The organism is Algicola sagamiensis DSM 14643 (assembly GCF_000374485.1).
GTDB classification, from domain to species: domain Bacteria; phylum Pseudomonadota; class Gammaproteobacteria; order Enterobacterales; family Alteromonadaceae; genus Algicola; species Algicola sagamiensis.
Genome location: NZ_KB894491.1, coordinates 532,575 through 647,917, shown reverse-complemented (window position 1 = coordinate 647,917; position 115,343 = coordinate 532,575). Strand labels below are relative to the sequence as shown.

General features: G+C 42.8%; 108 protein-coding genes and 9 tRNA genes (1 of these 117 only partly in view). 87 read left to right on the top strand and 30 right to left on the bottom strand.

Translation table 11 applies throughout. The annotated features are described in order from the left end of the window. The 7 genes from C505_RS0102945 to C505_RS0102915 all read left to right on the top strand — a co-directional run. Positions 1 to 78 (top strand) — tRNA-Ser (locus C505_RS0102945) (it extends 13 nt beyond the left edge of the window). 271 nt (positions 79 to 349) lie between these two features. Beyond that, positions 350 to 625: a BufA1 family periplasmic bufferin-type metallophore gene (locus C505_RS0102940; RefSeq protein ID WP_018691102.1), complete on the top strand. Its 276-nt coding sequence runs from the start codon at positions 350 to 352 to the stop codon at positions 623 to 625. After that, the gene (gene bufB / locus C505_RS21240) at positions 625 to 1,488 is read left to right on the top strand and encodes an MNIO family bufferin maturase (RefSeq protein ID WP_018691101.1); all 864 of its coding nucleotides are present in this window, start codon (positions 625 to 627) and stop codon (positions 1,486 to 1,488) included. Before C505_RS0102940 ends, bufB begins: the two co-directional genes overlap by 1 nt. Continuing rightward, on the top strand, positions 1,467 to 2,021 hold the full coding sequence (locus C505_RS0102930; protein ID WP_018691100.1) for an HvfC/BufC N-terminal domain-containing protein: 555 nt from the start codon (positions 1,467 to 1,469) through the stop codon (positions 2,019 to 2,021). The genes bufB and C505_RS0102930 overlap by 22 nt, the downstream gene beginning before the upstream one ends. A 7-nt stretch (positions 2,022 to 2,028) precedes the next feature. Next, the gene (locus C505_RS0102925) at positions 2,029 to 2,547 is read left to right on the top strand and encodes an RNA polymerase sigma factor (RefSeq protein ID WP_018691099.1); all 519 of its coding nucleotides are present in this window, start codon (positions 2,029 to 2,031) and stop codon (positions 2,545 to 2,547) included. Continuing rightward, a complete protein-coding gene (locus C505_RS23405) occupies positions 2,544 to 3,197 on the top strand; it encodes a hypothetical protein (protein ID WP_018691098.1) in 654 nt (217 codons plus the stop codon). The genes C505_RS0102925 and C505_RS23405 overlap by 4 nt, the downstream gene beginning before the upstream one ends. A 117-nt stretch (positions 3,198 to 3,314) precedes the next feature. Continuing rightward, positions 3,315 to 4,070 carry a hypothetical protein gene (locus C505_RS0102915; RefSeq protein ID WP_018691097.1) on the top strand — a complete coding sequence of 252 codons (756 nt, stop codon included), beginning with the start codon at positions 3,315 to 3,317 and terminating at the stop codon, positions 4,068 to 4,070. Positions 4,071 to 4,135: 65 nt separating this feature from the next. Here C505_RS0102915 and C505_RS0102910 read toward each other — a convergent pair whose 3' ends face one another. The 3 genes from C505_RS0102910 to C505_RS0102900 all read right to left on the bottom strand — a co-directional run bounded on the left by C505_RS0102910 (position 4,136) and on the right by C505_RS0102900 (position 8,025). After that, positions 4,136 to 5,392 carry an MFS transporter gene (locus C505_RS0102910; RefSeq protein ID WP_157368753.1) on the bottom strand — a complete coding sequence of 419 codons (1,257 nt, stop codon included), beginning with the start codon at positions 5,390 to 5,392 and terminating at the stop codon, positions 4,136 to 4,138. 74 nt (positions 5,393 to 5,466) lie between these two features. Further along, a complete protein-coding gene (locus C505_RS0102905) occupies positions 5,467 to 7,218 on the bottom strand; it encodes a GNAT family N-acyltransferase (protein WP_018691095.1) in 1,752 nt (583 codons plus the stop codon). 15 nt (positions 7,219 to 7,233) lie between these two features. Continuing rightward, complete coding sequence (locus tag C505_RS0102900) at positions 7,234 to 8,025, bottom strand: UDP-2,3-diacylglucosamine diphosphatase (protein ID WP_018691094.1); 792 nt, start codon at positions 8,023 to 8,025, stop codon at positions 7,234 to 7,236. A 613-nt stretch (positions 8,026 to 8,638) separates the two neighbouring features. Here C505_RS0102900 and C505_RS0102895 point away from each other — a divergent pair. The 9 genes from C505_RS0102895 (at position 8,639) to C505_RS0102855 (ending at position 17,898) form a co-directional block, all read left to right on the top strand. Then, positions 8,639 to 9,523, top strand: a complete 885-nt coding sequence (locus C505_RS0102895; RefSeq protein ID WP_018691093.1) for a hypothetical protein — start codon at positions 8,639 to 8,641, stop codon at positions 9,521 to 9,523. Between the two features lie 39 nt (positions 9,524 to 9,562). Further along, entirely contained in the window at positions 9,563 to 10,279 is a 717-nt protein-coding gene (locus C505_RS0102890; protein ID WP_018691092.1) for an adenylate kinase family protein, read from the top strand. Further along, positions 10,269 to 10,808, top strand: coding sequence for a non-canonical purine NTP pyrophosphatase (locus C505_RS0102885; protein WP_018691091.1), 540 nt, complete (start codon positions 10,269 to 10,271; stop codon positions 10,806 to 10,808). Before C505_RS0102890 ends, C505_RS0102885 begins: the two co-directional genes overlap by 11 nt. Next, a complete protein-coding gene (locus C505_RS0102880) occupies positions 10,805 to 11,728 on the top strand; it encodes a hypothetical protein (protein ID WP_018691090.1) in 924 nt (307 codons plus the stop codon). Before C505_RS0102885 ends, C505_RS0102880 begins: the two co-directional genes overlap by 4 nt. Beyond that, the gene (locus C505_RS0102875) at positions 11,716 to 12,564 is read left to right on the top strand and encodes a hypothetical protein (RefSeq protein ID WP_157368749.1); all 849 of its coding nucleotides are present in this window, start codon (positions 11,716 to 11,718) and stop codon (positions 12,562 to 12,564) included. Before C505_RS0102880 ends, C505_RS0102875 begins: the two co-directional genes overlap by 13 nt. Before the next feature lie 193 nt (positions 12,565 to 12,757). Continuing rightward, positions 12,758 to 14,176 carry an Npt1/Npt2 family nucleotide transporter gene (locus tag C505_RS0102870; protein ID WP_018691088.1) on the top strand — a complete coding sequence of 473 codons (1,419 nt, stop codon included), beginning with the start codon at positions 12,758 to 12,760 and terminating at the stop codon, positions 14,174 to 14,176. Positions 14,177 to 14,233: 57 nt separating this feature from the next. Then, the gene (locus C505_RS21230) at positions 14,234 to 15,442 is read left to right on the top strand and encodes an MFS transporter (protein WP_018691087.1); all 1,209 of its coding nucleotides are present in this window, start codon (positions 14,234 to 14,236) and stop codon (positions 15,440 to 15,442) included. 84 nt (positions 15,443 to 15,526) lie between these two features. Continuing rightward, positions 15,527 to 16,636, top strand: a complete 1,110-nt coding sequence (gene proB / locus C505_RS0102860) for a glutamate 5-kinase (protein WP_018691086.1) — start codon at positions 15,527 to 15,529, stop codon at positions 16,634 to 16,636. A 5-nt stretch (positions 16,637 to 16,641) separates the two neighbouring features. Beyond that, positions 16,642 to 17,898, top strand: a complete 1,257-nt coding sequence (locus tag C505_RS0102855; protein WP_018691085.1) for a glutamate-5-semialdehyde dehydrogenase — start codon at positions 16,642 to 16,644, stop codon at positions 17,896 to 17,898. Between the two features lie 190 nt (positions 17,899 to 18,088). Here the strand turns inward: C505_RS0102855 and C505_RS21225 are convergent, their stop codons facing one another. From C505_RS21225 to map, 5 genes are all read right to left on the bottom strand, one after another. Then, positions 18,089 to 18,400 carry a P-loop NTPase family protein gene (locus tag C505_RS21225; protein WP_018691084.1) on the bottom strand — a complete coding sequence of 104 codons (312 nt, stop codon included), beginning with the start codon at positions 18,398 to 18,400 and terminating at the stop codon, positions 18,089 to 18,091. Positions 18,401 to 18,514: 114 nt separating this feature from the next. Continuing rightward, positions 18,515 to 21,079, bottom strand: a complete 2,565-nt coding sequence (locus C505_RS0102845) for a reprolysin-like metallopeptidase (protein WP_018691083.1) — start codon at positions 21,077 to 21,079, stop codon at positions 18,515 to 18,517. Positions 21,080 to 21,315: 236 nt separating this feature from the next. Continuing rightward, a complete protein-coding gene (gene dapD / locus C505_RS0102840; protein WP_018691082.1) occupies positions 21,316 to 22,140 on the bottom strand; it encodes a 2,3,4,5-tetrahydropyridine-2,6-dicarboxylate N-succinyltransferase in 825 nt (274 codons plus the stop codon). 10 nt (positions 22,141 to 22,150) lie between these two features. Then, positions 22,151 to 24,811: a [protein-PII] uridylyltransferase gene (glnD, locus tag C505_RS0102835; RefSeq protein WP_018691081.1), complete on the bottom strand. Its 2,661-nt coding sequence runs from the start codon at positions 24,809 to 24,811 to the stop codon at positions 22,151 to 22,153. 12 nt (positions 24,812 to 24,823) lie between these two features. Continuing rightward, positions 24,824 to 25,612, bottom strand: coding sequence for a type I methionyl aminopeptidase (gene map / locus C505_RS0102830; protein ID WP_018691080.1), 789 nt, complete (start codon positions 25,610 to 25,612; stop codon positions 24,824 to 24,826). A 301-nt stretch (positions 25,613 to 25,913) separates the two neighbouring features. Between map and rpsB the strand changes: the two genes are divergently transcribed. The 19 genes from rpsB to C505_RS0102735 all read left to right on the top strand — a co-directional run bounded on the left by rpsB (position 25,914) and on the right by C505_RS0102735 (position 47,011). Further along, a complete protein-coding gene (gene rpsB, locus C505_RS0102825) occupies positions 25,914 to 26,642 on the top strand; it encodes a 30S ribosomal protein S2 (protein ID WP_018691079.1) in 729 nt (242 codons plus the stop codon). A gap of 150 nt (positions 26,643 to 26,792) precedes the next feature. Further along, positions 26,793 to 27,665: a translation elongation factor Ts gene (gene tsf, locus C505_RS0102820; RefSeq protein ID WP_018691078.1), complete on the top strand. Its 873-nt coding sequence runs from the start codon at positions 26,793 to 26,795 to the stop codon at positions 27,663 to 27,665. Between the two features lie 152 nt (positions 27,666 to 27,817). Then, positions 27,818 to 28,561, top strand: coding sequence for a UMP kinase (gene pyrH / locus C505_RS0102815; protein WP_018691077.1), 744 nt, complete (start codon positions 27,818 to 27,820; stop codon positions 28,559 to 28,561). A 69-nt stretch (positions 28,562 to 28,630) separates the two neighbouring features. Further along, positions 28,631 to 29,188, top strand: a complete 558-nt coding sequence (frr, locus tag C505_RS0102810; protein ID WP_018691076.1) for a ribosome recycling factor — start codon at positions 28,631 to 28,633, stop codon at positions 29,186 to 29,188. 102 nt (positions 29,189 to 29,290) lie between these two features. Further along, positions 29,291 to 30,031 (top strand): polyprenyl diphosphate synthase, encoded by a 741-nt coding sequence (gene uppS, locus C505_RS0102805; protein WP_245556322.1) that lies wholly within the window; start codon positions 29,291 to 29,293, stop codon positions 30,029 to 30,031. Positions 30,032 to 30,049: 18 nt separating this feature from the next. Then, complete coding sequence (locus tag C505_RS0102800; protein WP_018691074.1) at positions 30,050 to 30,913, top strand: phosphatidate cytidylyltransferase; 864 nt, start codon at positions 30,050 to 30,052, stop codon at positions 30,911 to 30,913. Between the two features lie 8 nt (positions 30,914 to 30,921). After that, positions 30,922 to 32,112 (top strand): 1-deoxy-D-xylulose-5-phosphate reductoisomerase, encoded by a 1,191-nt coding sequence (gene ispC / locus C505_RS0102795; RefSeq protein ID WP_018691073.1) that lies wholly within the window; start codon positions 30,922 to 30,924, stop codon positions 32,110 to 32,112. Then, a complete protein-coding gene (gene rseP, locus C505_RS0102790; RefSeq protein WP_018691072.1) occupies positions 32,109 to 33,458 on the top strand; it encodes an RIP metalloprotease RseP in 1,350 nt (449 codons plus the stop codon). Before ispC ends, rseP begins: the two co-directional genes overlap by 4 nt. 32 nt (positions 33,459 to 33,490) lie before the next feature. Beyond that, positions 33,491 to 35,947: an outer membrane protein assembly factor BamA gene (gene bamA / locus C505_RS0102785; protein ID WP_018691071.1), complete on the top strand. Its 2,457-nt coding sequence runs from the start codon at positions 33,491 to 33,493 to the stop codon at positions 35,945 to 35,947. Positions 35,948 to 35,968: 21 nt separating this feature from the next. Next, positions 35,969 to 36,484, top strand: coding sequence for an OmpH family outer membrane protein (locus C505_RS0102780; protein ID WP_157368747.1), 516 nt, complete (start codon positions 35,969 to 35,971; stop codon positions 36,482 to 36,484). 4 nt (positions 36,485 to 36,488) lie between these two features. Next, positions 36,489 to 37,493, top strand: coding sequence for a UDP-3-O-(3-hydroxymyristoyl)glucosamine N-acyltransferase (gene lpxD / locus C505_RS0102775; protein ID WP_018691069.1), 1,005 nt, complete (start codon positions 36,489 to 36,491; stop codon positions 37,491 to 37,493). 63 nt (positions 37,494 to 37,556) lie between these two features. After that, positions 37,557 to 38,009 (top strand): 3-hydroxyacyl-ACP dehydratase FabZ, encoded by a 453-nt coding sequence (gene fabZ / locus C505_RS0102770; protein ID WP_018691068.1) that lies wholly within the window; start codon positions 37,557 to 37,559, stop codon positions 38,007 to 38,009. Between the two features lies 1 nt (position 38,010). Then, positions 38,011 to 38,781, top strand: coding sequence for an acyl-ACP--UDP-N-acetylglucosamine O-acyltransferase (gene lpxA / locus C505_RS0102765; protein WP_018691067.1), 771 nt, complete (start codon positions 38,011 to 38,013; stop codon positions 38,779 to 38,781). Positions 38,782 to 38,814: 33 nt separating this feature from the next. Then, positions 38,815 to 39,957: a lipid-A-disaccharide synthase gene (gene lpxB, locus C505_RS0102760; RefSeq protein WP_018691066.1), complete on the top strand. Its 1,143-nt coding sequence runs from the start codon at positions 38,815 to 38,817 to the stop codon at positions 39,955 to 39,957. 9 nt (positions 39,958 to 39,966) lie between these two features. Continuing rightward, the gene (rnhB, locus tag C505_RS0102755) at positions 39,967 to 40,557 is read left to right on the top strand and encodes a ribonuclease HII (protein ID WP_018691065.1); all 591 of its coding nucleotides are present in this window, start codon (positions 39,967 to 39,969) and stop codon (positions 40,555 to 40,557) included. Positions 40,558 to 40,600: 43 nt separating this feature from the next. Beyond that, positions 40,601 to 44,074 carry a DNA polymerase III subunit alpha gene (gene dnaE, locus C505_RS0102750; RefSeq protein WP_018691064.1) on the top strand — a complete coding sequence of 1,158 codons (3,474 nt, stop codon included), beginning with the start codon at positions 40,601 to 40,603 and terminating at the stop codon, positions 44,072 to 44,074. Positions 44,075 to 44,100: 26 nt separating this feature from the next. Continuing rightward, positions 44,101 to 45,057: an acetyl-CoA carboxylase carboxyltransferase subunit alpha gene (locus tag C505_RS0102745; RefSeq protein ID WP_018691063.1), complete on the top strand. Its 957-nt coding sequence runs from the start codon at positions 44,101 to 44,103 to the stop codon at positions 45,055 to 45,057. Between the two features lie 38 nt (positions 45,058 to 45,095). After that, complete coding sequence (gene tilS / locus C505_RS21220; protein ID WP_157368745.1) at positions 45,096 to 46,475, top strand: tRNA lysidine(34) synthetase TilS; 1,380 nt, start codon at positions 45,096 to 45,098, stop codon at positions 46,473 to 46,475. Then, on the top strand, positions 46,472 to 47,011 hold the full coding sequence (locus C505_RS0102735) for a DUF924 family protein (RefSeq protein WP_018691061.1): 540 nt from the start codon (positions 46,472 to 46,474) through the stop codon (positions 47,009 to 47,011). Before tilS ends, C505_RS0102735 begins: the two co-directional genes overlap by 4 nt. 25 nt (positions 47,012 to 47,036) lie before the next feature. On the opposite strand, the gene C505_RS21215 is transcribed toward C505_RS0102735, so the two are convergent. Beyond that, positions 47,037 to 47,951 carry a GGDEF domain-containing protein gene (locus C505_RS21215; RefSeq protein ID WP_018691060.1) on the bottom strand — a complete coding sequence of 305 codons (915 nt, stop codon included), beginning with the start codon at positions 47,949 to 47,951 and terminating at the stop codon, positions 47,037 to 47,039. 152 nt (positions 47,952 to 48,103) lie between these two features. On the opposite strand from C505_RS21215, the gene C505_RS0102725 reads away from it, so the two are divergent. The 4 genes from C505_RS0102725 to bfr all read left to right on the top strand — a co-directional run bounded on the left by C505_RS0102725 (position 48,104) and on the right by bfr (position 51,774). After that, positions 48,104 to 50,077 (top strand): monovalent cation:proton antiporter family protein, encoded by a 1,974-nt coding sequence (locus C505_RS0102725; RefSeq protein WP_018691059.1) that lies wholly within the window; start codon positions 48,104 to 48,106, stop codon positions 50,075 to 50,077. Positions 50,078 to 50,142: 65 nt separating this feature from the next. Then, positions 50,143 to 50,652, top strand: coding sequence for a fused DSP-PTPase phosphatase/NAD kinase-like protein (locus C505_RS0102720; RefSeq protein WP_018691058.1), 510 nt, complete (start codon positions 50,143 to 50,145; stop codon positions 50,650 to 50,652). A gap of 182 nt (positions 50,653 to 50,834) precedes the next feature. Then, complete coding sequence (locus C505_RS0102715) at positions 50,835 to 51,053, top strand: (2Fe-2S)-binding protein (protein WP_026317690.1); 219 nt, start codon at positions 50,835 to 50,837, stop codon at positions 51,051 to 51,053. A 247-nt stretch (positions 51,054 to 51,300) separates the two neighbouring features. Continuing rightward, positions 51,301 to 51,774, top strand: a complete 474-nt coding sequence (gene bfr, locus C505_RS0102710; RefSeq protein ID WP_026317689.1) for a bacterioferritin — start codon at positions 51,301 to 51,303, stop codon at positions 51,772 to 51,774. 9 nt (positions 51,775 to 51,783) lie between these two features. Here the strand turns inward: bfr and C505_RS23400 are convergent, their stop codons facing one another. Both C505_RS23400 and C505_RS0102700 read right to left on the bottom strand, forming a co-directional pair. Continuing rightward, positions 51,784 to 53,319, bottom strand: coding sequence for a DUF3413 domain-containing protein (locus C505_RS23400; RefSeq protein ID WP_169336991.1), 1,536 nt, complete (start codon positions 53,317 to 53,319; stop codon positions 51,784 to 51,786). Between the two features lie 83 nt (positions 53,320 to 53,402). Then, complete coding sequence (locus C505_RS0102700; RefSeq protein WP_018691054.1) at positions 53,403 to 53,615, bottom strand: YejL family protein; 213 nt, start codon at positions 53,613 to 53,615, stop codon at positions 53,403 to 53,405. Between the two features lie 67 nt (positions 53,616 to 53,682). On the opposite strand from C505_RS0102700, the gene yejK reads away from it, so the two are divergent. Beyond that, complete coding sequence (gene yejK / locus C505_RS0102695; RefSeq protein ID WP_018691053.1) at positions 53,683 to 54,693, top strand: nucleoid-associated protein YejK; 1,011 nt, start codon at positions 53,683 to 53,685, stop codon at positions 54,691 to 54,693. A 130-nt stretch (positions 54,694 to 54,823) separates the two neighbouring features. Here yejK and C505_RS0102690 read toward each other — a convergent pair whose 3' ends face one another. From C505_RS0102690 to pomA, 3 genes are all read right to left on the bottom strand, one after another. Continuing rightward, a complete protein-coding gene (locus tag C505_RS0102690) occupies positions 54,824 to 55,192 on the bottom strand; it encodes a group I truncated hemoglobin (RefSeq protein WP_018691052.1) in 369 nt (122 codons plus the stop codon). Between the two features lie 78 nt (positions 55,193 to 55,270). After that, positions 55,271 to 56,194 (bottom strand): flagellar motor protein MotB, encoded by a 924-nt coding sequence (locus tag C505_RS0102685; protein WP_026317688.1) that lies wholly within the window; start codon positions 56,192 to 56,194, stop codon positions 55,271 to 55,273. Between the two features lie 5 nt (positions 56,195 to 56,199). Continuing rightward, positions 56,200 to 56,964 carry a flagellar motor protein PomA gene (gene pomA, locus C505_RS0102680; protein WP_018691050.1) on the bottom strand — a complete coding sequence of 255 codons (765 nt, stop codon included), beginning with the start codon at positions 56,962 to 56,964 and terminating at the stop codon, positions 56,200 to 56,202. A gap of 248 nt (positions 56,965 to 57,212) precedes the next feature. Here pomA and C505_RS0102675 point away from each other — a divergent pair, with 248 nt between their 5' ends. From C505_RS0102675 to C505_RS0102600, 16 genes are all read left to right on the top strand, one after another. After that, positions 57,213 to 57,455 carry an exodeoxyribonuclease VII small subunit gene (locus C505_RS0102675; RefSeq protein WP_018691049.1) on the top strand — a complete coding sequence of 81 codons (243 nt, stop codon included), beginning with the start codon at positions 57,213 to 57,215 and terminating at the stop codon, positions 57,453 to 57,455. A gap of 64 nt (positions 57,456 to 57,519) precedes the next feature. Further along, complete coding sequence (gene ispA, locus C505_RS0102670; RefSeq protein ID WP_018691048.1) at positions 57,520 to 58,416, top strand: (2E,6E)-farnesyl diphosphate synthase; 897 nt, start codon at positions 57,520 to 57,522, stop codon at positions 58,414 to 58,416. 15 nt (positions 58,417 to 58,431) lie between these two features. After that, positions 58,432 to 60,297, top strand: a complete 1,866-nt coding sequence (gene dxs / locus C505_RS0102665) for a 1-deoxy-D-xylulose-5-phosphate synthase (RefSeq protein WP_018691047.1) — start codon at positions 58,432 to 58,434, stop codon at positions 60,295 to 60,297. Positions 60,298 to 60,427: 130 nt separating this feature from the next. Next, positions 60,428 to 61,495: a glycosyltransferase family 9 protein gene (locus tag C505_RS0102660; RefSeq protein ID WP_018691046.1), complete on the top strand. Its 1,068-nt coding sequence runs from the start codon at positions 60,428 to 60,430 to the stop codon at positions 61,493 to 61,495. 116 nt (positions 61,496 to 61,611) lie between these two features. Beyond that, the gene (locus C505_RS0102655) at positions 61,612 to 62,232 is read left to right on the top strand and encodes a 50S ribosomal protein L25/general stress protein Ctc (protein ID WP_018691045.1); all 621 of its coding nucleotides are present in this window, start codon (positions 61,612 to 61,614) and stop codon (positions 62,230 to 62,232) included. A gap of 22 nt (positions 62,233 to 62,254) precedes the next feature. Further along, a complete protein-coding gene (pth, locus tag C505_RS0102650) occupies positions 62,255 to 62,842 on the top strand; it encodes an aminoacyl-tRNA hydrolase (protein ID WP_018691044.1) in 588 nt (195 codons plus the stop codon). 11 nt (positions 62,843 to 62,853) lie between these two features. Further along, positions 62,854 to 63,945: a redox-regulated ATPase YchF gene (ychF, locus tag C505_RS0102645; protein ID WP_018691043.1), complete on the top strand. Its 1,092-nt coding sequence runs from the start codon at positions 62,854 to 62,856 to the stop codon at positions 63,943 to 63,945. A gap of 165 nt (positions 63,946 to 64,110) precedes the next feature. Further along, a complete protein-coding gene (locus C505_RS0102640; protein ID WP_018691042.1) occupies positions 64,111 to 64,926 on the top strand; it encodes a substrate-binding periplasmic protein in 816 nt (271 codons plus the stop codon). Positions 64,927 to 65,126: 200 nt separating this feature from the next. Then, positions 65,127 to 65,203: transfer RNA gene (locus C505_RS0102635), tRNA-Met, on the top strand. Positions 65,204 to 65,230: 27 nt separating this feature from the next. Continuing rightward, a tRNA-Leu gene (locus tag C505_RS0102630) sits at positions 65,231 to 65,315 on the top strand. Between the two features lie 11 nt (positions 65,316 to 65,326). Further along, positions 65,327 to 65,401 (top strand) — tRNA-Gln (locus tag C505_RS0102625). Positions 65,402 to 65,406: 5 nt separating this feature from the next. After that, positions 65,407 to 65,491 (top strand) — tRNA-Leu (locus C505_RS0102620). Positions 65,492 to 65,503: 12 nt separating this feature from the next. Next, positions 65,504 to 65,578: transfer RNA gene (locus C505_RS0102615), tRNA-Gln, on the top strand. An 8-nt stretch (positions 65,579 to 65,586) separates the two neighbouring features. Continuing rightward, positions 65,587 to 65,663, top strand: a tRNA-Met gene (locus tag C505_RS0102610). A 30-nt stretch (positions 65,664 to 65,693) separates the two neighbouring features. Continuing rightward, a tRNA-Leu gene (locus C505_RS0102605) sits at positions 65,694 to 65,778 on the top strand. Between the two features lie 8 nt (positions 65,779 to 65,786). Next, a tRNA-Gln gene (locus tag C505_RS0102600) sits at positions 65,787 to 65,861 on the top strand. 179 nt (positions 65,862 to 66,040) lie between these two features. Here the strand turns inward: C505_RS0102600 and C505_RS0102595 are convergent. Further along, positions 66,041 to 67,192 (bottom strand): FAD-dependent monooxygenase, encoded by a 1,152-nt coding sequence (locus tag C505_RS0102595; protein WP_018691041.1) that lies wholly within the window; start codon positions 67,190 to 67,192, stop codon positions 66,041 to 66,043. 160 nt (positions 67,193 to 67,352) lie between these two features. On the opposite strand from C505_RS0102595, the gene C505_RS0102590 reads away from it, so the two are divergent. Continuing rightward, on the top strand, positions 67,353 to 70,169 hold the full coding sequence (locus tag C505_RS0102590; protein ID WP_018691040.1) for a sensor histidine kinase: 2,817 nt from the start codon (positions 67,353 to 67,355) through the stop codon (positions 70,167 to 70,169). Further along, positions 70,166 to 70,600, top strand: coding sequence for a hypothetical protein (locus C505_RS0102585; RefSeq protein ID WP_018691039.1), 435 nt, complete (start codon positions 70,166 to 70,168; stop codon positions 70,598 to 70,600). The genes C505_RS0102590 and C505_RS0102585 overlap by 4 nt, the downstream gene beginning before the upstream one ends. 65 nt (positions 70,601 to 70,665) lie before the next feature. Here C505_RS0102585 and C505_RS0102580 read toward each other — a convergent pair whose 3' ends face one another. Then, entirely contained in the window at positions 70,666 to 71,571 is a 906-nt protein-coding gene (locus tag C505_RS0102580) for a hypothetical protein (RefSeq protein WP_157368743.1), read from the bottom strand. 596 nt (positions 71,572 to 72,167) lie between these two features. Between C505_RS0102580 and miaB the strand changes: the two genes are divergently transcribed. The 5 genes from miaB to lnt all read left to right on the top strand — a co-directional run bounded on the left by miaB (position 72,168) and on the right by lnt (position 77,790). Next, complete coding sequence (gene miaB, locus C505_RS0102575; protein WP_018691037.1) at positions 72,168 to 73,601, top strand: tRNA (N6-isopentenyl adenosine(37)-C2)-methylthiotransferase MiaB; 1,434 nt, start codon at positions 72,168 to 72,170, stop codon at positions 73,599 to 73,601. Positions 73,602 to 73,653: 52 nt separating this feature from the next. Next, the gene (locus tag C505_RS0102570) at positions 73,654 to 74,730 is read left to right on the top strand and encodes a PhoH family protein (RefSeq protein WP_040439261.1); all 1,077 of its coding nucleotides are present in this window, start codon (positions 73,654 to 73,656) and stop codon (positions 74,728 to 74,730) included. Then, entirely contained in the window at positions 74,731 to 75,192 is a 462-nt protein-coding gene (gene ybeY, locus C505_RS0102565) for an rRNA maturation RNase YbeY (protein WP_018691035.1), read from the top strand. 13 nt (positions 75,193 to 75,205) lie between these two features. Next, positions 75,206 to 76,075 carry a CNNM family magnesium/cobalt transport protein CorC gene (corC, locus tag C505_RS0102560; RefSeq protein WP_018691034.1) on the top strand — a complete coding sequence of 290 codons (870 nt, stop codon included), beginning with the start codon at positions 75,206 to 75,208 and terminating at the stop codon, positions 76,073 to 76,075. Between the two features lie 146 nt (positions 76,076 to 76,221). Then, positions 76,222 to 77,790, top strand: coding sequence for an apolipoprotein N-acyltransferase (gene lnt / locus C505_RS0102555; RefSeq protein ID WP_018691033.1), 1,569 nt, complete (start codon positions 76,222 to 76,224; stop codon positions 77,788 to 77,790). Positions 77,791 to 77,797: 7 nt separating this feature from the next. On the opposite strand, the gene C505_RS23395 is transcribed toward lnt, so the two are convergent. Beyond that, positions 77,798 to 78,616, bottom strand: a complete 819-nt coding sequence (locus C505_RS23395; protein WP_018691032.1) for a hypothetical protein — start codon at positions 78,614 to 78,616, stop codon at positions 77,798 to 77,800. A 96-nt stretch (positions 78,617 to 78,712) separates the two neighbouring features. Here C505_RS23395 and C505_RS0102545 point away from each other — a divergent pair, with 96 nt between their 5' ends. The 11 genes from C505_RS0102545 (at position 78,713) to C505_RS0102495 (ending at position 92,099) form a co-directional block, all read left to right on the top strand. Continuing rightward, entirely contained in the window at positions 78,713 to 79,024 is a 312-nt protein-coding gene (locus C505_RS0102545) for a hypothetical protein (RefSeq protein ID WP_018691031.1), read from the top strand. A 237-nt stretch (positions 79,025 to 79,261) separates the two neighbouring features. After that, positions 79,262 to 80,365 (top strand): efflux RND transporter periplasmic adaptor subunit, encoded by a 1,104-nt coding sequence (locus C505_RS0102540; RefSeq protein WP_018691030.1) that lies wholly within the window; start codon positions 79,262 to 79,264, stop codon positions 80,363 to 80,365. A 1-nt stretch (position 80,366) separates the two neighbouring features. Beyond that, positions 80,367 to 83,504 (top strand): efflux RND transporter permease subunit, encoded by a 3,138-nt coding sequence (locus C505_RS0102535; protein WP_018691029.1) that lies wholly within the window; start codon positions 80,367 to 80,369, stop codon positions 83,502 to 83,504. 63 nt (positions 83,505 to 83,567) lie between these two features. Continuing rightward, complete coding sequence (gene lhgO, locus C505_RS0102530) at positions 83,568 to 84,773, top strand: L-2-hydroxyglutarate oxidase (RefSeq protein WP_018691028.1); 1,206 nt, start codon at positions 83,568 to 83,570, stop codon at positions 84,771 to 84,773. Positions 84,774 to 84,960: 187 nt separating this feature from the next. Continuing rightward, positions 84,961 to 85,962 (top strand): BMP family lipoprotein, encoded by a 1,002-nt coding sequence (locus tag C505_RS0102525; RefSeq protein ID WP_018691027.1) that lies wholly within the window; start codon positions 84,961 to 84,963, stop codon positions 85,960 to 85,962. Positions 85,963 to 86,152: 190 nt separating this feature from the next. Then, positions 86,153 to 87,691, top strand: coding sequence for an ABC transporter ATP-binding protein (locus C505_RS0102520; RefSeq protein ID WP_018691026.1), 1,539 nt, complete (start codon positions 86,153 to 86,155; stop codon positions 87,689 to 87,691). Positions 87,692 to 87,696: 5 nt separating this feature from the next. Further along, a complete protein-coding gene (locus tag C505_RS0102515; protein WP_018691025.1) occupies positions 87,697 to 88,824 on the top strand; it encodes an ABC transporter permease in 1,128 nt (375 codons plus the stop codon). A 2-nt stretch (positions 88,825 to 88,826) separates the two neighbouring features. After that, entirely contained in the window at positions 88,827 to 89,798 is a 972-nt protein-coding gene (locus tag C505_RS0102510; protein WP_018691024.1) for an ABC transporter permease, read from the top strand. 17 nt (positions 89,799 to 89,815) lie between these two features. Then, entirely contained in the window at positions 89,816 to 90,751 is a 936-nt protein-coding gene (locus C505_RS0102505; RefSeq protein ID WP_018691023.1) for an isopenicillin N synthase family dioxygenase, read from the top strand. A gap of 103 nt (positions 90,752 to 90,854) precedes the next feature. Beyond that, positions 90,855 to 91,208 (top strand): DUF5329 family protein, encoded by a 354-nt coding sequence (locus C505_RS0102500; protein ID WP_026317686.1) that lies wholly within the window; start codon positions 90,855 to 90,857, stop codon positions 91,206 to 91,208. An 81-nt stretch (positions 91,209 to 91,289) separates the two neighbouring features. Then, positions 91,290 to 92,099: a hypothetical protein gene (locus C505_RS0102495; protein ID WP_018691021.1), complete on the top strand. Its 810-nt coding sequence runs from the start codon at positions 91,290 to 91,292 to the stop codon at positions 92,097 to 92,099. 57 nt (positions 92,100 to 92,156) lie between these two features. Here the strand turns inward: C505_RS0102495 and C505_RS0102490 are convergent, their stop codons facing one another. The 3 genes from C505_RS0102490 to C505_RS0102480 form a co-directional block, all read right to left on the bottom strand. Next, positions 92,157 to 92,942: a substrate-binding domain-containing protein gene (locus C505_RS0102490; RefSeq protein WP_018691020.1), complete on the bottom strand. Its 786-nt coding sequence runs from the start codon at positions 92,940 to 92,942 to the stop codon at positions 92,157 to 92,159. Positions 92,943 to 93,072: 130 nt separating this feature from the next. Then, positions 93,073 to 95,001, bottom strand: coding sequence for an L-tyrosine/L-tryptophan isonitrile synthase family protein (locus C505_RS21200; protein WP_018691019.1), 1,929 nt, complete (start codon positions 94,999 to 95,001; stop codon positions 93,073 to 93,075). Positions 95,002 to 95,124: 123 nt separating this feature from the next. Then, a complete protein-coding gene (locus tag C505_RS0102480; protein WP_018691018.1) occupies positions 95,125 to 95,538 on the bottom strand; it encodes a hypothetical protein in 414 nt (137 codons plus the stop codon). Between the two features lie 546 nt (positions 95,539 to 96,084). Between C505_RS0102480 and tyrR the strand changes: the two genes are divergently transcribed. From tyrR to C505_RS0102430, 10 genes are all read left to right on the top strand, one after another. Continuing rightward, positions 96,085 to 97,650 carry a transcriptional regulator TyrR gene (tyrR, locus tag C505_RS0102475; RefSeq protein WP_018691017.1) on the top strand — a complete coding sequence of 522 codons (1,566 nt, stop codon included), beginning with the start codon at positions 96,085 to 96,087 and terminating at the stop codon, positions 97,648 to 97,650. A gap of 318 nt (positions 97,651 to 97,968) precedes the next feature. Next, a complete protein-coding gene (gene hppD / locus C505_RS0102470) occupies positions 97,969 to 99,042 on the top strand; it encodes a 4-hydroxyphenylpyruvate dioxygenase (RefSeq protein WP_018691016.1) in 1,074 nt (357 codons plus the stop codon). Continuing rightward, complete coding sequence (locus C505_RS0102465) at positions 99,035 to 100,168, top strand: homogentisate 1,2-dioxygenase (protein WP_018691015.1); 1,134 nt, start codon at positions 99,035 to 99,037, stop codon at positions 100,166 to 100,168. Before hppD ends, C505_RS0102465 begins: the two co-directional genes overlap by 8 nt. Positions 100,169 to 100,263: 95 nt before the next feature. Continuing rightward, positions 100,264 to 101,280 carry a fumarylacetoacetate hydrolase family protein gene (locus tag C505_RS0102460; protein WP_018691014.1) on the top strand — a complete coding sequence of 339 codons (1,017 nt, stop codon included), beginning with the start codon at positions 100,264 to 100,266 and terminating at the stop codon, positions 101,278 to 101,280. A gap of 58 nt (positions 101,281 to 101,338) precedes the next feature. Next, a complete protein-coding gene (gene maiA, locus C505_RS0102455) occupies positions 101,339 to 101,977 on the top strand; it encodes a maleylacetoacetate isomerase (RefSeq protein WP_018691013.1) in 639 nt (212 codons plus the stop codon). A 223-nt stretch (positions 101,978 to 102,200) separates the two neighbouring features. Further along, complete coding sequence (locus C505_RS23390; RefSeq protein WP_157368741.1) at positions 102,201 to 102,719, top strand: DUF6795 domain-containing protein; 519 nt, start codon at positions 102,201 to 102,203, stop codon at positions 102,717 to 102,719. A 43-nt stretch (positions 102,720 to 102,762) separates the two neighbouring features. Then, positions 102,763 to 103,269: a DUF6795 domain-containing protein gene (locus C505_RS0102445; protein ID WP_018691011.1), complete on the top strand. Its 507-nt coding sequence runs from the start codon at positions 102,763 to 102,765 to the stop codon at positions 103,267 to 103,269. Between the two features lie 83 nt (positions 103,270 to 103,352). After that, entirely contained in the window at positions 103,353 to 103,733 is a 381-nt protein-coding gene (locus C505_RS23385; protein ID WP_018691010.1) for a DUF6795 domain-containing protein, read from the top strand. Positions 103,734 to 103,957: 224 nt separating this feature from the next. After that, complete coding sequence (locus C505_RS0102435; RefSeq protein ID WP_018691009.1) at positions 103,958 to 104,389, top strand: DUF6795 domain-containing protein; 432 nt, start codon at positions 103,958 to 103,960, stop codon at positions 104,387 to 104,389. A 26-nt stretch (positions 104,390 to 104,415) separates the two neighbouring features. Beyond that, positions 104,416 to 105,570, top strand: a complete 1,155-nt coding sequence (locus C505_RS0102430; RefSeq protein WP_018691008.1) for a lipase family protein — start codon at positions 104,416 to 104,418, stop codon at positions 105,568 to 105,570. Between the two features lie 66 nt (positions 105,571 to 105,636). Here C505_RS0102430 and C505_RS0102425 read toward each other — a convergent pair whose 3' ends face one another. Next, complete coding sequence (locus tag C505_RS0102425) at positions 105,637 to 106,044, bottom strand: hypothetical protein (RefSeq protein WP_018691007.1); 408 nt, start codon at positions 106,042 to 106,044, stop codon at positions 105,637 to 105,639. Positions 106,045 to 106,265: 221 nt separating this feature from the next. Here C505_RS0102425 and C505_RS0102420 point away from each other — a divergent pair, with 221 nt between their 5' ends. After that, positions 106,266 to 106,970: an aspartate/glutamate racemase family protein gene (locus C505_RS0102420; RefSeq protein ID WP_018691006.1), complete on the top strand. Its 705-nt coding sequence runs from the start codon at positions 106,266 to 106,268 to the stop codon at positions 106,968 to 106,970. A 163-nt stretch (positions 106,971 to 107,133) separates the two neighbouring features. Then, positions 107,134 to 108,042: a hypothetical protein gene (locus C505_RS0102415; protein WP_018691005.1), complete on the top strand. Its 909-nt coding sequence runs from the start codon at positions 107,134 to 107,136 to the stop codon at positions 108,040 to 108,042. Positions 108,043 to 108,114: 72 nt separating this feature from the next. Here the strand turns inward: C505_RS0102415 and C505_RS0102410 are convergent, their stop codons facing one another. Together C505_RS0102410 and C505_RS0102405 are read right to left on the bottom strand one after the other, a co-directional pair. Continuing rightward, the gene (locus tag C505_RS0102410; RefSeq protein ID WP_018691004.1) at positions 108,115 to 108,540 is read right to left on the bottom strand and encodes an Rrf2 family transcriptional regulator; all 426 of its coding nucleotides are present in this window, start codon (positions 108,538 to 108,540) and stop codon (positions 108,115 to 108,117) included. 138 nt (positions 108,541 to 108,678) lie between these two features. Continuing rightward, positions 108,679 to 109,437 (bottom strand): nuclear transport factor 2 family protein, encoded by a 759-nt coding sequence (locus C505_RS0102405; protein WP_018691003.1) that lies wholly within the window; start codon positions 109,435 to 109,437, stop codon positions 108,679 to 108,681. 186 nt (positions 109,438 to 109,623) lie between these two features. On the opposite strand from C505_RS0102405, the gene hmpA reads away from it, so the two are divergent. Further along, positions 109,624 to 110,832, top strand: a complete 1,209-nt coding sequence (gene hmpA, locus C505_RS0102400) for an NO-inducible flavohemoprotein (RefSeq protein ID WP_018691002.1) — start codon at positions 109,624 to 109,626, stop codon at positions 110,830 to 110,832. Positions 110,833 to 110,854: 22 nt separating this feature from the next. On the opposite strand, the gene C505_RS23990 is transcribed toward hmpA, so the two are convergent. Genes C505_RS23990 through C505_RS0102365 form a run of 7 tightly spaced genes read right to left on the bottom strand, consistent with a single transcriptional unit; the run spans position 110,855 to position 114,893 of the window. Beyond that, entirely contained in the window at positions 110,855 to 110,989 is a 135-nt protein-coding gene (locus C505_RS23990) for a DUF2897 family protein (protein ID WP_018691001.1), read from the bottom strand. Then, positions 110,982 to 111,656 carry a M15 family metallopeptidase gene (locus tag C505_RS0102390; RefSeq protein ID WP_018691000.1) on the bottom strand — a complete coding sequence of 225 codons (675 nt, stop codon included), beginning with the start codon at positions 111,654 to 111,656 and terminating at the stop codon, positions 110,982 to 110,984. Before C505_RS0102390 ends, C505_RS23990 begins: the two co-directional genes overlap by 8 nt. Beyond that, positions 111,653 to 112,786, bottom strand: a complete 1,134-nt coding sequence (gene dapE, locus C505_RS0102385; protein WP_018690999.1) for a succinyl-diaminopimelate desuccinylase — start codon at positions 112,784 to 112,786, stop codon at positions 111,653 to 111,655. Before dapE ends, C505_RS0102390 begins: the two co-directional genes overlap by 4 nt. 22 nt (positions 112,787 to 112,808) lie before the next feature. Continuing rightward, on the bottom strand, positions 112,809 to 113,168 hold the full coding sequence (locus tag C505_RS0102380; RefSeq protein ID WP_018690998.1) for an ArsC family reductase: 360 nt from the start codon (positions 113,166 to 113,168) through the stop codon (positions 112,809 to 112,811). Between the two features lie 35 nt (positions 113,169 to 113,203). Continuing rightward, a complete protein-coding gene (locus C505_RS0102375; RefSeq protein WP_040439030.1) occupies positions 113,204 to 113,929 on the bottom strand; it encodes a lysophospholipid acyltransferase family protein in 726 nt (241 codons plus the stop codon). 56 nt (positions 113,930 to 113,985) lie between these two features. Then, positions 113,986 to 114,489: a PTS sugar transporter subunit IIA gene (locus tag C505_RS0102370; protein WP_018690996.1), complete on the bottom strand. Its 504-nt coding sequence runs from the start codon at positions 114,487 to 114,489 to the stop codon at positions 113,986 to 113,988. Positions 114,490 to 114,497: 8 nt separating this feature from the next. Next, entirely contained in the window at positions 114,498 to 114,893 is a 396-nt protein-coding gene (locus C505_RS0102365; protein ID WP_018690995.1) for an ACT domain-containing protein, read from the bottom strand. Positions 114,894 to 115,343 lie beyond the last annotated feature (450 nt).

Below are 115,343 nucleotides of genomic sequence, written 5' to 3'. Positions count from 1 at the left end.
AGTGGTCGAAAGCGCACGACTGGAACTCGTGTATACGTTCATAGCGTATCGAGGGTTCGAATCCCTCCTTCTCCGCCATCTTCCTCCAGGGTAAACCTGCCAGAATCCAGCCACTATATTTACTCAATATATAGATGGATTGCTTCTTTATTGTTTCTTCATCAAAAAATAACAACTTTGCACATCGACTCCCTAAATCATTATGGAACAACACGTCCACTCACTCACTCTTGTAAAACCATCTAAATTTTGACCAATACAATATCTTCTCTGATCATCTTGCAATCATTTGACTGACTCAAACGTTTATAGGGAGAACCATCTCTATTTATGATTATGAGGAATGACAATGAACAAAAAACATTTACTCACAGCGGCATTGATCGGTGCTGGTGCAGTGTCTTTATCCGCACAAGCTGTCCCTGATCAACCAAAAGAATGGGAAAAATGTGCTGGGGTAGCGAAGAAAGGAAAAAATGACTGCGGCGCATTAGATGGCTCTCATAAATGTGCGGGCCAAGCAAAAGACCACAATATGGACACTGAGTGGGTCTATGTACCAAAAGGAACTTGTGACAAGCTGACCGGTGGTATGGTCAAAAAAGTGAAGCCAGCGAAGAAATAATGGCTGCCAGAAATATAAAGGGCGCAGGTCTTGGTCTGCGTCCGCTTCATCTACACGAAGTGCTCCAAGAACAACCGGATGTCCCTTGGTTTGAAGTGCATATATGTAACTATCTTGGCGGTGGATTAAATCCGTTTCTGCTTTCTCAAATCAATGAAATATATCCATTCAGTTTTCATGGTGTCAGCCTGAATTTAGGCGGTGTGGATGTACTGGATTTCGATTACTTGAGTGACCTCAAACAAGCAATCAACACTTATCAACCCGTTCTTGTTTCCGAGCATGCATGTTTTACGGCACATGACGGGCACTTTTTTCATGATTTGCTTCCTGTACCATTCACAGATGAAGCTGTCCAGCATATGGCGAACAGAATCAAAGTCGTTCAGGATTTTCTCGGCCGACAAATACTGATTGAAAATGTCTCCCGATATGCGACCTATGCTGAGAGTCAACTGTCTGAAGGGGAGTTTTTAGCGGCAGTCAGTCGGGAAGCAGACTGTGGATTGCTTCTTGATTTGAATAATGCATACGTGAATCAACATAACCTTGGTGAATCAGTAGATACTTTTTTGTTGGAAATTCCGGTTGAACGAGTTGCTGAAATCCATCTAGCGGGTTATTCCGTGAAAGAGGACCGATTATTGGATACGCACAGTGCTGAAGTGACACACGAAGTTTGGGAAGTCTTTGAGAAGTATTGCGAGCAATGTCCAATGGTACCATGTCTCATTGAATGGGACAGCAAATTGCCATCGTTTGATGTATTGATGAGTCAAATGAGAAAGGCACAAGCGTATATGGATTTTCGAGCATATCAACCCACTGCCGAGGGACAGTCATGTCTTGTTATGCCCGTTTAATTGAACAGTTTGCTGAAGGCGTACTGTCGGAGGAAATAGCAGCATATACGGACAACTATATAGGCGCACACTTGAGCGCGATTGAAACGACTTATCCTGCCCTCTATGAGCAGTTAGGAGCAGATACTTTTGGCGCGATTGCACAGATGTATATTCGACATCATGTCCCCCAGAGCTGGGATATCAATTTATATGGAGAAGCTTTCTATCACTGGATCCGTGGGCAAACTGAAGGGGGAAAAGCGGACTCTTTTTCATGGGGAACACTAGCACGTATAGCCCAAATAGAATATGCCATTTCAATTGCATACTATGCAAAAGAGTCGCAGGAGTTACCGGATGGGCTAAGCTTGATTGAGCAATCTGAACAGGATCAGATTTCGCCCGATCTTTTGTGTGCGCTGACAAAACAACATCCATACACGGACTTTCAAGCATATTATGACCCGAAGCTGCCAATCATTGTTTGGCGGGAAGGAATTCGTGTTCAAGTCAGGTCAGTGGCGCATGAGCTATTTCAAGCGCTTGAATAGGTGACCTATGCCACGACTCAAAAAACATCATTACTTATTGCAGGACGTCCAACTTCAAAAACTCTACCAATATGCAATGATGCTTTGTCAGCAGTCAGATGATGCATATGACCTCGTGCAATCTTCATTGGAGAAGTATATTCAGCAAGTGAATCATGCACCTGAAGAGATCACAGAACCGCTTGCTTACGTTCGACGTTTAATCCGTAATCGATTTATTGATCTTTACCGCTACCAGCAACGATGGGGAAATGAGTCATTTGAAGAAAGCGGTACCTATGATATTTCACCCGTTATTTTGGAAGAGTGGCTGGTTGATTTGGACCAATTAGAAAAGATCTGGATTGAGCTATCTCCGCAAGACAGGGATGTGCTCTATCATTGGGCTGTTTTAGGGTATAGCACGGATGAAGCTTGTGAACGATTGGAAATGCCAAGAGGTACTTTTTTATCACGCTTGCATCGGCTCAGGAAAAAGTTGCAAGGCGATCTCCCAGATAAAATACCGAAGGAGCAGTCGCAATGAGCCAACAAACGCGTAAACGGGTTCCGATGAAAACAGCGATACAAAAACAGACAGAAAAAGCATTACTCGATCAAACCCAAGTGAAGCTGTTGATCAAACAACAGTCCGAAGGACTTGGTGTCATGTCTCCAGCAAAGAGAAGGCGGTTGTGGTCGCTAGTGAGTGTCGCTTGTGTTGCTTGTTGTGTGATTGCGCTCAGCACTTATCAGCTTTTACCAACCTATCATTCTGAGCCGATGATCGCGCAATCTGTTCAAGACATTGCGGATGAGGTGATCTTGAATCACTTAAAGCGTAAGCCTCTGGAAGTTCACTCAAACCAGATGAACCAAGCGCAGAAATTTTTTACATTATTAGACTTTCTTCCGATTCAATCTGAAGTACTGACTCAGCAATTCTTACTTTCAGAGAGACAGATGCTCGGTGGCCGTTATTGCTCAATCAAAGGGGTTTCCGCGGTACAACTTCGATATCAAACGAATGGGGATCAGGTGAGTACTTTCTATGAAGTCGATTATGATCCCAGTATCTTTGGTCCAATACCAAATATTGACCAAGGGGAAGTACCACAAGAAATCTATCGTCGTGGGCTTCGGGTATCATTGTGGGTTGAGAAAGGGTTGTTCATGGTTCTTGTTTCTTCGAAGTAAATCCACCAACCATTGTTCAAGATCCGCTACGCATAAAATTCATGCTATTCGGTGATTTTGTCATTTTTCTATTTATTTATACTGAAATAGAACCAATAATAAAAAGAGAGTATTAGTATGAAAAACAATAAAAAAATACTATTTTCATTGATTGCGCTCATCTCAGCTCAAGTCTGGGCGAACTGTCCGATACCACACCAACAGCCAGAACTCCGTATGGAACAAAATGACATTCAACAATATCTTTGGGAGTTTGAAAATGCAGGGCTTTGGCTTGAAGAAGCACAAGAGCCGATTGATGCAACCATCAAAGGTTATCATGGGTTTATTGCCAGGCGGGCGACGTTAGACCAAATTGCATTGCTCAAACGTCAGCAGGCGATTTATCGCAATGCTGGAATGCCGAAAGAGGTCAAACGTTTCCAAGCGATTATTGATGGGCATGCTGGTAATATTCATCGTGCGAGCTGCTTAGATCAGTTATTGATCTCTGAACAATTTCAACGCGTGTCCTATGTTGATTCGCCGACAGAGTTTCAGGGATATATCTTTGAAAAAAATGATCGATTGAAAGTTTATGTCGCTTGGCGGACAGCAGCGAGTTACATGGGGCCAAATGTTGGATTGGGTCACGCTGCAATTCGTAGACTAACGCAGCAGGGGTGGCAGTTTGAATACGGGATCCATAATCATCCGTTTTCCTTTGATAATCGAAGCGGCGATATCGCGGGGACCGTGATCCCGAGTAATCCAGACATCAATAGCTATCTAAAAATGTTCGATCAAGTAGACCTCCAGCATGCACGGATCACAAATGGTATTCATTCAGCCAGTTACCAACAAGGGGATCTTCAGTATCTATCCGATCTCTAACAGGGCTGGTTAAGCAATTCGAAATCATGGCTCCCGAGAGCGGGGGATTTCTCGGGAGCCAGCGGTTAATTACTGAATCTGACTTCTTGGGATAGCTTTCTCGCCAAGGTAGAAACAACAGGGATGAAGAAGAACAGTGTGGAGATAAAATAGATCAAGCACGAAACACCAAAAGCGACTTTGATCGAAAATACATCTGCAATCGTGGATGCCATTAATGTTCCCCCGAGCGCACCCAATTGTAGAAAAAATGAGCGTATCGATAGCAGTGTGGCACGCTCATGATCATCAACACTGTGATGAAATAGGGTCATGACAGCGGAAGTGCTCAGCGCATTTAAGAAAAATATCAGCATAAAGCAAAGCGCAAAAGGAATAATACTATCGCTTAAGAAAAGAGCGAAAAAGGACGCGCCACTTGCCAAGCGGATCGTGATGAGAACATGGGCATAATTGTGCTGAAATAATTGGCAATAAGCAGGAGACAGTGTTTGCCCAATCATACTAAATAACAAAGAGAGCGCCACCAAAACCCCAAAAAGCCAATTTTTACTTTCTGAGCCTAGTAAATACTGTAACTCAAGCTGCCAAAACTTTTCAAAACTCATGTAAGCGATGACCGCCGTCGTGGTCGAAAATAACAAATATTGCAATGTCTTTCTTCCTTTAAGTTGTGATGTTGTGTTGGACAGAAGAGAGAAAAAACCAACTTTATTCCCGATTTTTTGGGGAGACACTTCTTGGATGAAGAAGGAGACAAAAAGCATCTGAATAGGAATAAGGCAAAATGCAATTTGATAAAAAAACTCAGCATTTTCTGTTAGGAAATGCAGTTGTGGTAAAAGCGATAATAATGCAGACATCACAGCACCGATAAAGATCCCAAAATGATGAAAATAGCCAGCCTGTGCCAGATTCTTTTGTAGAAAGCCGGGGTTGTCACTCAATTGTTTTTGTTTATCTACAAAGATTGCATCAAGCGTTCCTGACACGAGCGAAAGACTGAGACCTTGTAGCAGCATTGCGAGAGTCAAAATGATGAAATCAGAATAAAGGAAGATGAGAAGAAAAGCGCATGCCATGAACAACTGTCCGAGAAGGTACGATGCTTTTCGCCCATATTTATCTGCAATGACACCACAAGGGACTTCCAGCAACATTGTCGTGATGGCAGAGATGATGATTAAACTGCCGATATGTAAAGTACTCAATCCTTTGCCTTGGAATACGACATACATGATTGGGGTGATCAAGCCTAAAATGAGCCCAGCAAAGAGCTGAACAACAGCATACTTTTGATTGAATGGGTGGGAAAACTTCATCAGAAATAACAAGCTACAACTAAAAATACCAGCTGAACATGTAATCATAAAAACATATGATTGCAAAGTGTATTTTATCTCAGTCGTTCGGCTGACAGTGGAAGCAGTTGGTTTTCTCGATTTGCAATATACCGCTGGTATTTTTTCGCTTTGATTTTTTGAACATCGACCAGTGCCAAGCCGTCAATACTGTTGTTAAAGTCTTCGTCTACACCAAAGGCAAGAAAGCGAACACCGCCAGGCTCGCAAAGCTCTGTATATTGCTTATAAAGGGTTGGGATACTGACATTCATGTTTGAAAGCAGGTGCTTGAGTTGCTGAAAGTCTTGGCGATAATCTTGGCCGGAAAATGAAGATCGGAGTAGTTCTTGAATGTCTTGATCCAACACATATGGGGATTTTGATGCTGCCAAGTCATTCAAAGAACCAAAGTATAACTGATAGAAATATACCAACAGGTCTTTCGCTTGTTTCGGCATACTGTTTGAAATGGTGACGGGACCAAACAAATAGCGTATTTCTGGGTGCTGTCGTAAATAAGCACCAATGCCATACCATAAATAACCTAGGCTTCGTTGTCCCCAATACTGAGGTTGAACAAAGCTCCGTCCGAGTTCCAATCCGTCCTTCAGGTAGGTCGCCATATTCTGGGTAAAATGAAACAGTGAATCTGTATACAAGCCCGTTTGACCGTATCGCTTGAGGATAGATTGGCAGCGACCTAGTCGGTATGCGCCAGCGATTTCGAGTTGTTCTTTATCCCAAAGGATCAAATGTTCATAGTAAGCATCGAAGGCATCAATATCTCGGTGTTGTCCGGTTCCTTCACCAACAGCACGAAAAGCAATTTCTCTTAAGCGTCCTAGCTCACGTAAGATTGGGGAGCTTGTGTGATATCGATAGAGATAGATTTCTTTACCATCCCCAGTATGGCCGATATGTTCACATCGCTGAATTGCTTCTTTGAGTACAATTCGGTTTTCTGGATGAGCAATGGGTTGCAACGTCTCAAACAAGCCTTTGCGATCTTTGCCAACCCGATACAGGTGCCGCTTAAATCGAAGAATCAGCTCACTTGGACCTAGTTTATTTTTTCCGTAACCCTCATAGGGAATGAGTTCGCCGATCCGAATTGTAATATTTGCATTTGCATGGCGGAACATTTCTTTGACAAGCAGAAGTGTTGAAATGGGCTTACAAAGAATACTCATACCATAAAAGAGAGGGGAGTTTTTTCCTTGAATACAAATCGGCACAATAGGGGCTTTGGCCTGCTGCGCAATTCTCAAAAAACCTCCGCGCCACTTGGGATCTTTCACCCCAGTTGGCCTTAAACGGGAGACCTCTCCGGCAGGAAAGATGATGAGTGCACCTTCCTGTTTCAAATGATACTGGATGTTTTCCAGATTCTCCTTTGGTGTATTTCCCGTCATATTATGTACAGGAAGAACCATTGATTTGAGTGGGCTGACTGTCATGAGCAACTCATTTGCCACGACTTTCACATCGGGTCGGATCTGATGGACCATCTTCAACAGTGCTAAACCGTCCAGTGATCCGATCGGGTGGTTTGCGATGAGGACAACACGACCATGGCTTGGAATATGTTCTTTCTCGCTTTCTCTGACGGTATAGCTGAAATTAAAATAACGCAGGGCATGTTCGACAAAATCAGGGCCATCGAGATAAGGGTATTGTTTCTCAAAGTCTTGGAATTCTTTTTCATGCAAGAGGAATTTCAGTGCAGCGCTCGTGACTTTAAAGAGCCAGGGTTTGGCATAAATTTGTGGTAAACGATGCTCTATCACTTGTTCTACGCGAAACATATGCTCCTCCTCACGCTAGGCAACGTGTGATTTTGATGTGTGTGGGAGTGAGATGACTGTGGCTTGTTCCTCAGTCCAGTGGAGTAAAGATAATTGCCCGTCAAAATCCTCAACTAAAGCTGTACAGTTTTCGACCCAGTCGCCATCATTGCAGTATATGAGATCATCAATTTGATCAATTTCAGGGTGATGAATATGACCACAAATGACACCATCCAGATTTCTTTTTTTGGCTTCATGCACAGCTGCAACTTTATACCGATGCATGGCTTCGCCAGCTTTTGCGACTTTTGATTTGATGTAGCCCGAAAGTGACCAATATCGATATCCAAACAATCGACGGGAGTGATTGCACCAACGATTGAGAAATTGGATCAAGTCATAGAGTTTGTCACCAAGAACGGCATACCAGCGGCTCATACAGACTTGTGGATCGAGAATATCACCGTGAAATACGAAGAAACGCCGTCCATCCGCGGTTTCATGAATATGGTCAAGCAGTAAAGTTACTTGCGCAAATTCATGTGTTGTGTAGTCACGTAGAGACGCGTCATGGTTGCCTGGAATATAGAAAACCTGCGTTTGCGAATTGGCAATCTTGAATAATTTATCAAGGACTTTTCCGTGAGACTCAGGCCAGTGACTTTTCCGCTTAAGCGCATACAGGTCGATAATATCGCCGACGAGATAAACTTGGTCGGCTTGGCAGTGATCGAGCAGGTCTAACAGATACTCAGCTTTACAATCCTTGTAACCCAAATGAATATCCGATAAGAACAGCGTTCGAAAATGATGCGATGTTTTCATAAGAATAAGCACAATAAATCATGAACACTGAGGTTTAATTTAGTGTGCTCATATGACAGGTGGGTGAAGGTTCTTTAATGATTTGATGACTGAATATAGAAGTATTGAGCGGTCAATGATTCATCGAAGAGCGGTTCATTTTACCGAGTTGAAGGTTGAATCATGTGTCAATTGGATATCGGAAAAAGGAATTCAGCGTAAAAAGCGAGGTCTTTCAATGTGTCATAATAGAAACAAACTGTTTGCAAAATATGCTAAAAAGTATGGTTTTTATTGTTTTTATAGTGAATAGGTTGCAATTGTCTTTTTCTTCTGTACTATCCCCCGAAGTTTTTCTAAGAGGTACAACCTGTGTTGTAGTTTTTGTTTTATGGGAAGATTTATCTAGGGAAAGAAAATCCTATTGCGCTACATTTGTAATATAAAAATTTATTTGTTGGAAATTTAATCTTTTTGTCAAGATCTTTCGCCAACTTTAAAAACACAACTGAAAAGCGTATTTAAGCCCTCTCCCTAATTAAAAATTGATTTCGATTTTACTTCAAAAGTAATCAGCAGAGCTGCATCCAGGCATGGAAAATATTAAAAATTACAGAAAATAAGGAAAATTATTATGTCTGAAGGTAGCTTAGCACTGAAACAAGAACAAAATAATAAGCATGGATTTAATTACTCAGAACTGCAATCTTATTACCCACTCCCGCCAAAAGACGACTCAAATTTTAAATCAACCAGAGTCCACTTCCATTTAGATGCCGAGTCCCATGAAGAAATTACGGACATTGTTGCGACACTTTTTGAGCATTCCCAAAATATTCAGGACAACTTAAAAATCTACCCGATTAATTTTCTAAAACTTGGACCACAAGTTGCTGAAAAGCCGATTTATCAACAAATGATGAACTTTCATGAAATTACCAATGCCAGCGATGAAGCATTTGTGACAGGTCGATTTGGTGATGAATTGGATGTTGAAACCATGAAAGCCGTGCTGTCTGCAACAGAGCAAACATGCAAATCTTCCAGAAAAATGGTTGAGATTGAAGAGTATCTCGGGTTATGGCGCTTTGATAGTACAGGTGAAGTGATCACTGAGCATGAGTTTGAACCACTGAATTTGGATATGCGTTTATTGTCAGAATATGACCATTATCTTTGTGATCCAATTCCAACTTATGAACTTCACTTTGGCTTCAATATTCCGAAAACGTCATACCCTGACATGCCGATTCAATTAGACGCATTGATGGAGGCTTGTTCAACAGCAGGCTTAAACCTTGGCGGATGGTTCATCTTTAGTCATACAGAACGTTGGAGCTATCGTTCGAATGAGTTTACTTACACGGATGTCGATAACTCGATGAAGCAGTTGTTTGAAAAAGCAAGCGCACTGAGAAGCTTGCTCCATGAACTTGGATTTACAGAAATTGAGCCTGACTTCTCTATCGAAATTGTGCATGGCATATGGCGATTTGAGCCAGCTGAAAATCAAGACTAATCAGTCATCGTTGACAAAGGAGATACGCGATTGGACAACATGGCTGAAATACAAGAAAAGCTCAAAAACAAAGTGATCCTGTTGATGGGCTTTCCAGGATCTGGAAAAGGGACCCAAGGGAAGATTCTCGAATCTGAAAATATGCTCAATATTCCGCATCTTTCGACAGGAGAACTGTATCGAAGTGAGGCAGAAAAGCAGAACGAACTTGGGAAACAAATGCTCCACTTTATGAACCAGGGCGTCCCGATCCCCAATGAGCTTACGTTCGACTATTTAAAAAATGAGCTGAACTCAAAGCAGTACGACTGTGGTTTGATGATGGATGGTTATCCGAAGCAAATCGATCATCTTGAGTTTTTAGAAAGTACACTGAAGGCTCAGGGAAAAGAAATCGCACTTGTTTTTTATTTTTCGATACCAAGAAATGAGGTTGTCAAAAGACTGCAAGGACGTTTGTATTGTGCCCATTGTGAAAGTAACTATCACGCAGTTTTTCATCAACCGCAACAACCGGACCAATGTGATCAGTGTCGTTCACCTTTACTCAAAAGGGATGATGATACTGCTGCTGCGATCCATCAAAGGTTAGATGTTTTCGAGACAAAAACAGCACCTCTTCAACATATTTTTGAGCAGCGTGGCGTACTTATTCAAATTGATGCCAAAAAAAGTGTGGCTGAGATCACAAACGATATGATTGCTCACATTTCGAAGGTATTGGTTGAGAAAAAGGAGTTGGATCATGCTGATTAAAATCAATTCCGGCAACAAAAATAAACTGGCGGAATACCGAGCGTATCTGGAAGATTACGATTGCCAGGTAGAAGCAACACAGGAAGCCCTTGAAGAACCCGTGAGCGATCATGAGACGGTGATTTGTTATAAAGCTTCTCAATTTTCTGATGGTACTTTAGTTGATGATGTCTCGCTTGAGATTGAAGGGTTTGATGTCGGCGTTCATGTACGCTGGTTTCTTGAGAATGATGCGTTTCGTCAAGAAAAATATTGGGGTCGTCCAAGTGTATTCACGTGTTATATCGGTGTCCATAAAGACGGTTACGTGTATTTGTATGAAGGGAGTGTCGAAGGAACAATTGTCTCTCCGCGAGGAAATTGTTTTGGCATAGCGCCTTTCTTTCTACCGAAGGGCAAATCAAAGACGCTGGGTGAAGATATGCCTGCGGAACTCAACCCTAGATACCTCGCACTTCAGAAGTTTTTAAATGAAGATTGGAGCTTAAAACGGAAATTAATCAAACAATGGGATGGTGAGTTTCAATGAAAAGGCGTGTTGTTTTATATACTGACAAAGCAAAAAAATTACCTGAATTTGAGAAGTGTTTTTCGCTTTACGACATCAATGTGGTTCAAGGCGCTTCAACCATTCCTGAGTATCAAACGATCAAGGCGTTGTTGCAAGAAGATCCCAAGCTCATAGCTTTGATGAAAGAGTCGACATTTCTTAATAAAGCGGATACGAAAACACCCTGCGATTTTATTGATCTAGAAATGGTGGATCATCACTCCATTCTAGAGGTTTATACCCTCAACGACAGAGAAATTGAGAAGAAAACGTATCAACATACCACAAGAGGCTATCTGGATTTTTCTTTGAAGAAGCAGAATCGCTGCGATGTGTTTGGTTGGGATGATATCTTTGTCGTGAAAGGCACGCACGTGAGCTACCACGATTTAAAAGAGAAAGGTCTCAAAGTCTCATCAAGAGATATGACCATTTCTCAATTCATTGAAGCGCAAATTCATTACAAAAAGCCGTTGAATATGAGCCACTATCCGCAGCAAAGAAAGGAAGTCATTGATTTCGATCTTTCTGTGGAGGAATTTATTGCGACGAACCATTATATTCAAAGCCCTGTTGTAGATCGTGTAGGACTAAATCATCTTTTTCAGAAGGTCGTAGATACGGGGGTGTTTTTTCGCTCCGCTGAGAATCGTCGACAAAAGAATTATTGGCTGCCTGGTCTCAACGCGGGTATTCCGCTGACACCAAAAAGGGATCCGATCCATGAGACGACATTTATTGTTCATGATTTTTGTCACTTTTTGATCCCCGATCTCATTTTTACAGGCTGTAACTCAAAAAGTCACGAAACCGCATATACCCTCTATCGAATGATGAGTGAAGCATCCACTTTGGTTCTAGCTGATATGCTGTTTGTGGACTGTTTGTGGACTGTTTGAACAAAAACGGTATTGAATACAATTATGCAAGACGTTGTATTTATCCGCTTTTCTCCGATCTTGGTATTGATTTTAGTGACAAGAAAAACTTCAAACGCAACTTAAAAATGGTGATCCAGGCCAATGCTGCCTATTGCTTGAAAGGAGACGACAGTCTTTATCGTGAGATACTGGATAATCAAGGGAAGAACTACGACAGCCTCGAACTATTTAAAGGGAAATATCACGCTTACTTTTGTGAAGATTATAGTTGGACAAACCGTAATTGGATTTATATGTCCGCGAATAAGGAAAAGTTCGAGCGCTGGTGGGATTTTGTGTCACCATTGGTGAAGCATTATGCGTTAGATATACGAACAATTAATGAATTTTTATCAGAGCACACATTCGACTTTTCGGATCATGATGCTGTGATAGATACGGTCGTAAATTCTGTGATTGATAATCAAATCATGACTTTCTTTGAGCCATCCCAACCGTCTTTACCAAAAACAAATAAGACAAAAGCATTTATTCGCTACATGATCGGGCAATTCTTGATTTTTGAACACTTTCACTTTGTTGAAAGTGCGAGTATGTATAAACAGAAAATCATGGAAGCCTTAATCAGCCCACGATTTGATGGCAGTCCGATGGCAATCAATACGATAAGAAGGTTTTATCGTGAGTTTCTCAATGAGTTGCTTGTCAATAATATCATTTCGAAGGATGACTTTAATACGTACACCGACGTGTATCCTTTGTTCGATCCTTATTTTGTGTTTTATGATGAGGAAAAAGGATACTACCCAGAGCTGACATCGCTTTATAAGGAAATCTTGTTCTCTGCCGCGTAGCATTGCAGAGGAAACGTTGATTGTCAGTTCGCTATTCCAAAACAGATACACGGATGAGTGGTTTTGGAATGGCATTCACGATGAAAAATAAGTGCGTTGTGCTCAACTCCCTTTCATTGCCTAATATCACTATCTTCCGGACGATAGCACCAAATGGACAAAGGGTTTAAAACTATAGGTAATCAAGTCGTTCATGAAACTCTCAGCCCCAAAAGCAAATTTCATATTGATGATGACGTTATTGTCATGCTTCACCTTTAATACAAAAATACTAAAAATTCTGAAAGATACGCTTGTTGTATCGAACCCCAACTTGGGTGCCCAACTGATCCCATTTTTAAAAACATGGGCCTTGATCCCGTTTACGATTTTGGCGATTTATCTCTTCAACTGGTTGTCTGTGCGTTATTCACCACTGCGTGTTTTTCAGGTAATCACAGGCGTCTTTACGACTTTCTTCGCGGCTTTTTACCTTTTTTTGTGGCCGTATCACCCTGGCGTGATCCCGCAAGACGTTTTGAAATATATCTATCAAGTCTTGCCCAGTGGGTTACAAAGTTTAGGGTTAATGATTGAGTACTGGCCGATTTCCTTGTTTTATGTGATGGCTGATACCTGGTCAATTTTGTTTATCTCATTGATATTTTGGAATATCATTTCTCAAATTGTCTCGTCGGAGAGTGCAAAAGACATCTACCCCTGGTTCTCTTTGGATATCAGTGCAATGATCATTGGGCTCATTTCAGGGTTATTTATTCTGGCAGAAAATACGGTCATCCCTGAAACTGGCTCAGCTTGGTCGTTTAAATTTTCTAGCTATATGCTTCTGCTCATTCTGGTTTGTTTCCTTCAGCTTTATGTTTTTTGGAAGCTTGTGCGAAAGGTTCGTCTTCCTCATCTGCCACGCAAAGGGAAAGATGATTTTCAGCTTTCAGAAAAACTTCAGTTGATCCGCTCCCCATTTTTTATTGGGATTGCAGTCACCGTATTTTTGATGGAATTTACAGATGCGCTCTTTGATACGATTTGGAAAGATGTTTTAGGGAAGGCGTATCCCGATCCAGGTGATTTCAGCGATTATCTTTCCTGGGTTACCGCAATTAATGGTGTGCTTGTGACATTCACGGTCTTTTTTATCTCAAGGAGGCTTCTTAAGAAATACAGTTGGACACGTGTCGCAATCTTAACACCCATTTGCCTGACATTGACCAGCTCTTTGTTCTTTACATGTTTGTTCTATAGGAACTTTTCGGCTACTATAGGGCACTTTTTTTCCGTCAGGCCAGAGGCAGTGGTTGCTTTTGCTGGTGCGATCCAAGCTTGTATTATGCAGTTAGCGAAAACAACGTTCTTTGATAATACACGTGAGCTTGCTTTTCTGTCGTGCTCATTACAGGAGCGTCGACTTGGTAAATCATTTGCTGACGCATTTGCAACACGAATGGGTAAGTCCACGGCCTCAATTACCCAGCAATCATTGCTATTCATGTTCATCATGTTATCTGCGACATATTCCTATCTCGCCATGCTGATTCTTCTCTCCATTCCACTTTGGATCTACTCAACATGCGTGATTGGCAGTCAATTGAAAAACAAAACGCAATCGGCATGAAGAAAATCGATATGAAGAAAGTAGCGATGTTCATTTTTTTAATCAGTCAGGTGTAGTATGCAAACAAAACAAACCGCAACAACAACCTATTTTGAAAAACAGGAAACGACAAACTGGTTTCTTGTCATCTTACTATGGCTCTGCGGTGTTTTTTCCGCGATCCAATTTGCGAAATTTTCAATTACTTATGAACACTTATTGGCACATTATGCTTCAGGTCCTGGTGCAATAGGAATTGCGCTATCCATTGTTGGTTTTGTGGGTTTGCTCTTTGGGGCAACAGCAGGAGTTGTTGCGAATCGCGTTGGATTCAAGAAAGTACTGATTTACTCGTTATTCCTAGGGGTTATCCTCTCCATCGTGCAAGCGCAAACACCACCACTGTCGATTCTTGTTTTGAGTCGTATTTTAGAAGGTGCTTCACATTTAGGGATTGTGGTTGCAGCGCCAACATTGATCGTGATGAACTCCGCCAAATCACATCAAGCCATCACGATGGGGCTTTGGGGAACCTTCTTTGGCGTTGGTTATGCAGTTGCAGGATGGGTTGGTGTTGACCTGATTGAACAGTTTGGGTTTCAGAGTTTGTATACAGCACATGCTTTGTCTTTGTTTGTTTGTATTGCACTCGTTAGCCTTGCTGTAAGCGGAACTTCTACTGATTCGAAAGGCTTTTCTCTCATAAAGTTTTTGGCGCAACTACCCAAAGATTTAAAAGAAATCTATTCAAATCCGAAGACCTGCTTCCCCGCGATTATTTTCTTGTTTCATGCGCTGATGTTTGTCGCTTTACTCACTTTTTTACCCCGAGTTTCAGATGAGAAAAAAGTGACGGATTTTTTGATGATTGTACTACCGCTCACGAGCATGATAGGTACCTTACTAGCCGGGTTTATTGCACAGTACTTCATTTCCCCCAAAACCCTTGCAAAGCTATCTTTTCTTGGAATAGCGCTTTTTATTTCTGCGACACATTGGTTTTCAGAGACCAGCTATATCCTGCAACTTCTATGTATGTGCACCTTATTTTGCTCTGGTCTTCTCCAAGGTGCATCTTTTGCATTGATCCCTTACATGACAAATGATGAATCTGAGCAATCAAATAGTATTGGTGCAGTTGCTCAACTTGGAAATTTAGGGTCCACAGTCGGCGCACCACTTATCGCTATCTTATTTGAGAAATATACGACGATGGGGCTAGCGGCATCGGTGGTCATGCTTTGTATTGTTGGTACATGGTGTGCGTACCTTTCCAGAAAGTACTAGAGAAAATATGAGCGGATAACACGCTGACTATTGAATCAGAGATCGGATTTCCGTTATAAAGGAAGATTGTTGAGGGGACTTGTTATGCAGAAGAAAACGATCGTCGTCAAGCTCGGTACGAGTGTGTTGACTGGCGGCACACTCAATTTGGATCGTGCACATATGGTTGAATTGGTCCGCCAGTGCGCGCGTCTTCATGAAAAGGGCCACGATATCATATTAGTAACTTCCGGTGCGGTTGCTGCTGGGAGAGAGCACCTTTCTATTCCTGATTTGCCGGATACTTTATCTCATAAGCAGATGCTTGCATCGGTTGGTCAAAGTCAATTGATCCTTGCCTGGGAGCATTTATTCAATATATATGGGCGTCACGTTGGACAAATGTTGTTGACTCGCGCAGATCTGGAAGATCGCGAACGATATCTGAATGCACGAGATACACTGAGAACACTACTGAATTACCGTATCATTCCAATTTTTAATGAAAACGATGCTGTTGCTACAGCAGAAATCAAAGTGGGTGATAATGATAACCTGTCAGCGATGGTTGCTACCCTTGCCCAGGCTGACCAACTTTATTTACTGACGGATCAGACGGGACTTTTTACGGACGATCCGAGGAAAAACCCAGACGCAGAGCTGATCCCGGAAGTCAAAACGATTGATGAGACGCTGAGAAAACTGGCTGGTGGCACGGATAATGGCCTTGGCACAGGCGGTATGGCAACCAAACTACAGGCTGCGGATGTTGCCAGACATTCAGGGATAGATGTGGTGATTGCGGCAGGTCATACGCCGGATGTCATCACGAGACTTGCAGAAGGTGAGACGATTGGGACTCGATTTCCTGCGCTTCAGACACGCTTGGAGAGTAGAAAACAATGGATCCTTGCTGGTCCTCCGCCTGCGGGAGAAATTACAATTGATGCAGGTGCTTGTCTTGCGGTCCAAAAGAAAGGAAGTAGTTTGCTACCGAAGGGGATCACCCGAGTTCAAGGTCACTTTAAACGGGGTGAAGTGGTCCGAATCGTCAATATGGAAAAAACAGAACTGGCCCGTGGGATTGCACGATATGATAGCCAAGAGATGCAAAAAATCGCAGGACATCACTCAGAAAAAATTGAATCCATTCTCGGTTATGTCTACGGTTCGGTTGCAGTCCATCGTGACGATTTAGTTTTATTAGAAGGGTAAGCTTGATGTTAGAACAACAAGGGAGAGCGGCAAAAGAAGCCAGTTATGCATTGGCAACAATGTCGTCAGCCCAAAAAAATGCAGCATTAGAAGAGATTGCTCAGGTATTAACGAAGTATGAGTCGGAGATACTGACAGAGAATGCGAAAGATATTGAGGCTGCACGTGCAAAAGGACTAACAGAAGCACTGCTCGATAGACTTTTGCTCACTTCCGAGCGCCTTCGCGGGATCATCAATGATATCCGCCAAGTCGTTTTACTCCCAGATCCGGTTGGCAAAGAATCGGATGGTCAAGTTTTGGAAAATGGTCTGCGCTTATCGAAAAGAAGGGTACCAATCGGCGTGATTGGGGTGATTTATGAGGCGCGTCCCAATGTGACAGTCGATATTACTTCACTCTGTTTAAAAACAGGAAATGCCGCGATTTTACGTGGTGGATCAGAGACGATTCATAGCAACCGAATTCTTGTTCGATTGATCCAGCAGGCCTTGGGGCAATCAGGGCTTCCATCGGATGCTATCCAGTTTATTGATAGTCCAGACAGAAAACTGGTTAGTGAGCTTCTGAGGATGGACCAATATGTGGATATGCTGATCCCAAGAGGAGGCAGTGGTTTACATCAACTGTGCAAGGAACAAAGTACGATCCCAGTGATCACGGGTGGTATGGGGATTTGTCATTTATTTGTGGAACAAAGTGCAGATATCGACAAAGCGATTCCAGTCCTGATCAATGCAAAGGTTCATCGTCCATCAGCGTGTAATGCATTGGATACGATCTTGGTCCATCGCCCTATAGCAAAGGCTTTATTTGCAAAGCTTGCAGATGAAATCAATACCCATGCCATTCAAGTTCAGGCCACAGAGGATACACAACCTTTACTTGAAGAAGCGGGCGTTCAGCGACTTGCGCTTGCAGGTAAAGATGATTTCTCGACCGAGTGGCTCTCTTTGACCCTTGGGATAAAGCTTGTACATGATATCGATGAAGCCATCGATCATATCCGGCATCACTCTTTTGGCCACTCTGATGGTATTCTGACAGAAAACTGGACGCAAGCATTGCGGTTTATGAATTCTGTGGACTCTGCTGCTGTTTATGTCAATTCGAGCACGCGATTTACGGATGGTGGACAATTTGGCCTGGGTGCAGAAGTCGCGGTTTCTACTCAAAAACTTCATGCGCGTGGCCCAATGGGTCTTGAAGAGCTCACAACATACAAATGGATTGGTATTGGGGATGGTCTGATCCGTTCATGAGATAGGTCATGATTGGATCCAAGGCTCGTCAAACCGGGAGATCCCGGAATGACGAGTCCATTTTTTTACACCCGTTTTTTTCTATCCATACAGATCGTTGTCCCTTCTTGATTCATTTGAGTGAGCATGTCCATGATGATGTTACCATGTTTAGAGTCAAGGTTGCCTGTTGGCTCATCGACAAGAAGAATCACTGGATTGGCAATCTGCCCACGTGCAATGGCAATGCAATATTGTCAAAAACAGAGAACTCGTCAATCAGATTGAGCTGTTGGAAAATAAAGCCAATCTTATCTGCTCGTATTTCAGCGCATCGATCAACTGAAAGCTGACTCACGTTTATGCCTTCAATGAAGTAGTCCCCTTCGTTAATTTTCTGGTTGATATCTTGCAGGGCGTAAGAGTCCATTTCATCGGTTGAGAAAACTTTACTGACATGACGTGTTTCTATTTTTATTCCGTAAGTCAGGTGAGGCTCCAATACAAATAAAAGTATGATCAATACTTTGAAAACAATGATATATGGATATTAAAATAGGTGTGGCTGTTGAGAAGAGACAACTGCGCAGGGTGATCTACGCAGTTTATTCAGTTTTTTCCTGAGGTTGATTGACCTTTATTTCCTTCTAAAAAGAAGCGGAATGGTGAATAAGAACAAGAATGAAGCGCCACCACTGTCTCCACCCCCACTATTCTGAGATGTTGGTACAGTGCCTGTGTCACGTGGTGTTGTCCCTGTTGTTGGCAAATCAGTTGTCCGCAGCTTTTTATTTGGACTTACTTTGATTTTGAGCATGTAAGTATCAATTGTCCTACGAGCAACCACACCACTTCCATCATCTGTGATCATGTCGACAACAACAGGGATTGATAAATCACCATAATAGTTGTTTTGTAGCTGGATAATGGTTTTTTCTTCGTCTACATCAGGTTGTACTTCCTGCTTCACGGAATATTTGAATGAAAAGTCAGGTACATTAATAACCCATGATTGATTTTCATTGAGGGTCAAATTATCGATATTGAGTTGAGATGGTGTCAGCTCTATTCTTTGCCCTTGTTTCACAGTTTTTGCAGTCTCAATGGATGAGACACTTGGTTTATCCAGTCGCTTGGAAACCGCAAAATCTTTGTTTGAAATATTAAAGAATATATTATCAGCACAACTGACTTTGATACGTGCTTTAGGGATATTCTGGTTTGGTAAGCTGACAAAAGCATCACCATTGTTGTCTACTGGTTTTGTCGTTAATGGATACTCTGTAAGGACTTGGTAGCGTGTCTCTGTATGCGTATTCTTGAGAGGCTCTTCGGTGACTTCCAATAGGCTGATATTCACTTCTTGACATGAATAATCTGGGGCATCTGTGCCAGCAACGTCCCAGCTAACACTCTCTATCTCATCAAAGCTCGCATGTTGTTCAAAGTCATGGACAGTAAGAGGGCCAACTGTATCTGTCACCAAGAAAGAAATCTGTTTTGTTGACACACCCCCATCGCCATCACGAGCAGTCAAATTGAAATGAACCTCTCGTTGTGTTGTTGGTAGAGTTTCACCATTGACACCCGAGAAAGTCACATCGCCAGTTTTGACCTTTGCTTTGTGCGTTTCTTTCCAATCATTTGGGTTGAGGAGATGCTGCATCAGAGGAAACGTTCGGCTGTTTTCACTTGTTGGTGAATACGTACGGAATAATGGACCTTCACCGGTATCTGTATTAATTTTTCCTGCTGTTCTAGGTTGTGAGCTATCCGCCTGCTCCCAGATATAAGTCAATGGATCGTTATCTAAATCTTCAGCGATCCCACTGAGCATAAAGGGTGTATTTGCAGGGATAATTTTTAGATCACCCACAATACTGGAGTCTTGGATCACAGGTTCGTGGTTTGAAGTGATCTCCCTTGAACCACAACTTTTGATAGTATCAGATGCTAGAAATTGATTCATTTCTTCAATGGAATATGAGTGAAAATGGTGACTTGGGCTGTCAATTTCTAACTTATCTTTATCCTTGAGATTATGTGCACCACATACGCCAGGGTAGGCCATAATCGTAGAGCCACTGCCTGGCTCTACGTAAGAATCGGTTTGTTTCCTAAACATATTATTCAAAGGTCTGCCTTCTGCATCAAGACAGCTGTTATAGGTGTGGTTTGCGCCAAGCTGGTGACCGAGTTCATGGGCAATTATTAGGTAAAATGTACCTCTGTACGGATCGCTTGTTTCTGAGACAGCGGATGATTTGCTTCTATTGTTGTGATCCGGGTCGCTACACAGTGTTTTAAAATAAGCAAGGCCACCACCAGTGTACATCGAGCGACCAAGTTGCCCCAATTTTGTAAGGACCATTCCGATATCAAGTTGATCATGGAAAGGAGATTGCACTCGTGTATTCTCAGTTGTAAATTGGTCCTTGGTTAAGTTTGCAGGGAAAGGATCTCGGCTCGGATGATCAAAGATAAGTTGATCTTGTGCTGGAGATAACGTAAAACGGATATTCAGATCTGTGATATAGATCGCATTTATATTACTAACAAGTTGCGTGATCCTCGCCATTGTTTTTTCTTTTCCACCCAAGGCTTGTGTAAAACTGGATGTCGCTGAAAATGCAATTCTAAATGTTTGTCTTTCGTTTGATGAGCGACTAGCGACCGGACCACCAAATCTGAGTTGCAGAGCATTCTCTGTAAATGGGAGTTGTTTGGGCTCACTCATCTTTAATTCATGGTCTTTTTGTGTCTGAGGGTAGCTGACACGATAAATGTTCGACTCAGCGTTGACACGCTCAAGCTGAATAAATCTGCCTTCGTATTGAAATAAACCTTGGAACTCATCACCAGTCATACTGAATTGTCCCATCGGAAGCCCATCTACACTTATCGCTTGATAGTTCTTCAGGTGTGGGTACTTTTCCGCAAGGTTTGCCGGAAGTATCTGATCTTCAATAAGCTGAATTGAAATGAAATCACCCTGCGGGAGTGGAATACGAATACCACCCTGTTCTTGTATCTGCTGTCTTAGCTCATCAATGCTGGATAACTGAAATTGGGCACTTAACGTATCTTGCGCGCTTCTGGATGCAACAACATTATCCTTTGTTTGAAGGTGAGGGGTCCATAATTGTTCAGCCTGGATAAAAAATGTTGGTAATAGAAGAAGGCTAGCAAACTTCAGTTTCATAGATACTCCGTATAAGACAGCAACTGGATTCGGTCATAAAGCGCACTATGATATATGAAATTAATATTTTAACAAGATGTAAATTTAATTATTTTGTGGGATTTTCTTTAGAAAATTCATTAGTTTTGGTGGTGTTGGAATCGGGAATGCTAGAAAAAAGAATGAGTTAATTGGTCAATTTTTGAGCGATTAGGGTTCTTTGAGACGTCAAAGAACCTTAAAAAAAATTTGATTAATTAATCAATACTTCGCAAAAGCGCATTAATACCGACTTTTTCACGGGTTTGAGCATCGACTTTTTTCACGATTATCGCAGCATAAAGACTATGGCTGCCGTCCTTCGATGGAATTGAACCAGGGACAACAACAGAGCCTGCTGGCACTCGGCCATAGTGAACTTGGCCAGTCTCACGATCATAAATTCGTGTACTTTGACCAATGTAAACACCCATAGAGATGACTGCACCTTCTTCAACAATGACACCTTCAACGATCTCAGAGCGAGCACCGATAAAACAGTTGTCTTCGATAATGGTTGGATTGGCTTGAAGTGGCTCAAGTACGCCACCAATACCAACACCGCCAGAAAGGTGAACGTTTTTCCCAATCTGTGCACATGAACCAACAGTTGCCCATGTATCGACCATTGTATTTTCACCGACGTGAGCGCCAATATTGACGTAGGAAGGCATCAGGACAACACCAGGTGCTAAATAGGTGCCTTTTCGTGCTACAGCTGGTGGTACGACACGGACTTTGTCTTCTTCGAACTGTTTCAGTGTATATTCAGCATGCTTCAGTGGGACTTTATCAAAATATTGGGTTTCTGCACCGTCTATTTGTTGATTATCGAAGATACGAAATGACAGCAAGACAGCTTTTTTCAGCCATTGATGGACGACCCATTCCCCAGCAACTTTCTCTGCTACCCGCGCCTGACCTGAGTCAAGTAATTCTATGGCCTTAAGTACTGCTTCTTTCACCTCAGGCGTCACACTACTGGGTGTGATATTCATGCGGTTTTCGAATGCTGTTTCGATGGTATTTTTCAGCTGCTCCATTGTTGATCCTCTAGGAAAGCACAGATTGTGCATGACTCAACTGTTCGGTCATGCGTTCTTGTAAATAATACTGTTGTTTTGTATCCAACGGTGTATTGTCTTCATTTGACACTAAAAAGTAGTCCTCAGCCCGCTCACCGACAGTGGTGATTTTTGCGGAATGCACAACAAGACGACACTGATGGAAAACTTGGATAATTTGGGCGAGAAGGCCCGGCATGTCAAGGGCTGTGATCTCAACCATTGTGTGATTTTTTTGTGTCGTCGGTAAAAAGTCGACTTGTGGTCGAACATTGGTAAAGGATTTGATACGTCGAGAAAGGCGTTTTTTACGGTTTTCAGGCTTATCTTGCTGAAGCATTTTTTGAATTGAATTTGCCAGTCTTTGAGCTTTTGACTGACCATCAATTGCTTTTCCATGTTTATCCAACACGATAAATGTATCCAATGCAAAGCCATCTTTACTATTCATGATGGTTGCATCGAGTTTATTCAGTTGTTTCTGGTCCAAAATAGAAACGATTTTGCTGAGCAGGAAAGGTTGATCTTCGACATAAATAAATATTTGGGTGCCTCCACGAATGGGTGACTCGCTGACGAGGACAAAAGGGGACTCCAGTGGTGTTTTTAACATCGCACTGCAATGCCACACAATTTCTTTGACACGATACCTTAAGAAATAATCTGCTGAAAACCGTTCCCAAAGTGCAGAAATAGCCGATTGTTCATATCCAAGTTCCAATAATTGTTGTAAAGCTTCTTTTTGGTTTTCTCGTATAAAGTCCCGTTGATCCATGGGGTTTTCCAGTCCACGCTTTAACGCTTTTTGTGTGAGCAGGAACAGGTCACGAAGTAAAACATTCTTCCATGAATTCCATAGGTTATCATTTGTTGCGCGAATATCAGCGACCGTGAGGCAGTAGAGATAATTGAGATAAGTTTGGTTTTTTACTCTTCTGGCAAACTCAGTCACGACATCGGGATCATGAATATCTTTTCGCTGGGCAGTGGCTGACATTAACAGATGGTTTTCTACCAGCCAAGTGATGAGTTTGGTGTCGATATCACTCAGCTCATGGAGACGCGCAAAGTTTTGCACATCAATGGCGCCAAGCTCTGAATGGTCTCCGCCACGACCTTTTGCAATATCATGAAAAATACCAGCAAGGTAGAGTAGTTCTGGCTTATCCATAGAACTGACAATTTGTGAGCAGAGCGGAAACTCTTCTTTATAGTTGTCGAGTTGATAGCGATAGAGGTTCTTGAGCACCCGGTGCGTGTGTTCATCTACGGTAAACGCGTGAAATAGGTCGAACTGCATTTGTCCGACGATGGTACTCCATTCCGGAAGGTAATTCGCAATGATCGCATGCTTGTGCATTAACGTAAACGCAAGCCCCATACCTCTTGGATGGCGTAATATCTTTAGGAATAAACGACGACAGGTTTCGAAGTCTTGCAGTTCACCCATCAAGCGCATGCGGACAAGACGGATCAGCCGGATGGTGCTGGCATGGATCCCTTTAATGTCTGGATACTCCGCAATCAGCCAAAACAGCTTAAGTAAATTCTCACGATGAGAAAATACGGATTCGCGCCGAGCTTTGATCATTTGGTCAACGACAACAAAGTCATCATCAAGCACGGTTTCTTTATATTTTTTGTGAGCGTTGGATTGTAAGATATTTAAATCGAAGTGCTGCAGCAGCATCGCGTTGAGTTCATTGACGCGTTGAACGACGCGATAAAATCGTTTCATCATTCGTTCAACAGAGCGTTTACCTTCTTTGCCGAACCCCATAAAGGTTGCGACTTCCGGTTGGTGGTCAAACAGGAGTCGATTTTCTGCACGACCAGTCACAGCGTGCAGTGCAAATCGCATCTGCCAGAGATATTCCTGACATTCGCTGAGTTCTTGATATTCCTCAAAAGTCAGATAGCCTTTTTCCATGAGCTGCGCCATTGTTCTCGCGTTGTAATGCCTTTTTGCAACCCATGTGATAGTCTGAATATCTCGCAATGCGCCAGGGTTTTCTTTGAGGTTTGGCTCCAGATTATATGCGCTTTCATCTAAGCGGGCATGGCGGATTTCTTGTTCAGTTCGTTTCGCAAGATAGTATTCTTTACTGCTGTAAAACTCGGTACTCCTCACTTGGGCTCGAAGCTGTTTATATATCGTTTCATCACCGAATAGCAGTCGGGTTTCCATGAGCGTGGTAGCAACAGTCACATCTTTCTTTCCTAATGAAACGCATTCATCCAGAGTACGAGTCGCTTGCCCAACGTCGTATTTGAGATCCCAGAGCGCGGTCACAAACTGGCTGACTTGATGTTGCGAGGATTCATCCAGATCTTGTTCTAAAAGGAGTAGCAGATCGATATCCGATTTTGGGTGTAATTCTGCCCGACCATAACCACCAACGGCGATAAGAGTAATGGCGCGTTCATGTAATTCATATTTCTGCCAAAGGGTCTTGATGACATGATCGGTGTGTTCCGAACGGGCTTGTATGAGTTGATGGGTGGGAATATCTCGATAGGATTGAATCAGCCAAGACTCAAAGTGAGTCATTTCTGATTTGATATCCGCTAGTTCGCTCGAAGGTGCAATAGCAGAGGTGTATTGTTCTGGGACAGTCACGTCATTAGCCTGCAAATAAAAAGGCGACATATGTCGCCTATTTTAATCTGCGGTGATCACTCGTGGCAAGTCTTCATCACTCCGTAAGGTGAGGATTTCACAGCCAGTGTCTGTAACCAGAATTGTATGCTCCCATTGCGCAGAGAGACTGCGATCTTTGGTCACTGCTGTCCAGTTGTCTTTCAAAACTTTACAGTGGCGTTTTCCCGCATTGACCATCGGTTCAATGGTGAAACACATACCTGCTTGAAGTTCCATCCCAGTATTTGGTTCTCCATAATGCAAAATCTGTGGTTCTTCGTGAAATCCTTCACCAATGCCATGACCACAAAACTCTTGTACGATGGAGTAATTATGTTTTTCTGCATGTTGTTGGATCACGTGTCCAATGTCGCCAAGTGTTGTGCCTGGTTTGACGATTCTGAGCGCTTTATAAAGACACTCTTGGGTAATTTTGGATAAGCGTTCACCCATGATGCTTGGTTTTCCAACCATGAACATTTTGCTGGTATCACCATGATAACCATCTTTGATCACCGTAATATCGATATTGATAATATCGCCATCTTTGAGCTTTTTCTCATTTGGTATCCCATGACAGATCACTTGATTGACCGATGTACAGATAGATTTAGGAAAACCGTGATAGTTGAGTGGTGCAGGGATTGCGCCTTGCTTGTTGACGATATAATCGTGACAGATCTGATTGAGTTCTTCAGTTGTAACGCCAGGTTTGACGTGCGGGCCAATCATCTCTAAGACCTCGGCAGCCAGCTTACCAGCAACGCGCATTTTTTCGATTTGTTCCGGGGTTTTTATGACAACGCTCATGTAATCCTCATTTATGCAGTGTCACTGACCACATGCCAGTACACTTGAACTGCCAATTATACCTTTTACCCGCAGCTTCTACACTGTTTAGGGTAGTCATGTTTTTGACGGGCAAAGTGAACATAAATTGGCTTTTTACTTCTGAATATGGTATAAAGCTGCGCGGTTTTTCGCAATCAGAAAAATCGTACACATTAATTTTGTAAAAACACACATACATCGACACGTTTCCCGGGGTGCCACTTGATGGTCGGGTAAATGGGATGTATGGAGGCCTAACCCCAATATTGAGGAAAGAATTATGGCAAATGTATCAATGCGCGATATGCTTCAGGCTGGCGTACACTTCGGTCACCAAACTCGTTACTGGAACCCAAAGATGAAGCCATTCATCTTCGGTGCGCGTAACAAGGTTCATATCATCAACCTTGAGCACACTGTTCCAATGTTCAACGAGTCTTTGAGCTTCCTACAAAGTGTTGCTGCTAAGAAAGGCAAAATCTTGTTCGTTGGTACGAAGCGCAGCGCAAGTGAAGCGATCAAAGAATCAGCACTTCGTTGTGACCAGTTCTACGTAAACCACCGTTGGTTAGGTGGTATGTTGACTAACTGGAAAACAGTTCGTCAATCAATCAATCGTCTAAAAGATCTTGAAGCGCAAAGCCAAGACGGTACTTTCGACAAACTAACGAAGAAAGAAGCGTTAATGCGCACGCGTGAGATGGAAAAGCTTGAAAAGAGCCTTGGCGGTATCAAAGAAATGGCTGGACTTCCTGATGCACTATTCGTGATCGACGCAGACCACGAGCACATTGCAATCAAAGAAGCGAAAAACCTAGGTATTCCAGTTGTTGCTGTTGTTGATACTAACTCGAACCCAGATGGCGTTGACTACGTTATCCCTGGTAACGACGATGCGATCCGTGCAATTCAACTTTACACAGGTGCAGTTGCAGACGCTTCAATCGAAGGTCGTGAGAGCAACATCGAAGCTCAGGCTGAAAAAGACGGTTACGTTGCAGAAGAATAATCGTTTGATACGCCATCTGACCCCAGGTGGCGTATATACGAAATTGTTCTGATGTAATCTTTACATCCGTCCATTTTCAATCTAACTATTTTCTTACGCTTGGTAGAGGCTTCTCTGCCACACCCAAAAAATTCATTGAGGAAATTCATAATGGCTGTTACTGCTGCCCTAGTAAAAGAGCTACGTGAGCGCACTGGCGCTGGTATGATGGATTGTAAGAAAGCCCTTCAAGAAACGAACGGCGATATCGAGCAAGCAATCGAAAACATGCGTAAAAGCGGTCAAGCAAAAGCTGCAAAGAAAGCTGGCCGTGTTGCTGCTGAAGGTGCAATCCTAATCAAGCAAGCTGAAGGCGTTGCTGCAGTTGTTGAACTCAACTGTGAAACTGACTTCGTTGCGCGTGACGAAAGCTTCCTTGCATTCGGTAACAAAGTTGTAGACTTGGCACTTGCAAATCAGATCGACGATATTGAAGCACTAAAAGCAGCTGACCTTGACGGTATCTCTGTTGAAGAAACGCGTGCAAACCTCGTTGCAAAAATCGGTGAGAACATCAATGTTCGCCGTGTTGCTATTGTCAAAGGTGAGCGTCTAGGTGCATACGTCCACGGTGGCCGCATCGGTGTTGTGACTGTATTAAAAGGCGGTGATGAAGAGCTTGCAAAAGATCTTGCAATGCACGTTGCTGCAAACAACCCTCAGTTTGTGACGCCAGAACAGGTTCCTGCTGAAGTTGTTGAGAAAGAAAAAGCGATCCAGGTTGATATTGCAATGCAATCTGGCAAGCCAGCTGAAATCGCAGAGAAGATGGTTGTGGGCCGTATGAAGAAATTCACCCACGAAATCAGCTTAACTGGTCAGCCTTTCGTAAAAGATCCTTCTGTTGCTGTTTCTGATCTTGTGAAGCAGAAAGATGCTGAAGTGATTGACTTCGTTCGTTTCGAAGTTGGTGAAGGTATCGAGAAGAAAGAAGAAGACTTCGCTGCTGAAGTTCAAAAGCAAATCGAAGCTGCAAAACAGTAAGATCTGCGGTATCCAGCTCAAGCTGAAAAACGCTGTTGAGTCAGGATTAAGGCTTTCGATAAGCCCAAAAAACGTATAGAATAACCGCGGTCAACTCTTGGCCGCGGTTTTTTTATAACATTTGCGACTTGCGACTTGCGACTGAGAAAACTATGAGTATAAATCCAAAGCCTGCGTACAGAAGAATCCTCCTCAAATTAAGTGGTGAGGCCCTCATGGGGGATGAGCCTTTCGGCATTGATGCCAAAGTTCTTGATCGAATGGCCCAAGAGATCAAAGAGGTTGTAGAGTTAGGTGTTCAAGTTGGGCTGGTTATCGGTGGTGGTAACCTGTTTCGAGGTCAGGGACTGGCAGAAGTTGGCATGAATCGTGTGGTCGGCGATCACATGGGGATGTTGGCAACAGTGATGAATGGACTGGCGCTTCGTGATGCGCTTCATCGATCTTATGTCAATGCAAGACTGATGTCTGCGATTGAATTAACTGGTGTTTGTGATAGTTATAACTGGGCAGAAGCAATCAGCTTACTCAAGTCTGGCCGTGTTGTCATTTTCTCGGCTGGTACAGGAAACCCGTTCTTTACTACAGATTCAGCGGCATGTTTACGTGGTATTGAAATTGAAGCGGATGTTGTTCTTAAAGCAACGAAAGTAGACGGGGTTTACACAGATGATCCGGTGAAAAATCCGGATGCGACACTCCTTCGTCGTTTAAGCTACAACGAAGTCATCGATAAAGAATTTAAGGTCATGGATCTGGCAGCCTTTACATTGGCACGAGACCACAGTTTACCGCTCAGTATTTTCAACATGATGAAACCAGGTGCGCTCATGCGTGTTGTCATGGGGGAAGAAGAGGGGACGCTGATCCATCACCAGGAACAGTTAAACGGTTAGTTTGCGAACATTGCATCCAACCAAAAAAGTGCAAGACTTTAATCATTTTTGAAATGAAGGAATTCCAACGTGGTGAACGAAATTAAAAAAGATGCGGAAAACCGCATGGCAAAAAGTGTTGATTCACTGAAAAGCCAACTCTCCAAAATTCGTACGGGCCGTGCACACCCAAGCTTGCTGGATGGCCTCCAGATTTCTTATTACGGTGCGGATACACCATTAAATCAGGTTGCGAATATCACAACTGAAGATGCAAGAACGCTTGCGATAACAGTCTTTGATAAAACAATGGTTCAAGCTGTTGAGAAGGCAATCATGACCTCAGATCTTGGTTTAAATCCCGCATCAGCTGGTACAATCATTCGGGTACCACTACCACCATTAACGGAAGAGCGTCGTCGCGATTTAGTGAAACTGGTTAAATCTGAAGCTGAAAATGGTCGTGTTGCAGTCCGTAATATTCGTCGTGATGCAAATAGCGATTTAAAGCAATTGCAGAAAGATAAAGAAATCAGTGAAGACGAATTACGTAAAGCAGAAGATGAAATCCAAAAGCTGACAGATTCCTTCATTAAAAATGTTGAGGAACTGCTTGTGGACAAAGAAAAAGAGCTGATGGAAATCTAAACCTCTTCAAAATAAATGTTATGGATATAACGCCGCCTAGGTTATACTACGCGGCGTTTTTATTGATAAAAAAGTAAACGAATGAGTCACCTTGAAACAAAGATGATGCAAGCAGAACCGCCAAAACATATCGCTGTGATCATGGATGGCAATGGCCGCTGGGCACAAAACCGTTCACGCCCTAGAATATGGGGACATCGTCAAGGCGTTGACGCAGTCAGAAGAACGGTAAGAGTCTGCATCGAGCAAGGTGTACCACACTTAACTTTATTCGCTTTCAGTAGTGAAAACTGGCATCGACCGGAAGATGAAGTGTCCGGATTGATGAACCTGTTTCTCAAAGTGCTGACAAGTGAAGTCAAATCTCTGAATAAAAATGGTGTTCGATTAAATATCATTGGTGATATTTCTCGTTTCTCTCCCAAGCTTCAGTCTCAGATCCAGCTTGCACAAGATATGACAGCCAGTAATGAGACGCTCGTACTAAATATCGCAGCAAACTATGGCGGGCAATGGGATATTGCGCAAGCGGCTAAAAACTTGGCTTATCAAGTTGCTGAAGGCAAAATTCAACCTCAGGATATCAATGAGTCTTTGCTAGGGAAACATCTTTCTTTGTCTTGCCAGCCGGATGTTGATTTGTTAATTCGCACCGGGGGCGATTATCGGATCAGTAACTTTTTACTTTGGCATCTAGCGTATGCAGAAATGTATTTTACGCAAACATTATGGCCTGATTTCTCGGAAGAGGAACTCATCAATGCGATCCGTGCTTTTCATTGCCGAGAGAGGCGATTTGGACAAACAAGCCAACAAATTCAGGAATTTGCATTTCATGGTTAAAACAAAAGGGTTGATCTTTTGCTAAAACAACGAATTATAACTGCGCTGATTCTTGCCCCACTTGTACTGGCAGGGATCTTTTACCTTCCAATTTCAGGGTTTCAGATATTTGCTGCGGCAATCATATTACTTGGTGCTTGGGAGTTTGGTCCTCTCTATGCTTGTAAAGATACTTTACCAAGTCGTTTGGCTTTCTGCGGCGCGACTGGGCTTGGTATCCTCGCTATGGCACTTGGTATTCCTACGGATGTGATTTGGCAGTCTGGAGAACTCAATATCCAAGCGTCATATATTCTTGGACTGGGCAGTCTATGGTGGACTATTGCGCTTTTGCTCATCTTGATTTTTCCGAAAGGTCAACGAGTTTGGCGTAAACAACAGCTGGTTCGAGCTATTTTTGGACTCTTAACTTTCATTCCTGCCTGGATGGCATTAGTTGTGCTTCGTACGAGTCAAATGGAAATCGACTTATTAGCTGGTGCATGGTTGATTTTCATTGTACTTGGGATTGTCTGGGCAGCTGATGTCGGTGGGTATGTTGTTGGAAAAGCAATGGGGAAACATAAGCTGATCCCGAAAGTTAGCCCAGGGAAAACGATAGAAGGTTTTCTTGGTGCGCTTGGGTTTGTCGGTCTTTATATTGTCCTGCTGTTATGGTTTGTTGATATAGAAATATCACGTTGGGCGCTTCTGATTGGCGCAGCATTCTTGGTCACCGTGGTCTCTGTTGTTGGTGATTTAACTGAGAGTATGTTCAAGCGCCATGCAGGCGTAAAAGACAGCGGCTCGATTTTGCCTGGACATGGTGGTGTGCTTGACCGAATTGACAGCTTGTTGGCTGCATCGCCTGTTTTTGCGCTTTTGTATAGTGTTTTGATCTAGAGGCACCTATGCGTACAGTCTGTATTCTTGGTTCGACGGGTTCGATTGGTCAAAATACACTGGATGTGATCCGCAGACACCCAGATAAATATCGGGTTCATTCTCTTGTCGCACATCGGCGCGTTGAGACGATCTATGCGCAGTGCTTGGAATTTCGTCCTCAGTATGCCTTGATGAGCGATCCAGATGCCGCAGCCGCGTTATCACAGAAGTTAAAATCGACAGATATTCAAGTCGAAGTGTTGTCAGGGCTAACTGATTCTGAAGGTTTAGTTTCATCCAGCAATGTTGATATTGTGATGGCTGCGATTGTTGGTGCCGCAGGTTTGTTACCGACTTTAGCTGCGGTAAAAGCAGGTAAGCAAGTACTTCTTGCGAACAAAGAAGCTTTGGTAATGTCTGGCGCTTTATTTATGGATGCAGCGCGGGAGTATCAAGCAAAGATACTACCAATCGATAGTGAGCATAATGCGATCTTTCAAAGTTTGAGTACATCTGTCCAATCCGGTGAACAATCTCCGATCGATGCAGGAATTCAGAAACTCTTATTAACTGGTTCCGGGGGACCTTTTCTCCATACACCTCTTGAGCAATTTCCAGAATTGAGTGTTCAGCAGGCCGTTGCACATCCAAACTGGTCAATGGGCCAAAAAATTTCGGTCGACTCTGCCACGATGATGAATAAAGGGCTTGAGTTTATAGAAGCGCGTTGGTTGTTCGATGTTCAACCGAATGATATTCAGGTTGTTATTCATCCACAAAGCATGATCCACTCGATGGTGCAGTATGTGGATGGTAGTGTGATTGCTCAGTTAGGGCAACCGGATATGCGAACGCCAATCGCGTATGGCTTAGCTTACCCAGAACGGATTGAAGCAGGGGTTGCTCCTTTGGATTTCACGAAGATGCTTGACTTTACCTTTACCCAGCCAGAACAAGCACGTTTCCCATGCCTATATCTAGCCATCGAGGCATGTTGTCTAGGGCAAGCAGCGTCAACTGTCCTTAATGCAGCAAACGAAATCGCAGTTGAGGCTTTCCTTCAACAGCAGATCAAGTTTACCGATATTGCGATCATTGTGGAACAAACGCTCACTCAACAGAGTCTACCTGACATTCAATGTATTGATGATGTGTTGTCTGTTGATGCGCAGGCACGATTGCTTGCATCACAACTGAGGGATCAAAAAGCGATATGACTTTTTTATGGTACGCTGCGGCGACAATCGTTCTGCTTGGTGTTTTGATCACAATTCATGAATTTGGGCATTTTTATGTTGCCCGAAAGTGCGGTGTGAAAATCAAACGATTTTCTATCGGTTTTGGGACACCAATATGGCGAACAACGGATAAATATGGCACTGAATTTGTTGTCAGTTGGATCCCGCTTGGAGGATATGTCTCCATGTTGTCTTCAAAAGAGGACAAAATCCGTGCGGAAGACTTACCGGATTGCTTTGAAGAAAAACCAATGTGGCAGCGTTTTTGGATTATTGCAGCTGGCCCACTCGCAAACTTCTTACTGGCTGTTGTGCTTTACTGGTTGATCTTTATGATGGGAAGGCTGACTTTGTTGCCTGTGATTGGAGAAGTCCTTCCTGAGTCGCCAGCAGCTATCGCACAAATAAAGCCAAACAGCCATATATTATCGATTCAATCGACTCCGGTGATCGACTGGAATGACGCACAGTCTGAGTTATTAAAGTATATCGGGGATTCATCCGTCACTTTGGCACTGATGGACAAGGAAAATGATCGTCGGTACAGTGCTGTACTGGACCTAAAAGATGTAAAAATGGTTGGCCACCAACCGAATTTGCTGAATGAAGTTGGCATTCAACGGTTTGTCCCTGAATCCAAGCTGAGTATTCATCAAGTCGTAGAGCGAGGCCCTGCACAAATCGCTGGTATTCGAGCTGGCGACCGCCTTGTCTCGGTTGATAATATCCCACTTGAGAATGTGAAGCAGGCTGTCATGCTCATTCGCAGCAAGCCAGGTAAAACAGTGCTGATTGGATTCCAGCGAGATGGTGTTATCCAAAAGCTGCCTGTTATCCTTGCTTCGGTTGAAGTGAATGACAAAAAGTATGGCCAAGTGGGGATCCATTTTGAACAGGAACCTTGGCCAGATGGCTATATTTTTGAACGCCAATATGGTTGGTTCGATAGTATCGGTGCTGCATTTGAAGAAACTTGGAAAACAACTGTATTAATGGTGACAACCATTGGGAAGTTACTCACTGGAGAAATTTCTGTGAAAGCGCTCAGTGGGCCAATTACCATCGCAAAAGGAGCAGGATATAATGCAAGCTTTGGTTTGGTGGCTTTCCTTTCATTTATGGCACTGATAAGTGTCAATTTGGCAGTGATCAATTTACTACCACTCCCGGTACTGGATGGTGGACAGATATTCATGATGGGCGTGGAACTATTCAAAGGGAAGCCAGTCTCTGATAAGGTGCAGGAAATTTGGCGCAATATGGGTGCCATTCTCGTGATTTTTCTGATGGGGCTTGCGATCTTCAACGATTTAACGCGGCTATGAGAACGACAATAAATTAGGAAGTACTTGCTAACATGACAATGAAACAGTGGTTTGGGGCTACTCTCCTCTTAGGGGCAGGTTGCGCGAGTGCTGCAACCGATACAATTACAGTCAGCGATATTCGTGTAGAAGGGTTACAGCGTGTGGCATTGGGGGCAACCTTGACGCATGTTCCTTTCAATGTTGGTGATGAAGTTTCCCGATATACACTTTCCCAAACAATCAGAGAAATGTACCACACAGGCCACTTTGATGATGTTAAAGTGTACCTTGATGACGGCATCGTTCTTTTTGAAGTCATTGAACGTCCAACAATTAGTGCGATTGAGTTTGATGGTAATAAAGACATCAAAGAAGAACAGCTACAGGAATCACTCAATAACAATGGTGTGAAAGTTGGTGAGCCATTGGATAGGACGATCCTCTCGAATATTGAGAATGGCCTGTTGAGCTTTTTTCACTCCGTTGGTAAATACAATGCTTCTGTGAATGCACAAGTTGTGAAGCTTTCTAGAAACCGAGTCAAATTGAAGTTCACATTTGAAGAAGGGAAAGCCGCTTCAGTCAAACAAATTAATATTGTCGGGAACAAAGTGTTTTCTGATGATGATTTATATCGCCATTTTGAAAGTCAGCAAGACTTACCATGGTGGCGCTTTCTCTCGAGTGATCGTTATCAAAGTGAAACGCTTAAAGGGGACTTGGAGCGAGTCAAAAGTCATTACCTCGATCATGGTTATTTACGTTATAAGGTTGACTCGAATCAGGTTTCTGTGACCCCAGAAAAAGACTCTGTTTATATTACGCTGAATGTAGATGAAGGCGAGCAATATAAAGTCACTAAAGTCGACTTTTCTGGAGAGCTGGCAGGACTGGAAGATTTCCTCGAAAATAATTCACCGATTGTTTCTGGTGAGCTTTATAACGGCTCAATTGTCACTCAAACGGAAGAAATGATCAAAACGTATCTCAGTAATCAGGGCTATGCGTATCCAAAAGTAGAAACGATTCCTGCGATTGATGATGCGAAAAAAGAAGTTGCTTTAACCGTCCATGTTCAGCCAGGAAAACGGATTTATGTCCGTCGTATTTCTTTCGAAGGCAACCATACGACCAAGGATGAAGTGATCCGTCGTGAGATCCGCCAGATGGAAGGTGCTTGGATGTCAGAGCAGCAATTAAATCTTTCTAAAACGCTCATCCAACGATTATCTTACATTGAAAGAGTCGATTATAAAGTTGAAAAAGTACCGGGTGAAGACGACCTCGTTGATGTCATTTTCTCAGTGAAAGAGCAACCATCAGGTCAGTTTGAAGCAGGGATTAGCTATGGTAGCTACAACAAGCTTGCTTTCCAGTTCGGTATGTCCCAAAACAACTTTATGGGAACAGGTGATGTGGTTTCACTTCGCTTAAATACATCTTCCTATAGCAAAAATATTTCACTCTCCTATACGGACCCGTACTATACAATTGATGGGGTGAGCTTAGGTGGAAACGTCTATTACAGAGACTTTGATGCTGGTCGAGCGAGTTTATCTCGATATAAGAGTAAAGCTTATGGTGTCAGTACGACGGCTGGCTTCCCAATGGATGATAACAACCGGATTAGTGTTGGCATCGGCTATAATCGCAACCAGCTGTCTTCGATTAGTATTTATGATCAAATAGAACAATTTATTAATCAATTTAATGAAACGGGTGAAGGTCTGGATTTTGAGACGTTTGAACTCAATACTGGCTGGACAAGAAATACTTTAAACCGAGGGCGCTTCCCGACAGAAGGAACGTATAACTCGGTCAATATGAAGGTTTCGACACCGAACTCGGATTTGAAATTTTACAAGCTGACCTCATCACATCGATTTTATTACCCGCTTTCCAATGATCACCAGTGGACTTTCCTTGCGAAGCTAAACCTTGGTTATGGCAATGGTTATGGTGATATTGGCGGCGTTGACCAAGATTTACCGTTCTGGGAAAATTTCTATTCAGGTCAGAAAGTAAGAGGTTTTGAGTCCAATACAATAGGGCCACGTGCATTGCAGTCGATGTACACGCAAGTCACTGGGACGCCAAATAAGGATGGTACATTTACAACAACAAGAGGGAACCAAGTCGAGTCAGTCTTTGTTTCCAATAGTTTAGTTGGTGGTAATGCGATGGCTGTTGGTGGATTGGAATTGATTTTCCCGACACCATTTATCAGCGATGATTATCGAAATGCGGTACGAACAAGCTTTTTTGTTGATGTGGGTAACGTTTGGGATACAGAGTTCAACATCGATGCATATAAGGACGTGCCGCAGAGTGGCACACATGATCTTGCTGATTATAGTGATCCGACTCGAATTCGCTCTTCGGTTGGTTTATCATTGCAGTGGATTTCACCAATGGCACCAATGACCTTCAGTTTTTCGCGTCAGTTGAAGCGTCAGCCAGAAGACAGAACCGAGTTCTTTAGCTTTACAATTGGGGCTCGATTCTAATAAAGATTTAGGAGAATAAAGTTGAATAAGGTAGTAATGAATATTGCGCTAATCTGTGTTCTTATGGCAGCTACGATGGGGCAAGCTTTCGCAAAGCAGCAGAAAATTGGCATTGTTGATATGCAGTCGATTTTCCAGCGTTTGCCGCAAGTTGAAAAAGCGAAAGAGCAGTTACAAAAGGAATTTGGTGATGAGATGCAGAAAGTCCAAAAGCTTCAAGGCGATCTCAAATTCAATCTTGAAAAGTTGAAGCGTGATGCTGCAACGATGAGTAAGAAAGATAAAACCGCGCTTGAAAAGAAACTAGAAGGCTTACAGGCAGAGCTGCAGACGCTAGGGCAACCGTTACAACGCCGTATGAGAGAGCGTCAAGAGCAAGTCAACCGCCGTATGCAAGCATTGATTGTTCAAACTGTTTCTACTGTTGCAACAGAACAAAAGATTGATATCGTGATGCCAAAGCAAACGATCATTTATAACAATCCAACGCATGAAATTACAGAAGCCGTATTTGAAAGAGTCAGCAAGCTGAAATAATGCGATGAAGTTACAAGAGATTGCAGATGCCATCGGTGCACAAGTGCATGGCGATGGTGAGATAAATATCGAATCAATCGCAACAATACAATCTGCCCAATCTGGGCAGATTGCTTTTTTAGCGAATCCAAAATATCGACACCACTTAGAGGTCACTGAGGCGTCAGCTGTGATTGTATCCGAAGCTGATATTCCGTTTTTACAAAGTGCAGGCCTCGTGATGGGTAACCCATATTTGGGGTATGCAAAAGTTGCACAGCTTTTGGACTCAACCCCAAGATCCCACACCCAAGGCGCCACTATCTCCGAAAAAGCTTCGGTAGCACACAGTGCTCAAATCGGGGTAAATACGGTCATCGAGGCGGGTGCTGAAATCGGTGAACATGTCATCATCGGGCCTGGATGCTATATCGGTCACAACACAATTATCCAAGCGAATACACGCCTTTGGGCCAATGTCACGGTTTATCACGGTGTTGTGATTGAAGAGGATTGTTTGATCCATGCTGGTGCGGTGATTGGCGCCGACGGATTTGGGTTTGCCAATGACCGCGGAACATGGGTAAAGATCCCACAGTTAGGGGGAGTGATCGTTCATGCATCAACGGAAATCGGTGCGAATACCACGATTGATCGTGGTGCGCTGGATGATACTGTGATTGGCCGTGGTGTGATCATTGATAACCAATGCCAGATTGCTCATAACGTCGTGATTGGTGATCATACTTGTATTGCGGGCTGTACTGTTGTTGCAGGGAGTACTGAGATTGGCAAATATTGTGTCATTGGCGGTGCTGTCGCCATTAGTGGTCACATGAAAATCACGGATAAAGTGCAAATCACCGGCATGTCTATGGTGATTAAAAGCATTGAGGAACCAGGAATTTACTCTTCTGGAATGCCTACAAGCTCCAATCGAGAGTGGCGCAAAAATGCAGCCGCACTCAGAAATCTCAATGAGATGCATAAGCGTCTTAAAAAAGTAGAAGCCCAACTGAATGATGAATAATCATCTAGAAATGGCACGAAGACTGAATCAAAACAGCAAAAGCAACGTAATAGGGTTATTGTTTTGGCAAATGAAATGAAGCAAATCGACATTCAGGAGATCATGGACCTGATCCCTCATCGTTATCCCATGCTATTGGTTGACCGCGTTGTTGACTATGTGCCAGGTGAGACACTACACGCAATCAAAAATGTTACTGTAAATGAACCAATCTTTACAGGGCATTTCCCAGGAAAGCCAATCTTCCCTGGCGTGTTGATTATCGAAGCACTTGCTCAAGCAACGGGCATTCTCGGATTTAAATCGACGGATACAAGAAATCCAGCTGAGCTTTACTTATTGGCTTCAGTGGATAATGTCCGATTCAAAAGGCCTGTGACGCCTGGCGACACCATGCATATGCATGTACGCTTTTTGAAAGAACGCCGTGGCATGTGGAAGTTTTCTGCGGAAGCAATTGTAGACGGACAACTCGCTTGCTCAGCAGAGATAATGTGTGCAAAGAGAGAGTTTTAGCGTGATCCATGAAAGTGCAATCATAGAGCCTGGCGCCAGCATTGGTAACAATGTCCAAATTGGTCCATGGTGCTATGTTGGTAATGACGTCGAAATTGGTGATGGCTGTGTTTTACATTCACATGTTGTTGTCAAAGGCCCGACAAAAATTGGGCAACAAAACGAATTCTATCAATTCTCATCGATTGGTGAAGACTGCCAAGACAAGAAATATGCTGGCGAAAAAACAGAGCTGATCATTGGTGACCATAACGTTTTCCGCGAGTGTGTGACGGTTCATCGTGGGACCGTTCAGGATGAAGGCAAGACCATCATTGGCAGTCATAACTTGTTTATGAATTATGTTCATATCGCGCACGACTGTGTGATTGGTGATCACAACATTTTCGCGAATAATGCATCGACTGCGGGCCATGTCCATGTCGGTGACTGGGTGATCATGGGCGGTTTTGCTGGTGCGCATCAGTTCTGTAAAATTGGTTCGCATAGCTTTGCTGCAACAGGGACCCTGATTTTGAAGGATATCCCTCCTTTCGTCATGGCATCGGGGTTCCGTGCCGAGCCTTTCGGCATCAATACGGAAGGTTTGAAGCGCCGTGGCTTTAGCAAAGCACAGATCCAAGAGATCCGTCGCGCTTATAAAACTCTCTATCGCAAAGAGCTGAGAGTTGAAGAAGCCCTTGCTGAGCTTGAGCCAATTGCGGCTGAAGATGAAAATATTGCGATGTTTGCTGAATTCATTAAGCAATCAAATCGAGGGATCATTCGCTAACGCGATCAGTCTGCCAACAAACGAAGAACAGTCGTGAAAAAGCAAAATCTTAAGATTGGTATGATCGCCGGAGAACACTCCGGCGATATTTTAGGTGCAGGCCTTATGGCCGCTATCAAAGCACAACACCCGAATGCTGAGTTTGTCGGTATTGGTGGGCCGCTCATGATTGAACAAGGCTTTGAGAGTCAGTTCTTGATGGAAGAGCTTTCTGTGATGGGGATTGTGGAAGTACTTGGCCGGATTTTTCGTTTACTCAAAGTCAGAAAACAAATCGTTCAGTTCCTCAAAGATCAAGGTATCGATATTTTTATTGGCATTGATGCACCAGATTTTAATTTAGGGGTTGAGAAGCGACTGAAAGCTGCTGGCATCAAAACAGTTCACTATGTGAGTCCTTCTGTATGGGCCTGGCGTCAAAAACGGGTATTTAAAGTTCAGGACGCAACCAACCTCGTTCTTGCATTACTTCCCTTTGAAAAATCGTTTTATGACAAGTTTGGTATTCCTTGTGAGTTTGTTGGACATACACTGGCCGATGAACTGCCAATTGATCCCCAAAAAGGACAAGCGAGGGAGCAACTTGGGTTATCTGCAGATGACAAGGTGCTGGCATTGCTTCCTGGGAGTCGTGGTACAGAAGTGAGTATGCTTGCAGAGCCTTTCGTCCAATCGGTAAATCTACTTCGGGAAAATATATCTGAGTTAAAGGTTGTGGTGCCATTGGTGAGCGATAAGCGCAAGGCACAGTTTATTGATATCGTAAAAAAACATATTGACATCAATTCCCTAATTTTATTGGATGGTCAATCCAGAGAAGCCATGCGAGCCTGTGATGCCGTATTGATTTCATCGGGGACGGCAACTTTAGAAGCCATGTTACTCAAAGCGCCAATGGTTGTTGCATATAAGCTCAAAACATTGACGTATTTGATTGCAAAACAATTGGTAAATATTGCTTATTTTTCCCTGCCAAATCTACTTGCTGATCAGCCTTTGGTTAAGGAGTTGCTTCAGGACGAAGTTGAACCTGAAACACTTGCTTCCTGCCTTTATCCTTTGTTGACAGAAGATAATACAGCTTTGAAGAAGAAATTTGCTGATATTCATGCGTCGATCCGGCTCAATGCAAGTGAAACAGCAGCAAAAGCAGTGCTAAAACTCCTTGAAGAATAAAGAGAACACATGTACGAACGCCCAGAAGTCCAGTATCTCGCTGGTGTAGATGAAGTCGGTCGTGGACCGCTGACTGGTCCGGTTGTGACCGCTGCCGTAATACTTGATCCGCAGCAGCCGATTGAAGGTTTAGCCGACTCTAAAAAACTGACGGAAAAAAAACGCCAACAACTGGCTCAAGAGATAAAGGAAAAAGCACTCTGTTGGTCCATTGGGCGCGCAGAAGTAGCAGAGATAGACACACTCAATATTTTGCATGCAACGATGCTGGCAATGACTCGAGCTGTAAACGGGTTAGAACAACAGCCAGATTTTGTTTGTGTTGATGGAAATCGTTGTCCTGATTGGCATTATGCTAGCGAAGCAGTTGTGAAAGGCGATAGCAAAGTTCCTGAAATCAGTGCGGCGTCGATTCTTGCAAAAGTTGCCAGAGACGATGAAATGGTTGCACTCGCGAGTGAATACCCAGACTATGGCTTTGAAAAACACAAAGGTTACCCAACAAAAGAGCACTTGTCACAACTGGAACGTCTCGGCGCAACACCTCTGCATAGACAGAGTTTTAAACCCGTGAAACGGGCCCTTGGTTTACTTGATTAACAAGCTCACTTTGAGCTGCAGATAGGAATAATAGTAACACGCGATGGCTGATCCCAAGTTTATTCATCTTCGTATTCATAGTGACTTCTCGATGGTTGATGGGCTGAACAAGCAAAAACCCATCATCAATCAATTAAAAACGTTAGGTATGCCAGCAATGGCCCTGACGGATCAGATGAATCTGTGTGGCCTCGTTCGTTACTATAATGCTGCACATGGCGCAGGGATTAAGCCAATCGTTGGTGCGGATATTTGGGTGCAGGAAGCGAATGTTTCGGATGACATCTTTCGCCTCACAGTTTTGGCGAAAAACAACACGGGTTATAAGAATCTGACATTGCTGATTTCTCAAGCGTACCAACGTGGTCATGTTCATGGAAAACCGGTCGTTGAAAAAGAGTGGTTAAAAGATTTTGCAGATGGGCTGATCCTTTTGTCAGGGGCCAGAGAAGGAGATATTGGTCAAGCATTGCTGAAAGGCAACGATGATGAGGTTGCACGCGTTTGTGACTTTTATCAAACCCACTTTCAAGAGCACTTTTATCTGGAACTAATCCGAACGGGCCGAGCTCAGGAAGACGAATATCTTCACTTGGCTATGGCGCTTGCACAACAACAAAAACTGCCAGTTGTTGCGACGAATGAAGTTTGTTTCCTTGAGCAGACAGACTTTGAGCCTCATGAGATCCGCGTTGCGATTCACGATGGCTTTACCCTCGAAGACAAGCGCCGTCCGAAGCGTTATTCAGAACAACAATATCTGCGAAGTGAAGCAGAGATGTGCACATTGTTTTCTGATATTCCTCAAGCACTTGAGAACACAGTTGAAATTGCCAAACGTTGTAATGTCACGGTGCGATTAGGGGAATATTTCTTACCGAAGTTTCCAACCGGAAACATGACGGATGCTGAATATCTTATTAAAGTCTCTAAAGAAGGCTTGGAAAAACGTCTTGAGTTCTTATTTTCAGATGAAAGCGAGCGTCAGGAAAAGCGACCGCCATACGATGAACGTTTAGACATTGAGCTTCAAGTCATCAATCAGATGGGATTTCCTGGCTACTTTCTGATCGTCATGGAGTTTATCCAATGGAGTAAGGATAATGGGATCCCGGTTGGACCTGGCCGAGGTTCTGGTGCTGGCTCTTTGGTCGCATATGCATTGGATATTACCGATCTGGATCCTTTGGAGTTCGACCTGCTTTTCGAACGATTCTTAAACCCGGAGCGGGTGTCAATGCCGGATTTCGATATTGACTTCTGTATGGACAATCGTGACCAGGTGATTGATCACGTTGCTGATTTGTATGGTCGGGATGCTGTTTCTCAGATCATTACCTTTGGTACGATGGCTGCGAAGGCTGTTGTTCGTGATGTTGGGCGTGTGCTTGGTCACCCATATGGATTTGTGGATAGGATCTCAAAGCTAATCCCTGGCGATCCGGGGATGACCCTTGAAAAGGCATTTGATGTTGAACCTAGACTTCCTGAGTTATACGAGTCCGATGAGGAAGTGAAAGATCTCATCGATATGGCGCGTATTCTCGAAGGTGTCACGCGTAATGCAGGAAAACACGCCGGTGGCGTCGTCATCGCGCCGACGAAGATCACTGATTTTGCACCATTATATTGTGATGATGAAGGAAACCACCCGGTTACCCAGTTTGATAAGAATGATGTCGAAGAAGCGGGGCTGGTGAAGTTTGACTTCCTGGGTCTTCGAACGCTCACTATTTTGCAGTGGGCGATCGATATGGCCAATGAAAAGTTGGTGAAAAAATCTAAGAAGACAATCGATATTGCAGCGATACGTCTTGATGATCCCAAAAGCTTCGAGCTGTTACAACAAGCTGAAACCACGGCTGTATTCCAGCTGGAATCCCGTGGCATGAAAGAGTTGATTAAGCGATTAAAACCAGACTGCTTCGAAGACATGATCGCATTGGTTGCGCTGTTTCGTCCTGGGCCTTTGCAATCCGGGATGGTAGATAACTTTATTGATCGGAAACGTGGAGTGGAAGAGATCTCTTATCCGGATGCGACCTATCAACATGACTCATTGCAACCGATTCTTACCCCAACCTATGGGATTATCCTGTATCAGGAGCAGGTCATGCAGATCGCTCAGGTCTTGGCGGGGTATACGCTGGGTGGTGCAGATATGTTGCGTCGAGCGATGGGAAAGAAAAAGCCAGAAGAAATGGCCAAGCAGCGTTCGATATTCCGAGATGGTGCAGAAAATAACGGTGTTGATCCCGAACTTGCAATGAAAATCTTCGATCTTGTAGAGAAGTTTGCAGGATACGGATTTAACAAATCGCACTCAGCAGCTTATGCATTAGTGTCATATCAAACACTCTGGATGAAGACCCATTTTCCAGCAGAGTTCATGGCTGCGGTAATGTCAGCGGATATGGACAATACGGATAAAATTGTCACGCTGGTCGATGAATGTAATCGAATGAAGTTAAAGCTGCTGCCGCCAGATGTCAATGCTGGGCATTACAAGTTCACGGTAAATGAGTCGAACGCCATTGTTTATGGTATTGGTGCAATTAAAGGTGTTGGTGAAGGCCCGGTTGAAGCCATTCTCGAAGCGCGTGATGTAGGTGGTCCATTTAAAGACTTATTTGAGTTTTGCGCCAGAGTGGATATTAAACGTTTGAATAAGCGTGTGATTGAAAAGCTGATTCTGTCTGGTGCAATGGATAATCTCGGTCCACATCGTGCAGCAATGATGGCAACTTTACCGGATGCGCTAAAAGCAGCAGATCAGCATTATAAGGCGCAACAGCAAGGACAATCTGACTTATTCGGTTTACTGGCCTATGAAGACGAACACGCGGAGCAACAATTTGCTGATGTACCTATTTGGCCAGATAAAACCTGGTTAGAAGGGGAAAGAGATACCTTGGGGTTGTACTTAACAGGTCACCCGATTAATCAATATGAAAAGGAAATCAAGCACTATCGAAATTGTCGCCTTGCCGATCTAGCACCCACGAAAAAAGATAATCCTGCTAGTATTGCGGGGTTAATTATTGATGTTAAAGTGATGATGAACAAACAGAATAAACGCTGGGCGATTGTCACTTTGGATGATAAAAGTGGCCGCTTGGATGTTCGCTATTTTCCCGATGCTTTTGAAAAACATCAGGATATTTTGCAAAAAGATAATATTATTTTTGTAAAAGGACAGGTCAGCTTTGATAACTTTAGTGGTGGACTTACAATGTCTGCCAGAGAAACGATGGATCTGGTATCTGCAAGAGAAAGGTTCCTAAAATGTTTGTATGTTGATATAAATAGTCGACAAGTAGGCGATAATTTTTTACCAAAGTTAAAGCGTCTATTACTCCCATTTAAAGGAGGCGTTTGTCCTATTGTTATTGACTATATACGCTTAGATGCGAGTGCTCAGATCACGTTAGGGACACAATGGCGTGTGACGCCAAGCGAAAAGTTGATCACTGATTTGGGGCAGTTGGTCGGATCTGAGGTTCGATTTGGATTTTAATAAATATCAAAAGGTAAACTCGAGCAATGAGTTTGAATTATCTCGACTTTGAAAAGAAAATCGCGGAATTTGATGAGAAAATAGATGGTTTGCGTCGTGTCAATCAAGGTGCGGGCCTTGATTTGAGTATGGAAGAGGAGATCGCAAACTTAAGAGAAAAAAGTCTCGAAATGACCCGAAGTATTTTCTCTGAGCTGTCAGCCTCACAGGTTGCGCAGCTTGCGCGTCATCCTCTACGTCCGCATACAACAGATTATATAAAAGAAATATTCACGGACTTTGATGAACTTTGTGGTGATCGTGCTTTTGCGGACGATGCTGCAATTATTGGGGGCACTGCTCGCTTAAATGATCAGCCTGTGATGATTATTGGTCAACAAAAAGGCAGGGATACAGCAGAAAAAGTCCGCCGGAATTTTGGGATGCCAAAACCAGAAGGATATCGCAAAGCACTGCGTCTGATGGAAATGGCTGAGCGTTTCAAAATGCCAATTCTGACATTTATTGATACGGCAGGCGCCTACCCGGGGCTTGGTGCGGAAGAACGTGGTCAGTCAGAAGCAATTGCGAAGAACCTATTGGTCATGTCTCGTCTACAAGTTCCAATCATTTGTACTATCATCGGTGAAGGTGGTTCTGGTGGTGCACTGGCAATCGGTGTGGGTGATAGAGTGAACATGCTTCAATACAGCATCTACTCTGTCATTTCACCAGAAGGCTGTGCATCGATTTTATGGCAATCTGCTGAATACGCTGCTGCTGCTGCGGAAGCAATGGGTGTGACAGCAGAGCGTGTTAAGTCACTGGATCTCATCGATGATATTATCGAAGAGCCAATTGGTGGTGCACACCGAAGCCCAGCAGACGCAGCAAAGGGTATTAAGCAAAAAATTATGGATCAACTCGCAGTTCTGCAAACCATGAAGCCAGATGAGCTGATTGAGGCGCGTTACCAGAAGTTGATGTCCTACGGATATTGTTAATCGAAAAAACCGCCGTTGGCGGTTTTTTTCTAACTGCTATGTTTTCAACTCTGTTAAAACATCTGGAACAGCAATTTGCAAGCTTTCCTGACCTCGACAAAGTTAGGTTTGTAGTTGGGCTGAGTGGTGGCCTGGATTCCGTCTGCCTTTTATATTTATTCCATCACCTCAGGTCATTTTATCCTTTTCATTTGCGTGCAATTCATATCAATCATGGATTGAGTCCGAATGCGCTTTCTTGGCGTGATTTATGCCAGGTTTTGTGTGACTCGCTCGGTATTTCACTTCAGGTTGAATCGGTTCAGCTCAATCGACAACCCAGGCAAAGCCTGGAAGCTGTGGCAAGAGAAGCGCGATATGCTGCACTTGAACGACTGACTTGTGCAGGTGATATCCTGGTGACAGGGCATCACCTCACGGATCAAATGGAAACTTTTCTGCTTCATTTAAAACGAGGCTCTGGCCTTCAAGGGTTGACGTGTATGTCGACGTTGGCACCTTGGCAAGGTGACAGGTATTTATTCCGGCCATTGCTCAGGATAGAGCGAAAGACGATTTTACAAACAGCGCAGGAAGAAGGGTGGTCATGGGTTGAAGATGAAAGCAATCAGGATGAGACGTTTGATAGAAACTTTATTCGACATCAGGTTTTGCCAGTACTTCAAGAGCGCTGGCCTGGACTTGCTTCCGCTTGGGGGCGCTCGATTGACATCTTGCAAACACAACAATCCATTATTGATGAAGTCACGCAATCCGACCTGAAAATCTGGAAAGATGCAGAGCATTGCTTAAATTTGGATGCGAGAGAGCAATTATCAACCGCTAGGTTTCATAATGTATTGCGGGAGTGGGTGAAGAAGAGCGTTGCGTGTTATCCATCATTTTCGCAAATTCAGGAAATTGAGCGAAATATCATTGCCTCAAAGGCGGATGCACAAGCATCGGTGAAAATTCAGGGATATCAAATCAGACGTTTTTCCGGAAGGCTTTACCTCTTGAGTGCACAGGATGTTCAAGCTTTTTCCGACTCAGTCACGCTTGTTATCGATCAGAATGTACCGACACCTGTTGGAACGGTCAGGCTGAGTGAATATGAACCTTCCGAGTGGTTTATTATGTCGGAAGGCGCTGATCAGATTGAGCTTCGCTTTGGGGGGATGCAAGAGAGATGTAAGCCTTTGTACCGTGAACGTTCTCAGACGCTCAAACAAATATGGAAGGAGCTATCTGTGCCACCTTGGGAAAGACCTCGGATCCCCTTATTTTTTGTTGAGAATGTCTTACAGTGCGCTTATGGACATTTTCAATGCCAGATTGAAAACAGCTTTCATCGGAACAATGTTAAAAAGAAATACTATATTCACGTGACAAAAGCACATTCACCTGACAAAACACCTGATATAAGAGGTCGCGAATGAATGAAGATGATATTTTAACGTTTTGGTTTGACGAATGTTCGCAATCGGACTGGTGGCAAAAAAGTGATACATTTGATCAAAAGATCCGTGATCATTTTGCTTCCGTACTCACCCAAGCAAAAGCTGGTGAACTCTCACATTGGCGAGAAAGCCCGAGAGGACGATTAGCGGAAGTCATTGTTCTTGACCAGTTCTCTAGAAATATCTATCGAGATGATGCACGCGCTTTCGAAGCAGACAGCATCGCACTTGTTCTTGCCCAAGAAGCTGTCCGAAATGAAGATGATTTAAAGTTAACACCGACAGAGCGTGCCTTTTTGTATATGCCCTACATGCATAGCGAATCTAAAAAAGTACACGTTGAAGCGGTTCGACTATTTGAATCTCTTGGTTTGGAAAATCAACTCCATTTCGAAAAATTGCACCAAGACATTATCAACAGGTTTGGTCGTTATCCTCATCGCAACAAGTGGCTGGGCCGAAAGTCAACATCAGAGGAGCTGACCTTCTTGCAGCAACCGGGGTCTTCATTCTAGAGATTGTTTTTTCTAGAGATTGTTTTTAGCTGACATAATATCTATTTTTGCCACTGTACTTCGCGGTATACAGCGCATCATCACTTCGTTGGAGAAGGCGCTTACCGCAATCATGAGTGCACCAATTGGCAGAGCCTATCGATACAGTGACATCGAGATCTTTCAATCTTGGGTGCTCATTGGCTGCTGCAAGGATCCGCTCACAGATACATTCGGTGGGTGATTCTTTATTGGTGTCTGCAAGGACAAGAAATTCATCGCCCCCAAAACGAAATGCTGTATCGGTTGCTCTCAGTGCGCGTTGAAGTAGATTGGCAAATAAATTCAACACTTCATCGCCAATCGTATGGCCGTAACAGTCGTTCACATGCTTAAAGTTATCTAGATCCAACATCAAAATGGAAAATGGTTGTCCATATCGTGCGGCACGATCTTGTCGCTCAGCGTATTCCTTCTCAAACTGGCTTCGGTTTCCAAGCCCAGTCAATGGGTCGACCATTGCCAATTCCTGCATATTCGAATAAGCAAGCGCATTTTTTAAAGGGTAAAACAGCACTTGATGCATCAGTTTTAGTTGTTTCATCTGTGCTTTGGAGAGAATATGGCTAAATCCGTAGAGAATTGTGCCAAGTGAATTTTTTTCATCACCGATCATGATTTCTTCTTCGTACAAAGTAATATCGTCGAGGGATTTGTGCCACTCATAGCGCTCTGTTCGAATAAAAAGATGACTCAGTGGGAATAATTTTGTCATTTCATTTCGGAAAATGGTAACGAGTTGATGGATGTCTAAAGTGGTTTGCAATTGCTGAAGAAGTTGAAGTAATGGCTGATGAATAAAAGTGTCATAATTGAATGGGTAATGCCTTTGCAACGGCAAATCTAGCGCGTTGTTTGTCAGGTGCTGTGCGTTTGTTTGAAAGGCGAGCATTGCATTCATAACGACCTCCAAAGAATGAAAGATTAATGTTCAATCAATCCAAAGCATTATTTATGCCAAACAGATAACTCCTTGAGGATGAGGAGTTCTTTGTCTTTACTTTCTATTGATGCCAAAAAAACGTCAATCATCACGCATCAATTAGAGGTTGAATGGAAAATACCAGCATATTCACTGAAGTTGTCTCATTACTTGCTGTCGCTGTTGCGATTGTCTGGATGTTTAAACGCATCCACATGCCTGCTGTACTCGCTTATTTAGCGGCTGGGATCATTGCCGGTCCTTCTGGAATTGCGATAGTGACGAATGTCGAGGAAATGCATTATGTCGGTGAAATAGGGATTGTCTTCCTACTATTTTCACTTGGCTTAGAGTTCTCTCTTCCAAAACTGATTGCTATGCGACATTGGGTATTAGGCATTGGCTCATTGCAGGTCGTGATGACAATGCTCATCTTTTTTGGGCTAGCCTGGGTTTTTGATAACACTTTAGAGTCTGCATTTGTCATCGGTGCAACACTTGCACTTTCATCAACGGCTGTTGTGATCAAGCAACTTGCTGAGCAAGGACTAACCCACGGTAGGCGCGGTCAGCTTGCGATTAGTGTGCTTCTTTTTCAAGATTTGGCAGTTGTCCCAATACTGATAGTGACACCAATGCTCAGTGGTACCCATGAGCAGACGCTTTGGATGATGCTGGGGATTGCGCTCATTAAGGGTGCCTGTGTCTTTTTTATGTTGATTGCTGCTGGGAAATGGATCCTGCCAAAGGTCTTTAATGAAGTTGCACAAACGCGTACCGACGAATTATTTGTTCTTACAGCGCTCCTTGTTTGTCTGATTGCAGCAGGGTTAACTCACTTATTCGGATTGTCGATGGCACTTGGCTCGTTTTTAGCGGGAATGATGTTGAGCGAAAGTAACTACCGTCATCAGTTAGAAGCCGATATTCGTCCATTCCGAGATATCTTGATGGGGATCTTTTTTGTATCCGTTGGCATGCAAATGAAACTCGATATCTTGATATCTCAGTGGTATTGGCTCGTCATCGGGCTTGTGGTTGTCATTATTCTCAAAATCTTGATCCTGTACTTTTTGATTGCCTGGGCAAAACAGCCAAAAAAGGATGCGCTAGCGAGTGCTATTTTTCTTTCCCAGGTTGGCGAATTCGGGTTTGTTGTTGTGACGCTGGCAAATAACGAAGGCTTACTGACGGCTGAAATGTCTTCAATACTCATCGGGATTGGTGTCCTTTCAATGGCCTTAACACCATTTATGATCCAATACCACCAAACTGTTCTTGAGTGGTTTTCGTTCGTGGAGGCACATGGTGTACAAAATGATCAACAAAAAGCATCGTTGTATTCGAACCACGTTATTATCTGTGGGTTTGGTCGCGTTGGGCAGACGGTCAGTCGCTTTTTAAAATTAGAAGGGGTCCCGTTTGTCGCTTTGGACTTGGATCCACTCCGTGTTGAAGAAGCAAAACAGGCAGGGGAAGATGTCATATTCGGTCATGCCCGACAAAAAGAAATTCTTCATTTGTCTTGTGTAGAGCGAGCACGTCTCGTGATTATTACCTTCAAAGATCCGCATAAGTCTGAATCGATTATTAGTGCAGTGAAGGAATTGGCACCAACGGTAAGGATTGTTGTAAGAACGAGTACAGATCAGCATATGGATACATTACAGGAAGCAGGTGCGGAGCAGGTGATCCCAGAAGCGCTAGAAGGCGCATTGATGCTGGTCTCCCATGTGCTTTATATGTCGGGCGTTCCTGTTTCTCGAATCTTAAGGCGAATGCAAACGGAAAGAAAAAATCATTATGGTTTTATGCATGGTTTTTACCCTGGAGAAAATACGGAAATCTCTTTAGAAGATCGTGACCGTCTTGAACATTTGCACGCCGTGACATTAACTTCAGATGCTTTTGGGGTGGGCAAAACTATTCGTTCATTAAACTTAGAGGCTCGTCGCGTTGAAATCAGTGGTTTGAGGAGAAACGGGGCAGAAGTGCCAAGCCCATCATACGAAATGGTTCTTGAGGAGCGAGATACGTTGATCCTCAAAGGCAAGCCTAGACGAGTTGAACGCGTAGAGCGTTATTTGCTGGAAGGAAGCGAATAACCCAAGGTATACTCAAACGCTATTCGAGTAAAAAACGCTATTCACTAATAAATAGAAGACGGATCATGAAAAAAATCCTATGCCTTTCCCTATTACTTTTTGCTAATTCCTCATCATATGCGACAGAACAGGTCCCATTTGGTGATGTTGTGAGCCAGAGTATTTTTAACTATCATCGCCATACACAAAGCATTGCAACTTCTGGCACATTAAAAGAAGGGGCGATCGAAGAGCTAAAAAACCATGGTTTCAAGACCATTATTGATATGCGTACGGAAGGTGAGGGGACGAAGGATGAAGCGGCATTAGCAAGAAAACATAGTTTGACTTATGTGAATATCCCTGTGAGTAGTGCCTGGCCAACAAAAGCTGATTTTCAGCAATTTAAAATAATCATTGAAGATAAAAAGAATCACCCTGTTTTGATTCACTGCGCTTCTGCGAATCGAGTGGGTATGTTTTGGGCGGCCTATCAGATCCAGCAGGGTAAAGATAAACAAATTGCTATTGAAGAAGGGAGAGCGATAGGCATGAAGCCTTCGCGGGAGGCTCAGCTCATTCAACATCTGAAATAGGTGATATTGTTACTTTTCGTTTATTCCTAAAGTAAGTCATGAAACGGGCTGATTCTTTTACAAAATAAAATCCATGAAGAAAGAATAGGATAGCCAGACGCGTTTGATTTATACACGAGTTGAAATTGAAAAGTATTCTCATTTAGATTAAGCTTCGCTTAATACTAAATTGTGAGTTTTTTATGTACGTCTGTATTTGTAAAGCGGTCACGGATAGACAGATTAAAAAAGCCATGGAAGCGGGCTGTACATCAATGAGAGAAATTAAATCCTGTTTAGGCGTGGGCAGTCAATGTGGCAAATGTGTCATTGAAGCTTCGCAAATGGTCAATGACTTTCAAGAGAAGGGCGAACAATCGGTCAAAAAAGCAAACACTGACTTAGCTTACGAAGCGGCTTAAATAACCCAAGTCGTTTCCCAAAGACTTTCCTTATATCAGGTGAGCGATCTAGTTCGCCTTAGACTTTGACGTTCATCAACTTCCATCCAATACTATATTATCAAATGCAATACTATCACTTTGATTTTCTCTTGCTGATGCGTTGTACTGTTCGCCCTACACCGAGCATCAAACAACATCAATACCTGTCAGCCTGAGAGCTTCCGCGGCGTGAAATGGGCAACAGTGAATGGGCGAGGTTAATATTATGAAAGGCGATCCAAAAGTCATTGAGCATCTCAATAAAGCACTTGGCAATGAGTTGATTGCGATTAACCAGTACTTTCTGCATGCAAGAATGTATAAAGACTGGGGATTGAAAGCAATTGCAGAAAAGGAATATGAAGAGTCTATCGAAGAAATGAAGCATGCCGACAAACTCACAGAGCGGATCTTGTTCTTAGAAGGGCTTCCTAATTTTCAAGACCTCGGCAAACTTTATATCGGTGAAAACACGAAAGAGATGCTGGAATGTGATTTAAAGCTTGAAATGACGGCGATTCCAGACCTGAAAGACGCAATTGAGTATTGTGAAAGTGTACGAGATTATGTCAGCCGAGAGCTCTTCGAGGAAATTTTAGAAAATGAAGAAGAGCATGTTGATTGGCTTGAAACCCAGCTCGGACTCATTGATAAAATGGGATTAGAAAATTACATCCAATCCCAAACTATTTCAGATTAGTTATTGGTTTTATTCCGGCTCAGCAATCTGCTGAGCTTTTTTTTGTCTATTTTTAGGCTTGAGCTTCGTTAATTGCTTGGCCGTTTTTAAGACGGCTCGAATATCGGGTGGTTGTGTCAACACACGGCCTGTCCTTAGCGAAAGCTGACGAACATCACCCTGTGTTGAAATTGAGGTGATGATATCTTTATGTCCACTGATGATCGTATCGCTAAAATATGTACCTATGACGTGGTCTTTTCTTGTATGCAACCAGCTTTCACCTACAAAATAAGCGATTTCACTACGGCAATCCAGTTCATCGACCAGTGTAGGCAGGATATCAATGGTTGAAACAATATGATGTGGTGAAGGGAAACCACGACCGTAGAGGGTGCGTATATTAAATCCAGTTGTAGACTTTTCGCTTTGAACATTAAACATCATGACACGATCGTGCTGTGGGATTTGTTGGAGTAGATCCATGAGGCGGCTTGGGGTTAACCAATAGAAGTTTATATTTTCTTTGGTCACCTGGAGTTTGATCTGTTTTTCGCCGTGTTGATTATTAAATATGGTGGTCAAGCCGAGTCCATCAACCCATTTTGGTTTATCTGGCGTTGCAATCAATTGGCTGTATTCATACAGCATTGGGGTACCTAACCAGCTGGTACTAATGGTTTCGTCGACGCTTTGCGAAACAAGAAGTCGCGCTTTAACGCTGAACTTCTCTTTTGCAAGTTCAGGAATAATTCCTTCAACAAATAAAATATGCGCGTTTTGCATACCTTCATGTTGTTTGCACAAGTTTGATCCTTTAGGAAAGTCGGCTTCGGAAATTGGCTGAGGAAGCAGTAATTTACTTTTTTCTTCGTCATAAGCCGTTTTATCGAGTAAGTCATACTTAGCAAGCAGTGTTTTTGCCGTTGCTGGATAAGAAAGCGGCAGCATATTATTTTGCTTGGTGATATCAAAATTGAGTGTTGCATCACCCCAAATATGCAAAAGCTGGCTTGTGCAGAAACATGCGATGAAGAAGAAACTGATTTTTCGACCAATTTTTTTACTTTGTAAGTCGATAAGGTGGCGCCAGGTGAAATTGCTGATCACAAGTTCGAAGGCCAAAATACCTAAGATAAAGAAAATAACATAAGCAGGAACTTGGACAGGATGTCGCTGGAACGAAGAAACAATGATATCCAAAGATTGCTGAAGACTGCCATAACCTAAGTGATAACCGAATCGATTATACGTCATCGCATCCGCAATCAGTGAAAACATACCAATACCAGCAATCAAGGCAGCCATCCCTCGAATATGCCTTGGGTAAGGAAATATCAAACTGATTGGAAATATGGTTAGGACAAAACCAATAAAAAATAGAAAAGGGATATGACCAAATAAGGTGACAAAACTATAGAGCCCACCAAGAAATGTACTGGGTAGTGGGTCTGTTGCGATATAGTAAGTTGAAAGGAGCAGGGCGAGAATAATATTAAAAAACGTAAACCAGTGACCCCACCCCAGCAAGCGAAACATTTTCTCTGAAAAACGTTCTCGGCGCACGTTGCTCTCCATTCCCCAAATTTTATTTGTATAAATTTTTTATTTTTTTAAACCCGGGTTTGCTGGCCCGGGTGAATAGCTGACTATCTTGTGGAAGCAACCAGTGCTTCTGCAAATTTTTCTGCAATGATGGTCTTTTGTTTATCATCGAAATGATTATTGATAATATGGCTCGCTGCATTGCCAAGGCACATCAGTGCGGCATCTGTGTTCAGGTTGTTTTTCGCAACAACGGCGAGTAACTCATTGATAACTGTTTCAATTTCTTCGTTACTATATTTGGATTTAATTGGCATATTTTTGTGTCACTTCAAAACAATAGCAGCGGATATTAGCATATTTTAGAAGGCAAAAGTAAAACTAATGTCGTTAATTGTACGTGATATCGTTTTAAACTACATAGAAAAACGCGAAGATGAAGATTCTAAAGCGCTGATCTGTGATCAAAAAATAGAGCTAAGCGAGAAAATTTCTGCATTCGTTGGCCAATTACACCACACCTATTCTGGGAAACCTTCCAAGGGCTTTTGTGAATTCCGTGCAGAAAAAAGCCAACGCTTTGCATCTGAGTTGCAAGGGTACCGAACGTCATCTGAAAACTTTACCCATTTTTCGAGCGAAGCGACTCGGTTGTTTGTGAATGAGCTGAATCAATATCACTTCCCAGAGACCGGATACCTTTTATTTTGTCATTATGAGTTTCTCGCAACAGAGTACCTTCTGGTCGCCATGTTAAGTGTTAAAGAGCACTTTTCCGTTGATCAAGAAATGCAGGTGCTTGTATCGCGTCATTTGGATCTGGGGCAGCTACAGCTTGCGTCAAGGATCAATCTGAGTGATTGGGAAATGGATGCTGAAAATGGCCGCTATATTTCTTTTATTAAAGGAAGAGCAGGGCGTAAAGTCGCCGATTTTTTCTTGGACTTCCTTGGCTGCGAAGAAGTGATTGAAGCGAAGGTGCAAAGTCAAAATATGCTCGAAGCAGTAGATGATTATATGGATGTTTGTCAGCTCGATAAGGAAGAAAAGCAGCAGGTTCGACAGGAACTTTACAGCTATTGTGCTGACAAAGTGAAATTTGGCGAAGACGCGACTGTGCAGGAGATCTCAACGATTGTTGGGGATGATCAAGAAGAAGCGTTCGACTCCTTTTACAATCAGCAAGGATATGAATTAGAAGCGTCCTTCCCCGTCGATAATAAAACGATCCGCACTCTCGTGAAATATGCTGGGCAAGGTGGGGGGTTATCCATCAATTTTGATCAGCGCTTGTTGGGTGAACGAATTTTATATGATCCGAATACAGATACGTTGACCATCAAAGGGACGCCTCCAAACCTACAAACACAACTCATGAAGGAATTTAAGAAGTAACTTTTTCAACCGTATGTTCAGTGATTGTTTTTTCATTCGTATCGCCCGAGTGAGAACAATCCTGAACTGATTTGTGATTTAAGGAGTTTGTTTTATTGGGATAGAGTGAATTCTAACGGTTGGTTATTGCTTATCGACACAAAACATCTGCACGAATTGACTCTGCGATATTCGCAGCTTCTTGAATCAGTTCATTGGGTACGTTCAGTTCCTGTAGTGTTGCACCTAAATTTTCTATCACAGCATCAAAATGGTTATCGTTCATACCTAAATCATCAACGAGGCGCTGGTGTGCCTGCCGCATAGATTTCCCAGGATAATTGTCGGAGCCTCCAAACGCATAAGTTAAAAAGCGTTTTTGATGTGAAGCTTGTTTTTGCATATCAACCCCTTCAAAGAAGTGTTTGATGCGATTATCAGCAAGAACTTTTTGGTAGAAGAGCTCAACCGCAGCATCAATGGCTGCATCACCACCGAGTTTGTCGTAGAGTGAAGTCATTCCCAACTCCTTTTTTCATTTTTAGTGAACAAGAAAACCAGTTGCTGGCAAAGCTGGCTTTCTAAGCTTAGACGGAGATTATTGGGTTAGCTCCATTTCCTTGGACTCTTTTGCCTTACCTTGCATGATAGAAATCTCTACACGGCGATTTCTTCTTCGGTTGATATCACTGTTATTTGGAACAAGAGAGCGTGTTGCACCATGCCCCACAACAACGACTCGGTTTTCGTCAAACTTGGGTGCTTTAATCATTTCATTCGCGACTGCAACCGCTCTTTGTGCAGATAAATCCCAGTTGTTTTGGTAGAGCTCTGAACTGACTTGGACATTATCGGTATGTCCGGAAACTGTGATCTCACCGGGCACATCATTCAATAATACTGCGACTTGTTGAATAATAGGCTTGAATTTCGGTTGCAAGAAGCCAGAGCCAGAAGGGAAAGAGCCTTTCTCACGGATCCGAATGATGATTTGTTGCCCGAGGGATTCAAGCTCAATTGCACCATCTAAGATTTGTTTTTCCAGTTGCTCTGCTATCTTTTTCACCATTTGATTGACTTGTGTTTGGGAAGATTGCTTCGAGCTTTTTTGGGACTCTTGCTTCGCTGTACTCTTTGAGGAACCACCACGTTGATTTCCACGTTGCTTCTGACGTCCTCCCGCAGAGTCTTCCTCTCCTGCCTGAAATTCAAGGATTTGCTGGGTCATTTCGACGGTTTGTTGCTGAATCGTTTCTATCGGTGTTGGATCAGGACGGCCTGGACGAAACTCCATCGCAATCACGCTGGTGCCTTTTGGAATGTCTTTGACTTCTAACTTATTTTGGACACCAAATGCAAACTTCATCGAGCCAGCAATCTGTTTGAATTTTAAAACATCCATCTCTGAGAAAGCCAAAAGCAAGACAAAGAAACACATCAGTAGCGACATGAGATCAGCAAACGTTCCCATCCAAGCGGGCAGACCGGGTGGGGGACATTTACACTCTTCTTCATCACTCATGATATTTACTCGTCTGGCTCACTGCTGCCACGTTTAGATTCAGCAATGTAGTTCTTCAAAATTCCTTCAATCACTCTTGGATTCTGACCATCTTGAATGCCCAAAATTGCGTCCAGAATTAAAGATTGATTTAATTTTTCTTCGGCCATACGCAGTGCAAGTTTATTGGAAACCGGGATTGCGATAACATTCGCTAAAAATGCACCATAGAGTGTTGTGAGGAGTGCAACAGCCATGGCGGGTCCAATGGCCTTGGGATCATCCATATTTGAAAGCATAGCGACCAAGCCAATTAGAGTTCCAATCATCCCCATTGCAGGAGCGACATCACCTAAAGACTTAAAAATACCAATCCCCATTTCGTGTCGTTCAGTGGTCTGGTTAATGTCTTTTTGCAGGGTCGCCCGCACAACTTCTGCATCATGCCCGTCGACGAGCATGTCGACACCTTTTTGCATAAATCCATTAGATATTTCTGCCTCTTCTAAGGCAAGAAAGCCGCCTTTACGAGCTGCATCAGCAAGCTCAACGGATTTTTCGATGAGTTCTTCAGGAGATTCTATTTTAAAGAAAAATGCTTTACCCGCAATTTTCCCTGCGCCGAAAAATTGCCCCATATTATACATGGACAATACAACAAATAAGGAGCCACAAAAGACGATCAACACAGAAGGGACATCGACAAACATGCCTAGTTCACCACCCAGGACCATAGCCATAAGTACGAATCCAATCGCACCCAAAATACCGACCAGCGTTGCTATATCCAATGAAATTCTCCTTGATGGGACGCAATAAAAACTAGTTTTTTTATTATCTTATAACACCTGATAATATCGGCAAGTATTCCTGAAAGTTTAACCCTTCGAACGTACAAAAAACGTCACTTGCTGGCTGATATTTCAACACTGAAGAAAATGAGATTGATCTGAAAGAAGATTTAGTATGCAAAGGAGGATTGACCCAAGCTGAGGGCTGAGGTAACTTTGCGCCATAATTTCCACCATGAGGGTCGATGATGGCTGCTAAAAAACCTGAAAATATGTCTTTTGAAGCCTCTATTGAAGAATTGGAACAAATCGTGTCTCAGTTGGAGTCCGGTTCGCTAACGCTTGAAGATTCTTTAAAATATTTTGAACGTGGGATCCAGCTTTCTCAATCCAGCCAATCTAAATTGAAAGCCGCTCAACAAAAGGTACAGATCCTACTTGAGGAAAAAGGTACATTGGAAAACTTCAACGTAGAGTCAGAAAACGGGTAGTCCCTTTTTATTTATCAATTACAAGCAAATGAGTTAGTAAGCAGAGACTAGTTTAGAGGCAGTCATGAACTTAGAGGCAGTCATGAATTTAGAGGTATTACAGCAACGGGTTTCTCGAAATCTGATCATGTACCTTGAACGATTACATATCAACGACCCAAAGTTGATGGAAGCACTCACTTATGTAGTGCAAGCTGGTGGGAAACGTATCCGTCCTTTTTTGGTTTATCAATCTGGTTTGGCGCTTGGAGCGTCCGCTGCTTTATTGGATTATCCGGCAGCTGCGGTTGAGTTGATACATACCTATAGTCTCGTTCATGATGATCTTCCTGCGTTGGATAATGATGATCTACGTCGTGGGAAACCAACTTGTCACGTTGCATTTGATGAAGCAACCGCGATTTTGGTTGGTGATACACTACAAACACTTGCTTATGATGTATTGAGTACTTCATCGGACATTGCTGCTGAAACGATAGTGGCTTGGGTCAGGATATTATCTAAAGCAACGGGTTACGAAGGGATGTGCGGTGGACAAGCGCTGGACTTGGCCTCTACCGGAAAGCAAATTAACTTGGATGCGTTAACGCAAATTCATACATTAAAAACGGGCGCATTGATTGAAGCCTCCGTCACAATGGGCGCAGTTTCGGCTGGTTACCTGCAAGATAGTGATGAATTTCAAGCTTTACGTACTTATGCGCATCATATTGGTCTGGCGTTTCAAATTCAGGATGATATCCTTGACGTGGTTGGTGAAACGGCAGTAATCGGAAAACCACAAGGCTCGGACGAAGCCGCAGAAAAATCAACTTATGTTGCACGACTCGGATTGGATGAAGCCCAACATAGCGCGCAAGAGCATGTCAGACTCGCACAAGCTGCACTCGCATCTCTCAAACAACATGACATGAAAGCGCTGTCTGACTTTGCAACATTTATTATTCACAGAGATCACTAAAAGTAGTTTATTGCGATGACCGTAAAAATCGACGACTATCCGTTGTTACAGCAGTTAGATACGCCGGATTTATTAAGAAAGCTACCCCAGCATAAGCTGCCAGAGATCTGTCACGAACTTCGTGATTACCTTCTCAATTCTGTCAGCCGCAGTAGCGGCCATTTTGCATCGGGTTTGGGCACAGTTGAGCTTACCGTTGCACTTCATTATGTTTACGAAACCCCTTTTGATCGCTTGGTATGGGATGTTGGCCATCAGGCGTACCCACATAAAGTCCTGACTGGAAGGCGCGATCAACTTGCGACGATCCGTCAAAAAGATGGGTTGCATCCTTTCCCATATCGTGGAGAAAGTGAGTACGATACGTTTAGTGTTGGACACTCAAGTACGTCAATCAGTGCAGCGCTGGCGATGGCAGTTGCAGCAGAACGCGAAGAAAAAAATCGACGTGTTGTTGCAGTAATTGGCGATGGCGCAATGACCGCAGGAATGGCATTTGAGGCACTCAACCACGCTGGTGATATTAAGTCAGATATGCTGGTGGTGCTGAATGACAATGAAATGTCCATTTCAGAAAATGTCGGTGCTTTAAACAGCCATTTTGCACGGATTTTATCCGGTAGTTTTTATGCGTCATTTCGTGAAGGAAGTAAAAAGCTGCTCAGTGGAATGCCGCCGATTAAAGAACTGGCAAGCCGTGCAGAAGAACATATCAAAGGAATGGTTGTTCCAGGGACAATTTTTGAAGAGTTTGGCTTTAATTATATCGGCCCAATTGATGGGCATGATGTGGATGGTCTCGTCGATACGCTGCGAAATATGCGTGAGCTAAAAGGGCCACAAATCCTGCATGTTGTTACGAAGAAAGGGAAAGGGTATGAACCTGCGGAGCAGGATCCGATTGGGTATCATGCGGTACCAAAGTTTAACCCTCAAGAAGTTTCTCTTCCTAAGAAGTCTGCACCAAGCCCAACCTATTCAAAGATTTTTGGAGATTGGCTGTGTGATATGGCTGCTCAAGATCCAAAACTTGTTGCGATAACACCTGCAATGCGTGAAGGGTCGGGGATGGTTCGCTTTTCTAAAGAATACCCTGAGCAGTATTTTGATGCAGCGATTGCAGAGCAACATGCGGTGACTCTAGGTGCAGGCTTTGCGTGCGAAGGGTACAACCCTGTTGTTGCAATTTACTCAACTTTTTTACAGCGCGCGTATGATCAGTTGATTCATGATGTTGCACTACAGAATCTTCCGGTATTGTTTGCAGTTGACCGTGCAGGTATTGTGGGGGCAGATGGGGAGACCCATCAAGGGACTTTTGATTTACCATTTTTACGCTGCATTCCAAATTTGGTGATCATGGCACCAGCGGATGAAAATGAGTGCCGTCAAATGTTATTCACGGGCCATCGTCTTCAGCAACCAAGTGTTGTTCGTTACCCAAGAGGAACGGGTCCAGGTGTCGTGATTGAAACAGAGATGTCATCACTTGAAATTGGTAAGGCACGCAAAATTCAGAAAGGAAAAGAGATTGCTATTTTGAATTTTGGTATCTTCCTTTCAGAGGCCGAAACTGTCGCAGAACAGCTGAATGCGACTGTTGTCGATATGCGCTTTGTGAAACCTCTGGATGAAGAAATGTTGGCATTATTGGTTGCTGAACATACTCTGCTGGTGACTCTAGAAGACGGTGTGATCAATGGTGGTGCAGGAAGCGGTGTGAATGAATGGGTCCTTCGGAATAAGTCCCCAGTGTCGGTACTTAACCTAGGTTACCCTGACGAATTTATTAAACATGGCACACAGCCAGAAATGTATGCACAATATGGCATGACGGTTGAAGGGATTCACCAGCAGATTATTGCATTTAAGAATAAATAAAAATGTGTTGTCGGCAGGTAGAAGTTAAAAAGCCACGCTGCTGACAACCCATCAAGCCAATGACACAACTGGTCCTATTATGTCTCTAATTCCTGAATCTTTCTTTCAATCGCCAAAGAAAGTCCTATTTATGACGCACCTCGCATTAGGCGATTTTTATTATCAAAAAACGTTTTTGAAAGCGTTGAAAAAAAAATACCCGCAGATCCAGCTCGATATCTGGTTGGAAGATTTTAAACGGAAGAAAAAGAGTTTTCAGTCTGGGCGAAATACAGCTTTAACAGACTGGATAACATTTGAGGGATTTGCATCAAAGATTTATCCAATTTCGCGCTCACAGGAAGAGTTTGATGGATTGATTACTGATGCATTGGCAGAAAATTATGATGCTGTTTTTTTTGTAGCGAACCTAAGAACTGAGCGATTTGCCAAGTATGCACGAATGATTGGCAAGCAAGCGGTTGTTGTTGGCACAAAGCATGAAGTGATGAATAAACCACTGCGCAAGTTATACCACTTTTCAAAGCTTGATGGACACTACCTATTTGAAGATTGCTTATTACCAGGTGGTCAATATCCTCACGTCATTGAATTATACAACTATCACTTTCAGCGCTTGGTCGGTTTATCGCTCACAGAAGAGGAAAAGCAACCCACACTGAGCTATCCAGAGCCGTTGAAAGAGAAAGTTCATACTGATTTACAGCAATGGAAATCCACACAACAGCTTCCAGTTGATACAAAGGTGATACTGATTAATCATTTGTCATCCTCAAAAAAGAGAGATTGGCCACTGGAGTCAGTTTTTTCCGTGATTCAGAAGATCCATCAGGCGAACGAACATTGGTGCTTTGTGATCAATGTACCACCAGATCAACTTGATGCAGTGAAGATGCAAATTGATCAAGCCACAGATATACCGAAAGGAAAGGTTTTAGTGTTTACTGCAAAAACAGACTTCTTTGAATTGCCAGCTATGATTGATCAAGCAGATGTTGTGCTGACGGTCGAAACAGCAATTATGCATTTCGCACAAGGTTTAGGTAAACCTATGGTGGCGCTTGTTCGTGGGGTTACAAAACATTGGGCACCGATTGAGACAGATAAAATAAAGATACTCATCACTGAGAAAGGCCGTGACTGGGTGAATAAGATCCCCGAATCGGCAGTACTTGAGGCGTTGGAACCAAAATTGTAATTGCGGTTGTGGTTGATTTGGTGCTATGATGTCGCGCCTTTTATCAAGGGTAAATTTGCCGTGTTTGGTCGCGGATACGGCAAGAACATTAAAAAGAATTATTTGGAGTGATTTCAATGTCTGAAGCAATCTATACGCTAGACGCACAAGTTCGTACAGACAAGGGGAAAGGTGCGAGCCGCCGCCTACGTCATAACGAGCAAGTTCCTGCTATCATCTACGGCGGGGAAAAAGAGCCAGTATCTATCGTTCTTGATCATAACAAAGTGATCCGTGCACAAGAGAACGAAGGTTTCTACTCTCACCTTTTGACTTTGAATGTTGATGGTGATGCAGTTGAAGTGATCCTGAAGGATGTTCAACGTCACCCGTTCAAGCCAAAAGTACTTCACCTTGATTTCCAACGTGTAGACGCAACGCATAAGCTACACACGAAGGTTCCTGTTCACTTCATCAATGAAGAAACAGCAGCTGCGGTTAAATCTGGTGGTACAGTTGCTCACCATATCAATGAGCTAGAAATCACATGCTTGCCTGCGCATCTTCCTGAGTTCATCGAAGTTGACGTTGCAGACCTTGAGCTTGGTCACACGCTTCACCTTTCTGACATGAATTTGCCTGAAGGCGTCGTTTCTGTTGAGCTTGCAAAAGGTGAAGGTCACGACCAAGCTGTTGTGACAATCAATGCACCGAAAGGCGGCAGCAGCGAAGAAGAAGCTGAAGAAGCAGCTGAATAATATCTGTAGAGGATCATGATCCTTGAATACTGATATTCAATTGCTTGTGGGCCTGGCGAATCCAGGCCTCGAATATAAGCGCACACGTCATAATGCCGGGGCATGGTTCATCGAAGAACTTGCATCTCGCTATCACACCCAGTTAAAGCCAGATACAAAGTACCACGGCTTAACCGGAAAAATTCTCATCGATAATGTCGAATTTAAGTTGCTGATCCCGACAACCTACATGAATCTCAGTGGGAAATCAGTCGGTACACTTGCCAATTTCTTCAAGATCAAACCAGAACAGATCCTCGTAGCACATGACGAGCTGGACCTTCCGCCTGGCGTTGCCAAAATTAAAAAAGGTGGTGGTCATGGTGGACATAACGGTTTGAAAGATATCATTAGTAAGCTTGGCAATAATAAAGAGTTTTACCGCTTAAGAATTGGTATTGGTCATCCAGGCCACCGAGACCAAGTGACATCATGGGTATTGGGTAAAGCGCCAACAACAGAGCAACACCAATTGGATGATGCCGTTGATGAAGCCGTTCGCTGCTTTGAAATATGGGCGAAGCAGGGGCTGATCCAGGCGCAAAATCGTTTACACACTTATAAAGCATAAAGGTTTTCATCATGGGATTTAAATGCGGTATTGTTGGCTTGCCGAATGTCGGTAAATCAACGTTATTTAATGCACTGACTAAAGCAGGAATCGAAGCTGCGAACTTTCCTTTCTGTACGATTGAGCCGAATACAGGTGTTGTTGCAGTCCCTGATGCACGTCTTGATCAACTTGCATCAATCGTCAATCCACAACGCGTGATCCCAACAACAATGGAATTCGTTGATATCGCCGGCTTGGTGAAGGGAGCTTCTAAAGGCGAAGGACTTGGAAACCAGTTCCTTGGCAATATCCGTGAAACAGATGCAATCGGCCACGTCGTTCGTTGTTTTGAAAACGAAAATATTGTCCACGTTGCTGGCGCTGTCGATCCTGCGGATGACATCGATACGATCAATACCGAACTTGTTTTAGCTGATTTAGACGCCGCGGATAAAGCAAAACACCGCTTGGGTAAAAAAGCAAAAGGTGGCGATAAGGACGCGAAGTTCGAGTTGACCGTACTGGATAAAGTTCTTCCGCATCTTGAAGAAGGGAAGATGCTACGCTCTCTCGAACTGGCTAAAGAAGAAAAAAACGCGATTTCTTACATGAACTTCCTCACGATGAAGCCGACAATGTATATCGCAAACGTCAATGATGATGGCTTTGAAGATAATCCTTATCTTGATCGCGTTCGTGAAATCGCAGCAGCAGAAAACGCAGTAGTAGTCCCTGTTTGCGCAGCCATCGAATCTGAAATTGCAGAATTAGATGAAGAAGAGAAGCAAGAGTTCATGGAAGATATGGGACTGGAAGAGCCAGGCTTAAACCGTGTGATCCGTGCGGGTTATGAGCTATTGCATCTGCATACTTATTTTACTGCTGGAGTGAAAGAAGTCCGTGCATGGACTATCCCTGTCAATTCAACGGCACCACAAGCGGCTGGTAAAATCCATACAGATTTTGAAAAAGGCTTTATTCGAGCAGAGATTGTTGGATTTGATGACTACATCGAGTGCAATGGTGAATCTGGTGCGAAAGAAGCGGGTAAATGGCGTCTCGAAGGAAAAGAATACGTTGTCAAAGATGGCGATGTCATTCATTTTCGTTTTAACGTCTAATCTCGCTTTCAACTGAGCGTTACTCTTTGGCGTAGTCGTTATTTGCTACGCCAGTTATCGCCGCCATAGATCGTCTCAATTGCTCACCAACTTACCCATCTTGATAATCACGATCTTTTTTCTTACTGCTATATTGAAGTGAAGTACAATTCTGAATGAATCCAGATGGCACGTGTATTAATCCTACTTTGCGCATTTTTTACAACTGGACTTTTTGCGAAAGAAATCCACTTTCAAAATGAAACCATTCTATTTTGTGGGGAGACTGGAGAGTGGCCGCCCTTTAATTTCTTTGAGAGAAAGAGTGGCGAAAAAACTGCGCTGAGTGTCGGGTATGATATTGATATTGCCCGGATCATATTCTCAAAGCATCAACTCAATTATAAAGTTGTTATTAAGCCGTGGAAGCGGTGTTTGAGTGAGGCGATTGAGGGAAAGGTCCACGTCGTATTTAGTGCATCAACGAACCCGCAACGTGATCGAGATTACTTGCTTAGTACAAGTTACTACTCTGTTAGGCCAATTCTTGCCTTTGGTCCAAAAACGACCATTGAACAACAAAAGTTATTATTGGATAAGAAAGCAGGGGGTGGGGCGATTTTATGTGGCCGAACCGGTTATAACTATGCGAACTTTGGATTCGAAGAGCACCAAATCAAAGTGAGAGTTAAAACTTATGGGCAATTAATTGAACTTGCTCAGAAAGGGAGGTGTACAGCATTTCTAGCTCGATATGAGCCACTTCATGGTCAACAGATCATCGACTCAAAATTGGACTTTAAGCAACTTGAATTTGCATTTATTCCTGGTGTGGAACCGGAACCATTCTATATGCTCATTTCAAGAAATTATGAATTCGCGTACGAATTAAAAGGCGTTTTAGATGAGGGTATATATAACCTTAAAAAGGCTCGGTCACACTTGAGTGTCTTAAGCCGTTACATCGCGATTCAAGATGAGGCGCACCCAGGAAAGAAATAACCCCAGTAGCGCCACAACAGAACATTCTAAATTGGTGCTTTGAAGTCGCCATTCTGCTAAAAAAGCCTGACTTTTCGTCAAACAAGTCTAAATTGTCTAAATAACTATCGAACGAACTGGTTTTTTAAAAAAAGCTATTGACGATACGAGCGCTTCTAAGCATAATACGCGCCACTCACCGAGGATGAGTAAGCAAACGTGGCTATGTAGCTCAGCTGGTTAGAGCACATCACTCATAATGATGGGGTCGCAGGTTCGAGTCCCGCCATAGCCACCAATTACTTTCTTCGATGACCGAGTTTTTGCGGGAGTGGCGGAATTGGTAGACGCGCTGGATTTAGGTTCCAGTATCGCAAGATGTGAGAGTTCAAGTCTCTCCTCCCGCACCAAAAACTTCGGTTGGGGTATCGCCAAGCGGTAAGGCAGCGGGTTTTGATCCCGCCATTCCCAGGTTCAAATCCTGGTACCCCAGCCAAATTTGCGGAAGTGGCGGAATTGGTAGACGCGCTGGATTTAGGTTCCAGTATCGCAAGATGTGAGAGTTCAAGTCTCTCCTTCCGCACCAAGTATTTGCTGTTGGGGTATCGCCAAGCGGTAAGGCAGCGGGTTTTGATCCCGCCATTCCCAGGTTCAAATCCTGGTACCCCAGCCATTAATTCTGGCTATGTAGCTCAGCTGGTTAGAGCACATCACTCATAATGATGGGGTCGCAGGTTCGAGTCCCGCCATAGCCACCAGAATTAATTAAAAATGAGAACACTCTATATGCGGGAGTGGCGGAATTGGTAGACGCGCTGGATTTAGGTTCCAGTATCGCAAGATGTGAGAGTTCAAGTCTCTCCTCCCGCACCATCTTCTGTTGGGGTATCGCCAAGCGGTAAGGCAGCGGGTTTTGATCCCGCCATTCCCAGGTTCAAATCCTGGTACCCCAGCCATTCTCTCTTTATTTCGTGCTTTTCTTTATTTCCTATTATTCTGTTGCTCTCTAAACTGGTTCATCTCAATATTTATTATCTCGATTGTTTCTTTATACATCTCATCATCTGATATTTGATTGCCTTCTCAACGCACATCATTGCGCCAGTGTGAGAGGGGAATTGCTTATCCCCTAAATTTAAACACCAATCGCATATCGCAGTAATTTCTCTTTTAAAGGGGAGAACGGTTCTATTGCACCAAAAAAAGTTTGACGAAGTCGTTTAAGTCCTGGGAAATTAAGTTGGTTGGCGACATAGCAGGTATCCATCAAGCTCATCATGGCCAAGTTGTGATATCTTCTTTCTCGCTCATATTCTTTGAGCCAAAATAGATCAGATTCACCTGGAACGAAGTGTTGTTCTAAAGTATGGGTTAATATTTCTACATCCTTCAGCCCTAAGTTAACACCTTGGCCTGCCATTGGATGGATTGTATGCGCGGCATCACCGATAAGAACCGTATTCTTCTTAAAATATGCATTGGCATGTTGACGTGCAAGTGGGAAGCTCCCTGATTCGATGATCTCAGCTTTTGGTAACCGATCAGGGAAAATATCATACGCTTCTTTGAGAAATGTTTCCTGTGAGTAGCTGAGTAAGGATTGGATCCGTTGTGGTGTATCATACCAAATCAGGCAAGCATATTCGTCATACAAGGGGAGTAAGGCTTTTGGGCCTGTAGGTTGAAACTCTTGCCATGTCTCAGCTGGGACAGGGTGGTCGCACTTGATTGTTGCCAATAGACAATGCTGTGCATAATCCCAGCCAGTGGTACCAATTCCTGCAAACTGTCGTACTTTCGATTGTGCGCCATCGGCACCGATGATCAGTGATGCTGTTAATTCTTTTCCTGAGGTTGTGATAAGCGTTGTTTGTTTATCTGAGTGTAACTGCTGGATGGTATCTTCAAACAGGGTGACACCAAGTGTTTGGCATGTTTCTATCGCAGCGATTTGCAGGTTTTTATTCTCTGCGAATGCACCAAGGCAGGAATGCCCGGTGAGTTCGCTATCAAAGGTGAGTTGTCGTCCGCCTTGTTCCCAAACACTCAGGCGGTGATATTCCCGCAAACGCTCAGTATTTAATTTTTCCCAGATTCCAAGTCGGCCTAAATACTGGATGGATGCGAGGTTGAAGGCTGATGTTCTTAGGTCTGGTTGAGGGGAATGTGAGCGTAAAGGGAGTGCTTTTTCTAACAACGCGGTGCGTAACCCTAACTTTGCGGTCGCAGCAGCTTGTGTTGCGCCAACCATGCCACCACCGACGATAATCACATCAAAGTTCATCATTTTTCTATTACATTTCCAGTGAATTCTGCTATTTTACATGACCTAAATAAGCAAAACATCAAAAGGACATTGATTTTGTTTGATTCATCACATGAAGATGAGCGTTTTTGAAGGAACAATTTATGTATAAAATAATTATGTACCTCCTGCCATACGTCTTATGAAAAACTTATATGGCTTTTTATACCATGGACTCACTCAGGTCAGCTTGCTGGTTTTTTTCTTTTTTTCTCAATCAGCACTCTCCAGCGAACAATCATTTCTTTATCAAACCTATATCAATAAGATCGTTGAAGATAAAAAGGGATACCTATGGAGCGGTAGCCAGTCAGGGCTGAAACGCTTTGATGGAAGCGATATTGTTGAATATTCCTTTTCCAGTCAGAATCAGATCCCATTTCATTGGGTACTCGATATTTATGTTGATCATGATCGGTTTATTTTGACGACCCAGCGTTCTGGGATTTGGGAGTTTGACCCGCTGACTGCTGAACACCGACAGATTGCTTCTGATGAGGCAAATCGATTAAGAAACATTCGTCCCTTCAATCATCAGTTTGTTGCTTTTGGTTCAGAAGGGCTGGTATTTTTTGATCGTAACGGGATCCGACAACGTATTCAATTTGATCATATCGTGGATTTAGATGTATTTCGTGATGATATTTATGTCTTACAGCGAGAAGGCGGGCCCCAAACACCGGCAAAGGTATATCGATGGACAGGGGAGTCGATGCAAGAACTTCCTATATCAGGGATTTCACAAATTATTTCAACTCCGGACTACTTGGCGATTCAAGGTTTTGGAAAACTCTTTTTATATCAATCTGAGGTAGAAATACAGGAAGTGAATCATGATGTTAGTCAACAATTAATAGGTGTCAGTGGTGACAAGCAAGCATTATTGTTCTTCGATAACAAAGTCGGTGATCTATACCAGTTTTCCAAAAAGGATGGTTTCCAAAGAATATTAGAAACCGGCTTAAAACATCAATCAATCAAGCGGATTTTTCAGCATCGAAATGGACGAATATGGTTGATGTCGAGCCAACGAGCTTTTCACACAAAGACACCAAGGTTTGAGCATGACCCGATCCACTTCGGTGTCACACATAACGAAATCGAATTAGCCGCTCACCAAGGGTCTTTATACATGGGGAGTTATGGAAAGGGATTGTTCCGATACAATGATGGAACGCCGGAGCCTGTGGCTATTTTCCATGACCAAATTGATAGTTATCGTGCAAATCGAATCGTGAAGATGCACAGTGATGGGGCGCTGTTATGGCTTGCAACGTTAGATGGTCTGTATTCGCTCGACTTTTCTCAAGGAAAATTAAATCGCTATCTGTCAGAACTACCTTCGCAAATGTTTCATAACGTTTCCGTTGTGGATGATGAGATTTTTGTGTGTGGTGATGGAAGTGGCTTCTTTATTCTTGACAGAGAAACATTAAAAGTGAAAGTGCGATTAACAGATGATAGTGGTTTGCCGACACTTGAAGTCCTTGATGCGCTTAAAGTGAATGAAGACACCATTTGGCTGTCAACGACAAAGAAGGGTATCTATGCCTATGATAGGGTTTCGCAAACTGTTGCTGAAATCCCAGCAGAGATCGACTACATGGTATTGGATCTACTCGCATATGGTGGAAAAGTTTATGCCGCTTCTTTTGGTCATGGCGTATATGTATTGGACCATCAAGGTCATTTAATTAACCATTTCTATGCAGGAAATGATGTCCTTGGTTTTCAAAAAATTGACCAATCAATTTGGGTTGGTTCTCGCCAAGGTATTTATTTTATTGAACCGAGCTCAGATCAAGCTTACCTATTTCCTGGTAGCAGGCCATTTGCTTTGAGCAATGCACCGATGAAGCACGGGGAACATATTTATGCGGCTGGCTTTTTTGGCATGTTAAAATTGAAAGACTACTCATTTCAAGAAGCTGCGAAAACCCCAGTGCATATATCAGAAGCATTTGTCGATACTAAACGAACGATTAATCCAGTCAGACTTACCTTAAGTCATGAGGCACATAATGTAAGTTTAAAGCTTGTTAGCTTGGATTATCGCCATGAGCAGAAGCAGTTTCGATATCGTATGGATGATGGGCTTTGGCAGCCTGTATACGGACAATACCTCCATTTAAGCCATTTACCGTCGGGACATCATACAATCGAAGTTGCTGGGACAAATGGGGTTGGTCAATGGAGTGAGCAGCATGCATTTCTGACTATTCATGTTTCGCCACCGTGGTACTGGAATTTCTGGAGCCAATTGTTTTACTTGAGCACCTTACTCATGATCAGTGCTTATGTGATCCGAGTGCTTTACGTTCGTTCAAAAGCGATCCATCAAATTCACAAACTTCTTACTGAGGAGTTATTACAGGGTAGTGAACAGAAAAAGCAGTTGAAACAAGCTCTAGAACAACTCAGAGAATATGCGTATTCCGACACTTGTTCACCGATGATGCAAGTGTGTGATCAAGCACTTCGAGTGTTGGAACATGAGATACAATCCGAACCACCTTCGATGATGGAAAATCAGTCCCTCACAGAAGCTTTACCGATCATGGTGGATTATTTATCACAGAATTTTTATATTCAGACTTCCCTAAAGATCCAGTTAGAACAAGTGACATTACCGTTGTCGTTACAACGGGATTTGTATCGTATGATTTATGAAATATTGACCAATGCGGCGACGTTTTCGAATGGTGCAAAGTTTGAGTTGATCATTCGCGTCTTTAACCACAAATTGTGGCTGATGGTACATGATGAAGGGATGGGACTAATGAAAATTAATAATCATGCAACCTACAACATTGGCTTATTTGTCCTTCGCCAGTTGGCAAGCCAGTATCAGGCTCGATTTGAAGTGATCACAAGAAAGTCAAAGGGGTCAACGGCGACGATGACGATTGCTTTGGATGAGTTTGTCTCTCAGTCAAAGGATTTTGAAATAAACCCATGAACTTGTATCAGCGTGTAGATTTCCAGAAGAAGCGTCTTTGGTGGCTCGTTATTTTGGCACCAACATTATCTGCACATTTATATCTGCTTGCCATTTCTGCCCCTATTTTTAAAGATTTACAAGGATGTGTGATCATGGGGTTGTCCTACTTATCAATGGTAGGCGCATTCAGTTATATTTTTGGTGCGCGCTTTTTATTTCAACGATTTTGGCAATGGTATGTGCCGATCAATTTTATTATTCAAAATTATGACTATATTGAGGTTGTTTTATCTCGTGGGAGCTTATCTGTCTTTCGAGAAGGTCTTGGCATCATGCATATGATTGCTTTTATTCTTGATTTCGGAATGTTCATTTGCTTGTGGATGTATGCTTATGAGGCAAAGGGGATATGGAATGACACTTTTGGGGACAAAAAAGAGAATATTTGAAGTCGGTATTCATTTTATCAAGAAGAAGCGCATGATACGCTTCTTCTTGAGTCTGATTTTTTCGATTACTTCACAAGTGCTTCAGCGTTTGCTAAGAGTTGATGTGCGACTGACTGTGATGTGCCTATAAGTGATAGGTCCATTTTTACGTCGGTTAAGATCATACTATGGCCGATTAATTGTGCAATAGTGTTTTTGCTGAATTCGGATGTATTACCTTCATCAGCAACATCAAATAGTTCACCAGCAGTACCAAAGATAGTATTCAATCTGCTTGATTGCTCTTTCGAAAATGAGGATAACTTTGTTTTTGCAAAGCTGATTAACTCACTACCATCCCCATTTTGATATTTTTCGCTTTTGATAAGACTAGCCATCGTTTTAATGTCATCACCAGAGAAAGGTTGAATATTTCTTAACTCTGCTTTAAACACATCAGCCATAGCATAAAGCTCGGAATCTGTAAGCTCACTGGAATCACCTGCGGCAAAATCACTTTTATATAAGCTCTCTCTCATTTCTATTGAAACTGCTTGATTTCCTGGGACTCGAAAGAGGCCATCAACTTTCTGTAAACCAGCTGTTTTTAGTACTTGAGCGAAATCTGCAAAATTTTCTGTTTTCGTTGCTTCAAAAGCTTTTTGCTTTTCAGAGCTTAAGTGAGGGAGAGTCTCAGAAGCTCTTAGCTTGCCTTTTTCAAATGAAGAAAGAGCGAAGCCTTCTTTATTTTCAGGTTTTAAGTGAGAAAGAGTATCAGAAGCACTTAGCTTGCCCTTTTCGAATAAAGAGGTAGCAACACTATCTTTATTCTCAGGTTTGATATGAGAAATAGCCGTTTCAGGTTTGATAATTCCTGTCTTCATTAAGAACAGTACTGCTGAATCTTTAAAGCCTAACTTTATAGATTTGCTTTTTAACTGAGTCTCTGGTTGCTGAGCAATGTCATCTGTTTGCGTAGAGGCATCAGCCATTGCTTTTTCAGCTTTGATATGTTGAAAGTCCGTTTTGCCAAGGATGGCGGACTGGGTTAACTTACCCGCAAGCTTATTCTGTAGTTCTGACACATTTGAACCAGAAGTGTCCGTTGTTTTCGGTTGTCCTTTCGGGGAATCATTTTTTTGAGCTTGGCTAAGCTGCTCAAACTGCTGGATTCTATTTCCGACAAGGCCAGTAGGAGTTACTGCCATAATTCTTTCCTCAACTTACGTCGTGATTTACTCGTAAAAGATATCGATTGAAATGGGAGATCCGAGATATCTTTCAATTTAAAATTCGTTTACTGACTATTTTGTAACAGTGGATTTGAAATTGTTTCAGAAAATAGTTTTATTTTTTCGTAATAATACAAATAATTCATTCTAAGTGTTGATTTTCCAGAAATGAAAGACGGATACAAGTCAGTCCAACATGAAAGTAGCCAGCGTCTTAGAAACAAGATAAAATGTGCAACTTTGGCTAGGGCTTTATTGTTTCTTTGTCGAAAATCTTTGATGTTCAGCCATCATGCTGGCTGGCGGTGCTTTCTTAGATTCCTAAACGCGAAAATGTACGAAGGCTATAAGTGGTAATGGGTAAAAAGCTTCATATTAAAACCTGGGGCTGCCAAATGAATGAGTATGATTCTCAAAAGATGGCAGATCTCCTCGATGCAACACACGGGTATACATTCACAGAAGAAGCAGAAGAAGCTGATGTGATCCTTTTGAATACTTGTTCTATCCGTGAAAAAGCACAAGAAAAAGTTTTCCATCAACTTGGGCGCTGGAAAACGCTCAAGGATTCAAAACCAGATTTGGTGATTGGTGTTGGTGGCTGCGTTGCTTCTCAAGAAGGTGAAACAATTCGCCAGCGTGCGCCATTTGTGGATATTATTTTTGGCCCACAAACATTGCACCGCCTACCGGAAATGATCAAGCAGGTACATCAGGGCGACTCTGTCATTGATGTTTCATTCCCTGAGATCGAAAAATTTGACCGCTTACCTGAGCCACGTGCGGAAGGGCCGAGTGCATTTGTTTCGATTATGGAAGGATGTAGTAAATATTGTACCTTCTGCGTCGTCCCTTATACCCGTGGAGAAGAAGTCAGCCGTCCGCTTGATGATGTATTGTTTGAAATTGCTCAGCTGGCAGAACAGGGTGTCCGTGAAGTGAATCTACTTGGACAAAATGTGAATGCATACCGTGGTGAGACCCATGATGGTGATATTTGTCACTTCTCCGAATTGCTCCGTTATGTAGCGGCCATCGACGGTATTGATCGTATTCGTTATACCACATCACACCCAGTTGAGTTTACGGATGATATTATCGACGCCTATGCGGATGTGCCAGAGCTGGTCGATCATCTACATCTGCCAGTACAAAGTGGCTCTGATCGTGTTTTAAACTTCATGAAGCGTGGTCATATGGCGCTGGAGTACAAGTCCACGATCAGAAAACTTCGCAAAGTTCGTCCAAATATCAGTATGTCATCTGACTTTATTATTGGTTTCCCGAACGAAACAGATAAAGATTTTGAAGATACAATGAAGCTGATCAACGATATCGGTTTTGATCACAGTTTTAGCTTTATTTATAGTTCGCGTCCTGGTACACCAGCAGCAGATTTACCGGATGATGTGCCGGAAGAAGTTAAAAAGCAGCGATTACATATTCTTCAAGACCGAATCAATCAGTCTGCATTGAAGATCAGTCGAGACATGCTGGGTACTGAACAGCGAATTCTTGTCGAAGGGCCTTCGAAAAAGAACCCAATGGAGTTGCGTGGTCGCACGGAGAATAACCGAGTTGTTAACTTTGAAGGCCCGCATACACTCATTGGTCAATTTGTTGATGTAAACATCACCGATGTTTATACAAACTCACTTCGTGCTGAGTTTGTTAGAAGTGAAGATGAAATGAACCTTCGACGTGAAATTTCTCCAGCAGAAATATTGTCTAAGTCTAATGAGAACACGTCACAGGTTGACGGATCCGGGGTTGGCATTTATACCCCGTAATAAGGGATAGCGGTGCTTGAGGCGCCGCTCCAATATGAGGAATAAACCCACTTTGAGTAATCAGTTGAAATCGTTGGAAGTTTATTTAGAGCCAGCAGAGAGTCAGCGCCTAGTCAGCCTTTGCGGACCTTTCGACGATAACTTGAAACAAATCGAACGGCGTCTCGGTGTAGAAATCGCCTATCGCAGTAATCATTTCAAAGTTCTTGGAAAACCACAGCAAGCTCAACAAACTATTGATTTGCTTAAGAGTCTTTATGTTGAGACGCAAGCTGTCAAAGGCCAGGTTCAAGATATTGAACCAGAGCAAGTTCACCTGACCATTCAAGAACATATCAAGTTGGAAGATAGTGCTCAGATGGATCACAGCCATGATACGTTTATCAAAACGAAACGTGGTGTGATCAAGCCAAGAAACCCCCACCAAAGCCAGTATGTTTCCAATGTACTTGCCCACGATATTAGTTTTGGTATTGGCCCAGCGGGAACAGGAAAGACATATCTAGCCGTTGCATGTGCGGTTGATGCATTAGAGCGTCAGGAGATCCGTCGTATTCTTCTTACTCGGCCAGCGGTTGAAGCCGGAGAAAAACTTGGCTTCTTACCTGGTGACCTTTCCCAGAAAGTCGACCCATATTTACGCCCGTTATACGATGCATTATTTGAAATGCTTGGCTTTGAACGGGTAGAGCGTTTGATTGAGCGGAATATCATAGAAGTTGCTCCCCTTGCTTATATGCGTGGTCGGACGCTCAATGATGCATTTATTATTCTGGATGAAAGTCAAAATACCACAACCGAGCAGATGAAAATGTTCCTGACTCGAATTGGTTTTAATTCCAAAGCGGTGATCACTGGTGATATTACTCAGGTTGATTTACCACGTGGAGTTCGCTCTGGGCTGCGCCATGCGATTGATGTACTGGGAGAGATTGATGAGATCAGTTTCAATTTCTTCCAATCATCTGATGTTGTGCGTCACCCAGTTGTTGCAAGTGTAGTAGAAGCTTACGAGGCTTATGAAGAGAAACACCGCCTTGAGAAGATCCGCGATCAAGCGAAAGCTAAGGAAGCAAAAAATCAGGAGATTTTATCAGACGCAGTTCAATCGCGAGGACAGGAGCAGTAAATGATCACACTGGATTATCAAATCGCATGTGATGCTGTGAATTTACCTGAAGAGTCTGTAGTGATACAGTGGTTAGAAGCTGCTGTATTACCTCGGCAGCCAGAAGCTGAGGTAACGGTTCGAATTGTTGAGTCCCAAGAGAGCCAATCGCTCAATGCACAATACCGAGGAAAAGATAAACCGACAAATGTTCTGTCGTTTCCATTCGAAGTACCAGAGGGTGTTGAGATCAATTTACTTGGTGATCTTGTGATTTGTGCAGATGTGGTTGTGAGTGAAGCGAAAGCACAACATAAACAAGAAATTGCACATTGGGCGCATATGGTTGTCCATGGGGCCTTGCATTTGCAAGGGTTCGACCATATAGAAGATTCAGAAGCAGAAGAAATGGAAGCGCTGGAAATCGATATTCTCGATAAACTGGGCTTTCCAAATCCTTATCAAGATGATGTGAATGATTAAATAAAGGTATCTCATGAGCGACGAAAACCCTCACTCTACCAACGGTTCCTCCAATAAAAGCTGGCTAGATAAGCTCAGCCAACTTTTCCAAGGGGAGCCGCAAAATAGAGAAGATCTCGTAGATTTAATTCAAGATGCAGAAGAGCGCGATCTGATCGATCCGCAAACCAAAGAGATGATTGAAGGCGTCTTAAGCGTGTCCGAAATGAAAGTTCGCGACATTATGATCCCACGTTCTCAGATGGTCACTATTGATATCGATCAGTCGCTGGAAGATTTCATTCCTTTGGTAATTGAATCTGCCCATTCCCGCTTTCCTGTCATCACTGAAGACAAAGATCATGTTGAAGGGATCTTACTGGCAAAAGATTTGCTCGCATATGGCTTTCAACAAAAAGACGCCCAACTCATGTTGAAAGACGTGATCCGTCCTGTAGTTCTTGTTCCTGAAAGTAAAAGTGTTGATTCGCTGCTACGTGAGTTCCGACAGCAAAGATACCACATGGCCGTTGTGATTGATGAATATGGGGGAGTATCTGGATTAGTGACGATTGAAGATATTCTTGAAGAGATTGTCGGAGAAATCGAAGATGAGCACGATACCCAAGAGCGTCATCAGGAAGATATTAAACGTCTATCTAAAAACGTATTTTCTGTACAGGCTTTGACACCGCTCAATGAATTCAATGAGTTCTTTGGGACAAAGTTCGACGAAGAAGAGGCCGATACAATCGGTGGGATTGTATTGCATGCGTTTGGACACATGCCTTCGGCAGGAGAGAATATCGAGTTGGGTGACTTGACATTTAAAGTCAGCAGCGCTGACTCTCGCCGAATTCAACAATTACAAGTCGTCTTACCAAAAGAAGAAGAAACCGTTTAAGTACTCTTTTTCATTTCTTCTTATCGCTCAAAGTACTCAGTGTTCCCTGAGTACTTTGAAAAATCTTTTGGGACATCTGCCATCCTGCGGTATAGTTCGCCTAACGCATCGACGAATAATATCTCGAAAAGAGCCAGACGTTATACATGAATCAGTTTTTTCTACGCCATCGGACTGCATTAGGCCTGAGTCTGACCGCATATATTCTTGGTTTTCTCAATACTTTTTCCTATGCTCCATATCATTTTTGGATGATCCCTTTTGCCACATTGAGCGGGTTTCTTTTGCTGTTGGCCTATGCGAAAGCGAATTCAGAAACTACAAAACATGTGAAAAAAATCAGCTTTATCTTTGGTGTTGGTTGGTTTTCGGGTGGTGTTTCTTGGGTACACGTGAGTATTGCGACTTTTGGCGGCTTACCTCTAATTGGTTCCCTGAGCTTGATTGGATTACTCGTGGCTTATCTATCCCTCTTTCCACTCGTTTTTGGCTGGTTACTGACTAAATTCCCTACGCGGTACTGGCCATTGATGACAGCACCAATCTGGTGGGGTGTTGAGTGGATCCGAAGTTGGTTATTTACTGGCTTTCCTTGGTTATCTCTAGGCTACAGCCAAACCGATGGACCACTTTATCCATTGGCAAGCCTGATTGGTGAAACCGGTCTGATGTTTATGTTAATGTTTTTTGCTTCTTGTATGGTAGTAGCCATGATGCAAAAACAATGGCGTCCATTAGTTGCATGTGTGGTCTTTTTTAGCGGCCTTTTTCTGTTACAAGGCAATGGTATATATAAAAAAGGGGAAAGCCGAGTATTATTGGTCCAAGGTAATATTCCACAGGAGATGCGCTGGATCCCGGAAAAAGAATGGTCCACGATGTTAAAGTATATGGATATGACGCGCCCACATTTCTCGGAAACAGATCTGATCATCTGGCCAGAAGCTGCCATTCCAGCATTAGAGCCTTCAGCACAGGATTTCTTAGAGAATTTGGATAAGGCGGCTGCCAATAATAACACAGCATTGATCTCTGGGATCATTAGTTATTTCTGGCGCACAAAAGAGATTTATAATGCCTTGGTCGTCGTTGGAAAAAAAGAACAGAAAGACGAGAGCGGCCAATATTATTTTAATCATCCGAATCGATATTATAAACATCACTTGTTACCTATTGGAGAGTTTGTTCCTTTTGAGACATTCTTACGAAAGCTTGCTCCTATCTTTGATTTACCAATGTCATCATTCACGCGTGGAGACTTCGTACAGCCCAATTTGGTTGCGAATGGCCTAAACCTTGTGCCTGCAATTTGTTTTGAAGTTGCGTTCACCAATCAGATTGCTGCATCACTGAAAGAAGAAACTGACTTTATCCTGACGGTGAGTAATGACGCTTGGTTTGGAGACTCAATTGGGCCGAACCAACATTTGGATATCGCGCGTATGCGAGCGGTAGAATATGGCCGTCCAATGCTGCGAGCAACAAATAATGGTGTCACTGCGGTGATTGACGCGCAAGGACAGATAGTGAAACAGATCCCACAGTTCGAAGATGCTGTATTAAAAACAACGGTAGACCGTGTCCGTGGTCAAACCGTATATTGGAAGTATGGCAATACACCGTTGATGATCTTAGCGCTGTTGATGGGGACTTCTGGATTACTGAGCTTTTTAAGAGAGAAGCGTCTTGCTCGTTCTCAAGTTCTGCCACTTTAAATCCCGATTAAGATAACTCATAGTCAAACCAGATATTGGGTTCTCGATAGGTAGCAATATTGGCATCTTTGTTGATTTGTAAAGGTGCCAACCCTCCCTTCAAGGTGACTTGTTCGGACAGTAATGGCTGCTCGCTCCAGCTTTCCCATTGTTGGATATCAGCATGGACCGTGATTGACAATTCACATGTATTTCGCATGATCCCACCACTTGCAAGGTGTGTACGAACCCAAGGATCGAAAGGTTTACCTTCCGGTGTCTGGCGCGTTAAGTATTCCGTCATTGATTCATGGGGGAATTGGGATTTCTGGATTGGGCGAACAGGAACAATCAAGCGTGAATAACCGAACGTTTGAGCTATAAGTTTTAATGCAGCAACCATCATATGACTAAGGCCAGCTCCCTTCAAACATGGATCAATGAGTGCAGCAAGGGCACATAAAGTATTTTTACGCTGAAAAAAGTGACGAAGACTATGAGAAATTGCCCATGTGTATCCTTCATTGGGTAAATGGTTCGACTCCGGATCAACATAAATGGGTGCCGTTGATACATAACCAACTAAGCGGCCACGAACAACAAGTACAAAAAAGTATTGTGGGTAGAGAGTAAATAATAAATTTGTGAGGTGATCTTGGGCAGGATCTTCACGCAAGTAGATGGGCCAAGATTCGAATAATGGCGGAAACTGACGGTAATACTTCAGGACGCTCAACCCACTTTTTAATACGACACTTTTTTCACCTGTTTTTTGATAAAACGCTTCCTGGAAGGAAGCCAGTTTGTCTTTGTCGAATTTCAGGCCAGTAAAATATGAAATCATCATGAAAGCAATCGAATTAAAATTTGGTTGTTCATTTACAATAAACGGATACCACGCTTGGTTTTAAATGAAACTTTTATGAAAGAATAGGGATAAAGAATGCTATCAATCATTATGACTGCGCTCATTGATATATTGATTACAGCAGCAGCGATATTGGTCGCGGGGCGAGTTACAGCTGTTCGGCTCAGCTTTAAAGAAGCATTGACTGCCTGCGGAGCTTCTGCTGCTGTTCGACTTATCCCATTGATTCCCGGCTTTTTGACCTGGTTAGCATCAATTTTTGTTTTATTTCACTACTTGAAAAAATATAGTCGCGCACCTGTTTACCCAGATTTACTTTTGCTTGTCGTTATTAGTAAATTCATCAGTTTTGCACTGACAATAGGTGTGATTAACTTAGCAAAGTAGCTAGATAACGAATCACTTGTGCATTATGCATTTAGAATTACATTATTTCCTGTTTTCTTTTAGTTATCAGCTTGTAACCAAGGCATGGAAAAAGTACATTACGCTCGCGAACCAAAGAAATTCGTCTATATTTCAAGACAATTTTCCGATGTTCGAAACCCATAAAAAAGCATAAGGTACACACCTTCAATTCGTGTTTTTTGTGGATTGCGCTTTCACAAAATAATTAGAGTGACCATGATGAGACAAACTCCAATCACCAAAACCTTCATTTTCCTACTGAGCTTGTTTGTGACAGAAGTATCTGCGCAGTCACAATCCAAAACCTTGCCCAGCGTTATCGTCAAAAAAGTAAAACTACAGGATGTGACGCCAAGCTTCGAATACGTTGGCCGTGTTGAAGCACAAAATAAAGTTGATATTTTGCCACGCGTCAGTGGATATCTGGCAAAACGCCATTTCCAAGAAGGAGCAATGGTAGAAAAAGGAACGCTATTATTCGATATTGAGCCAGATACATATGAGATCAAAGTCAAACAACGCCAAGCAGATTTAGCCAGTGCAAAAGCTTCACTAAAAAAAGCAAAAGCTGATTTGAAGCGTCAAAAAAACCTCAAGAAGCGTGGCGCTGCATCTCAGGCAGATTTAGATCAGGCTGAAGCGAATGAGTTGATAGCTCAGGCCAATGTGCTTAAAGCGGAAGCTGAGCTGAAGTCCGCTGAACTTGATTTAAGTTATACCAAGCTTTATGCGCCAATCACAGGCAGAATTAGTCGCTCGCAATATAGCCCTGGCAACCTTGTCAGCAGTACAAGCAAACCATTGGCGACAATGACTAGCATGCATCCAATCTATGTGAACATGCCAATCAGCGAAAAGGTCATGATCGAAGCAAGACGCAAAGGAATTGATTTAAAAAATCCACCTGTAGCGCCAACTCTCAAACTCTCTGACGGTACTTTTTACCAACAGAAAGGCGAATTTGATTATATCGATACATCTGTGAATATTTCCACAGATACAATTCTAGTTCGTGCGGTTTTTCCGAATGAAAAAGAAATTCTATTACCAGGTGAGTTTGTCCAGGTCGTTGTGACTTCAAAAGAAAAAATCATGCGTCCTTCGATACCACAGTCAGCAGTTCAGAAAGATCAACAGGGTTATTTTGTATTGGTTGTTGAGAGCGATAATACGGTGAAGACGAGACGGATTGATGTCGGACCTCAGCATGAAGGGCAGTGGGCGATTGATTCAGGATTAAAAGAAGGGGAAAAGATCATTGTTGAAGGGCTACAAAAAGTACGCCCCGGCAGTCAAGTGAATCCAGTCGAGGCGAAATAATATGTTTTCTATCTTCTTTATTCATCGCCCCAAATTTGCAATCGTCATTTCATTGTTGATTGTATTAGCGGGTGCACTTGCTATCCGGGCGATCCCGGTCAATCAGTTCCCTGATATTACACCACCGATGATTCAGGTTTCGACGAGCTATCCTGGTGCCAGTGCGGAAGTTGTTGAACAGTCGGTCGCTGCTGTCATTGAAGCTGCGGTCAATGGTGTTGAGAATATGATGTATATGTCCTCCACCAGTGGGAATGATGGCAGTTATTCACTCTCGATTACCTTTGAAGTTGGAACCGATCCGGATATGGCTTCGGTGTTAGTTCAAAACCGTGTGAAGCAAGCGACTGCGAAGTTGCCATCGGATGTGACACGAGCGGGGATCACAACAGAGAAGCGTTCTCCTAACATGTTGATGGTGATCAACCTTTACTCTGACGATGACAAAATTGATGATGTTTATCTGAGTAACTATGCATCGATTTATATTCAGGATCAGCTTTCTCGAATTAACGGTGTGGGTGGTGTGAGTCAATTCGGTGCCAAGGATTATGGGATGCGTGTATGGCTTGATCCAGATAGAATGACATCGCTTAAGCTGACAACGAGTGATATTCGTAACGCTATTCAGCAACAGAATATTCAAGCATCGGCTGGACAATTGGGTCAACCACCTTTTGACAACAATCAGCAGTTTCAATATACCCTTCAGGCAAAAGGTCGCTTAGTCAGTGTTGAAGAGTTTGAAAATATCATCATTCGCGCGAATGAAGATGGTTCATACCTTCGACTTAGAGATGTTGCTCGGCTCGAGTTAGGCTCACAAAGCTATAGTGCAACGAGTAAATTGAATGGCTCTGCGGCGGCGGCAATTGCTGTATATCAGTCACCTGGGGCAAATGCTTTAGATGTAGCTGATGCGGTGCATGCTGAGTTGGACAGACTCTCGAAGCGTTTTCCAAAAACGGTGAAGTACAATGTGCTGCATGATACAACTAAATATGTCCGATCTTCTGTACGTGAAGTCATCGAAACACTGTTTATCACCTTTATTCTTGTTGTTGCTGTCACTTATCTATTCTTAGGTGATTGGCGTTCTACATTGATCCCTGCGATTGCAATTCCGGTTTCCTTGATTGGTACTTTTGCGATTTTGTATGCGCTTGGGTATACCGCCAATACAATTTCTCTATTCGCGACGATATTAGCCATTGGGATTGTGGTGGATGACTCGATTATTGTTGTGGAAAATGTTCAGCGTCATTTAAAGGAGGAGAACCTTCCTCCAGTTGAAGCGGCAACTGTTGCAATGAAAGAAGTCTTCAGTCCTGTAATCGCCACAACACTTGTTTTAATGTCGGTTTTTGTGCCCGTTGCGTTTATGCCTGGCATCACCGGTGAACTGTATAAGCAGTTTGCTGTGACGATCAGTGTTGCAGTTGCGATTTCTTCCATCAATGCATTAACGCTTTCACCAGCACTTTCTGCAATTTTATTGAACAAAGAAAGCGGCGAAGCGAAAGGATTGCTGAAGGTCTTTGCAAATGGCATCGATAAAACCCGTGATAAATATGCTGGTGTTGCTGGATTCTTTACACGAAATATTCGGGTTTCACTGGTTGTGATGGTCGGGTTTTGTGGGGGCACTTATTATCTTTTCCAAAATGCGCCTTCAGGCTTTTTACCGATGGAAGATAATGGCTTCTTTATGGCGAATGTTCAGCTACCAGATGGTGCTTCACTCAATCGTACAGAAGAGGTTGTTGCACAAATGACTCAGATGATGTTGGAAACCGAAGGTGTTTCTGATGTGATCTCAGTCTCTGGCTTTTCCATTTTGGGTGGTGCGGCATCTAATGCAGCTTTGCTGATCCCAATCCTTGACCCTTGGGAAGAACGAACCTCTCAGGAGCTAGCTTGGTACAACATTCTTGGAAAACTAAATGCAAAAGCTGCGACGATTCCATCAGCACAGGCATTTGTCTTTCCGTTGCCACCGATTATGGGCTTAGGAACAGGCGGTGGATTAGAAGGACAAATTATCGATTTGGCTGGTAAGTCACCGCAGGAACTAGCGCAGGCTGTGCGAAGTCTTGTTTATGCATCAAACCAAAGTGACAAGTTAAAGACAGTCTTTAGTACGTATTCAGCGAATGTCCCACAATACTTTATTGATGTGGATAGAGCGAAGGCAGAAACACTTGGGATTTCAATTTCTGAAATTTTTACAACGCTTCAGGCAAATCTGGGGTCCTCCTATATCAACGACTTTAACCTGTACGGCAAGGTTTATCGGGTGATCATTCAGGCCGAAACAAGCTATCGCAGGACGATACAAGATGTAGAGCGGCTGCATGTTCGTAATAAAAACAATGAAATGGTGCCACTCAGTACGTTAGTGGAAATCAAGCCGATATTAGGACCACAAGTCATCAATCGTTACAATATGCGGCAAACAGCAGCAATCCAAGGTAATCCTGGTGAAGGGGTGAGTACGGGTGAAGCATTGACAGAATTGGAGAATATTGCAAAGCAGGCACTGCCAACAGACTATACGATTGAGTGGACCGGAACTTCGTCTCAGGAGCTAGAAGCTGCGAAGTACGTTGTTGCGATTTTCTCACTGGCATTTATTTTCGCCTATTTATTCCTCGTTGCTCAGTATGAAAGCTGGACAATGCCTGCGGCGGTTGTCTTATCTGTTGTGATTGCCATGTTTGGTGCGTTGGTACCTGTAATGTTGTTCCCATTCATTAATAATGATTTATATGCGCAAATCGGGATTGTGATGCTCATTGGTTTGTCTTGTAAGAGTGCGATTTTAATTGTTGAGTTTGCACAAGAGCAGCGCGAAAAAGGCTTGTCGATTGTTGATGCAGCAGAGAAAGCGGCTCGACTTCGTTTCCGTGCGGTGATGATGACGGCACTGTCGTTTATCTTGGGGGTATTGCCACTTGCATTTGCCTCGGGTGCGGGTGCAGCTAGCCGAATGACAATCGGCTGGGTTGTGCTTGGAGGAATGATATTTGCCACATTTATCGGGCTATTATTAATCCCTTCATTATTTGTAATGATGCAATCCATGCGGGAGCACTTTTCTAAGTCGTCAAGATCGACAGCTGAAGAAGTTCAATCATAAATAAAAAACAATCTATCAATAAAATGGCGTGCCCCATTTGGGCGCGCTTATGAAATGAGTACCATGAGCACTTACGATATTTGTATTGTTGGTGCAGGCATCGTCGGTTTATCGACTGCACGACAACTGCAACTCAACTATCCGCATTTAAAGATTCTTATTCTGGAAAAAGAGTCTGGCGTTGCATTGCATCAAACCGGAAGAAACTCGGGTGTGATCCATGCGGGTGTGTATTACCCACCACAAAGTTTAAAAGCAAATTTTTGTCGGGAAGGGCTGAAAAAAACAATTGATTATTGTCAGGAGCACCACTTGCCCTATGAGCAATGTGGCAAGTTGATTGTTGCAACAAATACAGTTGAACTTCAACGAATGGAAGCTTTGTATCAACGTTGTTTGGAAAACAAACTGGATGTGATCCGGCTGAGCAGAGAAGAACTACAAGAGAGAGAGCCAGATATAGATGGGTGCGCAGCCATTTATGTCAAAGAAACAGGGATTGTAAATTATCAAGCTTTGTCAGAACAATTGGCGAAAGAGTTTATCGAAAGTGGTGGGACACTCCAGCTCAATGCCGAGGTTGTTCAAATCCAAGAGACCGCAACAGAAATACGTCTTGATACCAAAAAGCATTCATTGCGATGCCGCTATCTAATTAGCTGTAGTGGGGTCATGGCAGATCGACTTATTCGAATGATGGGTGAGCGTCCTGACTTTCAGATTGTACCTTTTCGGGGTGAGTATTATCGCTTATCTCCACAATTTGATGCGCGCTTTCAGCATTTGATCTACCCAGTACCTGATCCAAGCCTGCCATTCTTAGGGGTGCACCTGACAAAGATGATTGATGGCTCTGTGACAGCAGGCCCCAATGCGATGTTGGCCTATGGGCGGGAAAGTTATCGTAAATGTGATATTTCACCCAGTGATGTATTGGATATGGTTCGATACCCTGGCTTTTGGAAGATGCTATCACGAAACCTCTTCCCTGGTGTTGATGAGCTACTTCATAGCTACATTCGTAGTTTATATCTGAAGAAAGTACAAAAATATTGTCCAAATATCCAACTCAAAGATTTGAAGCCATTTCCTTCTGGGATCCGTGCTCAGGCAATTTCACGAGATGGACAACTCATGCAGGATTTCCACTTTTTTGAAACAAAGCGAACACTCCACGTTGGAAATGCGCCATCCCCAGCAGCAACATCAGCATTTCCCATTGGTGCCTATATTATGTCGAAAGCCGCCAAAAATTGGCTTGATGGTTAGATAATTGTTAATTTCATGTGTTGATAATGGATTTGCTTGATCTGAATTCATAATAATTTCATAAAAAAAGCCCATGAAGTGCGATTTTGCATTTATCTTTGAAGCGGATTTTGGAATAATACGCCCAATTTTTGCCGGTTTATTCGGTGAAATTTAGCAATGAAGATACTCGAAGGGCAAAAAAGACATGAAAAAACTGATTGCATCTGTAGTGACTGCCGGTGTCGCGATGTCTGTTTCATCAACGTATGCAGCCGACTTCAAACCAGCCGTAGTGTACGATCAGGCCGGTAAATTTGATAAATCATTCAACGAAGCTGTTTACCGAAATGGTGTCACACCTTTCAAAGCGGACAAAGGGATTAAAGTACGCGAATTTGAGCCAAAAAATGATGCTCAGATTGAGCAAGGCTTGAGAAAGCTTGCGAAGCGTGGATTCCAACCAATTGTTGCAGTTGGTTTTACAATGGCATCTTCGGTCGAAAAAATTGCCAAAGAATTTCCAAATGTGAAGTTCACAATTATCGATGAAAAAGTTGACCAGCCAAACGTTCAATCCATTGTGTTTAAAGAGCACGAAGGCGCATTCCTTATTGGTGCTTTGGCGGCAATGAAATCCCAAACAAGCAAAGTCGGTTTTATCGGTGGTATGGATATTCCACTTATCCGTCGATTTGCATGTGGTTATTCGCAAGGTGCGAAGTATGTGCAAAAGAAAGCTGAAGTTTTTGTCAATATGGCGGGTTCTACACCAACAGCGTTTAACGACCCTGCAAAAGGTGCAGAGCTTGCAAAAAGCCAGTTCTCTAAAGGCGCAGATGTTGTCTTTGCAGCAGCTGGTGGTACAGGTCTAGGTGTTTACCAAGCAGCAAAAGACGAAGGTAAACTTGCAATCGGTGTTGACTCCAACCAGAACCACGTTCAGCCAGGTACAATGCTAACGTCAATGGTGAAGAGTGTTGGTGTTGCAACCTATAAAACTTACGAAGATGCACAAACAGGTGCATGGCGTGCTGGTGTTCAACAGCTTGGCCTAAAAGAAGGTGGTGTTGATTGGGCACTTGACGAGCATAATCGTAAGTTAGTTACAGTTGAAGACGAAAAGAAAGTGAACGAAATAAAAGCCAAAATCATTTCTGGTGAGATCAAAGTTCATGACTTCATGAGCACTGGCGCTTGTAACGTATAAGGCGATATCATCGCTTTGATGAAAAAGGCTTCCCGTTGGGAAGCCTTTTTCGCTCAGTGACTTTGCGGTTCGTTTTTTGAAACAAAAGTCATCAATCGATATTTTTGCTGTTCGTACCGAATGGTTTGCTCGTTGTGGCGAGATGCAACTCATTTTGTGAAGAACAAAAAGCAGGAAAGTTTAATACCGTATGTACGCATTAGAGTTAAAAAACATCAATAAAAGCTTCGGCGATGTTCATGCGAACAAGAATATCTGTTTGCAGATACCGAAGGGTACCATTCACGGTATCGTGGGTGAAAACGGCGCGGGTAAATCAACCCTGATGTCTATTATCTATGGATTTTATGAGCCAGATAATGGCGAAATCCTCGTGAATGGCAATGCACTTAAAATTAACGACTCATGTGATGCTATTGCTGCCGGTATTGGTATGGTTCACCAGCACTTTATGTTGGTTGAAAACTTCACCGTACTTGAAAATGTTTTGCTCGGCGCGGAAGATGGCGCGATGCTTAATGAGAGTCTAGGCAAAGCAAGAAAAAGATTAGAGAAGCTGGAAGAAGAATTCTCTCTTGAGGTCAATGTTGACGCTATCGTTGAACGTTTATCAGTTGGCTTACAGCAAAGGGTGGAGATCCTCAAAGCCCTTTACCGTGACGCTAAGATCCTGATCCTCGATGAGCCAACTGGCGTTCTGACTCCTCAAGAAACAAAACACCTGTTCAAAATTTTAAATATCCTAAAAGAACAAGGTGTGACGATTGTCCTCATTACTCACAAACTACAAGAAATCTTAGACATCACAGACAATGTATCAGTGATGCGTCAAGGTGAGATGGTTGCTCACACAAAGACTAAAGGAACAACACGTGAAGAGCTGGCAGAGCTCATGGTTGGCCGTAAAGTCCGACTCAAAGTCGACAAATCTGATTCAGAAGTAAAAGAATCTTTGCTCAGCATTCAAAATCTGAGTGTGATTGATCATCAAAATGTTCCACGTGTGAATAACGTAAGCTTGGAAGTTAAGGCTGGTGAAGTCGTTGGTATCGCAGGTGTTTCTGGGAATGGTCAATCTGAATTACTCGAAGCAATTGCGGGGATCACCGCGATTCAGGCTGGAAAGATTCAATTCGCGAAAGAAGCCATCACGCCAGAGCATCCAATATCACCAGATAAGATCCGTAAGCTTGGTGTTGCGCATGTACCTGAAGACCGTCATAAGATGGGGATGGTGACAAAGATGACAGCGAGTGAAGCCGCGATCCTTGGTTACCATAACGACAAAACTTATAACGGCCGAATCCTGATGGACCTCAAAGCAGTTGAACAGGATTGTGCTGAGAAAATGCAACGTTGGGATGTGCGTCCGCCAAAGCCTGAACTGAAATCAGCCAACTTTTCTGGTGGTAATCAGCAAAAGCTGATCATTGCTCGAGAGGTGGAACAAAACCCAGACGTACTTTTGATTGGTCAGCCAACCCGTGGGGTTGATATCGGCGCGATTGAGTTTATTCATGAGCAAGTGATCAAGCTTCGTGACGCGGGTAAAGCGGTTCTGCTTGTTTCTGTAGAGCTTGAAGAAATCATGGCACTGGCAGATAGAATCGTCGTGATGTTTGACGGCCAAATCGTAGGTGAAGTCGCTGCGAAAGATGCAGATGAATTGACTTTAGGTTTGATGATGGCAAATGCCGCTGGTAATGAAGATAATCAACAGGAGAACTGATTGAAATGAATCAGTCGATGCCAAACTGGGTAAATTACGCCTTAATTCCAGTGATTAACGTTTTATTGGCGTTCTTAGTCTCTGCAATCGTTTTTGTCATGATCGATATCAATCCGATTGAAGCGGCTGAAGTGATGATCAAAGGAGCCTTTGGTTCAGAAGGGCTTGGTTATACGCTTTATTACACAACAAACCTGATTTTTACAGGTCTTGCGGTTTCAGTTGCATTTCATGCAGGTCTATTCAACATTGGTGGTGAAGGTCAGGCATATCTTGGTGGTCTGGGTGTTGTTCTCGTCTGCCTGGGTTTTGGTGATCAGCTCCCACTCTTTATTTTGATGCCTCTGTGTATTCTTGGTGCTGCTTTCTTTGGTGCTGCATGGGCATTTATACCTGCTTATCTTCAAGCAAAGCGGGGTAGTCATATCGTCATTACGACGATCATGTTTAACTTCTTAGCATCCTCATTAATGGTTTACCTATTAGTGAATGTCATGAAGGATCCAAGACAGATGGCACCTGTGAGCTCTGCAATTCCAGAAGCATCACAATTGCCTTCATTCCAAGATATGATGGCTGCAATTGGTGTCAGTATTGGAAGCTCGCCGCTAAATCTTTCATTCTTCTTTGCATTGATTGCGTGTGTTCTTGTCTGGATTTATGTGTGGCATACACGTTGGGGCTATGAGCTTCGTTCTGTTGGCTTTAATCGTAATGCTGCGCAATACGCAGGGATCAGTCATGTCAAAGTGATTGTGGTGACCATGATGATTTCTGGTGCCTTGTCCGGCATGATGGGAATCAATGAAGTACAGGGCGTGAGCCATCAGTTGAAACTTGATTTTGTTGCCGGATATGGATTTACAGGGATTGCTGTTGCGTTGATGGGGCGTAATCATCCGATTGGTGTCATTCTGGCGAGCTTACTTTTTGGTGGTCTCTATCAAGGAGGTTCTGACTTGGCATTCGATTTCGAAAACGTTGACCGCGAAATCGTCGTTGTGATCCAAGGTTTAGTGATCCTGTTTAGTGGCGCGCTTGAGCATATGCTCAGACCGCAAATTGTGAAAATCCCGATGTTGTATGCAAAGTTGCGTGCTTCGAATAATCAAAATGGTTCAGCGGAGGCATAAAAATGGAATGGTTTAATACGATTATCATTATGCTTGATGCAACACTTCGTGTTGCAACGCCATTGTTGTTTGCTGCGCTGGCTGGCATGTTCTCTGAGCGTGCTGGGGTTGTTGATATTTCTTTAGAGGGGAAGATGTTGGCATCTGCATTTGCAGCGGCGGCAGCTTCTTCCGTGACAGGTAGTGTCTGGTGTGGCCTACTCGCGGGTATTGCAACATCTGTATTCTTTGCGCTCATTCATGGTTTTGCGTGTATTACGCACCGTGGTGATCAGGTTGTCAGTGGTGTTGCGATTAACATCCTTGTTGCAGGTTTAACAGTCACTCTTGGTCGTTACTGGTTCCAACAAGGTGGCCAGACACCTCAGTTGAAAGACGCTGAGCGTTTTAAACCGATCGAATTTCCGTTTGCTCAGGAACTTGCAGATGTGCCTGTGATTGGGCATGTCTACTCTGAGTTACTCAGTGGACATAATATTCTTGTTTATTTAGCGTTCGCACTTGTACCTTTGTCTGCATGGGTACTCTACCGAACGCGCTTTGGCCTTCGCCTTCGTGCTGTGGGTGAAAACCCATCTGCTGTTGATACAGCAGGGATCAGCGTCACATGGTTGCGTTACCGTGGGGTTTTGATTTGTGGTGTCCTGTGTGGCTTTGCAGGTGCATATCTTTCCACAGCACTCACCGGAGGCTTTATCGCGAATATGACAGCCGGTAAAGGATTTATGGCTTTGGCTGCACTTATTTTTGGTAAGTGGCGTCCGGTTCCAGTCATGCTTGCATGTCTATTGTTTGGATTCCTGGATGCGGCAGCCGTGCGGTTGCAAGGTGTGGAAATCGCAGATGGTGTTGCGATCCCAGTTGAGCTGATTAATGCGGCACCTTATATTCTAACGGTGTTCTTATTAGCTGGCTTTATCGGGAAAGCGATTGCGCCAAAAGCGGTTGGCACGCCTTATGTGAAGGAGCGATAAAAGGAGCTATAGGTACAATGAGTACTATTCCTCAACTCGATATATCCCGTTTTGAAACGGATAAAGAGAACTTTGTAAAAGATCTAGGTGAAGCCTACAGTACGTTGGGCTTCGCGGGGCTTGTCAATCATGGCATTGACCAAGATCTTATTTATCGTGCATTGAATGTCTCGAAGGAAGTTTTCGAACTACCTGAGGACGTCAAAAAGCAATACCACAAGGAAAATGGCGGCGCCCGTGGATATACTCCTTTCGGAACCGAGATAGCTAAAGATGCTGATCATGTTGACCTGAAGGAATTCTGGCATGTTGGTCGTGAGTTGGATCAAGTATCCAAGAACGAGCAGAGCATGTTGCCGAATGTATTTCCGGCAGAAGTACCAGAGTTCAAAGAAGTCACATTAACGTTATTTTCAGAGTTAGATAAGCTGGCTCGTACGGTACTCCGTGCTCTGGCACTTTATCTTGGAGAAGAAGAAACTTTCTTCGAAGATAAAGTGAATGAAGGAAACAGTATCCTTCGTCCATTGCACTATCCACCGATCGAGAATACAGAAACAGCCTGTGTTCGTGCGGCAGCGCATGAAGACATCAATGTGATTACATTATTGGTTGGTTCTGAGCAAAGTGGCTTGGAAATTCTGCGTAAAGATGGTGCGTGGATCCCTGTGTCCATCATCGAAGGGACAATTATTTGTAACATCGGTGATATGATGCAGCGTTTAACGAACTACGTAATGCGTTCAACGACACACCGTGTTGTAAACCCTGTGGGTGAAGAAGCGAAATCATCTCGCTACTCAATCCCATTCTTTATGCACTTTAATTCTGATTATGTCATTGATGCTTTACCGCAGTGTGTGACTGACGAGAATCCAAAGCGCGATGAGGCGATCACTTCAGATGATTATCTGAAAGAACGCCTGATTGAGATTGGATTGTTGAAGAAGTAATATTTTAATTCAACGTGATGAAATCTTTTGAAAGCCAGTGCTGTTGAAGTACTGGCTTTTTTATTTTCATCTGAATATTTCTACTTTTTTATGGAATTTTGTGATGCGAATCCCTTTTCTATTCTCTGTGATCCTTTTCTTTTCTGTTTTTGTGAGTGCGCAACCGACAACAGAGCAAGAGATCCAACACTTACTAAATTACGTGAAAACAACACCATGTCAGTACGAACGAAATGGTGATCTGCATGCTGGGAAAGATGCCATCAAGCATATCCAAAAGAAGTATGATTACTTTGAGGATGAGATTCAGTCATCAGAAGACTTTATCAAATATAGTGCGACCAAAAGCACAATTTCTGGCAGAAAATACCATGTGATATGTAAGAACAAATCAAAGCAGGAAAGTGCGGCTTGGTTACTGGAAGAATTGAAACGATTCCGTGCTACTTATCAATAAAGTTCTCAGTCTGTGAGATCTTGACTAGTATTTTTAGAAGATACTGTACCACGTGCAGCTTGCAGCCATTAGGTGAATCAAATGGATACGGAAAATCAAGATCTTCACACGGCATATCAAGAAGTTTGGCGTGTTCTGGAAAATCGTGAAGTGTTCGATTACGAATTACTTTCCAAGTACTTTGTCCAACTTGTTCGAAGTATTAGCCTCTATCGTATATTCAAAGCTCCGACTGAATTAAGAGACTTACAATGTGAAGTCGTTGATACAATTCACTCATATACCCCTTATCGAAATAAATATATTCAATTATTGGATAGGGTTTTGCGTCAAGAATCTCGGCAAACAGATTGCTGTCATCGATTGAATCAATTTTTTCAATACCTCTATTTGTATCAGCAAAAGCCAAGTTATGTCACCAGCTGGTGTCCTAGGACGGCAGATAACTTTCGGTTTATGGTGCATGAGCTGTTTGTTTACACCATTGCTTTGATGATTAAGCACCAAAAGTTTGAGTTGGTCGATTCTTTTCTTTCTAAAGAGTACCACATCGATGAGCAAGGATTTCATTATCCCGACTTAGTCGAAAAGCTCAAAGACAATGCCATTCGACATAAAGAATTGTTCTTATCCCGCTTGGAACCATGTTTATCGGAAGAAGATGTTGTGCTAGCTGATTATCTGCTTCATTTAAGAAGCTTAAACTCGGATGATAAACCATGGCCAATGTTCTTAGCAGATGAAAATACAATTATTCCTCTTTATGAGAAGGATATGTCTACATCCTTGATTGAGAAGCTGAAAGGGTTCTTGCATGTTGAAGGCACTAAAGAATTCATCAAGGAAACGTTTAAAGGAAAAATCAGGCATTGGCGCCCGATGTCTCGCTAACTCGGTCAATCAATGATTCAAATGGCAATGAGGTTTCATTGCCATTTTACCCCAAAATTACCTTTTCCAACCTTCAGCCTTGAAATATGGTAGTGCTTTGTCACTTTTTAAAAATTTTATAAACGTCAATGTTTGCGGATCGGCGTTTGTAGTTGGCGCAACGGTTAGATCGCGATAAATTCGCCGTTCTGGTTCAATTTCAACCATATCAACTTTATCTTTGTGGGTGAGTGGCCAATGGCTCCATGTGATCCAGGCATCTGCTTTATATTTTTGAAATGCTCGGAAGCTGGCTCCACTACCTTTTTCGTAAGAAACAATTTTACTGCGAATATTTTTGACGTCTTGTAATGAGCCGAGCCGACCTGCGACATCTTCCCAAACACCAGTACCAGATGTGTTATAAACCCCTTTGCCCTCAGTCACAATAATTTTGACTGGTTGACTAAGGAGATCGTTAAATCCACGGATGTTTTTCGGGTTTCCTTTTTGAACCGCTAAAACAGCAGGACGGATATAAATCGGTTCAACAATATCGTCAGATATAAAGGCATAGTTTTCGACAAATGCGGTCATCGATTGTTCTGATGAACCAAAGATCAAGTCTGCGTTTTTTTGGGCACTATCTGTCCAGCGACTCTGTGGACCAAATGTCACTTCGACCTTGTGGCCTGTTTCTTTTTCGAATGCTTTTGCTGCATGAATGATGGCTGTATGAGGACCACCTGGTCCATATACTCGGATCACATTATCTTTTGGGGCGTGCTGTATTGTCGCTGCGAGTGCAAATTGGGAAATGCTTGCCAGCGCAACAGTATTAAGGACGATATATTTTAATTTCATCTGGTCTCCTTATGAAAATCGTTAAATGATATTCAGAATCCAAGACCTATGTTATCTGAATAAAATTTCAGCATAGAAGACGCGATCAGCAAAAGCGACTGATCGCACAATGAAAATATGCCTTGTAAAACTATTTAACAGGCGCTTCATTTTTCATCAGTTGACCTTTCATAAAGGAGAACTGCTTGAACGGAGAGTTCTTTGAAGGAGGTTGCATTTGGATACGCCAAAGTTCTCGGTATCCTTTAAAAGCAGTGCGTCCATGGAGCATCGTGTGGTTGTTGATGATCAATGCATCTCCAGCTTGAAGCTGTAAATGGAATTGATTTGCGGGTGTGAGGCAAATCTCTCTCAGCCTTTTTTCTAGCTCTAACATATCATCATAATGTTCAGAAGCAACAATGTTGGAGTAGTTTGGTTGCCGAGTGCCTGGATGATCATCCTCGGTCCATGCTTCCCACCAACGCATGACTGTCTGCTCAGTCCATGGACATTGCATGACCAATGGGAATTGTTTGGATGCCCCTCCGAAGTAAGTCTGCTTAGTCCGGTATGCCAAAGTTGTTCTTTTCAATTGCTCTCGTTCTTGTCCGTGAATAGTGAGTGGAATATTTATACTATCTAACAATATACTGAGTCCCTGTGTCTTTGGGTCTTCAGCCTTGATTTGATGGCAGTAGAGCATAAACTCTCGGGGAATAAAGTCTTTATATGCGTATTTATCTTGGGTGATCTCCATATAGTTTGGTGGACAGAGTAAATCCCAATGGATAGGCAGTGCTTCTTCTGAGTCGACAGATGAAACAGGTTTTCCTTGATGGCCTTCAATTGGCGCAACAATATGGGTATAGCCAAATTTCCAAGGGATCAGATCGCCACGTGTTGCATACCATTCTTCAAGCATGTTAGGTGTTTCAAATGGTTTGAAATTGCGTAAAACAACGGCTCCAAAATGTTTAATTAGACTTGTGAGTTGCGCTTTGTCCAGGTCTTGAATACATAAACTGGTGTCTGCTGCGTCAATAATGAGACCGGATTGAGGTCTTTCTAAAGACATCTTCAAAGCGGGAAGCTGCTTTTGTATGAACACATTTTGGCTTTGCATAGCAATGAGTAGCCAAGGTTGATCTTGATAGTTGACTTTTAAAAGTACTTTTTCATCTTTGTCTGATTTTAAATGATGCTGTAAATATGCTTCATACCGAAAAGATGATGCTGTTGCATCAAACAAAACCGTACAATGCCAGGGAGTAATAAAGTCTGGAGTATCAAATAAATAGACAGCATACTTTTGACCGACCATTGGGTGATTATGGATACTCAGGCGAATGTGTGTGGGAAAATGATGATTCAAAAAGTTATCAAGCGCGCGGCCTTGAACCATCATGCCTTTTGCAATGTAGCTGAGGTGGGACTTCTGTTCACTTCTTGTTTTGTCTTTGAGTAAATGGGCCTGATCATTGCCCATAAACCCGCGAAGTCCGAGATATGTTTGCCAGATATCTTCATTTGTTTGGGTGAGCTTAGAAAAGTTTTCTTCAAATTCAGGATCACCATAAAGTGACTTAAGCGCCTGCATATAGTCATACTCGGCATAATCTGAAAACTCTTGAAAGTGATGAAAATTCTGGATGTTGATCACATCAGATGCGTGAAAATGTTCAACGATTGTGTGTAGCTTTTCTGAGTAGGCATAGTGGTTGTTCAGATCGACCTGAATATAATCGCTAAAAGTATGGTAGTCAGAAAAGATGGTGAGTTTCGCACCTGGAGAATATACGGCTTCAATATCCCGAATACATTGAACAAAACGTTTGAATGCAAGAAACTCCCCCATATCGGGGAGTTTCCCGAGCACTTTATCCAAATTAATGCTTTTGCAGGGAAATGCGGGAAGGAGCAATTCTATTGGTTGTTGCTGAGTGACATAAAACCGGATCTGTTCTTTGATACGAAGAAACCCCGAAAACTCGGCGTCTTTTCCGGTAAGTATTTGGTTAAGCAGTAAAAAAGTGATGTGATCGACAGTAGATTCTTGGTTTGCATCGAGTGGCGTCATTTCTATCTTCCTTCTTAGAATTGTTTCTATAGAAACAGAGCAACAGCATAGATCTCAGCCGTACCCGAAATCAATAAAATAGTTTGTTTTGTATCAAAAATTTCATATATACAACCAATAAATTCATGCTTTTTTCTCCCAAATTCCTTGAGATTCAAAGGCATAGAGCCAAAGTGAAAAATAATAAATATGTGTGAGTAGCAAAAAGAAGAACAGCGTTTTAATTCGCTCAGGAGTGAAATAGTCTTGATGTTTGGTCACAAAATCATAAATTGTTGTTGCTGCCGTATCGCCAAAGTCCAAAAAGAAAATGATTCTCCAAAACCCTTGACGATAAATCCGAGCACCAACGACATAACACACTGCACCAATAAACCCAGTGTGCCAAAGTGAAAATGACAAAAAGTCGTATAAAGAAGTAAAAAAAGGAAAGCCTTTCATCCACTTAAAATACATGATCACAAGGTAACCTGGGACAAGCAAGAGGAGCCACCAAAGACGGTAGTATTGAAAGTCAGTCATTTTTATCAATGGCATGTTTCCAGGGAGTTGCGGAGGGCGATATTATAAAACTGAAAATGATAAAGTCCAGCGTTGTTGTATCCATCTTAGGTTCTATTTTTGCATGTGCAGGTGCTCCCTTTTAATACGAAAAAACCACTGTAAAAAGTGATGATCTGGATGCTTTTTAGGTACGGATCGCGCGCTTCAGGTTCGTAAAGAGCTATTGGGCAATGAAATCAGAAAGTAAAACACAAATCGAGTACCCTTGCTGGGCAGCTAAAATAGCTGTTTCAGTGTCAATCACGCGACTGCTTCCTGTGACGAATAAGACTGGATCCAAAACTCTTCCCCTATACATTTTTACTTCAGTGCCTGACTCTAACGTGGAAAATAGCAAAGAAAACATTAACCTATAACTATAGTTTTAAACACAAAGAAATATAAATGTTAAAGTATTTGTGGGTTATTCACACATTTGTATGAATGTTCAGCAACCTTTACAGTTTTCGTTTCCAACTTTCTCCCCAGTTGCGTATGATAGGTGTCCACAATCAGGAACACGACAAAATAGGGGAACTTATGCGTCTGGAAATTCACTGCCAAGATCGGTTGGGAATTGCAAAAGAAGTACTGAATATTCTTGTGGAACATGGGATAGATTTGAAAGGAATCGAAGTCGATCCACAGGCTCAGCGAATGTATGTCGCTTTCCCTGAAATTGAGTTTGAACAATTTCGTCTTTTAATGCCGGCTATCCGGAAAATCCCTGGTGTCGATGATGTGGTGAAAACACCCTTCATGCCTTCAGAAAGAGAACACAATGAACTCTCGACACTGCTCCGTACATTGCCAGATGGCGTCCTGTCTATTGATACCCGAGGGAACATTCTTGTCGCCAATGCTGCTGCTTGCCTCGAACTTCAGACTGACATTCAAGCTTTAACTGAGATGTCAGTGAGTCAGCTTTTTAGTGGATTTGATCTACTCGCTTGGATGGAGCAAGAGGAAGTGTTACCGCAAACAACCCGTTTGGATACGAGAGAACAGCAGTTTATTGCGGATATTCTGCCGATTCACGTTCCGGATGCGGATGGTCAGAACATTCTAGCGGGCGCTGTCATTAACTTAAAATCAGAAACACGCCTTGGACAACAAGTGGTTGCATTTCGTCAGCAAAATTTAAAGAGTTTTTCTCATATCTGCGCTCATAGCACCTCCATGCGTCGCGTTGTTCGTGAAGCGAAAAAAATGGCGCAATTGGATGGGCCAATTTTGGTTGTTGGTGAAACAGGAACTGGTAAAGAAGTCATTGCAAAAGCCTGCCATGCGGCCAGCCACCGCTCAGAAAAACCTTTTTTAGCGCTTAGTTGTGCTTCATTGCCAGATAATGTCGCAGAATCTGAGTTATTCGGTTATGGACCAAATGCTTATGAAGGTTCTGCACCGGAAGGAAAGAAAGGTGTATTTGAGCAAGCAGATGGTGGCACCGTATTCCTAGATGAAGTTGGGGAAATGTCGCCGGAGTTACAGACAAAACTGTTACGCTTCTTGCAAGATGGCTCGTTTCGACGAGTTGCAGAGGAGAAAGAAGTGCATGTCGATGTTCGTGTGATCTGTGCGACACAAAAAGACCTGCCAACAATGGTACAGGAGCATACTTTTCGGGAAGACTTGTTCTATCGCCTCAATGTTTTAACCTTACATATTGCGCCATTGCGTGAGCGGAAAAATGACATCATTCCATTAGCGAAGCAATTTACCCAGCGGTTTTCTTTGCAGATGGGGCGTAATGTGCCAGCCATGTCAAAAGTCTGTATTGAGTTTATGGAGCACTATCCCTGGCCTGGAAATGTCCGTCAATTGGAGAATGCCCTTTACCGTGCCGTGACCCTATTAGAAGGGGATACGCTGGAAAAAGCACATTTGGAGCTTCCTAGCTATACAAGTGACTTTGGTTATCTGGAAGAAGAATTTGATGGAACACTGGAAGAAGCTGTCAAACAATTTGAATCTGATTTACTACGAAAGCTTTATCCTGCTTACCCCAGTTCTCGCCAACTCGCGAAAAAATTGGGATTAAGTCACACAGCGATTGCGAATAAATTACGAGAATATGGCATTAATAAGAAAACCGTAAAGGTTTGATCCATACCTTGTAAGCTTACCCGTACATTTTTAAGAATAAAAAGCCAGCGAAAGCTGGCTTTTTTGTGACTAAAATCAATTAAAAATGAATTTGTATTCATTTCTTTACGAAATCAGCACACTTCTCTCAGGGCTTCACTTGACGCCTTGCTATTTATTTTCCAGCGTAAATTGGCATAAATAAAATAAACGTGGGTCAATAGACCTTATCTAACACAATAAGACGTGTTGAAAATAAACACGCAATTTCCCGACGGGTTTTCGATGGATGGGCGGCATTCATCAGACGATGGGAATACCAAAACAGGAGTCTGAAACATGAACGATATGTACAACCCTCTTGGTACAGATGGCTTTGAATTTGTTGAATATACCGCGCCGGATGCGACGGGTATTCAAAGCCTCAAAGATTTATTCTTCTCACTTGGCTTTGCTGAGGTTGCCAAACACAAAACAAAACAGGTTTGGCTCTATCAGCAAGGGGATATCAATTTTATTGTGAACGCAGAGCCGAATACCCAGGCGGAGCACTTTGCCCAACTTCACGGCCCAAGCGTTTGTGGTATGGCATTCCGAGTCAAAGACGCACAGGCAGCCCAAAAGCATGCGATTGAAAATGGTGCAAAGGCATACGTATCTACTGTTGGTCCATTAGAAATTAAAGTACCAGCTGTTTTCGGTATTGGTGAGAGTGTTTTGTATTTTGTCGATCGTTACGGCGATGATACGATTTATCATGTCGATTTTGAGTTCTACCCTGATTATAAAGAACGTCTTGAGAAACAATCTGTTGGTTTAGAAGTACTCGATCACCTGACTCACAATGTCAATCGTGGCAATATGGACCTTTGGGCAGGCTTTTACGAACGAATCGGTAACTTCCGCGAGATCCGTTATTTCGATATTGAAGGAAAACTGACAGGTCTTGTATCAAAAGCGATGACTGGACCTTGCGGTAAAATTCGAATTCCTATCAATGAATCTTCTGATGACAAATCCCAAATTGAAGAATACCTGCGTGAATATAAAGGAGAAGGGATCCAGCATATTGCTTTAACAACGGAAAACATTTACGAAACAGTGCGTACCCTGCGGGAGCGTGGTCAGGACTTTATGCCGACCCCAGAAACGTATTATGAAAAGATAAACCAGCGTGTTGAAGGCCATAAGGAAGATGTAGATGCACTACGTGAGTTACGTATCCTGATTGATGGTGCACCGATGAAAGATGGGATATTGCTTCAGATCTTTACTCAAACGGTCATCGGCCCGGTTTTCTTTGAGATCATTCAACGAAAAGGGAATGAAGGATTTGGTGAAGGGAACTTTAAAGCACTTTTTGAATCCATCGAAGAAGACCAGATCCGCAGAGGAGTGATCGAAGATGCGTAAGTGGATTTCTTTCCCGCAAAAAGAAGGGGAGATCTCCAGACAAGCACATGCTGATTTCCCTGATCGTGCTATTTACGAACGTGAAGCAGGCCGCAGTGGCTTTTTTGGGCCAGCATCACATTTCCATCATCAACATGCGCCAACAGGATGGTCAGAATGGGAAGGAGAGCTAAAACCGCGAGCCTTCGACCTGAATCAACTGAAAGGCGTTGATGCGACTTCTCCTTGGGATGTACCGGATGTGCTGAATAATCCACACTGTAAATACCGGATTTGGCACTGCAAAAACAAAATGGATGATTTGGTTCGTAACGCAGATGGGGATGAGCTGCTCTTTGTCCATGAAGGCGAAGCCGAGTTATTTTGTGATTATGGTCATATGAGTATTCGCAGAGGGGATTACGTGTTGATCCCGCGTTCAACGATGTGGCGTTTGGAACCAAAACAGGATGACTTAACACTATTGATGATCGAAGCGACGAATGATTCGTACCAGCTCCCTGAAAAAGGATTGGTTGGGAATCATGCGATTTTTGATGCAGCGATGTTGGATGTACCAAAAATTGATGATGCATTTAAAGCGCAGTACTCAGAAGATGTGACCCATGTTCAGGTAAAACGTCATAATCAAGTGTCACAGATCACATATCCATTCAATCCATTGGATGCAGTTGGTTGGCATGGTGATTTGACTGTGGTGCGGATTAATTGGCGTGATATTCGTCCACTGATGAGTCACCGCTATCATTTACCACCGTCAGCACATACAACATTTGTGGCGAGTCGATTCGTGATTTGTACGTTTGTGCCAAGACCGATTGAAAGTGATCCTGGCGCACTGAAAGTCCCGTTTTATCATAATAATGATGACTATGATGAAGTCCTTTTCTACCATGAAGGAGATTTCTTTAGTCGAGATAATATTGACCGCGGTATGGTGACATTCCATCCGGCAGGTTTTACCCATGGACCGCACCCGAAAGCGTTTCAAGCAGGACGTGAATATAAGAAAAAGTTCACGGATGAAGTTGCAGTGATGCTGGATACTCGGGATGCGCTCACATTCAGCGAAGATGTACTTTCGGTCGAAAATCCTGATTATGTCTATAGCTGGAAAGCGAAGTAACAGTATTTGAAAACAAAAAATAAAAATGAATAAAGGCTGGGCGGCAAAGGTCGCTTAGCCTTTACGTGATGTAAAACCTTTTTGGAAGGGCGCCCATGAAACTTGCGACGTTAAAAAATAATACCCGTGACGGCCGATTGGTTGTTGTGAATCGTGCGATGACTCAGTGTGTTGAAGTTTCTCATATTGCACCGACTTTACAGTTTGCACTGGATCAATGGTCGGTTGTTGAATCAAAACTTCAGGACGTTTATCGCCAGTTGAACGAAGGAAGTGTGCCTTCGATGGAAACTTTTGATCCGGGCTTATGTGAGTCTCCATTACCACGTGCATATCAATGGGCAGATGGCTCCGCGTACGTCAATCATGTTGAACTGGTTCGAAAAGCACGTGGCGCAGAAATGCCGCCAAGCTTTTGGACAGATCCGCTGATGTATCAGGGGGGCTCAGATGATTTCATTGGACCAAGAGATGATATCGAATTGCCTTCTGATGAGTGGGGCATTGATTTCGAAGGGGAAGTGGCAGTGATCACCGATGACGTCCCAATGGGAGTTTCGGACGAAAATGCACGTGATCATATCAAGTTGCTCATGTTGGTGAATGATGTGTCTCTTCGTGGGTTAATCCCAGCAGAGTTGGCGAAAGGGTTTGGTTTCTTTCAATCGAAGCCTGCATCTGCATTTTCTCCTGTAGCTGTGACGCCAGATGAATTAGGTGACGCTTGGCAGAATGCAAAAGTAAAACTCCCACTGATTTCCCACTATAACAAAGAACTTTTCGGCAATCCGAATGCCGGTGAGGACATGACATTCGACTTTGGTGAGTTGATTGCTCATGCAGCCCGTTCAAGAAATCTGGGCTCTGGTGCAATTATTGGATCTGGAACTGTTTCGAATAAACAGGGGGCAGAACACGGCACTTCGATTCAAGAAGGTGGTGTTGGCTATTCCTGCTTAGCGGAAGTGAGAATGATCGAGACGATCCGTGATGGAAAACCTTCCACCCCGTTCATGAAGTTTGGTGACACGATCAAAATCGAAATGAAAGACACACAAGGTGACAGTATTTTTGGTGCAATCGAACAGACGGTTGTGAAATACAGCGGATAGCGCTTGTTACTCGATTAGCCCGGCAAACGCTGGGCTACAATTCAAAAAAAGGTATATCATGATACTTTATGGTTATTGGCGCTCTTCCGCTGCGTATCGTGTAAGAATTGCGCTCAATCTAAAGCAGTTACCCTATACCCATGAATCCATTCACCTCGTCAAAGATGGTGGTCAACAACATCAAGCGGACTTTCGTGCAAGGAACCCAAATGGATTAGTCCCTGTGCTGGTGGATGGTGATGTGACACTCAACCAATCAATGGCGATATTGGAATACTTAGAAGATCGTTATCCGGAAACTCAACTACTGCCTTCTGATCCTGTGGAGCGAGCGAAAGTAAGAGCGGTCGCGATGGATATTGCTTGTGATATTCATCCACTGAATAACCTAAGAATTCTTAAATACCTCAAAATGCCAATGGCTCAATCAGAAGAGGCTGTCAATACATGGTATCAACACTGGATACGTGAAGGCTTCCATGCTTTGGAGTCTCGGCTATCATTGAGTGCTGGAAAGTTCTGCTTTGGAGATGAAATCACATTGGCTGATTTGTGCCTTGTCCCACAAGTGTATAATGCAAAACGTTTTGCGCTGGAAATGGAACAGTTTCCAGTGATCAGCCGTATTACTGAGCACTGCAACACAATTGACGCATTTATTCAGGCATTGCCAGAAAATCAAGCGGATGCCGGTTAGGCCTAACAAGTTGTCGAATGAAACATCATTCGGCAATGACTTTTCCTTATGTCATGACATTTATTCTTCTCCTTTACTCTGTTTACTTTTGTTAATAAAAACAGCATAATATCGTGCGTTTCTCGCATGGATTGCAGTTTATCCTTCATTGATTGGCTGCATAAGTGAAAGATTGGCAGACCTCAGGAAGCAGAAAACCAAGCTGCAAGTTAAAAAGGAGATCATGAAAAATACCTACGACCGACTCAATGCATGGCTTTGTAAACTGCTGGGCGCCGTTACCTACCAACTCATCAAACTCTGTTGGAAAATATCATGGAGAGCACCCATTGTTTTTTTGGATCTCATCGGCGCAGTTAAGCTCTATTGTGTCCATTTGTGTTCGCCTGTCTCTGGCCGAGTGACGTACAAGGGGAAACCACTTGCAGGTGTGACGATCCAGCGCAGCCTAGATTACGATGATAAAACGTATCAAGATCAGATTGAAACTGATACAGATGGGCGCTTTTACTTTTATCCAGTGAGTATTTTTTCCAAGTATCCAAATTTATGGATGTGCCACCAAAGCCTTCGACGATCGATTACGATGGAATTTGATGAAAAGTACTACTGGCTCTGTCGTACGTTTGGAGAAGCTTTTACAAATATGGAGGAAGAAAAGATTGATGAAGAAGAATTCCTCATGTTGTTAGACCTTCATGTCGAGTTGACGGAATGTGACTTTATCCCATTAGAAGAATAGGAAAGAAAGATACAGAAATTCATGGATGCATAAATGAAAGGTTTTGCCAGAGTCAGATTCATCATCAGAAAGTAATAGCGTTCAAAATATGATCCAAGTTTTAAAGTGGTTATTTGGTTTGATGCAAAAGCATCATGTCCATTTATGCTCCCAAGTGAGAGGAAGTGTCACTTTAAAAGGCAAGCCCATTGCAGGTATAGAAATCAAAAGAAGTCTCTCTTACGCGGATGAGGAACAAATTGATATCACGAAAACGGATGAGCAGGGCAGCTTTGCATTTGAAGAAAAATCGATACGGTCGAGGCTTCCGGGAAATATTCTCCATCAACCCGTTGTCCGGCAAATCGTGTATTTGAAATATGAAGGTGAACACTACGTGCTCTGGTATGCGAATCAAAGAGGCATAGAGCCAATTCCTGGTTATACCGCCCGACTTTTGCAGCTCAATGCAGAATTAACAACTGAAGAACAGGTTTATGAAATAGAAAATCATGATTCGCTTCTTCATCCGTATGGTGTTACCAGCATTTGTCGCTGGCCACAAGAGTAGATAATTTTCATCAAAAGTAAGAAGCCATGTTTGGAATATTAAAAAACTACACCGTCCATTTGTGTTCATAGGTGAAAGGGAGAGTGACTCTCCATGGAAAACCTATCCCTCAATTGGAAGTTCAAAGGTGTTTAATTTACCCAGAACCTGAAGATGAAATTATTGATACGGTAATCACAAATGATAATGGAGAGTTCCACTTTGAACCAAAATCTATGAAATCTCGCCTGCCTGGGAATATTTTTCATGAAGTCGCTATTGCTCAAATAATTGACTTAACATATGAAGAGGAGAGGTATGTTTTATGGTCAGCAAGTCAGCGCCAAATTGATACACCACCAGAAATTAGAGACTGCTTGCTCTCTCTAAATGGAGATCTATCTTCACCAAAAGAGCAATATGATTTTGAAAAAGATGAAGTGTCAGCCTTATCTATAGGAACAATAAGTATTTGCCGTTGGTAACAAAAACAAAGAACATGACCTTTCTTGATATCAATAACCATAATAATTAACACTTAAACCAAAAAACAATCATGAGCCTGTAAAAGTGTAACTTTATTAGCTCAAGATGTTGTCTTTGCTTGAATTTTTTTGATAAAAAAATATATATCACTTAACTTTTGTTTTACTTATGCCGGGTGAAATTGCATAATATGCAGGTTTTATAATCAAAAAGGAAAGGAACTGTGTTTGGAATATTAAAAAAATACACTGTCCAGCTTTGTCCTGAGGTCAAAGGGAGGGTGACTCTCCATGGAAATCCTATCTCTAATTTAGAAATAAAAAGAAGTCTAACTTACCCAGAAGATACGGAGGTTGATACGACAATTACTGATGAAGGTGGATATTTTCATTTTGAACCAAAGTCAATGAAGTCACGTCTTCCAGGAAATATTCTTCACGAAGTCGCTATTCGCCAAGTTATCGACTTACATTACGAAGAAGAGCGTTATTTACTCTGGGCGAACAGTCAACGTCAAATCGAAACTCCACCTAAAGTTAAAGAGTGCCTGCTTACGCTCAATGGCGATTTATCGACACCAAAAGTTCAACAAAACTTCGAAAGTGATGAAAGTCGATCTCTTTCCGTGAGAACAATTAGTATTTGCCGTTGGTAACTCATAAATAAAAAGGAATTCAAATAATGTCGACACTTACTCCACTTCAAGCAGCTGAATTTGCCGATTTGGTTTATGAAGCAAAAGATGTAAGTACATTGGACGAAATCGCTTTTCCCACTTCTTTAATGACTCAATATATATTTAGTAATAAGGCTGTTGAGCCAATCAAAGGGCGAAGTGGTAGCCCATTGTTAAAAAGTAAAGGCTTTGTACTACCTGCATTTGGAATTGGACTCACAAACAAAGATGACTTAGTTTTATCATTTCGTGGAACTGCTGGGAAACGAGATGTTGTGACTGATCTAAATTGTGGTTTTTCTGGTGCTGATTGCGGATCAGTAGTTCATTCTGGGTTTAATAATACTTTTAATTCGTTTAAAGACGAACTTATTCCGTTAGTTAAAAGCATCAAACCGGGCAATACAATCCACTGCGTTGGGCATAGTTTAGGTGGAGCTTTAGCGTCACTTGCAGCCGATTGGATCCGCAGACACTACCATCGAGATGTTAAACTTTACACTTTTGGCTCGCCCAGAGTCGGTACGGAAGGATTTTCTCGTTCAACAACAAATCTTTTAACTCATAATAATATATATCGCTGTGTAAATGGTGGTGATCCGATCACAATGATCCCTGTTTGGCCCTTTTTACATGCACCTCATGAAGGCATTGCTTATTTCTGTAGCTCAGAAATGACAATAATTAACCCTTTGCAACATAAGATGGTCCGTTATATCGACAATGTGAAAACACATGATTGGAATAAGCTGGAGGTTGGTCTTGGAGATGACTATCTGAAGAAGGTATATCTAAAACAGGAAAATGCTTCTTGGGTTCGTAGAACTTTAAATTGGGCAAAAAGAATTAGTCAAGCGTTAGTTACCTTGCTTTATGATGCTGGTCCCAAAGGTGCAGGCCTGATGGCAATGGCATCTGTTGGTAACACCTTAAATCTATTCGATCGTATTTCAATGATCCTACATGATGAGTATGTTATTCAGAAACCTCACTCACAACAGCACTTACAGGGCTTGCTTGCACATATGATGACTTTCTGCGGTTACTCAGTAGGAAGAGCAGTTGAAATGAGTGTCAAAAATATACGTTGGATATTCGGAAAAATGATGGATAAACTACAACGGATGGCGAAAGAAGCACTGGACATAGTTTCACTATAAGAAATTAAATTCCAATTTTACTTTACCCCAGCCAAGCCTGGGGTTTTTTAATCCCCACCCCAAACCTCAAGTCCCATACGGATCATGTTTTACTTCTTCGACAACCCAGTCTCTCCCTTTCTTTTTCAACTTGACGACTCTGTAATCGTCCTTTTTCTCTCCATGCAGGGTACCGGAAAACAAGATAGCAATTTCTGCGGTATCGCCATAACGCTCACGTAGGTTTTTGCCACTGCGGTCAATTTCCATTTTGACCGTATCAAAGCGCATATTAAATAAGTATCGCGTCACCGCGCGGGTGGTACCGTATTTTTTCATCACGCGGTTGAGTTTACCGGAAGCGTACTGACTGGCTTTGTCCAAATCGTCTTCGATGTAAATAGCGTTAAAAAACTCCATGGTGCGGTATTCTGGCGAGCCGAGTTCTGCCTTGATTTCTGGCTCATCGTCACCGCAAGCTTGCAGGAAAATCATTAGGAATAGGAGAATCAAAATTCTCAAAATTCTCAAAATTGCCATGGTTTTAACTCACGCATTGATATAACTAAAGTTTGGGGAGGAACTTAAAGAAAGTAAAGAAAATAGACTAATAAGTGAAAGAGGTTTATTCCGAAAAAGTTCGGACTTTCTTTGTTTAAGTTTCTATAATGGGTCGTTCTTTGTTGTATGATTTTGATCAAAAAAGGAGGGAGTCAATGAAGACAATCGGTTTACTTGGTGGGATGAGCTGGACATCAACGGAGAGCTATTACAGGCTGATTAATCAAGAAGTTCAGGCTCGCCTTGGTGGTTTACACTCAGCAAAACTTTGTTTGTACAGTGTGGACTTTCATGAGATTGAAGCTTTACAGCGCTCTAGTGAGTGGGATAAGGCAGGCGAAAAGTTAAGTTGTGCCGCGAGTCATCTTGAGAAGGCCGGAGCTGACTTTTTACTGATATGTACAAACACGATGCATAAAGTTGCTTTACACGTCCAAAGCTCGATTGATATCCCATTGCTGCATATTGCGGATGCAACTGCAAAGCAGTTAACCAAGAATGGGATCCAAAAAGTTGGGTTACTCGGCACGCGTTTTACCATGGAACAAGACTTTTATAAAGGAAGGTTGAAAGGCCAGTTTGGGATTGATGTAGTCGTACCAGATCAAACGGATCGTCAATATATTCATGACGTAATTTTTCAAGAGCTTTGTAGAGATAAGATCAGCTCTGTATCAAGAGAGCGCTATATTGAAGTGACTCATAAGCTGCAAAAGAAAGGTGCAGAGGGGGTGATCTTGGGGTGCACGGAAATCGCCATGTTACTTGAACAACAGCATCTGGATCTGCCTTTATTTGATACAACGGCTATTCATGCTAGAGCTGCTGTTGACCTTGCTCTTTCCGAGCATCTTATTTAACCAGGATATTATCTTTGAATTCTCTCAATATAATTCAATCTTTATTCTTATTTGTTTGTAAAAAATCATGTTTTTTTCAACATGCTCTATTTATATGTGTTGTTTTATGTATAGAATGCGCTCGCCTGTAATCAGGTAAAAGGAAATTAATTAAGGAGTTGATATGTCTTTATCTCGCGCTATCTTACCTGCCTTTGTTGCTAGTTTTTTGACTGGATGCGGTGGTTCTTCTGAAAAACCATCTCAAGAACAGTCAGTAAAAAAAGTAAACTTTATCAAAATGGAACATTACCAATGCGATGTAAATCTTGTGAATGATATTCAAGATGAATACCTTACAATCCCATTGGAATATGAAAGACGCTATGCATTAAAACTTTGGATGTGTACAAAGTACGATAATCTATCTTTATCGGATAAAAATGGTATCGCTTATCAGAAAAAGAGAGAATTATTTGACAATATCTTTTCTCGCTATCAAACACATACGCTTGATTTTGAGCAGTGGCTTGAAGACTCATGTAAAGATATGCCTACCAATACAAATCGACTAACACAACGCCTTACTTCAGAAGCTTCTCCTGAAGCTGAAAAAGCATGGGCACAGTGCAAAAAGCAAAGCCAGGATGAACCCCTGTGTTATGGTCGGTACGGTTCGCTAAGTGAGCAAATCGTGAAAGTTGATTTCAATCATCAATTGGATAAGCCCTACGATTTATCATTGCAGACGAAGAACTTAACGTTAGAAAGTCCATTCCCAAGGATACCGGCTTTAGGAAATATCAATTTGAATATGAAGATGGAGAGTCGTACGAAAGCGTCATCGGTTCATATCTCACTGGATGGGAAAGGTTTAGACCCAACGCTTGAAGCCATGCAATGTTTTGTGGATATCCCGCCTTATTTTGATGGATTTTATGGTGTAGAGGATTGCAATGCTCATAAAAAGTTACTGTTAGATCAACAGCATATCTCCCAAGAAGAGTTTGATGATTTAAACGCAAATGGCAGAATTCCAAATTTTGATCGGCATATTGAATATCGATATCACAACCTATGTCATTCGAAGTAGCGCGCAATAGCATCCTATAAAATACTCGTTTTCCCCACCAACAGGGTGGGGATATGAGACACGCAATTGTCATTAGAGTCGAAAGCGTTGGATCAATTGAGGAGAGTTTTTCATTAAATCAGCTAAAGAATATTGACGCATTGTATCTAAGAAAGCATTCATTGCTTCATCTAAAATAGGCTTTAAATGACACATACCAGTCAGAATACAACCTTCTTGTTGGCAATTAATTGGTGTCACGGTTGCTTCCATATCAATAACCAATTGTCCTAAATTAATCGACCCAGGCGCTCGCTGTAATCGAATACCACCATTCTTGCCTCGGATCGTCTGCACGTAACCGAGTTTACCCAAACGGTGAACGACTTTCACCAAATGGTTTTGTGAGATATCGTAACGTGCAGAAATGTCACTGACTTTTGCAAGTTGGTCATTCGGGTGACATCCCAAATACATTAAGACACGTAAGCTGTAGTCAGTATGTTTAGATAATTGCATGGCCCACCCTCAAATCTAGATCTGCATATGATACCACTAGAAGAGGGCTAAGTTTATACCCGCAAGATTGTATAGGAGCATTGTTCCTCATTAACTCTCTGGATGATGCAAAAAAGATATTAAAGGAAAAGTGTTCCATTAAAATTTACCGTTATCATTTTTCCATTCAGAACGAGGTGGAACTTCTTCGATCGTATCCCAATGCTCAACTATTTTTCCTTGTTGTATCCTGTAAAGATCATAGAAAGCGCATATTTTCCCTTCATATTCGCCTTCACAAACACTTAAAACAAAGTTTCCTTCGGCCAATAAGCGATGAAGTTGAAGGTATTTCAGATCGTCGTTTCCTTTTGTTTTTGACTCCAAAGTTGCTCGTATTGGCGCTAAACCATCAGCAAGTTTAGGATTGTGCTGAACAAACAATTTATCACACACAAAATCAGAAATCGTTTCCAGCTTTTTCTTGATTAATACATTGTTGACATAGGATCCAACAAGTTTCCGGTTTATTTCAGTGAGGTGATGATCTTCGGCGGTTGTTGGGCCATCCAGCATTCCATGACCAGATGGGTTTGGACCATCAATGGGTTGCAGGTTATCCCAATGCTCTACGGCAAAACCATCTTCAAAGCGAAATACTTCAAATGCGACTTTTACACTCGAAAAATCATATTGCATATGAGCAAATACATAGTTCGAGTCTTCAAATGCACGGACCATCGTCACTTTTGGGCCTGTCTTTGAGAGTCGTTTAAATAATTCGGCGAGTCCAACATTACCTTCTTGAGTGTGTGGGTTGTGTTGAATATATTTGCTTTCATTGACCACGGAGGCAGCCTCCGAGTCGCCCGTTTCTATTCCTTTCAGTAGTTTGTAAACTTTCTCTTTGTTCGTCATTGTTATTCCTAAAGATATACCTTGTCACATTGAATGCGCTAAACCAGCGATTTCGATTTAATCGCCATCCGAATTGATTTTATTTTAAACCTTCCATTCATAAACAATATACTGGACAGGGAATTAACATACATTTAGAATGCAACAAATTAAATATGTATTTATTTTGCAACTTAAGGAGTGTTTATGCTTTCCCAGCAAACCATGACGATTATTCAATCTACAGCACCTGTGCTTGCTGAACATGGTGTCGCGATTACTGATCGCTTTTATCATTTGTTGTTTTCTGCGCACCCGGCATTAAAGCACATTTTTAATATGTCGAATCAGTCGGAAGGAACACAGAAGAAAGCCTTGGCGCAAGCGGTTTATTCTTATGCGCAACATATCGATCGGTTAGCTGATCTTCTACCGCTTGTTGAGCGGATCGCACATAAACACGCCAGTCTAGGTATTTTACCCGAGCATTATCCCATAGTTGGAAAATATCTAATTGAGGCGATTCAGGATGTATTACAGGACGCTTTTACGGATGAAATAAAAGCTGCGTGGGTTGAAGGGTATCAGATGCTGGCAGACATCCTCATTGCGCGTGAAGAGCAAATTTATTCTGAAAAGGAAAGTGAACTTGGTGGGTGGCGTGCGACTCGTGAGTTTATTGTCAAACGTAAAGTCGCGGAAACAGCCCTTGTGAGCTCGTTCTATCTATATCCTAAAGATGGCCAAATGCCAGTATCATTCCAACCGGGTCAATATGTCGGTGTGTACATTCAAGATGACCGTCTTGATTATCAAGAAATTCGCCAATATAGCTTGTCTGCAAGGCCTGAGTTAGATCATTATCGGATCAGTGTTAAACGAGAACAGTTTAACTCACCAGAAAAGCCAGATGGCACGATATCCAATTTTCTTCATGATCACGTACAGGAAGGAGATATCATCCGTTTGGCGCCACCTGTTGGGGATTTTTATTTGCAGAAAAATTCCCAGAAACCGGTTGTCCTGATTTCCGGTGGGATTGGTTGTACACCACTCGTGAGTATGTTGGAACATTTACATGCCACGAATTCTAACCGTCCCATTACTTACATTCATGGTACTTTGAATTCCAAAACGCATGCATTTAAACAGCATATTGAAAGTCTGGAACTTCAAATGGGTAATCTGAACGTGATCAATTTTTATGAATCTGAGGAAGATGTAGGGACAGGCAACCAGTCGGGTAGAATTGATTTATCACGACTGGTCAATAATGAATATCTTCACCCAGAAGCAGAATATTACTTCTGTGGCCCACACCCAATGATGAAAAGTACATATCAACAACTCAAAGCGTTAGGGATCCCAGACCAGCAGATCCACTACGAAACGTTTGGCCCTTCGAAGGTATTGTGATTTTGAGTAGGCAAAGGAATGCCTATTCTTTCTCTTCAATCTTTAAATTATCGTCTTTCTTCATTTTAAATTTTGCGCTGTACTTGAGCAGCATGATATTTCCGACAATAACCCCAAAGACAAGGGCGACGACAACGATCAGTGTGACATTATTCATAGCAAATATTCCTGATAAATTGTTGCAGCAATTGCGCACTGTATTCTTTTAGAACATCTTTACCAGAAAAGTTTTGCATTGAGAATACTGAATTGAGTGTATTTTGATCCAGCGTATCCAAATATTCTGTTGCGAGTGGTCGATAACTGATGTGCCATGGTTCAGGAGCGACCCCATTTTGGTATTGCTGATATGGAAAAAAGAAGCCGAATTCAGCAGCGTGTGATTTCAACCATTGTGAGAGTGGGTGAAATGGACCGCCTTGGGTATATTCTGATTCGATGAGTTGAAGCTGGTAGTCGTCGGAAACCGCCGAACGGTCAAATATATCAAAGTCAGCCCCCCAATGGTGGCGGCTACCACCTGGACAAGCTGAGTAGAGCAAAATAGCTTGACAGCGCTCCCAGCCTTCGAGAGAGTGAATATCGACTTCTTGGCCATCGAGAGCGTAAACTGGACGATGACCTTGGTATTTATTTTCCCAGATGAATTTTTGCCGCTCGAAATGACGGAAGGCTGAAGCAATGGACAGATCAAAACCAGCATCCTTTGCAGCTTGAATCAGTTCACGAAGCGCTTGTACCACATCCTTGTGGACTTGTACCTGCTCAAATGGAACAAGGTGCTGCTCTGTTAAACCAGTGGCGATTTGCTGAGTCAGCTTCATGTCAGCAAACGCTCCAGGATCCCTTCGTACATCAAGGCGAGTTGCTCTATATCTGAGCTACTGACGCATTCATCAACTTTATGGATTGTGGCGTTACAAGGGCCTAGTTCGATGACTTCTGCACCTGTTGGTGCAATGAACCGCCCATCAGAAGTTCCACCAGACGTCAGTAATTGTGGCTTTTGTCCTGTGACATGATCCACAGACTCGACAGCGGCCTCTAATAAAGCGCCATGATCGGTTAAAAATGGTAGGCCATTCAGCTTCCATTGGATCGTAAAGTTGAGTTGATGCTGCTGAAGAATATTTTCAACTTTTGTTTGCAGCTCATCTGCAGTGACTTCTGTGGAATAACGGAAATTAAATTGCACATGAAGTTCACCCGGGATCACATTACTTGCTCCAGTACCAGCTTGGATATTTGCGATTTGGAAGCTGGTGGCCGGGAAGAATTCATTGCCTTCATCCCAGGTTTCTTGTGTGAGCTCCGTTAAAGCTGGTGCTGCACTATGACATGGGTTTTCGGCAAGGTGCGGGTAAGCAACATGACCTTGAACACCTTTGACGATGAGATCACCTGTTAAGCTGCCACGTCGGCCGTTTTTAATGACATCACCGACATTATCCGTACTGGATGGCTCGCCGACAATGCACCAATCGATTTTTTCGTTGCGGGCTTCTAACGTGTCAATGACACGGGTTGTACCGTTGACGAATGGTCCTTCCTCATCAGATGTGATTAAAAACGCGATTGAGCCTTTGTGATCAGGGTGTTTTTTGATGAACCGTTCGGTTGCAACGACCATAGCTGCCAAACTGCCTTTCATGTCCGCTGCACCACGCCCATAGAGCATATCGCCATCAAGGGTTGGTTGGAATGGTGGGAAGCGCCACTGAGCTTCTGGGCCTGTAGGGACAACATCTGTATGTCCAGCAAAACAAAATACAGGGCCGTCTTTGCCTTTTCTGGCCCACATATTGAGAGTGTCGACGAAGTACATGGACTCAATATGAAACCCAATTGGCTCTAATCGCTCAGCCATAAGTAGCTGGCAACCAGCATCTTCGGGTGTGATTGAGCGGCGTTCAATCAATGCTTTGGTGAGTTCTGTAACTTCTTTTTTCACCATTGGTATCGGTTTCCTAAAGCGTTTATTTTCCAAAAATAGCTGCGTAGTTTTCAGCTTTAAAGCCAAGGTGATGTTCACCGTTGACATGAAGGACAGGACGTTTCACCATTGCTGGGTATTCAACTAATAGCGCAAAGGCGTTATCACGGCTCATGTTTTCTTTCTGTGTATCATCCAGCTGACGGTAGGTTGTCCCGCGTTTGTTGACCAGATCTTCCCAACTCAGGTGTTGCTCGAATTTTTCCAGCAATTCAGTATTGATCCCATCCACACGGTAGTCATGAAAGGTATAGTCAATCGATTGGCTTTCCAGCCATTTTCTTGCCTTTTTGATGGTATCGCAGTTTTTGATCCCAAAAAGGACTGGCTTTTGGTTTGACACTGTTATTTCTCTTACTTCCAAATAATCTGAGTCTATCAGTTTCCCTGGGCGTTTGTCGCGGTTTGTTGACGATGTTTCAGCGCCATTTCTCGGAGCTGTTGCACAAGCAAATCGCGATCGTCATAAGTGAGTCCTTTCGTAGAAACAGGCTTTAATACCTTGAAAGTCACAGTTCCTGGTTTAATTTTCCATTCACCATAACCAAGGCACTGTCCAGCACCTTCGACAATAATGGGATGAATATCGGCTTGCGCATCAATGGCCAATACGACAGGTCCTTTCTTATAAGGGCTTAATGTACCATCTGGTGAGCGTTTCCCTTCAATGGATAAGTAAACCAAGCCACCCTTTTGAATATAGTTTTTTGCTTTTTCAAGTTGTTTTAATGCTTGATTGGGACGCTGGCGAATGATCACCCAGCCGAAAATAAAGGCGATCCAGCCTGCAAATGGAATCAGGGCATACTCGAAGTTCCAGATCCCACGAAAGTATTTCGGAGAAGCAACAATGCCAATGGTTGTTTCAAGGACGCTCTCTTGGTTGAGTCCGACGATGACACCACCATTCTTAAAGTTGGTACCATGTTCATACTCTACGCGGACCTTCACGTCGAATAGTCTCAGTAACAACCCATTCCATCGTGCGATGATCCGCCATGCATAACCGCGATGGAACACACCTACGACAAGCGCAGTGAGATAAAAAGGCGGCATCAGGAGGGCGAGAAAAAAATATCTAATTAGAGTACTGAAGGTTTGCATAATGAGTCCATGATCGATTTTATCGAACAGGATTCTAGTGACTTTAGGGACAGGGCTCAAGTTGTCTGTTTTGGATGGATAGTGAGCAACACATCTTCTGCTGCTGTAACACGTTTTCTGTGGCAGGTAATTTGTTGCACGAGGTGGTAATTCAGGACAGTCACACTCATTGCATAAGGCGCGGTACAGTGTTTTCGAAGCAACAGCGGATCAAACTCAAAAATGGCTTGCCCTGGGTGGAGTTGTTCACCCTGTTTCGCTTTCCAGTTGAGTCCATGTCCCATCAAAGTCTCGATGTGTTCTGGCAGTGTAAAGAGGAGCTCTAAACCATGCTTAGTGGTGAGTTTAATTTGCTTTGCAGTCGGTTGACGGAGACTGAGTTTACATTGAGTGGGCGCACAGACACAATTTCCTGACATCGCAAGAACAACACCGTCTCCAAGCATTCCAGAACTGATCATGACTTGTTTGCTTCGACTGAGTGGGAGAACCTCACCTGAGGCGGGAGCCAAGAGCTTGATCCCTTTCCCTGGAGCATCAACGAAATGCACGTTCGACATATATTTCGTTACTCATGGCTTTGAGTGACGACAGTGTATCCCTTAAGCCTAAGCGCTTCAATGGCCTTTGGGATCATTTCCTGCTTCACTAAAATATAATCTGTATCAAAGGTTGAAATCGCAAAAATGCTCACTCTAGATTCTGCAAGTACTCCAGATATTTTTGACAAAATTCCAGTCATCGAAAAACCCAATGGACCAAGAACCTCCAAACTTCCCCAGCCTGATTCCGACTCCTGACTATTGAGTTTGACATTACTTGGTACAACGATGGAAAGCTCATCATAGGTTTTACCAATAAAGTAAATCGGTGCGGCATAGACCTCATCAGGGATTGCGTCAGCGGGAGAAAAGCTGTGGATGGTAAAGGTCTCATTCATTAATTCAAGTGTTTGCTTTCCCATGAATCGGCCTCACAGTTCATTCTGATTGATGATGAAATAAGCTCCGACCATGGTTTTTCCTATTTCGTGCAACGCGCTCCCATCCTGGAATGAAAACGCATCCTTCTGGATTAAAAGAAAGCACACTCGACTGCATGGCTTCCCTGAAAACAACTTGAAAAAATTTGCAGCATTCGCTGTGTAATTTCAATTAAGTATAGTCAGAATCGTGTTGATCCTTGAAATACACACGGCAACAAATTTCATTGACTTGTGAAAAAACAGCTTACTTTCACGTGCAATGATTGTATTTGAGAACAAAACAAGGTAAAGGTAAGTCGAAATAATCGCGTCTTTGTCATCAAAATGCTGTAAAGATAACTTTTTTTATAGTTTTTATTTGTGATTCGGAATAAAAACGACGTCAATATTGACAGGATCTTGTCCACAGAATTTGTGGATAACTTTGTT

Coding starts and splice junctions, on each gene's coding strand:
- rseP (WP_018691072.1), top strand. CDS start 32,109: ATGACTTTTTTATGGTACGCTGCGGCGACAATCGTTCTGCTTGGTGTT.
- C505_RS0102690 (WP_018691052.1), bottom strand. CDS start 55,192: ATGACTTCACTCTACGACAAACTCGGTGGTGATGCAGCCATTGATGCT.
- tsf (WP_018691078.1), top strand. CDS start 26,793: ATGGCTGTTACTGCTGCCCTAGTAAAAGAGCTACGTGAGCGCACTGGC.
- C505_RS0102390 (WP_018691000.1), bottom strand. CDS start 111,656: ATGAAGCTGACTCAGCAAATCGCCACTGGTTTAACAGAGCAGCACCTT.
- C505_RS23390 (WP_157368741.1), top strand. CDS start 102,201: ATGAAAAATACCTACGACCGACTCAATGCATGGCTTTGTAAACTGCTG.
- C505_RS0102870 (WP_018691088.1), top strand. CDS start 12,758: ATGAAACTCTCAGCCCCAAAAGCAAATTTCATATTGATGATGACGTTA.
- dapD (WP_018691082.1), bottom strand. CDS start 22,140: ATGGAGCAGCTGAAAAATACCATCGAAACAGCATTCGAAAACCGCATG.
- rnhB (WP_018691065.1), top strand. CDS start 39,967: ATGTACGAACGCCCAGAAGTCCAGTATCTCGCTGGTGTAGATGAAGTC.
- rpsB (WP_018691079.1), top strand. CDS start 25,914: ATGGCAAATGTATCAATGCGCGATATGCTTCAGGCTGGCGTACACTTC.
- C505_RS0102375 (WP_040439030.1), bottom strand. CDS start 113,929: ATGCAAACCTTCAGTACTCTAATTAGATATTTTTTTCTCGCCCTCCTG.
- miaB (WP_018691037.1), top strand. CDS start 72,168: ATGGGTAAAAAGCTTCATATTAAAACCTGGGGCTGCCAAATGAATGAG.
- map (WP_018691080.1), bottom strand. CDS start 25,612: ATGAGCGTTGTCATAAAAACCCCGGAACAAATCGAAAAAATGCGCGTT.
- C505_RS0102535 (WP_018691029.1), top strand. CDS start 80,367: ATGTTTTCTATCTTCTTTATTCATCGCCCCAAATTTGCAATCGTCATT.
- C505_RS0102595 (WP_018691041.1), bottom strand. CDS start 67,192: ATGATGAACTTTGATGTGATTATCGTCGGTGGTGGCATGGTTGGCGCA.
- glnD (WP_018691081.1), bottom strand. CDS start 24,811: ATGTCGCCTTTTTATTTGCAGGCTAATGACGTGACTGTCCCAGAACAA.
- proB (WP_018691086.1), top strand. CDS start 15,527: ATGCAGAAGAAAACGATCGTCGTCAAGCTCGGTACGAGTGTGTTGACT.
- yejK (WP_018691053.1), top strand. CDS start 53,683: ATGTCGTTAATTGTACGTGATATCGTTTTAAACTACATAGAAAAACGC.
- bamA (WP_018691071.1), top strand. CDS start 33,491: ATGACAATGAAACAGTGGTTTGGGGCTACTCTCCTCTTAGGGGCAGGT.
- C505_RS0102890 (WP_018691092.1), top strand. CDS start 9,563: ATGGCTGAAATACAAGAAAAGCTCAAAAACAAAGTGATCCTGTTGATG.
- C505_RS0102415 (WP_018691005.1), top strand. CDS start 107,134: ATGTCTTTATCTCGCGCTATCTTACCTGCCTTTGTTGCTAGTTTTTTG.
- tilS (WP_157368745.1), top strand. CDS start 45,096: ATGTTTTCAACTCTGTTAAAACATCTGGAACAGCAATTTGCAAGCTTT.
- C505_RS0102500 (WP_026317686.1), top strand. CDS start 90,855: ATGCGAATCCCTTTTCTATTCTCTGTGATCCTTTTCTTTTCTGTTTTT.
- C505_RS0102425 (WP_018691007.1), bottom strand. CDS start 106,044: ATGATTTTCCTGCAAGCTTGCGGTGACGATGAGCCAGAAATCAAGGCA.
- C505_RS0102910 (WP_157368753.1), bottom strand. CDS start 5,392: ATGAAGTTTTCCCACCCATTCAATCAAAAGTATGCTGTTGTTCAGCTC.
- C505_RS0102655 (WP_018691045.1), top strand. CDS start 61,612: ATGTCTGAAGCAATCTATACGCTAGACGCACAAGTTCGTACAGACAAG.
- C505_RS0102885 (WP_018691091.1), top strand. CDS start 10,269: ATGCTGATTAAAATCAATTCCGGCAACAAAAATAAACTGGCGGAATAC.
- lpxD (WP_018691069.1), top strand. CDS start 36,489: ATGAAGTTACAAGAGATTGCAGATGCCATCGGTGCACAAGTGCATGGC.
- C505_RS0102715 (WP_026317690.1), top strand. CDS start 50,835: ATGTACGTCTGTATTTGTAAAGCGGTCACGGATAGACAGATTAAAAAA.
- C505_RS0102370 (WP_018690996.1), bottom strand. CDS start 114,489: ATGTCGAACGTGCATTTCGTTGATGCTCCAGGGAAAGGGATCAAGCTC.
- C505_RS0102460 (WP_018691014.1), top strand. CDS start 100,264: ATGAAACTTGCGACGTTAAAAAATAATACCCGTGACGGCCGATTGGTT.
- C505_RS0102430 (WP_018691008.1), top strand. CDS start 104,416: ATGTCGACACTTACTCCACTTCAAGCAGCTGAATTTGCCGATTTGGTT.
- C505_RS0102915 (WP_018691097.1), top strand. CDS start 3,315: ATGAAAAACAATAAAAAAATACTATTTTCATTGATTGCGCTCATCTCA.
- bufB (WP_018691101.1), top strand. CDS start 625: ATGGCTGCCAGAAATATAAAGGGCGCAGGTCTTGGTCTGCGTCCGCTT.
- C505_RS0102845 (WP_018691083.1), bottom strand. CDS start 21,079: ATGAAACTGAAGTTTGCTAGCCTTCTTCTATTACCAACATTTTTTATC.
- C505_RS0102725 (WP_018691059.1), top strand. CDS start 48,104: ATGGAAAATACCAGCATATTCACTGAAGTTGTCTCATTACTTGCTGTC.
- ispC (WP_018691073.1), top strand. CDS start 30,922: ATGCGTACAGTCTGTATTCTTGGTTCGACGGGTTCGATTGGTCAAAAT.
- C505_RS21215 (WP_018691060.1), bottom strand. CDS start 47,951: ATGAATGCAATGCTCGCCTTTCAAACAAACGCACAGCACCTGACAAAC.
- pyrH (WP_018691077.1), top strand. CDS start 27,818: ATGAGTATAAATCCAAAGCCTGCGTACAGAAGAATCCTCCTCAAATTA.
- uppS (WP_245556322.1), top strand. CDS start 29,291: ATGATGCAAGCAGAACCGCCAAAACATATCGCTGTGATCATGGATGGC.
- C505_RS0102745 (WP_018691063.1), top strand. CDS start 44,101: ATGAGTTTGAATTATCTCGACTTTGAAAAGAAAATCGCGGAATTTGAT.
- dnaE (WP_018691064.1), top strand. CDS start 40,601: ATGGCTGATCCCAAGTTTATTCATCTTCGTATTCATAGTGACTTCTCG.
- C505_RS0102505 (WP_018691023.1), top strand. CDS start 89,816: ATGAGTACTATTCCTCAACTCGATATATCCCGTTTTGAAACGGATAAA.
- C505_RS0102590 (WP_018691040.1), top strand. CDS start 67,353: ATGAAAAACTTATATGGCTTTTTATACCATGGACTCACTCAGGTCAGC.
- C505_RS0102685 (WP_026317688.1), bottom strand. CDS start 56,194: ATGAGTGATGAAGAAGAGTGTAAATGTCCCCCACCCGGTCTGCCCGCT.
- C505_RS0102930 (WP_018691100.1), top strand. CDS start 1,467: ATGTCTTGTTATGCCCGTTTAATTGAACAGTTTGCTGAAGGCGTACTG.
- C505_RS0102940 (WP_018691102.1), top strand. CDS start 350: ATGAACAAAAAACATTTACTCACAGCGGCATTGATCGGTGCTGGTGCA.
- C505_RS0102410 (WP_018691004.1), bottom strand. CDS start 108,540: ATGCAATTATCTAAACATACTGACTACAGCTTACGTGTCTTAATGTAT.
- ispA (WP_018691048.1), top strand. CDS start 57,520: ATGAACTTAGAGGCAGTCATGAATTTAGAGGTATTACAGCAACGGGTT.
- C505_RS0102540 (WP_018691030.1), top strand. CDS start 79,262: ATGATGAGACAAACTCCAATCACCAAAACCTTCATTTTCCTACTGAGC.
- dxs (WP_018691047.1), top strand. CDS start 58,432: ATGACCGTAAAAATCGACGACTATCCGTTGTTACAGCAGTTAGATACG.
- C505_RS0102420 (WP_018691006.1), top strand. CDS start 106,266: ATGAAGACAATCGGTTTACTTGGTGGGATGAGCTGGACATCAACGGAG.
- C505_RS23990 (WP_018691001.1), bottom strand. CDS start 110,989: ATGAATAATGTCACACTGATCGTTGTCGTCGCCCTTGTCTTTGGGGTT.
- C505_RS0102480 (WP_018691018.1), bottom strand. CDS start 95,538: ATGCCATTGATAAAAATGACTGACTTTCAATACTACCGTCTTTGGTGG.
- C505_RS21200 (WP_018691019.1), bottom strand. CDS start 95,001: ATGACGCCACTCGATGCAAACCAAGAATCTACTGTCGATCACATCACT.
- C505_RS0102495 (WP_018691021.1), top strand. CDS start 91,290: ATGGATACGGAAAATCAAGATCTTCACACGGCATATCAAGAAGTTTGG.
- C505_RS23395 (WP_018691032.1), bottom strand. CDS start 78,616: ATGATGATTTCATATTTTACTGGCCTGAAATTCGACAAAGACAAACTG.
- C505_RS0102405 (WP_018691003.1), bottom strand. CDS start 109,437: ATGACGAACAAAGAGAAAGTTTACAAACTACTGAAAGGAATAGAAACG.
- C505_RS0102510 (WP_018691024.1), top strand. CDS start 88,827: ATGGAATGGTTTAATACGATTATCATTATGCTTGATGCAACACTTCGT.
- hppD (WP_018691016.1), top strand. CDS start 97,969: ATGAACGATATGTACAACCCTCTTGGTACAGATGGCTTTGAATTTGTT.
- lnt (WP_018691033.1), top strand. CDS start 76,222: ATGAATCAGTTTTTTCTACGCCATCGGACTGCATTAGGCCTGAGTCTG.
- C505_RS0102515 (WP_018691025.1), top strand. CDS start 87,697: ATGAATCAGTCGATGCCAAACTGGGTAAATTACGCCTTAATTCCAGTG.
- C505_RS0102580 (WP_157368743.1), bottom strand. CDS start 71,571: ATGGCTGATGCCTCTACGCAAACAGATGACATTGCTCAGCAACCAGAG.
- C505_RS0102900 (WP_018691094.1), bottom strand. CDS start 8,025: ATGAAAACATCGCATCATTTTCGAACGCTGTTCTTATCGGATATTCAT.
- C505_RS0102855 (WP_018691085.1), top strand. CDS start 16,642: ATGTTAGAACAACAAGGGAGAGCGGCAAAAGAAGCCAGTTATGCATTG.
- hmpA (WP_018691002.1), top strand. CDS start 109,624: ATGCTTTCCCAGCAAACCATGACGATTATTCAATCTACAGCACCTGTG.
- ychF (WP_018691043.1), top strand. CDS start 62,854: ATGGGATTTAAATGCGGTATTGTTGGCTTGCCGAATGTCGGTAAATCA.
- C505_RS23405 (WP_018691098.1), top strand. CDS start 2,544: ATGAGCCAACAAACGCGTAAACGGGTTCCGATGAAAACAGCGATACAA.
- C505_RS0102640 (WP_018691042.1), top strand. CDS start 64,111: ATGGCACGTGTATTAATCCTACTTTGCGCATTTTTTACAACTGGACTT.
- C505_RS0102365 (WP_018690995.1), bottom strand. CDS start 114,893: ATGGGAAAGCAAACACTTGAATTAATGAATGAGACCTTTACCATCCAC.
- C505_RS0102525 (WP_018691027.1), top strand. CDS start 84,961: ATGAAAAAACTGATTGCATCTGTAGTGACTGCCGGTGTCGCGATGTCT.
- C505_RS0102675 (WP_018691049.1), top strand. CDS start 57,213: ATGGCTGCTAAAAAACCTGAAAATATGTCTTTTGAAGCCTCTATTGAA.
- C505_RS0102585 (WP_018691039.1), top strand. CDS start 70,166: ATGAACTTGTATCAGCGTGTAGATTTCCAGAAGAAGCGTCTTTGGTGG.
- C505_RS0102895 (WP_018691093.1), top strand. CDS start 8,639: ATGTCTGAAGGTAGCTTAGCACTGAAACAAGAACAAAATAATAAGCAT.
- bfr (WP_026317689.1), top strand. CDS start 51,301: ATGAAAGGCGATCCAAAAGTCATTGAGCATCTCAATAAAGCACTTGGC.
- C505_RS0102905 (WP_018691095.1), bottom strand. CDS start 7,218: ATGTTTCGCGTAGAACAAGTGATAGAGCATCGTTTACCACAAATTTAT.
- tyrR (WP_018691017.1), top strand. CDS start 96,085: ATGCGTCTGGAAATTCACTGCCAAGATCGGTTGGGAATTGCAAAAGAA.
- dapE (WP_018690999.1), bottom strand. CDS start 112,786: ATGGTGAAAAAAGAAGTTACAGAACTCACCAAAGCATTGATTGAACGC.
- C505_RS0102700 (WP_018691054.1), bottom strand. CDS start 53,615: ATGCCAATTAAATCCAAATATAGTAACGAAGAAATTGAAACAGTTATC.
- corC (WP_018691034.1), top strand. CDS start 75,206: ATGAGCGACGAAAACCCTCACTCTACCAACGGTTCCTCCAATAAAAGC.
- C505_RS0102880 (WP_018691090.1), top strand. CDS start 10,805: ATGAAAAGGCGTGTTGTTTTATATACTGACAAAGCAAAAAAATTACCT.
- C505_RS0102465 (WP_018691015.1), top strand. CDS start 99,035: ATGCGTAAGTGGATTTCTTTCCCGCAAAAAGAAGGGGAGATCTCCAGA.
- C505_RS0102520 (WP_018691026.1), top strand. CDS start 86,153: ATGTACGCATTAGAGTTAAAAAACATCAATAAAAGCTTCGGCGATGTT.
- C505_RS0102545 (WP_018691031.1), top strand. CDS start 78,713: ATGCTATCAATCATTATGACTGCGCTCATTGATATATTGATTACAGCA.
- C505_RS0102925 (WP_018691099.1), top strand. CDS start 2,029: ATGCCACGACTCAAAAAACATCATTACTTATTGCAGGACGTCCAACTT.
- C505_RS0102660 (WP_018691046.1), top strand. CDS start 60,428: ATGACGCACCTCGCATTAGGCGATTTTTATTATCAAAAAACGTTTTTG.
- C505_RS21230 (WP_018691087.1), top strand. CDS start 14,234: ATGCAAACAAAACAAACCGCAACAACAACCTATTTTGAAAAACAGGAA.
- C505_RS0102735 (WP_018691061.1), top strand. CDS start 46,472: ATGAATGAAGATGATATTTTAACGTTTTGGTTTGACGAATGTTCGCAA.
- ybeY (WP_018691035.1), top strand. CDS start 74,731: ATGATCACACTGGATTATCAAATCGCATGTGATGCTGTGAATTTACCT.
- C505_RS0102490 (WP_018691020.1), bottom strand. CDS start 92,942: ATGAAATTAAAATATATCGTCCTTAATACTGTTGCGCTGGCAAGCATT.
- C505_RS0102720 (WP_018691058.1), top strand. CDS start 50,143: ATGAAAAAAATCCTATGCCTTTCCCTATTACTTTTTGCTAATTCCTCA.
- maiA (WP_018691013.1), top strand. CDS start 101,339: ATGATACTTTATGGTTATTGGCGCTCTTCCGCTGCGTATCGTGTAAGA.
- lhgO (WP_018691028.1), top strand. CDS start 83,568: ATGAGCACTTACGATATTTGTATTGTTGGTGCAGGCATCGTCGGTTTA.